Genomic DNA, 110,626 nt, shown 5'->3' on the forward strand with positions numbered 1-110,626 from the left:
GGACAGTTTGTAACTATTGATGAAATCATTGATCAGGTAGATGTTTTGATGTTGCTCCGTGTGCAACATGAACGCCATGATAGTGGAGCAGTTTTTTCAAAAGAAGACTACCATGCCCAACACGGCTTGAACCAAGAACGCTATAATCGCTTAAAAGAAGAAGCCATTATTATGCATCCTGCTCCAGTGAATCGCGATGTGGAAACTGCAGACCACTTGGTTGAAGCGTCAAAATCACGCATTGTCCAACAAATGACCAACGGTGTCTTTGTTCGAATGGCAATCTTAGAATCCGTACTGGCGAGTAGAAACGCCAACTAAAACACAAGACGTTAAAAGACGCCAGTGAGCGTCCACGAGAGGTGAAAATATGACAAAAAGACTTCTAGTATTAGAAGATGGCACAGTTTTTGAAGGCAAGGCCTTCGGAGCAGATATTGATGTAACAGGCGAAATCGTCTTTAATACAGGCATGACCGGCTACCAAGAATCCATTACAGACCAGTCTTATAATGGACAAATCTTGACCTTTACTTATCCTTTGGTAGGAAATTATGGGATTAACCGTGATGATTACGAATCCATTATTCCAACTTGTAAGGGAGTCGTTGTTTTTGAAGAAGCGCGTAGAGCTAGCAACTGGCGCAACCAAATGACGCTAGATGAATTTTTGAAAGCCAAGAAAATTCCAGGTATTTCAGGAATTGATACGCGTGCCCTTACCAAGATTATCCGTAAGCATGGTACGATGCGTGCAACCTTGACCCATGTTGGGGACAGTATGGACCATGTGACGGATCAGCTCCAAGCAACAGTTTTGCCGACAGATAATATCAAGCAGGTTTCTACTAAAACGTCCTATCCAGCTCCAGGAGTTGGTTTGAGCGTGGTGTTAGTGGACTTTGGTCTCAAGCACTCAATCCTACGTGAGCTTTCTAAACGCAACTGTAACGTGACGGTTGTTCCTTATTCAACAACGGCAGAAGAAATTCTCCACCTCAATCCTGACGGAGTGATGTTGTCAAATGGTCCAGGAAACCCAGAAGATGTTCCAGAAGCATTGGACATGATTCGTGGTGTGCAAGGAAAAATTCCAATCTTTGGTATTTGTATGGGGCATCAACTCTTTGCAATGGCAAATGGTGCTAAGACCTACAAGATGAAATTTGGACACCGTGGATTTAACCATGCGGTACGCGAAATTGCTACAGGACGTGTGGACTTCACCAGTCAGAACCACGGTTATGCAGTTAGCCGTGAGGATTTGCCAGAACACTTGATTATCACCCACGAAGAAATCAATGACAAGTCAGTGGAAGGTGTGCGTCACAGATATCAACCAGGTTTCTCTGTTCAATACCATCCAGATGCAGCCCCTGGTCCACACGACGCTAGCTACCTATTTGACGAGTTTATCGAGATGATGGAAGCTTTTAAACAATCAAACTAAGAACGAGTAAAAGCTCGTCGGAGAATTTATGTAACTGAACACGGACGGAAAGCTCGGAATTTAGAGAAACCAATTTGGATTGTCAATCCTTCCTTGGTTTCCTAAAATTCAATCGTTTTCTATTCGTCCTTTGTATCTTATTTAATGTCGCCCTGAGAGGCGACGAATAGAAAGGCAGGTCGTTTCTTTTAGTCGCTATCAGGCGAACTAAAAAATCCCTGCACTAGATTTTTTACCGAAAAGTATCGTTTCGCTAAAAAATCATCGGAGAATTTATTTAATGGCAACCAGAGAGTTGCCGAATAGAAAGGAGAAGATACATTGTTCGCGGAAGTGAACACGCCCTAAGAACTTTGTGAAAAAGATAAACATCGTCTTGACGCTGAAGGCGTCTGCACCGAGTTTTCTATTTTCACTGTGTTCTTTACAGGCTTTGTATCATAAACTATGCCTAAACGTACTGATATTCAAAAAATTATGGTGATTGGTTCTGGTCCGATTATTATTGGTCAGGCTGCTGAGTTTGACTACGCTGGGACCCAAGCTTGCTTGTCCTTGAAAGAGGAAGGCTATGAGGTTGTCTTGGTTAACTCAAACCCTGCAACTATCATGACAGACAAGGAGATTGCTGACAAGGTCTACATCGAACCGATTACACTTGAGTTTGTGACGCGTATTCTCCGTAAAGAACGTCCAGATGCCTTGCTCCCAACTCTTGGAGGTCAGACAGGACTCAACATGGCCATGGAATTGTCTAAAAATGGTATCCTAGATGAGCTTGGAGTTGAGCTTCTGGGAACTAAATTATCTGCTATTGACCAAGCGGAGGATCGTGACCTCTTTAAACAATTGATGGAAGAGCTCAACCAACCAATTCCTGAATCTGAAATTGTCAACACTGTGGAAGAAGCCGTTGCCTTTGCAGCGACAATTGGCTACCCAGTGATCGTCCGTCCAGCCTTTACCCTAGGTGGTACTGGTGGTGGTATGTGTGCCAACGAGGAAGAATTGCGTGAAATCGCTGAAAATGGGTTGAAGCTGTCACCTGTTACTCAATGTTTGATTGAGCGTTCAATCGCAGGTTTTAAGGAAATCGAATACGAAGTCATGCGTGACTCGGCTGACAATGCCCTCGTTGTTTGTAACATGGAAAACTTTGACCCGGTTGGGATTCACACAGGGGACTCCATTGTATTTGCTCCTGCGCAAACCATGTCAGACTATGAAAACCAAATGCTACGTGATGCGAGCTTGAGCATCATTCGTGCCCTTAAGATTGAAGGGGGATGTAACGTTCAGCTAGCTCTTGACCCGCACAGTTTTAAGTACTATGTCATCGAAGTAAACCCTCGTGTGTCACGTTCGTCAGCACTTGCTTCTAAGGCGACAGGTTACCCAATTGCTAAGTTGGCTGCCAAGATTGCAGTAGGTTTGACCTTGGATGAAGTTATCAACCCAGTTACAGGTTCAACCTATGCCATGTTTGAGCCTGCCCTTGACTACGTGGTTGCTAAGATTCCGCGCTTCCCATTTGACAAGTTTGAAAAGGGTGAACGTCGTCTTGGAACTCAGATGAAAGCAACTGGTGAAGTCATGGCTATCGGTCGTAACATCGAGGAGTCACTTCTTAAAGCTTGTCGTTCACTTGAAATTGGGGTTCATCACAATGAAATGCCTGAGCTTGCAGATGTTTCTGATGATGCCTTGATTGAAAAAGTTGTCAAGGCCCAAGATGACCGTCTCTTCTATGTATCAGAAGCTATACGCCGTGGTTACACACCAGAGGAAATCGCTGAGCTTACAAAAATTGATATCTTTTATCTGGATAAACTCTTGCATATCTTTGAAATTGAGCAAGAATTAGGTGCCCACCCACAAGATCTAGAAGTTTTGAAAACAGCCAAACTCAATGGCTTCTCAGATCGTAAGGTTGCTGAGCTCTGGAAAACTAAAGCTAACCAAGTTCGTCAGCTTCGTTTGGAAAACAAGATTGTTCCAGTTTACAAGATGGTTGATACCTGTGCGGCAGAGTTTGAATCAGAAACTCCATACTTCTATTCAACCTATGGTTGGGAAAACGAGTCTGTCAAGTCTGATAAGGAATCTGTACTGGTCCTAGGTTCTGGTCCAATCCGTATCGGTCAAGGGGTAGAGTTTGACTACGCAACAGTTCACTCTGTTAAGGCAATCCAGGCTGCTGGCTACGAAGCCATCATTATGAACTCGAACCCAGAGACAGTTTCTACAGATTTCTCTGTATCAGATAAACTTTACTTTGAACCATTAACATTCGAAGATGTCATGAATATCATTGATTTGGAGCAACCAAAGGGTGTTATTGTTCAGTTCGGTGGTCAGACAGCTATCAACCTTGCGGAGCCATTAGCAAAAGCAGGTGTGACTATCCTTGGTACGCAGGTTGCTGACCTAGACCGTGCCGAAGACCGTGACCTCTTTGAGCAAGCTCTTAAAGACTTGGATATTCCACAGCCACCTGGACAGACTGCTACAAACGAAGAAGAAGCAGTGCTTGCTGCTCGTAAGATTGGTTTCCCAGTTCTCGTTCGCCCTTCATATGTCTTGGGTGGACGTGCCATGGAAATCGTTGAGAATGAAGATGATCTTCGTTCTTACATGCGCACAGCCGTTAAGGCAAGTCCAGACCACCCAGTGCTTGTTGACTCTTACATCGTTGGGCAAGAGTGTGAAGTCGATGCCATCTCAGACGGAGAAAATGTCCTCATCCCTGGTATCATGGAGCATATCGAACGCGCTGGTGTCCATTCAGGTGACTCCATGGCGGTTTATCCTCCTCAAACCTTGTCGCAAAAAGTGCAAGAAACGATTGCAGACTACACCAAACGTCTAGCAATCGGCCTCAACTGTCTTGGGATGATGAACATTCAGTTTGTTATCAAGGATGAGAAAGTATACGTTATCGAAGTAAACCCTCGTGCTAGCCGTACCGTACCGTTCCTTTCTAAAGTAACCAATATCCCTATGGCTCAGGTGGCGACCAAGCTCATTCTTGGTCAAAGTCTTGAAGAACTTGGTTACCAAGATGGACTTTACCCAGAAAGTACTCGAGTTCATATTAAAGCACCAGTCTTCTCATTTACCAAGCTAGCGAAAGTAGACAGCTTGCTGGGTCCTGAGATGAAGTCAACAGGCGAGGTTATGGGTTCTGATACGACTTTGGAAAAAGCTCTCTACAAGGCCTTTGAAGCTTCTTACCTACACTTGCCAACCTTTGGGAATGTTGTCTTTACTATCGCTGATGATGCCAAGGAAGAAGCTTTGGATTTGGCTCGTCGTTTCCAAGATATTGGCTATGGAATCCTCGCGACAGAAGGAATAGCAGCCTTCTTTGCTAGTCATGGATTGCAAGCCCAACCTGTTGGTAAGATTGGTGATGACGATAAAGATATCCCAAGCTTTGTTCGTAAAGGAAGAATCCAAGCTATCATTAACACAGTTGGAACAAAACGAACTGCTGATGAAGATGGTGAGCAGATTCGCCGTTCAGCCATTGAACACGGAGTGCCCCTCTTCACAGCCTTGGATACAGCTAATGCTATGCTTAAAGTACTTGAAAGCCGTAGTTTTGTTACAGAAGCAATCTAGTTGAGAAAAAATTTTTACATTTTTAAAGCCAGCGATCGAAAACGCTGGCTTTTGCAATACAGGTCTTGCTTGCTTTAACGATCATGCTTTCCTTAGGAATCATTTCAAAATGTGATATAATATGAATAAATTGTAAATAGGAAACTATTTTTATTGTATTTTCAAAATCCCATTAATAAACTAGGTAAAGACAAGATTAGAAAGTGAATATGCCTATGTCTTCTTACAAAAAGATCTCTCTTTCTGAGATCAATCAATCTATTGAAACTCCGAATAACAATCATTTTTGGCAAAATCTAAAAGCATTTTTAGGGCCTGGCGCTCTTGTGGCTGTTGGATATATGGATCCTGGAAACTGGATTACTAGTGTGGTTGGTGGTGCTTCCTACAAGTATAGTCTCTTATTCGTTATTTTGATATCATCCATCATCGCCATGCAATTACAACAGATGGCTGGAAAGCTCGGTATTGTGACTAGGATGGATTTAGCGCAGGCAACAGCTCATCATGCTCCTAAGTGGCTCCGTTATAGTCTGTGGGTGATTGTAGAATTAGCTTTAATGGCGACAGACTTGGCTGAGGTTTTGGGTTCAGCGATTGCCTTGAATCTTTTGTTTAAAATACCGATTATGGTGGCTATCCTCCTAACGGTTTTAGATGTATTTCTTTTGCTTTTGTTGATGAAATTTGGCTTCAAGAAGATTGAAGCTATTGTTACAACCCTTATCTTAACTATATTAGGAATCTTTTCTTATCTGGTGGCTTTATCCAATCCAAGTATGCAGGGGATTTTTGGTGGCTATTTACCGACTTCGACTTTATTTGAAAGTTCCTTGCCAGGACATGAGAGTCAATTGACTTTGGCTTTAGGGATTGTGGGAGCGACAGTCATGCCCCATAATCTTTATCTTCATTCATCCCTATCTCAAACAAGAAAAATCAACTATAAGGATAAAAAAGATATTCGAAAAGCTGTCCGTTTTATGACCTGGGACTCAAATCTTCAGTTATCCCTAGCCTTTGTTGTCAATTCCTTACTTCTCATTTTAGGAGCATCGCTCTTTTTTGGTCATGCGTCCGAAATTTCAGCATTCTCCCAAATGTACAACGCTTTGCAGGATTCTACAATAGCAGGAGCAATAGCTAGCTCAACTCTGTCAACTTTATTTGCTCTAGCCCTCTTAGCAAGTGGCCAAAATTCTACTATCACAGGTACCTTGACAGGACAGATTGTCATGGAAGGTTTCTTGCATCTGAAATTGCCTCAGTGGATCATCCGTATCGGTACACGTATTTTTGCTTTGATTCCTGTGATCATAGTCGCTGTCTTATTTGGGTATCAAGAAAAGACCTTAGATCAGTTATTGGTCTATTCACAGGTCTTTCTTTCAATCGCTCTTCCATTCTCGATTTTTCCCTTAATTTATCTGACTTCTCAGAAGTCAGTGATGGGAGAATTTACCAATGCCAAATGGAACACCATCCTAGGCTACGTAGTTTCAATCATCTTAACCATTCTCAATATTAAGCTTCTTTTCGATATTTTTTAAATTCGTTAAAATCAATTTTGTATCGGTTTGAAGATCAACAAAGAGAAAGTAGTATTAGTTGATTCATGGAAAGAAGTAAAAGGCTGGGCAAAAACTCAATTTCAGTAGAAAATGAAGTAAATCTCCCCACAATAAAACGCATAGTATCAAGTTTTTTCAATTCTTGATATTATGTGTTTTTTTATTTTCAATACTTGTCTCGAGCCCATTCGTATTTATATCATAAAGTCGGCTAATAAGAAATGAGGGGCAGTAAGTCAAACAATCACTTTGAAGTTTCAAAGTTTAATTTTAAGTTTTCTTTAAGAAAAGTATATTATTCTGAAGAACTCTAAAATTTCACAGCCATTTATTAGTAATGACTACAGAATTCCTAGTTATTACTAGAAATGGACTAGCTTTTTTGAAGAATAGAACTGCTTATTCCTCCTATTCTAGAAGGGGAGGGTCGGTATTTCTTTCATGATAGGACTAGATTGTGGTATAATAGAGAGAATAAGTTTTTTTAGTAAGACAAAGGAGAAAATAGATGATTTATGCAGGAATTCTTGCTGGTGGAACTGGCACACGCATGGGAATCAGTAACTTGCCAAAACAATTTTTAGAGCTAGGTGATCGACCTATCTTGATTCATACAATTGAGAAATTTGTCTTGGAACCAAGCATTGAAAAAATTGTAGTTGGTGTTCATGGAGACTGGGTTTCCCATGCAGAGGATCTTGTAGAAAAATATCTTCCTCTTCATAAGGAACGTATCATCATTACAAAGGGTGGTGCTGACCGCAATACAAGTATTGAGAAATCATTGAAGTCATTGATGCTTCTTGTCCGCTTACTCCAGAGGATATCGTAGTTACACACGATTCTATTCGCCCATTTATTACACTTCGCATGATTCAGGACAATATCCAACTTGTCCAAAATTATAACGCAGTGGATACAGTAGTAGAAGCGGTTGATACTATCGTTGAAAGTACCAATGGTCAATTTATTACAGATATCCCAAATCGTACTCACCTTTATCAAGGACAAACACCTCAAACATTCCGTGGCAAGGATTTCATGGACCTTTACATTTCTCTCTCTGCTGAAGAGAAGGAAATCTTGACAGATGCATGTAAAATCTTTGTGTTCAAAGGAAAAGATGTGGCCTTGGCGAAGGGTGAATATTCAAATCTAAAAATCACAACCGTAACAGATTTGAAAATTGCAAAAAGTATGATTGAGAAAGACTAGTAAAATGATTAATCAAATTTATCAACTAACAAAGCCCAAGTTTATCAATGTCAAATACCAGGAAGAGGCTATTGATCAAGAGAATCATATCCTCATCCGTCCTAATTATATGGCAGTCTGTCATGCGGATCAGCGTTACTACCAAGGAAAACCTGATCCAAAGATTTTGAATAAAAAACTTCCAATGGCAATGATTCACGAGTCATGTGGAACCGTTATTTCTGACCCGACAGGAACTTATGAGATTGGGCAAAAAGTTGTTATGATTCCGAATCAGCCTCCGATGCAGAGCGATGAAGAATTCTATGAAAACTACATGACAGGGACCCATTTCTTGTCTAGTGGATTTGATGGCTTTATGAGAGAGTTTGTCTCTCTCCCTAAAGACCGTGTTGTGGCTTACGATGCTATCGAAGATACGGTTGCAGCCATTACAGAGTTTGTTAGCGTTGGTATGCATGCTATGAATCGTCTATTGACCCTTGCTCATAGCAAGCGGGACCGAATTGCCGTTATCGGAGATGGAAGTTTAGCTTTTGTGGTTGCAAATATTATCAACTATACTTTGCCAGAAGCAGAGATTGTAGTTATTGGTCGTCATTGGGAAAAATTAGAACTCTTCTCTTTTGCCAAAGAATGCTATATTACTGATAATATTCCTGAAGATTTGGTCTTTGACCATGCTTTTGAGTGTTGTGGTGGTGATGGTACTGGACCAGCCATTAATGACCTGATTCGCTACATTCGTCCTCAGGGAACGATTCTCATGATGGGCGTTAGCGAATATAAAGTCAATCTCAATACACGCGATGCCCTAGAAAAGGGCTTGCTCTTGGTTGGGTCCTCTCGTTCTGGTCGCATCGATTTTGAAAATGCCATCCAAATGATGGAAGTCAAGAAATTTGCCAATCGTCTTAAAAATATCCTTTATCTAGAAGAACCTGTAAGAGAAATTAAAGATATTCACCGTGTCTTTGCAACTGATTTAAACACAGCCTTTAAAACAGTGTTTAAGTGGGAAGTATAGGTGCTGGAGGTTAATTGTGGAGAAAATCATAAAAGAAAACATTTCTTCCTTACTTAGTCAAGAAGAGGAAGTCCTCAGTGTTGAGCAACTGGGGGGAATGACTAATCAAAACTATTTGGTCAAAACAACAAATAAGCAATACATCGTTAAGTTCTTTGGTAAAGGGACAGAAAAACTGATCAATCGTCAAGATGAAAAGTACAATCTTGAACTACTCAAAGATTTAGACCTAGATGTCAAAAATTATCTTTTTGATATTGAAGCTGGTATCAAAGTAAACGAGTATATCGAATCTGCCATTACGCTTGATTCAACGTCAATCAAGACCAAATTTGATAAAATTGCTCCAATATTACAAACGGTTCATGCTTCTGGCAAGGAATTAAGAGGAGAGTTTGCTCCTTTTGAAGAAATCAAAAAATACGAATCCTTGATTGAAGAGAAAATCCCTTATGCCAATTATGAAGCTGTTCGAGAAGAAGTCTTCTCCTTAGAGAAAAGACTGGCTGACTTAGGTGTTGACAGAAAATCTTGTCACATCGATTTGGTGCCTGAAAACTTTATCGAATCACCTCAAGGACGACTTTATCTGATTGACTGGGAATATTCATCAATGAACGATCCAATGTGGGATTTGGCCTCCCTCTTTTTAGAGTCTGAATTCACTCCCCAAGAGGAAGAATCCTTCTTATCTTACTATGAAAGTGACAAAACACCTGTCTCTCGAGAAAAGATTGCAATCTATAAAATTTTACAAGATACGATTTGGAGTCTATGGACTGTCTATAAGGAAGAGCAAGGTGCAGATTTTGGTGACTATGGTGTGAATCGTTACCAAAGAGCTGTTAAAGGTTTGGCTTATTATGGAGGTTCAGATGAAAACTAAAACTGGAGTTTCTTTTGGTCTACTCTCAGGCATTTTCTGGGGTTTAGGTCTAACGATTAGTGCTTATATCTTTTCGATTTTTACAGATTTGTCGCCCTTTGTGGTGGCTGCTGCTCACGATTTCTTGAGTATCTTTATCTTACTAGCTTTTCTTTTGATAAAAGAAGGAAAAGTTCGTCTCTCGATTTTCTTAAATGTTCGCAATGTGAGTGTCATCGTCGGAGCCTTGCTAGCAGGACCAATCGGTATGCAGGCCAATCTTTATGCGGTTAAGTATATCGGAAGTTCCTTAGCTTCATCTGTATCGGCTATTTACCCTGCGATTTCAGTTTTATTGGCTTTCTTCTTTTTGAAGCACAAGATTTCGAAAAATACTGTGTTTGGGATTGTCTTAATTATTGCAGGGATTATTGCTCAGACCTATAAGGTTGAACAGGTCAATTCCTTCTACATTGGGATTCTCTGTGCTTTGATTTGTGCTATTGCATGGGGAAGTGAAAGTGTTCTTAGCTCTTTTGCCATGGAAAGTGAATTAAGTGAAATCGAAGCCCTTTTAATCCGTCAAGTGACTTCATTCTTGTCCTATCTTGTGATTGTGCTCTTCTCTCATCAGTCATTTGCTGAAGTAGCTAATGGACAGTTACTAGTTCTCATGATTGTCTTTGCTGCCTTTGATATGATTTCCTACTTGGCTTATTATATCGCTATCAATCGCTTGCAACCAGCCAAGGCTACAGGCTTGAACGTGAGCTATGTAGTATGGACTGTCTTGTTTGCAGTTGTTTTCTTGGGCGCACCGCTAGATATGCTGACCATTATTACGTCACTTGTTGTCATTGCTGGAGTTTATATTATTATTAAAGAATAAAGGAGATTCGTGTGAAAGCCATCATCTTAGCAGCGGGATTGGGAACTCGCTTGCGTCCTATGACTGAAAATACCCCTAAAGCTTTGGTTCAGGTTAATCAAAAACCCCTGATTGAATACCAAATTGAGTTTCTAAAAGAAAAAGGGATCCATGACATCATCATCATCGTTGGTTACCTTAAAGAACAATTTGATTACTTGAAAGAAAAATATGGAGTTCGACTCGTTTTCAATGATAAATACGCTGACTACAATAACTTTTACTCTCTCTATCTTGTAAAAGAAGAATTGGCTAACAGCTATGTTATTGATGCCGACAATTATCTCTTTAAAAATATGTTCCGCAATGATTTGACACGTTCGACTTATTTTAGTGTCTATCGTGAAGATTGTACCAACGAATGGTTCTTGGTCTATGGAGATGACTACAAGGTTCAAGACATTATTGTTGATAGCAAGGCAGGTCGCATCCTGAGTGGTGTATCCTTCTGGGATGCTCCAACTGCAGAAAAGATTGTCAGCTTTATCGACAAGGCTTATGCAAGTGGGGAATTTGTTGATCTCTATTGGGACAATATGGTTAAGGACAATATCAAAGAGCTAGATGTCTATGTTGAAGAATTAGAAGGCAATAGCATCTATGAAATCGATAGTGTTCAAGACTATCATAAATTAGAAGAAATTCTTAAAAACGAAAATTAAAGATTCCAACATCTGGCTAAAATAGTCGGATGTTTTTTGATTTTTTTACGAATAGATAGATGAGTAGAAAAAGAAATGGAGCTATTTATGAAAATCACAAACTATGAAATCTATAAGTTTAAAAAATCAGGTTTGACCAATCAACAGGTTTTGAAGGTCCTAGAATATGGTGAAAATTTCGATCAAGAACTGTTGTTAGGAGATATTGCAGATATATCAGGTTGCCGAAATCCAGCCGTTTTTATGGAACGTTATTTTCAGATAGATGATGCGCATTTGGAGAAGGAGTTTCAAAAATTTCCATCTTTCTCTATTTTAGATGACTGTTATCCTTGGGATTTGAGTGAAATATATGATGCACCTGTGCTTTTATTTTACAAGGGGAATTTGGATCTCTTGAAATTTCCTAAGGTAGCAGTCGTAGGAAGTCGTGCTTGTAGTAAACAGGGAGCTAAGTCAGTTGAAAAAGTCATTCAAGGCTTGGAAAATGAACTGGTTGTCGTCAGTGGATTAGCCAAGGGGATTGATACAGCAGCTCATATGGCAGCTCTTCAGAATGGCGGAAAAACCATTGCAGTGATTGGAACAGGTCTGGATGTGTTTTATCCTAAAGCCAATAAACGCTTGCAAGACTACATCGGAAATGATCATCTGGTTCTCAGTGAGTACGGACCAGGCGAACAACCCTTGAAATTTCATTTTCCTGCCCGTAATCGCATCATTGCTGGACTTTGCCGTGGCGTGATTGTAGCAGAGGCTAAGATGCGCTCGGGTAGTCTCATTACCTGTGAGAGGGCAATGGAAGAAGGACGCGATGTCTTTGCTATTCCTGGTAGCATTTTAGATGGCCTATCAGACGGTTGTCATTATTTGATTCAAGAAGGGGCAAAATTGGTCACCAGTGGGCAAGATGTTCTTGCGGAATTTGAATTTTAAAATGAAATTTCTCTTTTTAAACTAACTTTTCTTCTATATATAGTAGCTAAGTCTTGACAGTTATGGCAAAATGGTTTACACTTTATAAAGTTTATTACTTTGAAAAGGAGTGATACTGTGGCTACGGCAACAAAAAAGAAAAAATCAACTGTTAAAAAAAATCTAGTAATCGTGGAGTCGCCTGCTAAGGCCAAGACGATTGAAAAATATCTCGGCAGAAACTACAAGGTTTTAGCCAGTGTCGGTCATATCCGTGATTTGAAGAAATCCAGTATGTCCGTCGATATTGAAAATAATTATGAACCGCAATATATCAATATCCGAGGAAAAGGTCCTCTCATTAATGACTTGAAAAAAGAAGCCAAAAAAGCTAATAAAGTCTTTCTGGCGAGTGACCCGGACCGTGAAGGAGAAGCGATTTCTTGGCATTTGGCCCATATTCTCAACTTAGATGAAAATGATGCCAACCGTGTGGTCTTCAATGAAATTACCAAGGATGCGGTCAAAAATGCTTTTAAAGAACCGCGTAAGATTGATATGGACTTGGTCGATGCCCAACAGGCACGCCGTGTCCTGGACCGCTTGGTAGGCTATTCGATTTCCCCTATTTTATGGAAGAAGGTTAAAAAGGGCTTGTCAGCAGGTCGCGTCCAGTCCATTGCGCTTAAGTTAATCATTGACCGTGAGAATGAAATCAATGCCTTTCAGCCTGAAGAATACTGGACAATTGATGGTATCTTTAAAAAGGGAACCAAGCAATTTCAGGCTGCTTTCTATGGAGTAGATGGTAAAAAGCTGAAACTGACTAGCAATGATGAGGTCAAGGAAGTTCTGTCTCGTCTGACTGGTAAAGACTTTTCAGTGGATCAGGTAGATAAGAAAGAGCGCAAACGAAATGCTCCTTTACCCTATACCACTTCATCTATGCAGATGGATGCTGCCAATAAAATCAATTTCCGTACTCGAAAAACCATGATGGTTGCCCAACAGCTCTATGAGGGGATTAATATTGGTTCTGGTGTTCAAGGTTTGATTACCTATATGCGTACAGATTCGACTCGTATCAGTCCAGTGGCACAGAACGAAGCAGCAAGTTTCATTACGGACCGTTTTGGTAGCAAGTATTCTAGGCATGGTAGCAAGGTCAAAAATGCATCAGGAGCTCAGGATGCCCATGAAGCTATTCGCCCGTCTAGCGTTTTTAATACACCTGAAAGCATCGCTAAGTATCTGGACAAGGATCAGCTCAAGCTTTATACTCTTATCTGGAATCGTTTTGTAGCGAGTCAGATGACAGCTGCTGTTTTTGATACCATGGCTGTTAAATTATCTCAAAATGGGGTTCAATTTGCTGCGAATGGTAGTCAGGTTAAGTTTGATGGTTATCTTGCCATTTATAATGATTCTGACAAGAATAAAATGTTACCAGATATGGTTGTTGGAGATGTAGTCAAACAGGTCAATAGTAAACCAGAGCAACATTTCACCCAACCGCCTGCCCGTTATTCTGAAGCAACACTGATTAAGACCTTGGAGGAAAATGGGGTTGGACGTCCGTCCACCTACGCGCCAACCATTGAAACCATTCAGAAACGTTATTATGTCCGTCTTGCAGCCAAACGTTTTGAACCAACAGAGTTGGGAGAAATTGTTAACAAGCTCATTGTTGAATATTTCCCAGATATCGTAAACGTGACCTTCACAGCTGAAATGGAGGGCAAACTGGATGACGTCGAAGTAGGAAAAGAGCAGTGGCAACGTGTCATTGATGCCTTTTACAAACCTTTCTCTAAAGAGGTTGCCAAGGCTGAAGAAGAAATGGAAAAAATCCAAATTAAGGATGAACCAGCTGGGTTTGACTGTGAAGTGTGTGGCAGTCCAATGGTCATTAAACTTGGTCGTTTTGGTAAGTTCTACGCTTGTAGCAACTTCCCAGATTGTCGTCATACCCAAGCAATCGTTAAAGAGATTGGGGTTGAGTGTCCAAGTTGTCATCAGGGACAAATCATTGAGCGAAAAACCAAACGTAATCGTCTCTTCTATGGTTGCAATCGCTACCCAGAATGTGAATTTACCTCTTGGGACAAGCCTGTTGGTCGTGACTGTCCAAAATGTGGCAACTTCCTTATGGAGAAGAAGGTCCGTGGTGGTGGCAAGCAGGTTGTTTGTAGCAAAGGTGACTACGAGGAAGAAAAGATTAAATAAGAAGAGAGTCCTGAAAGTGAATTTCGGGCTCTTTTTGGTTAGAACTTGACAAAATTCATCATTGTATGCGAAACTAGAAGAAGATTATTTTATACTCAATGAAAATCAAAGATCAAACTAGGAAACTAGCCACAGGTTGCTCAAAACACTGTTTTGAGGTTGTGGATATAACTGACGAAGTCAGCTCAAAACACTGTTTTGAGGTTGTGGATAGAACTGACGAAGTCAGTAACCCTACCTACGGCAAGGCGACGTTGACGCGGTTTGAAGAGATTTTCGAAGAGTATTAATTAGGAGAAGTTATGCGTTTTATTTATCTGATAATTGGTTTTTTATCACTTGCCTTGGCTATTGTTGGGGTTGTTTTGCCCTTGTTGCCTACAACTCCTTTTCTGTTGTTGTCTATTGCTTGTTTCTCCAGAAGTTCCAAGCGTTTTGAAGATTGGTTGTATCATACCAAACTCTATCAGACTTACGTAGCGGACTTTCGTGAAACCAAGTCTATTGCGCGTGAACGTAAGAAAAAAATCATCGTTTCTATTTACATCTTGATGGGAATTTCCATTTATTTTGCACCTCTTTTACCAGTCAAAATTGGTCTAGGAGCTTTGACCATCTTTATCACCTATTATCTCTTTAAGGTTATTCCAGACAAAGAATAAGTAAAATTTGTAACTATTTCCCTTGATAAAATTGAAAACATATTTACAACAATATGATATAATAAATTCAAAGTAATACTCAAGGAGAATCAAATGATTTACGAATTTTGTGCTGAAAATGTGTCCTTGCTTGAAAAAGCGATGCAGGCTGGAGCTCGTCGAATCGAACTCTGTGATAATCTAGCAGTTGGTGGAACAACTCCAAGTTACGGAGTGACAAAGGCAGCTGTGGAACTGGCGGCCGACTACGATACGACCATTATGACTATGATTCGTCCACGTGGTGGCGACTTTGTCTATAATGATATGGAAATTGCAATTATGTTAGAGGACATTCGTTTGACTGCTCAAGCTGGAAGTCAAGGGGTTGTATTTGGAGCTTTAACTGCTGATAAGAAGTTGGATAAGCCTAATCTGGAAAAGTTAATTACTGCATCAAAAGGAATGGAAATTGTCTTTCATATGGCCTTTGATGAATTGAGAGAAGAAGATCAGTCGGAAGCTATTGACTGGCTCAGCCAAGCTGGAGTCACTCGTATCTTAACTCGTGCTGGTGTGTCTGGCGATTCACTAGACAAACGTTTTGCTCACTATCACAGAATTTTGGAACACGCTAAAGGTAAGATTGAAATTCTACCTGGTGGGGGGATTGACCTTGACAACCGTCAAACCTTTATCGACCGACTGGGTGTGACCCAATTACATGGAACTAAGGTTGTCTTTTAAAAAATAGAAAGGAACTGCTAGCCTTGGGTAGCAGTTTTCACTTATGTTTGAAATTTTTAAATCCTATCAGTTTAATCAAGAAAAGGCTCATGCTTTTGGTTTTGTAGAAAATGGGGGAGTCTGGACCTATAGTTGTCAGATTTTGCAGGGTGACTTTGTCATGACTGTGTCCGTAGTTGATGGAAACTTGAGTTTTCAAGTCTTTGACCAGGAAACTGGTGACCTCTATCCTCAAGTCCATATGGAAAGCATGAGAGGAATTTTTGTCGGAGGTGTTCGAGAGGCATGTATGAAGATTCTTTACCAAATTCGGAAGATTTGTTTTGATGCGCAAGATTTTGTCTGTCCTCAGACTAAGCGAATCATGACTCAGATTCAGAAAAAATATGGTAATCAGTTGGAATATCTATGGGAGAAATCTCCTGATACAGCAGTATTACGGCATGAAGGAAATCAAAAGTGGTATGCCGTCTTGATGAAAATCTCTTGGGACAAGCTTGAAAAGGACAGAGAAGGATTAGTGGAAGCCGTCAATCTAAAGCATGATCAAGTAGCTGATTTGTTGGTAAAAAAAGGGATTTATCCAGCTTTTCATATGAATAAACGTTACTGGATTAGTGTGGCGCTTGATGATAGTCTAACTGACGAAAAGGTACTTGAATTATTTGAGAAAAGTTATTTTCTGACTTCAAAAAAATGAAATTATATGTTTGATTTTTCAAATACTTTCAATTAGCAAAATATTCTCTACTGAAGAAATTTTCAGAAAATATTGGATTTTTTCTTGACAAGTCTTTTTGCCTATGCTAAAATACTAAACAAGATATCAAACGAAGGAGAAAGTCAAACATGAAAACAGCTAAGTTTAATCAATTTGCTTTGTTGTTGAGGTACTCGGGCTAGTGCAAAAGCATTAGTCCTGTTTGGCTTACCAAGCGGGAGTAAATCAACATCTCGCTTGGAACTCCGAGCGAGATGTTTTTTTAAAACCAAATTTAGAAAAGGGGAAATCTTATGAGAGCAGTTGAATTTCTAGATACTAGCCTTCGGGATGGAGAGCAGACACCTGGTGTTAATTTTTCAATCAAGGAAAAAATTGCCATTGCAAGGCAGCTGGAGAAATGGGGCATTTCAGCAATTGAAGCTGGTTTTCCGGCGGCGAGTCCAGATTCATTTACAGCAGTTCAGGAGATTGCTAAAGTCTTGAAGAAAACAGCGGTGACAGGTTTGGCACGTTCGGTCAAGTCTGATATAGATGCTTGTTACGAGGCGCTTAAGGATGCCAAGTATCCACAGGTTCACGTCTTTATCGCGACCAGTCCGATACACCGAAAGTATAAGCTCAATAAGAGTAAGGAAGAGATTTTAGAAGCTATTAAAGAGCATGTTTCTTATGCCCGTTCGAAGTTTGAAATTGTCGAATTTTCTCCTGAAGATGCGACTAGAACCGAGTTGGATTTCCTCTTGCAAGTTGTTCAAACAGCGGTTGATGCAGGTGCGACTTATATCAACATCCCTGACACGGTTGGATTTACGACGCCAGAGGAGTATGGTGCTATCTTCAAACACTTGATTGAGAATGTCAAGGTAGACCGTCAGATTATCTATTCTCCTCATTGTCATAATGACCTCGGAATGGCTGTAGCTAATAGCCTTGCTGCTGTTAAGAATGGAGCAGGACGAGTCGAAGGAACCATCAATGGTATCGGGGAGAGAGCTGGAAATGCTGCCTTGGAAGAAATAGCAGTTGCTCTCAGTATTCGCCAAGATTACTACCAAGCAGAAACCAGTATTGTCTTAAATGAAACCATCAATACGTCAGAAATGGTTTCTCGCTTCTCAGGTATTCCAGTTCCTAAAAACAAGGCTGTCGTTGGTGGCAATGCCTTCTCTCACGAATCTGGTATTCACCAAGATGGGGTTCTTAAAAATCCTCTTACCTATGAAATCATTACACCTGAATTGGTCGGTGTTAAGAGTAATAGTCTTCCGCTTGGTAAATTGTCCGGTCGCCATGCCTTTGTTGAAAAACTAAGAGAATTAGCCCTAGATTTTACAGAAGAGGATATCAAACCACTCTTTGCTAAGTTCAAGGCACTGGCCGACAAGAAACAAGAAATCACAGATGCAGATATTCGTGCTCTGGTAGCCGGAACCATGGTTGAAAATCCAGAAGGCTTTCATTTTGATGATTTACAACTTCAAACTCATGCAGACAATGATATTGAAGCGCTCGTAAGTCTAGCCAATATGGATGGTGAGAAAGTCGAATTTAATGCGACAGGTCAAGGTTCCGTTGAAGCGATCTTTAATGCTATCGACAAGTTCTTCAACCAATCTGTTCGTCTTGTGTCTTACACTATTGATGCGGTGACAGATGGGATTGATGCCCAAGCTCGTGTCTTGGTCACTGTTGAAAACAGAGATACAGAGACCATCTTTAATGCAGCAGGGCTTGATTTCGATGTACTGAAGGCTTCGGCTATTGCCTACATCAATGCCAATACCTTTGTTCAAAAAGAGAATGCTGGTGAGATGGGACGAAGCATTTCCTATCGCGACATGCCTAGTGTGTAAAGGAGAATGCAATGACAAAGAAAATAGTGGCCCTAGCAGGAGACGGAATCGGCCCAGAAATCATGGAAGCTGGTTTAGAAGTTCTGGAAGCTCTAGCTTCAAAAACAGGCTTTGACTATGAGATTGATAGACGACCTTTTGGAGGTGCAGGTATCGATGCTGCAGGGCATCCTTTACCTAGTGAAACCCTCAAAGCATGTAGAGAAGCAGATGCCATTCTCCTAGCGGCTATCGGTAGTCCTCAGTATGATGGGACGGTGGTTCGGCCCGAACAAGGCTTACTTACTCTCCGTAAGGAACTCAATCTCTATGCCAATATTCGACCAGTCAAAATCTTTGAGAGTCTCAAGCATTTATCACCTCTCAAACCGGAACGAATAGCTGGTGTGGACTTTGTCGTGGTGCGTGAGTTGACAGGCGGGATTTACTTTGGGGATCATATTCTTGAAGAAAGAAAAGCGCGTGATATCAACGACTATAGCTACGAGGAAGTGGAGCGGATTATTCGCAAAGCCTTTGAAATCGCAAGAAATCGGAGAAAAATCGTTACTAGTATCGATAAGCAAAATGTTCTAGCGACTTCAAAACTCTGGCGAAGAGTGGCTGAGGAAGTCGCAAAAGATTATCCCGACGTAACCTTGGAACACCAGCTAGTCGACTCAGCTGCCATGCTTATGATTACCAATCCTGCTAAGTTTGATGTCATCGTGACGGAGAATCTTTTCGGAGATATTTTATCTGATGAATCAAGCGTCCTATCTGGTACACTTGGGGTCATGCCATCAGCCAGTCATTCTGAAAATGGACCGAGTCTCTATGAACCGATTCACGGTTCAGCTCCTGATATAGCAGGTAAAGGCATTGCCAATCCCATTTCCATGATTTTATCAGTCGCAATGATGTTGAGAGATAGTTTTGGATGTTATGAGGATGCGGAGCGTATTGAAAAAGCAGTTGAAGCAACTTTGGCAGCAGGAATTTTAACGAGAGATATAGGAGGACAGGCTTCGACTAGGGAAATGACAGAAGCCATCATTGAAAGATTATGAAGATAAATCAAGGAATTACTTTTGCTATTTTGATTTGGAATCTATTGGTATTTATGATTTATGGTATTGATAAATCTAAAGCCAAAAGAGGTGCTTGGCGAATACCTGAAAAATATTTATTATCATTTGCATTCTTATGTGGTGGTTTTGCTGCCTGGTTAGCAGGAATCATCTTTCACCACAAGACTCGAAAATGGTATTTTAAAACAGTTTGGTTTCTTGGGATGGTGATTACACTAGTAGCCTTATATTTTATTTGGAGGTAATGGATGGCAGGAAAATCGATTTTTGATAAATTATGGGACCGCCATGTCATCACAGGAGAAGAGGGGCAACCCCAACTCATGTATGTGGACCAGCACTATATCCACGAGGTGACCAGTCCTCAGGCTTTTCAAGGATTACGAGACGCAGGTCGCAGATTGAGACGACCCGATTTAACATTTGGGACCTTTGACCACAATGTTCCGACGGTCAATATCTACGATATTCGAGATGTAATCTCCAAAGCACAGATTGATAAGTTAGCTGAAAATGTTGAAGAGTTTGGAATCGAACATGCTGCCCACGGTTCAGAAAAGCAAGGAATCGTTCATATGGTTGGTCCAGAGACAGGACGGACTCAACCAGGAAAATTCATCGTCTGTGGAGACAGCCATACGGCTACTCACGGTGCTTTCGGAGCTATCGCCTTTGGAATTGGGACCAGTGAGGTTGAGCATGTCTTCGCTACCCAGACACTCTGGCAGGTCAAACCCAAGAAAATGCTGGTGGAATTTACAGGTGTTCCTCAAAAAGGAGTTTATTCCAAGGATTTCATTTTAGCCTTGATTGCCAAGTACGGCGTTGCCTGTGGTGTTGGCTACGTGGTGGAATATTGTGGACAAGTTATTGATGCACTGAGCATGGAAGAGCGAATGACCATCTGCAATATGTCCATCGAGTTTGGATCCAAGATGGGCATCATGAATCCAGATCAGACCACCTATGATTATCTTAAGGGACGTGAATGTATTCCCAAGGATTTTGATTCAGCAGTAGATGATTGGAAGACCCTTGTCAGTGATGAGAATGTCGTTTACGATAAGGTTATCCAGATGGATGTGTCAGAATTGGCTCCTATGGTGACTTGGGGTACTAATCCAGCTATGGGTGTTGACTTTGATTCTAGGTTCCCAGAAATTACGGACATGAATGATGAACGAGCCTATCATTACATGGATTTACAACCAGGTCAGAAACCAGCAGATATCCAACTAGGCTATGTCTTTATTGGTTCTTGTACCAACGCTAGACTTAGCGATTTGCAACTGGCGGCTCGATTTGTCGAAGGGAAGAAGATTGCCCCTAACTTAACAGCTATCGTGGTACCTGGTTCTCGACCAGTCAAGCGAGCTGCTGAGAAGTTGGGTTTGGACAAGGTATTCCTAGATGCCGGCTTTGAGTGGAGAGACCCAGGTTGCTCCATGTGTCTAGGGATGAATCCTGACAAGGTACCTGATGGTGTTCACTGTGCATCAACCAGCAATCGAAACTTTGAAGATAGACAAGGATTTGGTGCTAAGACCCATCTCTGTAGTCCGGCCATGGCAGCTGCGGCAGCTATTGCAGGGCGTTTCGTAGATGTTCGGCAAATGCCAGAAGCCCAGTAAGGAGAGGATATGGAGAAATTTACAGTTTATACGGGAACGACCGTTCCTCTCATGAATGATAACATCGACACTGACCAAATCCTCCCCAAGCAGTTTCTCAAATTGATTGATAAAAAAGGCTTTGGTAGGTACCTCATGTATGCTTGGCGTTATCTAGATGATCTCTATACTGAGGATCCAGACTTTATCTTTAATCGACCTGAATACCGCAAAGCTAGTATCCTCATTTCAGGGGATAACTTTGGTGCAGGGTCTTCGAGAGAACATGCAGCTTGGGCTCTAGCAGACTATGGTTTTAAAGTCGTAATTGCAGGTTCTTTCGGAGATATTCATTACAATAATGAACTCAATAATGGTATGTTGCCTATTGTTCAGCCAAGAGAAGTTAGAAAAAAACTCGCCCAATTGAAACCAAGCGACCAGGTTACTGTGGACTTGGAACAACAAAGGATCATTTCACCAGTTGGAGAGTTCTCCTTCGAAATTGATAGCGAATGGAAACACAAGCTTCTAAATGGTTTGGATGATATTGGTATCACCTTGCAGTATGAAGATTTGATTGCTGCCTATGAAAAACAACGACCAGCCTACTGGCAAGAATAGAATAAAAATAGAAAAGGAAATAGAACTATGACAAAACACATTCAATGGAACGGAACACTTTCACAAGAAGGCTATGACATTTTAAAAGGTGAGGGCGGATGTATCGTTTGCCCTACTAAAGTCGGATACATTATCATGACTAGTGACAAGGCAGGTCTGGAACGTAAGTTTGCAGCCAAAGAACGCAATCGTAACAAACCAGGTGTTGTTCTCTGTGGTAGCATGGACGAGCTTCGTGCTTTAGCACAACTCAACCCTGAAATCGAAGCCTTCTACCAAAAACATTGGGATGAAGACATTCTCCTTGGCTGTATCCTTCCTTGGAAACCAGAAGCCTTTGAAAAACTCAAAGCATACGGTGATGGACGTGAAGAACTCATGACTGATGTGCGTGGTACTAGCTGTTTCGTTATCAAGTTTGGGAAAGCTGGTGAACAGTTGGCTGCTAAACTTTGGGAAGAAGGAAAAATGGTCTACGCTTCATCTGCAAACCCTTCTGGAAAAGGAAACCGTGGTAAGGTAGAAGGTATCGGTCAACGTATCGAAGGAGCAGTGGACCTTGTTATCGAGGCAGACGATTACGTGGCATCCATCCAGCCTGACAAAACGATTGAAACTCGCTACGAGCAAGGTGTGATGGTGTCTATGGTCGATAAGGACGGCAACCTCATCCCTGAACAAAGAGGAGCTCGTTCAACTTCACCCGCTCCAGTTGTAATCCGCAAAGGACTTGACATTGATAAGATTATGATGTACCTGTCAGACACCTTTAACTCATGGGACTACCGTCAGGGAGAGTATTATTAAGATAAAAAGAAGTCTAGTGTTGAGAGGTGATAAACCCCTCTACACTGGACTTTTTCTTTAGAAATTCTTTTCTTTTTCTATAGGATATGATATGCTAGATGTAGAATATATATTAATAAAATGTGGTTTCTGCAAAGTAAAATATCCTACTTCGAACGAAACAAATATAATTTACGTCTAATAATAAATTTTTAATAAGCAAGGAAAACACAATGGTTTCAAAAAAAACTTTCATTGACAGGATAAAAAAAGAATTCCCAGATGCAATTGAAAATCAAACAAAAAGTTATATTTCTTTTCAGGTTAAAAATAGGAAAGGGAAGTTACAAAATTTTATAGAGATTAATTTTCAAAATAAAGGAATAAAGATTGCCGTTCTCTCTAAGAGTCTTCATGATTCAGATATTTTGTTGTTTAATAAGAAGCCTGATTCATTCGGTTGGACACTTGATGTTGAGTATTTTATTGAGGATGAAAATTCATTAAATGAGATTTTCCCTTTTATAAATAAATCTTATGAGTTTGTAAAAAGTGGAATTAAATCAGAGTGTTATAAAGTTTTCAGAGAATTTTTGTCTAAATTTGTGAATCAAGCAAATATCTATAATTCAAAAGATATAGAAATTAAACGTTCTCAAAAATTAGATGGAGCTGAACATATTTACCCTGCTCTGACTATTGAGGGTATTCCGTACAAAGTTCAAATGGCTAGTAATGGTTGTTATGGTCCAAAGAGTGGAGAGAGATCTAGAAAATTACCTTACTTTGGTTATCGGCTGAGTGACATTGATAACTCATGGATAAATATAAGGTGTGGTTTTCAGAGATTTAAACTCACAGAATTTAAAATTGTAAAATGGTATAGTAATACTCCAGATGAAGATTTAGAGTATAAATACCTTGTCAAGGACTTAGAGTTGGAATCAACTGCTGAACCCAATGAAATTTTAAAAGACTTTTATGATAATTTCACTACTTTTTATAGAGAATCAGAAAAGGAAGAGATAAACATGTCAGAAAATATCAACGAGTATAAGAATATCTTATTAAAATCCAAAAACCTCATCCTCCGCGGTGCTCCTGGCACGGGAAAAACTTATCTTGCTAAAGAAATTGCTAAAGAATTAACGGATGGCAACGAAGATCAAATCGGCTTTGTACAGTTTCATCCATCTTATGATTATACGGATTTTGTTGAGGGATTGAGACCGGTATCAAATGTGGATGGAGCTATTGATTTTAAATTACAAGATGGTATTTTTAAAGAGTTTTGTTTGAAAGCAAAGAAAAATTGGCTTTATTCACATAAAAAAAAGGATGATTTAGAAAAGGAAAAAAAATCAATAGCAAAGATTTCAAAATATTTTGCTAATATGGAGTTTCCGTCTGACAAGTTATATACAAAACGTCAATCGTCCTTTATCATTACAGAAATTGATGAAAATTACATTTATATATCTATTCCTGAAAATGAGGTATCAAAAAATGCAAAATTGAAAATTAAAGATATCGAAGCAATGTTAACTTCAGAATCTCAATTTGAACATGTTAAAGAGATAACTCAGTTTTTTAATAAAAATAATGCAACCCAAGAATTTTCATACTATTTGACACTTTACAAAATGATAAAAAATGAAAGTATTCAGGATGAAATAATAGAAATAGATAATGAATTGAAAAACTTCGTTCTCATCATCGATGAGATCAATCGTGGGGAGATTTCTAAGATTTTTGGTGAACTATTTTTCTCTATTGATCCTGGTTATCGTGGTGAAAAGGGAAGTGTTTCTACCCAGTATGCTAATTTACATGAGACTGATGAGAAATTTTATATCCCTGAAAATGTCTATATCATTGGAACTATGAATGATATTGACCGTTCAGTGGATACCTTTGATTTTGCTATGCGTCGTCGTTTCCGTTTTGTTGAAATTACTGCTGAAAGTCAACTTGGTATGCTTGATGAGGTGCTTGGTGATAAAGCCGAAGAAGCTAAAATTCGTCTAAGAAACTTGAATGCTGAAATCGAAAAAGTTCAGGAGCTAAATGGTCATTATCATATCGGTCCAAGTTATTTCCTTAAATTGAAGGAAGTGGATTTTGACTATGAATTACTCTGGTCTGATTATCTCAAACCACTTTTGGAAGATTATGTACGTGGTTCTTATGGTGAAGCTGAAACTCTAGAAACATTGAAAAAAGCATTCGATCTGACAAAGAATGAGCAAAAAGATCAGGCAGTAGCTGATGACAATGAAGGCGATGAAAATGATGATGCGGATCACTGATAATCAACACAAGATTGTTAAAGAAGAATTTGTTAAAGAATATCCTAAACTAAGCAATCTTCTTTTAGATAGAGCCTTGGAAAGTCTATCCCAAGATGAACGTGTTTTCATTTTTCCAAATGATTTGAAGAATTCTCCTGACTTAGAGAAGGATCAAAAAATCTTTGAAACAATTAATCAGAAAATCAAGACAGGAAATGTGATTGGTTTTCTGGGCTATGGTCAGGAGAGATTAACAATCTCCTCTCGTTTTTCGATTAAAGGTGATGACTATTTTTTACATTATCTTTTACAAAAGGTTCTTCATATCAATCTCACTAGTTTAGATGTAGCTTTGTCGCGTGAAGATAAACTCTATCAACTTTTGATGTATCTCTTTCCCAAGTATCTTCAAGCTGCTCTCCGAAAAGGTCTTTATAAGGAATACCAGAGATTTTCTCATAACAACAGTCATGTTAAGGGAGTGATTGATGTAAGAAACCATCTCAAGAAAAACCTTCCTTTCACGGGAAATATTGCCTACACAACGAGAGAGTTCACCTATGATAATCCCCTCATGCAGTTGATTCGTCATACTATTGAATACATTAAGAATCATAAAAGCATTGGGCAAGGGGTTCTTGATAATCTCTTAACTAGTCGTGAAAATGTAGCAGAAATCGTGCGGGTAACTCCTTCTTATAAACTAGCTGATCGTGCGAAGATTATTCGGGGAAATCAATCTAAACCTCTACGTCATGCATACTTTAACGAGTACAGAAAGTTACAAGAACTTTGTCTGATGATTCTAAACCAAGAAAAGCACGGTTTAGAGTATCAAAATCAAAAAATTCATGGTATTCTTTTTGATGTTGCCTGGCTTTGGGAAGAGTATGTTCATATTTTGTTGCCAAAAGATTTTATCCATCCACGGAATAAAGATAAGACGGACGGAATTTCAGTATTTTCTAGTCAAGAAAGAAAAGTATATCCAGATTTTTATCAAGAAGAGCTTAAAATAGTATTAGATGCTAAATATAAAAAGCTTGAAAAGGCTGAAAAAGAAATAAATCGTGAGGACTTGTTCCAGCTGATTTCCTATTCTTATATTTTAAAAGCTGAGAAGGCTGGTCTTATTTTCCCGAGTGAGAAAAAGGCGGTTGATAATGAGATAGGAAAGCTAGCAGGGTACGGAGCTCTATTAAAGAAATGGTCTATTCAAATTCCTCAGAAATCTTCATCCTATCGTGAATTTTGTGAAATGATGGAAAACTCTGAAGAAACTTTTAAAAGGAATATTACTAAAGAACTGGGGAGAAAATAATCTCTCCTCTTTCTTTTGTTTTTAACGCAAGTAAAATCCGAACAATATAATTTAAATTATAAAATTATTTGACAAAAACTGTACTTTGTTTTATAATTAATTAAGGAAACGTCGGAAAAGGCGTAGTGATGCGAGAGCATAGGTAGGTCATTACAAAAGAAACGAGACATCGATATGTTAAATGAATTTCCAATTTTTGATTATGAAGATATTCAATTGATTCCAAATAAATGTGTGATTAAAAGCCGTGCAGAAGCGGATACAAGTGTCACTCTAGGAAATCACACCTTTAAACTACCTGTTGTGCCAGCTAATATGCAGACAATTTTGGATGAAAATGTAGCAGAGCAACTGGCTAAAGGTAGTTACTTCTACATTATGCATCGTTTTGATGAGGCAGGACGCATTCCTTTTATTAAACGCATGCACGAGCAAGGGCTCATTGCTTCTATCTCTGTCGGTGTTAAGGATTATGAGTATGATTTTGTCAGCCAGCTCAAGGCTGATGCTCCTGAGTACATCACGATTGACATTGCCCACGGTCATGCGGATAGCGTGATTTCAATGATTCAACACATTAAGAAAGAATTGCCAGATACCTTTGTCATTGCTGGAAATGTGGGAACACCAGAAGCGGTGCGTGAATTGGAAAATGCTGGTGCGGATGCTACTAAGGTTGGAATCGGTCCTGGTAAGGTTTGTATCACCAAGGTCAAGACTGGTTTTGGTACAGGTGGTTGGCAGTTGGCTGCTCTACGCTGGTGTGCTAAGGCTGCGCGTAAACCGATTATCGCTGATGGAGGAATTCGTACTCACGGCGATATTGCCAAGTCTATCCGTTTCGGTGCCAGCATGGTCATGATTGGTTCCCTTTTTGCAGGACACATCGAAAGTCCAGGGAAAACGATTGAAGTCGATGGTGAACAGTTCAAAGAATACTACGGTTCAGCTTCACAATACCAAAAAGGGGCTTACAAAAACGTGGAAGGCAAACGTATCTTGCTTCCTGCCAAAGGTCATCTGCAAGATACTTTAACTGAGATGGAACAAGACCTTCAAAGTGCTATTTCTTATGCAGGTGGACGTCAGCTTGCTGACCTTAAACACGTTGATTATGTGATCGTGAAAAACTCCATCTGGAATGGGGATGCTTCCCACTAAGACGGGTTATCTCACTAGAAAAAACTTGTTATTAGAGCAAATTTTTGTTATAATAAAACAAGTTTCCACCCTTAGTGTAATGGATATCACGTAAGATTCCGGTTCTTGAGATGGGGGTTCGATTCCCTCAGGGTGGATGTAAACAGCCTAAGAAAGCCTTTAGTAGGGCTTTTTTCTTTATTCTGACCCAAATTTTTCCCTAATACTCAATGAAAATCAAAGAACAAAATAGGAAGCTAGCCGTAGGCTGCTCAAAGCACTGCTTTGAGGTTGTAGATAAGACTGACAAAGTCAGTCACATATATAATCCAAGGCATAGCTGACGTGGTTTGAATTTTATTTTCGAAGAGTATAAAACTGAAAAATATATTCTATAGAATGCTCAAATCGTCTCCAGTCCCGTTTTAAAGTGACTCAGGGGGCTTTTTTTGATATAATAAAAAGGACTGTTATCAGTTAGAAAGAGGTTGGTATGAAAGAATTACAAACTGTACTTAAAAACCATTTTGCAATCGAATTTGCAGACAAAAATTTACTGGAAACCGCCTTTACTCATACGAGTTATGCCAATGAGCACCGCCTCTTAAAAATTTCACACAATGAACGCTTGGAATTTTTAGGAGACGCTGTTCTACAGTTATTGATTTCAGAATATCTGTATAAAAAATATCCCAAAAAACCTGAGGGTGACTTGTCTAAACTCCGTGCCATGATTGTCCGTGAGGAGAGTTTGGCTGGTTTTGCGCGTGATTGCCAGTTTGACCAGTTTATCAAGTTAGGTAAGGGGGAAGAAAAATCGGGTGGTCGCAATCGTGACACCATTCTTGGTGATGCCTTTGAAGCCTTTCTTGGTGCTCTCCTTTTGGATAAGGATGTGAGCAAGGTCAAGGAATTTATCTATCAAGTCATGATTCCTAAGGTTGAAGCTGGCGAGTTTGAGATGATTACAGACTACAAAACCCATCTCCAAGAGTTACTTCAAGTCAATGGGGATGTGGCTATTCGTTATCAGGTGATTTCTGAAACGGGACCTGCCCACGATAAGATCTTTGATGTAGAAGTTCTTGTTGAAGGTAAGAGCATTGGTCAAGGTCAAGGTCGTTCTAAGAAATTAGCAGAGCAGGAAGCTGCCAAAAATGCCGTTGAGAAAGGGCTGGATTCATGTACTTAAAGGAAATCGAAATTCAGGGATTCAAGTCTTTTGCTGACAAGACCAAGGTCGTCTTTGATCAAGGTGTGACGGCAGTTGTTGGTCCCAATGGATCTGGAAAGTCGAATATTACAGAAAGTTTGCGATGGGCCTTGGGGGAGTCAAGTGTTAAGAGTCTCCGTGGTGGCAAGATGCCGGATGTCATCTTTGCTGGGACCGAAAGTCGCAAACCGCTTAATTATGCTTCTGTAGTTGTGACTCTGGATAATCATGATGGATTTATCAAGGATGCTGGTCAAGAAATCAGGGTAGAACGCCATATCTATCGTAGTGGAGACAGTGAATACAAGATTGACGGTAAGAAAGTCCGTCTGCGTGATATTCATGATCTTTTCTTGGATACAGGTTTGGGACGAGATTCCTTCTCTATCATTTCCCAAGGGAAGGTTGAGGAGATTTTCAACTCCAAGCCTGAGGAACGCCGAGCTATTTTCGAAGAAGCTGCTGGAGTTTTGAAATACAAGACTCGTCGAAAAGAAACTGAGAGTAAACTGCAGCAAACTCAGGATAATCTGGATCGTCTGGAAGACATTATCTACGAGTTGGATAATCAAATCAAGCCCCTTGAGAAGCAAGCTGAAAATGCCCGTAAGTTTCTAGATTTGGAAGGTAAACGTAAGGCAATTTACTTGGATGTTCTGGTTGCTCAAATCAAGGAAAATAAGGCTGAACTAGAGTTGACTGAAGAAGAGTTGGCTCAGGTTCAGGAACTCTTGACAAGCTATTACCAAAAGCGTGAAAAATTAGAAGAAGAAAATCAATCTCTTAAAAAGCAACGCCAAGATTTACAGGCTGAAATGGCCAAAGACCAAGGCAGTTTGATGGATTTGACCAGTCTGATTAGTGATTTAGAGAGAAAATTAGCCCTATCGAAACTGGAATCTGAGCAAGTAGCCCTGAATCAACAGGAAGCACAAGTCCGTTTGGCTGCTTTGGAGGATAAGAGAAAGGCTCTAAGTCAGGAAAAGGCTGAAAAAGAAAGTTCTTTAGCCCTCTTAGAGGAAAATCTAGTCCAAAATAATCAAAAACTCAACCGTTTAGAAGCTGAATTGCTAGCTTTTTCAGATGATCCTGATCAGATGATTGAGCTCTTACGTGAACGCTTTGTAGCCCTTTTACAAGATGAAGCGGATGTTTCAAACCAACTGACTCGCATCGAGAATGAGTTGGAAAATAGTCGTCAGCTTTCTCAAAAGCAAGCAGATCAACTAGAAAAGCTCAAACAGCAATTAGCTACAGCTAAAGAGAAGGCTAGTCAGCAAAAGGCGGAGCTTGAAACTGCCAAAGAGCAGGTTCAAAAATTATTAGCAGACTACCAGGTCTGTGCCATGCAGCATAAGGAGCAAAAAACTTCCTATCAAGCTCAACAAAGTCAACTCTTTGACCGTCTGGATAGTCTTAAAAATAAGCAGGCTAGAGCCCAAAGTTTGGAAAATATCCTGAGAAATCACAGTAACTTTTATGCAGGTGTAAAGAGTGTTCTCCAAGAAAAAGACCGCCTTGGTGGGATTATTGGTGCTGTTAGTGAGCATCTGACCTTTGATGTGCATTATCAAACTGCCCTAGAGATTGCGCTTGGAGCGAGCAGTCAGCATATTATCGTGGAAGATGAAGAGTCGGCAACTAAGGCGATTGATTTCCTCAAGCGCAACAGAGCTGGTCGTGCAACCTTCCTTCCGTTGACAACGATCAAGGCGCGTACGATTTCTAGTCAGAACCAAGATGCTATCGCTGCAAGTGCTGGATTTCTGGGCATGGCAGATGAGTTGGTGACATTTGATACGAGACTGGAAGCTATTTTCAAGAACTTGCTAGCTACGACAGCTATCTTTGATACCGTTGAGCACGCGCGTGCAGCAGCGCGCAAAGTTCGTTATCAGGTTCGTATGGTGACATTGGACGGTACAGAGTTGCGCACAGGTGGATCCTATGCGGGAGGTGCCAATCGCCAGAATAACAGCATCTTCATCAAGCCAGAGCTGGAGCAATTGCAAAAAGAAATTGCTGAAGAAAAAGCTAGCTTGCATACATATGAAGCGAGTTTGAAGACCTTACAAGATGAGATGGCTTCATTGACAGAAAGATTAGAATCCATCAAATCTCAAGGAGAGCAGGCTCGTATTCAGGAGCAAGGTTTGTACCTCGCCTATCAACAAACCAGTCAGCAAGTGGAAGAGTTAGAAATGCTTTGGAAACTTCAAGAAGAGGAATTAAATCGTCTTACTGAGGGAGATTGGCAAGTAGATAAGGAAAAATACCAAGAGCGTCTTACTACAATCACCAGTGAAAAGCATAATCTGGAAGCTGAGATTGAAGAGATTAAGTCTAATAAAAATGCCATCCAAGAACGTTATCAAAACTTGCAGGAAGAGCTAGCGCAAGCTCGTCTGCTTAAGACAGAACTGCAAGGGCAAAAACGTTATGAAGTGACTGATATTGAACGCTTAGGTAAGGAACTAGATAATCTTGATATTGAACAAGAAGAAATTCAGCGCCTTCTTCAAGAAAAGGTTGATAATTTTGAGAAGGTTGATACAGAATTGCTCAGTCAACAGGTAGAAGAAGCCAAAACTCAGAAATCAAACCTCCAACAAGGTTTGATTCGCAAGCAGTTTGAGATGGATGATATGGAAGGACAACTAGATGATATTGCCAGTCATTTGGATCAGGCTCGCCAGCAGAATGAGGAGTGGATTCGTAAGCAAACACGTGCTGAAGCCAAGAAAGAAAAGATCAGCGAGCGCTTGCGCCATTTACAAAGCCAATTAACAGACCAGTACCAGATCAGCTATACTGAAGCTTTAGAAAAGGCGCATGAGTTGGAAAATCTCAATCTGGCAGAGCAAGAAGTTAAGGATTTAGAGAAGGCTATACGCTCACTGGGTCCTGTCAATTTAGACGCTATTGAACAGTACGAAGAAGTTCACAACCGTCTGGATTTCCTAAATAGCCAACGTGATGATATTTTGTCTGCGAAAAACCTGCTTCTTGAAACCATCACAGAGATGAATGATGAGGTCAAGGAACGCTTTAAATCAACCTTTGAGGCCATTCGTGAGTCCTTTAAAGTGACCTTCAAGCAGATGTTTGGTGGAGGTCAGGCTGACCTCATTTTGACTGAGGGAGACCTGCTGACAGCTGGGGTTGAGATTTCTGTTCAACCTCCAGGCAAGAAAATCCAGTCTCTCAACCTCATGAGTGGTGGTGAAAAAGCTTTATCGGCTTTGGCCTTGCTCTTCTCCATTATCCGTGTCAAGACTATTCCCTTTGTTATCTTGGATGAGGTAGAAGCTGCGCTGGATGAAGCCAATGTCAAACGCTTTGGTGATTACCTCAACCGCTTTGACAAGGACAGCCAGTTTATCGTCGTAACCCACCGTAAGGGAACCATGGCAGCGGCCGATTCCATCTATGGAGTGACCATGCAAGAATCGGGTGTTTCAAAGATTGTTTCAGTTAAGTTAAAAGATTTAGAAAGTATTGAAGGATGACAATTAAACTAGTAGCAACAGATATGGATGGAACCTTCCTAGATGGGAATGGACGCTTTGATATGGACCGCCTCAAGTATCTCTTAGCTTCCTACAAGGAAAAAGGGATATACTTTGCGGTGGCTTCGGGCCGAGGATTTCTATCATTAGAAAAATTATTTGCTGACGTTCGTGATGACATTATTTTCATCGCGGAAAATGGCAGTTTGGTAGAGTATCAAGGTCAGGACTTGTATGAAGCGACCATGTCTCGTGACTTTTATCTGGCAACTTTTGAAAAGCTGAAAACTTCACCTTATGTAGATATCAATAAACTGCTCTTGACGGGTAAGAAGGGTTCTTATGTGTTAGATACGGTTGATGAGATCTATTTGAAAGAGAGCCAGCATTACAATGAAAATATCCAAAAAGTAGCGAGTCTGGAAGATATCACAGATGACATTTTCAAATTTACGACCAACTTCACAGAAGAAACGCTGGAAGCTGGAGAAGCTTGGGTCAATGAACATGTCCCTGGTGTTAAGGCTATGACAACTGGCTTTGAATCCATTGATATCGTGTTGGACTATGTCGATAAGGGAGTGGCCATTGTTGAATTAGCTAAAAAACTTGGCATCACGATGGATCAGGTTATGGCTTTTGGAGACAATCTAAATGACTTGCATATGATGCAGGTTGTGGGACACCCTGTAGCTCCTGAAAATGCACGACCAGAAATTTTAGAAATAGCAGAGACTGTGATTGGTCACCATAAGGACCAGTCGGTTATGGCTTATATGGAGGGCTTATAATGGCAGATATAAAATTGATTGCATTGGACTTAGACGGGACCTTGCTGACTACTGATAAAAGGCTGACGGATCGTACCAAGGCAACCTTAAAAGCTGCGCGTGATCGTGGTATCAAGGTTGTATTGACAACTGGTCGTCCCTTAAAAGCCATGGATTTCTTTCTCCATGAGCTAGGGACTGATGGTCAGGAAGATGAGTATACCATTACTTTTAATGGTGGTTTGGTTCAGAAAAATACAGGCGAAATCCTTGATAAGACAGTCTTTTCATATGATGATGTAGCACGCTTGTATGAGGAAACAGAGAAATTATCACTGCCTCTTGATGCTATCTCAGAAGGAACTGTTTATCAAATTCAATCCGACCAAGAAAGTCTTTATGCCAAATTTAATCCAGCTTTGACTTTTGTTCCAGTGGACTTTGAAGACTTGTCTAGTCAAATGACCTACAACAAATGCGTGACTGCCTTTGATCAAGAACCCTTGGATGCAGCCATTCAGAAGATTTCTCCAGAATTGTTTGACCAATATGAAATCTTTAAATCACGTGAAATGTTGCTAGAGTGGTCACCAAAGAATGTTCATAAAGCAACAGGATTGGCAAAACTAATCAGCCATCTTGGAATTGACCAAAGCCAAGTCATGGCTTGTGGAGATGAGGCCAATGACCTATCTATGATTGAGTGGGCAGGGCTCGGTGTTGCCATGCAAAATGCTGTTCCTGAAGTCAAGGCAGTCGCAAATGTGGTAACGCCAATGACCAATGATGAAGAGGCTGTCGCCTGGGCTATCGAAGAATATGTGCTAAAGGAGAACTAAGATATGGGATTATTTGACCGTCTATTCGGAAAAAAAGAAGAACCTAAAATCGAAGAAGTTATAAAAGAAGCTCTGGAAAATCTTGATTTGTCTGAAGATACGGAGCCTGACCTTACAGAAGTTGAGGAAGTTTCTCAAGAAGAAGCAGAGGTTGAAATTGTTGAAGAAGCTTTGCTCCAAGAAGAGGAAAATCAAGAGACAGTTGAAGAAAGTCAGGATTCAGAGCCAACTGTAGAGGTTTCTCAAGAAGAAGTCGAAGAAGTTCCAAACTCAGAACAAGTCTCAGAGGAAGAGAATCCTGAGCTCCTAGAGACTGCAGAAGAAAATAGTTCTGAAGTGCTTGAAGCAGAAACACCTCAAGTAGAAGAAACTGTTCAGGAAAAATATGACCGCAGTCTCAAGAAAACTCGCACAGGCTTCGGTGCTCGTTTGAATGCCTTCTTTGCCAATTTCCGCTCTGTTGACGAAGAATTTTTCGAAGAACTAGAAGAATTGCTGATCATGAGTGACGTTGGAGTGCAGGTCGCTTCTAACTTAACAGAAGAGTTACGCTACGAAGCCAAGCTTGAAAACGCTAAGAAACCGGATGCACTGCGTCGTGTTATCATTGAGAAATTGGTTGAGCTTTATGAAAAAGGTGGCAACTACGATGAGACCATCCACTTCCAAGATGGCTTGACAGTCATGCTCTTTGTTGGGGTTAATGGTGTTGGGAAAACAACTTCTATCGGGAAATTAGCCCACCGCTACAAACAAGCAGGTAAGAAGGTCATGTTGGTTGCGGCAGATACCTTCCGTGCAGGAGCGGTAGCCCAGCTAGCTGAGTGGGGTCGACGAGTAGATGTTCCAGTAGTGACTGGACCTGAGAAAGCTGACCCAGCCAGTGTGGTCTTTGATGGCATGGAACGTGCTGTAGCTGAGGGTATCGATATTCTCATGATTGATACTGCAGGCCGTCTGCAAAACAAGGATAACCTTATGGCTGAGCTGGAAAAGATTGGTCGTATTATCAAACGTGTTGTACCAGAAGCACCTCATGAAACTTTCTTGGCGCTTGATGCATCAACAGGTCAAAATGCCCTAGTACAGGCCAAAGAATTTTCAAAAATTACCCCATTGACAGGAATTGTTTTGACTAAGATTGATGGAACTGCTCGAGGTGGTGTGGTTCTAGCTATCCGTGAAGAACTCAATATTCCTGTAAAATTGATTGGTTTTGGTGAAAAAATTGATGATATTGGAGAGTTTAACTCAGAAAACTTTATGAAAGGTCTCTTAGAAGGTTTAATCTAATCAGAAACAAAAATCCTGCAAGGCATAACCTTGCAGGATTTTTTTATTCTAAACGACCATCTTGACGATAGGCTATGTCTGGTTGCCAAGTCCATTTGGCACCGAATTTTTCAAGTAAGTCAAAGCTAGCTTGAGGTCCCATACTTCCAGCTTTATAGTCATGAAATGGGACATCATTTTCAGCCCAGATCTCTTCGATACGATCAATCAGCTTCCACGACGCACTAACTTCATCCCAGTGGCTAAAGTTAGTTGAGTTGTTATTTAAGACATCATAAATTAATTTCTCGTATGGTTCTGGCGAAGCACCAGTTGCGGTCGCATCTGTACGGTAATCAAGTGAGTTAGGAGCCAAGTTAAATTCTTCTCCTACTTGCTTCCCGTTTAGGCTAAGAGAGAATCCTTCTGTTGATTGGATATAGATGGTCAAAATGTTTGGAGCAAGTGGTTCACCAAAGATAGAGTCCATTTGTTTAAAGACGATATTGACATGAGTTCCTTTTTTAGTCAGACGTTTACCAGTACGGAAGAAGAAAGGAACACCACGGAATCGATCGCTGTCTACAAAGAAAGCACCAGATGCAAAGGTTTCAGTTGTAGATTCTGGATTCACATTTGGCTCGCTACGATAAGAGATGTATTTCATGCCATCAATCTTACCAGAACGGTATTGACCACGGATAAAGTGTTCTTTAAGCTCTTCATCAGTTGGATGATGGAGGTTCTTAAAGACCTTAATCTTCTCAGCACGAATCTCGTCTTTTGTGAAGCTGGCTGGCTTGTCCATAGCAAGGAGAGAAAGAAGTTGTAGTGTATGGTTTTGTACCATATCGCGGAGGGCACCAGACTCATCATAGTAGCCACCACGTTCTTCTACACCCAAGCTCTCCGCAAAGGTAATTTGAATATTGTCGATAAAGTCCTTGTTCCAAACATTTTCAAAAATCAAGTTTGCAAAGCGGACTGCAAAGATACTTTGAATCATTTCCTTACCAAGATAATGGTCAATACGGAAAATTTGTTTTTCGTCAAATGTTGCTAGAAGATCGTCATTTAACTTGCTTGCGCTTGCGTAATCTGTACCAAATGGTTTCTCAACGATTAAACGTTCAAAACCTTTACCGTCCACAATGTTTTCAGACTTAAGGTGTTTGGCAATAGTTCCAAAGAACTGAGGTGCCATAGACAAGAAGAAGAGCTTGTTGTGTTCAGCTTGGTACTTGTCATTCAGCTCAGCCTGTAATTGATGTAAAGCAATGTAATGCTCTGTATCGTTGACATCATGACTTTGATAATAGAAGTGGCTAGCGAACTCTTGAGCCTGTTCGGTACTATCTGCCAAATCAAGGATAGATTCGACTACAACAGATTCAAAATATTCCTTGCTCCAAGGACGACGGGCAGTTCCAATGACTGCAAAATGCTTGGAAAGATTTCCGGATTTATATAGTCTAAAAAGGGAAGGGTAGAGTTTGCGTTTAGCCAGGTCTCCACTCGCACCGAAAATTGTAACAATAACTTTAGATGACATCTAGCTACCTAATTTCTATTTTATTCCTAGTCTTGCTAGGTATGAGGAAACCTCATTTCATAAACTTAATTCTAACATAATTTTCCGAAAAATCAAAAAATCCAATACGAGATAGAAAAAAACTGCAAGGAAATCCTTACAGTTTGAGTTTATACTCAATGAAAATCAAAGAGCAAACTAGGAAACTAGCCGTAGGTTGCTCAAAGCACTGCTTTGAGGTTATTTGAAGAGTATTAGACGTTTAAGACCTTGTCCAAGAACTCTTTCAGACGTGGGTGTTGTGGGTTGTCAAAGATTTGGTCAGGTGTGCCGTCTTCAAGGAATTCACCGTCCGCAGTAAAGATAACCCGGTTGGCAACCTGACGGGCAAATCCCATCTCATGGGTTACGATAATCATGGTCATACCTTGCTCGGCCAATTCCTTCATAACGTTTAGTACGTCTCCGACCATCTCAGGGTCAAGGGCAGAAGTTGGTTCATCAAAGAGCATGATGTCTGGATTCATTGCTAGTCCACGTGCGATGGCCACACGTTGTTTTTGTCCCCCTGATAGGCTATCTGGGTTAGCATTAGCTTTATCTGCTAGACCAACCTTGTCAAGCAGCTCCATTCCCAATTTCTCAGCTTCTTCCTTAGTCATCAACTTGTGCTCAATGGGAGCAAAGGTGATGTTGTCCAACACGGACATGTGTGGGAAGAGGTTGAAGTGTTGGAACACCATTCCGATATTTTCACGGACGTGGTCAACGTTGGTTGTTTTTTCAGTTAAGTCATAGCCGTTCACGGTGATGTGACCGCTCGTAACTTCTTCTAGAAGATTGAGGCTACGAAGGAAGGTTGACTTACCAGAACCTGAAGGACCGATGATACAAACAACATCTCCTTCATAGAACTTAGTTGTAATTCCCTTTAAAACCTCGTTTTTTCCATAATACTTATGTAAATCATTTACATCAATTTTTAATTTTGCCATTAACGAATCCTCTTTTCTAAGCGTTTCGCTAGTCTAGTCAAAAGTGTGATAATTACAAGATAGAAGATTGCAAGGATTGCATACATCTTGAAACTTTGGTAGTTACGCGCGATGATAATCTTACCAGTTTGGAAGAGTTCAACTAAACCAATAGCAGATACGATGGTTGTATCTTTAAGTGCGATAACGAATTGATTAACAAAGTTTGGCAACATCAATTTAGTTGCTTGTGGCAAGATAATCTTACGCATGGTTTTTCCATAAGAGATACCCAAGCTTCGGCTGGCTTCCATTTGCCCAACTGGAACGGCCTGAATACCACCACGCACGATTTCAGCGATATAAGCCGCTGCATTGAGTGAGAGGGCAATAGTACCAGCTACGAAGTCGTTAATTGGACTTTGTTGGCCTGTGATAGACTCGATGAAGTTTGGAATTCCCCAGAAGATGAAGGCTGCAAGAATCATCAAAGGAATACCACGGATAACGTCAACGAAAATCTCAGAGATCACACGAAGAGATTTGTAGGGGCTAACGCTAAACATACCGAAGATAATCCCGATAACAGTGGCAATAGCAAATGAGATAAGAGCTAGAGCAAGAGTGATACCAAGCCCGCTAAGGAGTTGTTTGTAGTTGTTTTGAAGCAAGCCCCAGATAGTTGTCTCATCTACAGTGCTTGTTGAAGTAGTAGAAGATTCGCTAGCTAGGTATTTATCAAGAATCTTTTGGAATTCCCCGTTTGCTTTAAGGTTTGCAAGTCCGTTATTGAACATTTCAATCAATTCTGGATTTGCTCCTTTTTTAACAGCAAAGGCTGTTTCACCGATTGGAGTTCCAGCGATTGGAGTTTTCAATTTTTGGCCTTGACTGATAGAATATTTGAGAACAGGCTCATCATCCATAACGGCATCAATGGCTCCAGTATTTAAACTGTCATACATTGAAGAACCATCAGCAAAGGTTTTGATTTTGTAGCCGTATTTGCTTTGATTTTCTGTTAGGAAGGTTTGAGAAGCAGTTCCGTTTTTAACACCAACTGTCTTCCCTTTCAAATCTTCATAAGAAGCAATGGTGCTTGATTCTTTGACACCAAGGATAGTATTAGCAGTGTAGTATGATTCTGAGAAATCAAAAGTTGCTTTACGAGCATCTGTGACAGACATACCAGAAATGATACCATCAGCTTGACCGGCTTGGACAGCACTGATAGCGGCATCGAAACCAGGATTGGTAATTTCAATTTCAAAACCTTGGTCTTTAGCGATGGCCTTAATCAAGTCCATATCAATACCAGTAAATTGGTTGCTTGAGTTTTGGAACACAAAAGGTGCAAAAGAAGAATCACTTGCAATGATGTATTTAGCTTTAACAGGAGTTGCTTTTAGACCAGCTGTAGTCGTTGTAGTTGGTACTGCTGCAGATGATGAAGCAGTCCATTTCTTGATGATTTTATCAAGACTACCATCTTTTTTCATTTCAGCTAAGGCTTGGTTAAATTCAGTAACCAGGTGCTCGTATTTACTTCCTTTTTTCACACCGAAAGCAAAACTCCCTACAGCTTCCCCATCCATTTCAATATGGAGGTCTTGACCTTGGTTGATGGCATATTCGATAACAGGTTTGTCATCTATCATGGCATCAATGGCACCAGCACTCAAGCTGTTGTTCATCAAATCACCAGTGTCAAATGTTTTAATGCTAAAGCCGTATTTATCTTTGATTGTTTCAAGAAAACGTTGAGCGGCTGTTCCATTTTTAGCACCAACAGTTTTACCTTTTAATTGATCATACTGACTAATCTTGTGTGACTTTGTAGTTGCAATGACAACTTTTGTATCATAGTAAGTATCAGACATGGTGAAAACTTTTTCACGTTCTGCAGTTTTTGTCATTCCTGCCATGATGGCATCTGCTTGACCAGCTTGAACTGCATTTACTGCTGCGTCAAATCCAGGATAGGACATCTGAATGTTCCATCCTTTAATCTCAGCGACTTTGTTGATAATGTCAACATCAATTCCTTTATATGTTTGATCTAAATCTTTAAACTCAAAAGGTGCATAAGCGGTATCAGAAACAATCTTAATTGTCTCAGCTTTCGCAATACCTAATGAGAAAATTGGGAATAAAATTAGCAAAAATGCTAGAAATTTTTTCTTCATTTTTAGTCTCCTTTTCCGAATATTTTCCCATTATATCAGAAAAAACTAAAAAATGCAAATCTAGGGACTTTTATGTTAGAAAACATAACATGGAAACCATTTATTTCTTTCTTGAACTGCTTCCACAAAGTGCTATAATAATAGTACATAATAGAAGAAAAGAGGACAGGGATTTGAAGAACAAAAGAATATTTAAAGACTTCCAAGCTTCAAAAATGAGTTTAAACATTTACACAAGCCCCTTGATAGCCCTTGTTTTTGTCTTCATAGGAGAGTTTGTGGCTTTTACTCTGTATGGTATTAGTTTGCTAGCTCTTATCGGACTTGCTAGGAATTTTGGAGAGGCTGGTCAAGCTTTTGCTACCTACTTGCAAACCTTGCAGCAGAGCTTGACGGATAAATCAAGTGACTTTCATTTAATTTTAGATTTACTGGCCTTTGGTTTTATACTCACCACTGTGTTCAGATGGACAAAAAAAGTTGAAAAAAGACCTATTCGAACCTTGGGATTCTATAGAGAAAATTTCCTCAGCAGTCTTCTGAAAGGATTTGGGCTAGGTCTGACACTTTTTCTTCTGACTTTGTTAGGTTTAGTAGCCTTAGGGCAATATCGTTTGGAGTCCATTCATTTGAATCCTTATTCGCTTACCTTTGTTGTCTTTACTATCCCATTTTGGATATTACAGGGGACAACAGAAGAAGTGGTGGCCCGTGCTTGGCTCCTTCCTCAATTGGCCTCAAGAACCAATCTAAAACTTGCTGTTCTTATATCTAGCCTATTGTTTACTCTACTTCATATGGGGAATTCGGGCCTCACTCCTCTATCTCTAGTGAATCTCTTTTTATTCGGAGTTGCCATGGCTCTTTACCTTCTCAAAACTGATACAGTTTGGGGTGTTGCAGGTATTCATGGAGCCTGGAATTTTGCTCAAGGAAATCTCTTTGGGATTTTAGTTAGTGGTCAGCAGTCAGGAACGTCTCTGATGACCTTTTTACCACAAGGCAATCAAGATTGGCTATCAGGTGGGTCGTTTGGGATTGAAGGTTCTATCATGACAAGTCTGGTCTTGTTACTTTTGATTGTCTATCTCAATCATCAATTAAAGAAAGAAAATGAAAGGATGTGACTTCGGTCCGTCCTTTTCTTCGTGAAAATGCTACAAGTATGCTAAAATAGGAATAGTACATCGAGGGAGGAATCTTATGATTAATCGCATTACAGATAATCAATTTAAACTAGTATCAAAATACCAACCATCAGGCGACCAACCCCAAGCTATCGAGCAATTGGTTGATAATATCGAGGGTGGAGAAAAAGCTCAGATTCTAATGGGAGCGACAGGTACTGGGAAGACTTATACCATGAGTCAGGTCATTTCCAAAGTCAATAAACCAACTCTGGTCATTGCTCACAATAAGACTCTGGCAGGTCAGCTCTATGGGGAGTTTAAGGAATTTTTCCCTGAAAATGCTGTTGAGTATTTTGTTTCCTACTATGACTATTATCAACCAGAGGCCTATGTGCCTTCTAGCGATACCTATATTGAGAAAGATAGTTCTGTCAATGACGAGATTGACAAACTTCGTCACTCAGCGACTTCAGCCCTTCTGGAACGTAATGATGTTATTGTAGTGGCCTCAGTCTCTTGTATCTATGGTTTGGGTTCACCCAAGGAATATGCTGATAGTGTCGTTAGTCTTCGACCAGGTCTTGAGATTTCTCGAGATAAACTGCTCAATGATTTGGTGGACATTCAGTTCGAACGCAATGACATTGATTTTCAGCGTGGAAGATTCCGTGTTCGGGGAGATGTGGTCGAGATTTTCCCAGCTTCCCGTGATGAACATGCTTTTCGAGTGGAGTTCTTTGGTGATGAGATTGACCGTATTCGTGAAGTTGAGGCTCTGACAGGTCAGGTATTGGGAGAAGTGGATCATTTAGCGATTTTCCCAGCGACTCACTTTGTGACTAATGACGACCACATGGAATTTGCGATTGCCAAGATTCAGGCCGAGTTGGAAGAGCAACTAGCTGTCTTTGAGAAGGAAGGTAAACTGCTTGAAGCCCAGCGCTTGAAACAACGGACAGAGTACGATATCGAAATGCTGCGTGAGATGGGCTATACCAACGGGGTCGAGAACTATTCACGTCACATGGATGGACGGAGTGAGGGGGAGCCTCCTTATACGCTTCTCGATTTCTTCCCAGATGATTTCTTGATCATGATTGACGAGAGTCACATGACTATGGGACAAATCAAGGGTATGTACAATGGAGACCGTTCGCGTAAGGAAATGCTGGTAAATTATGGTTTCCGTTTGCCATCAGCTTTGGACAATCGACCTCTTCGTCGGGAGGAGTTTGAAAGCCATGTGCATCAGATTGTTTACGTTTCAGCGACACCAGGCGATTACGAAAATGAACAGACTGAGACAGTAATTGAGCAAATCATTCGACCAACAGGTCTTTTGGATCCTGAGGTGGAAGTTCGTCCGACTATGGGACAGATTGATGATCTTTTGGGTGAAATCAATGCCCGTGTTGAAAAGAACGAACGGACATTTATTACAACCTTGACCAAGAAAATGGCTGAAGACTTGACTGACTACTTCAAAGAAATGGGTATCAAGGTCAAATACATGCACTCGGATATCAAGACTTTAGAGCGAACAGAGATTATCCGTGACCTGCGTTTAGGAGTCTTTGATGTTTTGGTCGGAATCAACCTCCTCCGTGAAGGGATTGACGTTCCCGAAGTGAGTCTCGTAGCGATTCTCGATGCTGACAAGGAAGGATTCCTTCGTAACGAACGTGGTTTAATCCAGACCATTGGACGTGCTGCTCGTAATAGCGAAGGGCATGTCATCATGTATGCGGACACGATGACTCAATCTATGCAACGTGCCATCGATGAAACGGCCCGCCGTCGGAAAATCCAGATGGCCTATAATGAAGAACACGGTATCGTACCTCAGACAATCAAGAAAGAAATCCGTGACCTGATCGCTGTAACTAAGGCAGTTGCTAAGGAAGAAGACAAAGAAGTTGACATCAATAGCCTCAACAAACAAGAGCGCAAAGAACTGGTCAAGAAACTGGAAAAACAAATGCAAGAAGCTGTCGAAGTGCTTGACTTTGAACTAGCAGCTCAGATTCGGGATATGATGTTGGAAGTCAAGGCGTTGGATTAGGATTTTAGAAGGAGATAAAATGGAAGAGTTAAATTATTTTACAGGTAAATTTAGTAAATCTGAATTAGAAGATCATTTTGATTCTTTGAATGAAGAAAAACTGAAATCCGAACTTGAAAATTTTATAAATCAATATTTAAAATTATCTGAAGAAGAACAATTGAAATATGTTGAACCTGTTCTTGATGTTTGTAGAAGTTTTGAAGAGCAAATTGATAAAACTATCCAAAAAAATATTTTAGAATCCATAAATAAAACACTATCAAATAACTCACAAGTATATAGTTGGAGTGTATGCTTTAGGTATTTAGATTCTCTTTATTATTATTTATTTGAACCAAAAGAATATGAAGAATATTCTATATTGTTTGAAAATGAGAGTTATTTCTTTAAAATTATTGATTTAGTATTAAAAGATAATCTAGAGAATAGTAAAATGATTTATTCGGATTTGCTTTCAGTTTTTGTTCCACTATTTAGACAGAAAAGTTTACCAGAAGAAAAAAGAAACTATTTTAAAAGTAAATTAGAACCGTTCATCAACTTTATATTTGAAAAATTTGAATTTGAAAATATTGATTTTGAAGATATTGATTTTGAATTTTCTATATATTGGTATCTTAGATTAGATGAGCTTGTTTCAATTTTTCAATTTGAGCACTTAAAGATAATAAATAAATATTTTATTGAGAATCCACAAGCTGAAGATATTGGTGACTATCTAGATTTTGTATCAAGAAACTTTGATGACGTGATTGAAGATTCGATAGTAATTGTTCGAAAGATAGCAGAAGAAAATGATTCTGATATCATCCGAAACCGAGCTATTAAGTTAATTGAGAAGTATGATAATGATTACTTGAATAAGCAAAGTGATTCAGAATCTATCTCATCATTAGACGCTGAACAACTTTTAAAACAAGCAGATAAGATTATATACTATATACGTTATAAATTGACTGTTGATGCTGAAGAGTTAAAAGAAATTGGTTCCTTTGGACATTATACTAAGATTGACACATTAACAAATTTTCTTATAAAAGCAGACTGGAAAAATGAAAATAATTCTGAAACTCAACCTCCATTTTTACGACTTACTAATCTCAAGCAGTTAAATGACCCGATGGAAGGAAGAGTAATATATGATTATTTGGGTATGGATAATACTTTTTTTCAACAATACCAAACTTCTAATGTCTTTATATCTTCTCTAACTACAGTATCTGATAGCCTACCTATGTGGAAGGAGTATGCTGATTCCTCTCAAGGTGCATTTCTTGAATATGATAAGACTTATCTTGAAGGCATTGTTGCACATAAATACATTGAGTTTGTTAAAGTTCATTATTTAGATTTAATGTCAGAGAATAAAGATGAAACATATGTTGGTAAATTTCTTGATAAATTAAAACAGATTTTTGAAAAATTACAAGAGCTTAAAGCTGAAGAAGAATTAATAGGTTTTGCTGAGAAATTAAAGAAGATTTCTTACCTTTTTAAAGTTAAAGACTATGAGTATGAAATGGAGTATCGTATTTTAATTAATTTAGACGATACAGAGATACAAAATATTATTAATAGAGATGCTAATGACTCATCAAATGAGAAATACTTTAAGAAAGAAGAAATTGGGTTAGAAGTTTTTGATAAAGTTAACTATAATGATTTTAGAAAGTATATTGTATTAAGCCCGAAAGATTATGGCAGATATGATTTATTTGTATACATCAATCTGGCTCCTTTGAACTACTCAAAAGTCATTCTAGGTCCAAAGGTTACGGATGCAGACTATATTGCTCCTTATCTTAAACTTGCTAATCCTGATATAGAGATAGAAAGTTCAAAAATCCCTTATCGTTAAGTTGAGGATGACATAAAGCAGAAAGTGGTTTGCAAGAGTTTATCAAGAGTGGAATAGATAATGCAAACTTAATTGGGCAATCTTTTATAAAACAAGAATCTTTAAATGGCGCTATCTCATATTTCAATTTATAAGCCCTTTTTTAACTATTCTTACATGGCTGTACCTATTCTTAGAATTGTCCGTTATACCCAATTCCTCTATTGCTATTAGTATAGCTTATCAAGTAGAGGGGCAAGAACTTATCATTGATAGAGGAGGTCTACATACTAGCTATTGTGAGTATCATGACTTAGTAAATTCCTTTATCATGAAGTCCGAAGTAAAATACAACGAAGATACATTTTAATAACTTAGAAAGCGAGCAAATCTATGTCCCGTGCCCAAGCAACCATTTTAACCAACATCTGTCTAATCGAAGATCTAGAAAATAAGCGAGTAGTCATGCAATATCGCTCTCCTGAAACCAATCGCTGGTCAGGTTATGCCTTTCCTGGAGGTCATGTAGAAAATGGTGAGGCTTTTGCGGAGTCTGTCATTCGTGAAATCTACGAAGAAACAGGATTGACTATCCAAAATCCTCAACTTGTCGGCATTAAAAATTGGCCACTAGATACAGGTGGGCGCTATATTGTCATTTGTTATAAGGCGACTGAGTTCTCTGGTACCCTTCGCTCTTCAGATGAAGGAGAAGTTTCTTGGGTGCAAAAAGACCAGATTCCAAACTTGGATCTGGCCTATGATATGCTACCTCTGATGGAGATGATGGAAGCTCCAGACAAGTCTGAATTTTTCTACCGTCACCGTACAGAAGATGATTGGGAGAAGAAAATCTTCTAGTCTTTTACTAAATAACCGAGCTGATCCAAGGCCTCCTCGATATAGTGGAGGTCTTGTTGTGTTTCGGCTTCGACTAGGTGGTAATGAATGCCATCTGTCAATTCAGATAGAGGTCTAAAGCCAGAATGCTCAACTTGTTCTAGAAAATGCTGAACATCTCGGCGACAAGACAGTTTAAGCAAGGTTTCAATTTCTCCATAAACGGGATGGTCAATCAAAGTATTTTGAACACGCCCTCCATTATCTACGATAGCAAGGAGTTCCTGACCGATTTCTTCAACTTCATGTTTCACTTTGAACAGTTTGTGAACATAAGGATTGGTATCAACTTGCTTATAGACGTAGCCACGATTGGTGGATAGGATAGGAGCCCCATCTGCTCGGAGAATAGCGATATCCTGTACAATGACTTGGCGCGTAACATGGAAGTGTTCAGCCAAACTTTGGCCATTGAGAGCTTTTGGTGCCTCTTTTAATAGTTTGAGCAGAGCTTGTTTGCGATCTTTTGTCATAGCTTCTCCTTTTTAACGGCGTTTTCGAAGCACTTTATAGACCGCTAGTGCTAATGTATAGTCTACCATACTATGGATAATTGTACCAAATCCAACTAGCACAAATAGAACATAAAACATATTTTCAACGTTTGTCCCTGAAGTAGCATAAAAGATGATACAAGCTAATACTTCAGCGATAGCATGAACAACACCCAAAACAAAGTTAAAAATCCAAGAAGATTTTGGTTTATCTAGGGTATCGGGGAATTTTTGTAGGTAAAGAGCTCCCAAAGTCCCAAAAAAGATATGGGAAAAAGCCCGAAAAACGATAACCATGGGATAGCCAGCCATCAAAAATCCAAAACTAGAGGCTAGGATGACAAAAACAGCCATTAAGGGCGACAAGAACATGGCAATAAAAATAGCTATGTGGCTCCCCAAAGTGTAAGAAGCCGGTGGAATGACAATCTTAAAAGGCATAACAATTGGAATCAAAATCGCAATAGCCGTTAATAGGGCAGTCATTGTCATAAATTGTGTCTTTTTCCGTGTATTCATAAGAATCTCCTTTTTCTGTATATACACTAGTATAGTACAATAAACAAGATAATAAATCAAGGATTTACTTAGACGTATAAGTCATTTTTTAGTTAAAGGCTAGTAAACATTTCACTAAAAACACAAAATACATCAAATAAAATCTCCACCTTCAAGTATGAAAGCGGAGATTGTTTTTATTTCTTCAAAGTTTGTAATCTTGGAACAATAGCTAGGGTGAGAACTGCGGAAATGACTAATTCGGCAATCGAATTTGTTGAGACAACAGTTGCTAGGAGTTTTTGGATATTGCCGTCGAAAACATTTCCAAAAAGGTAGAAAATTCCGCCAAGTACAAAGACTGTGTTGGTAAGTGAACCAAGGGCACCGGCTAGAATCAGACCAGTTTTATTTTTCATCAGTTTATAGACTAGATACGGAGTTAAACCAATCAAAATTCGTGGGACAATGGCAATGATAACTGAGTAAATGTTACCGTTTGGTACAAATGGGGAGAAAAGGTAGCTTGTCGGTAGAATGGTAATAGTGTTAACCGTCAAGCTAAGAAGTCCCATCAAAAATCCAAGTGTAACTCCAACGCGTGGACCGTAGATAATGCTGGCAATAATGACAGGAATATGAACAATGGTCGGTTTGATTGGAAATGGAAAAAGGTTAAAGATAAGTGAGCTCAAAAAGTGAATCACGAGCATAGTTGCAAAAAAGATAGCAATGGGTGCAATATTAGAGCGTTTTTTCATCGAGAGTTTCCTTTATTCTTTCTAAAATAATTGTGAGGTCGGCTAAGGCTCCTCGTCCGTGGTCTCCACAAGCTAGTAGGGATTCCTTAGGAGCAATCAGCTGATAGCCGTAGGTTTCTAATGTTTTCAGATTAGCCTGAGTTGCTGGATGGTCATACATTTTTGTATTCATAGCTGGTGCGATGAGTTTGGGAATATGACTTGATAGAGCTAGAGCTGTACTAGTTACCATATTGTCCGCAAAGCCGTGAGCTAGTTTTGCAATAGTGTTAGCTGTTGCAGGGGCTACGATAAATAAATCTGTCTTTTTTCCAAGTTCGATATGATTGACTTGGTCAGGATAGGGTTCCTTCATGACATCCAAGTGGACAGGATTCTGTGATAAGACCTGTAGTGTCAAAGGTTGGATAAACTCTGTAGCAGCCTGAGTCATTAAGACCGTGACTTGATGGCCTTGTTTTTTTAGAGAACTGACTAAATCTGCAGACTTGTAAGAGGCGATTGATCCTGTTACAGCCAAGAGAATATGTGCCATAGCTTTCCTTTCTAAGAATGGTAGTCTTGAATTTTTTCAAGGAGGAGTTCTGCAATTTCTTCTTTAGTCTGGACTGTTTGAAGCTGATTTTTCTCAACAAAGATAGCACGATGCTGGTTCGCAGAGATTTGAGTCAGGTCATTCGCAATAATCAAGTCTGCTTGGTTCTTGATAAGACTTTTTTGGGCAATCTCGATGAGATAATCTTCAGAGACATCAACCAGCAGTTTAAAACCAATTAGATGAATAGAAGGATTCCACTCTTTGACTAGAGAGATGATCTTGGGTGTCTTTTTAAGGAACAATACCTGAATCTCGTCAGTTGAAGAAATCTTAGCCTGATGATTCTGCTTGCTTAAAAATTCTTCTAGATTGGAGCTAGCCTGTACCTCTTCAAGTCCTGTCATATAAACAGGAGTGTAGTCAGAAACAGCCATTGAGTGGATCAAGACTTGATAATCCTTGATACGTTCTTGCATTTCCAGTAGAAGGTCCTTGGTATTGGTAATTTCTTGAATACTTAGGTTGGGATGGGCTTCTGGCTTTAGAGCTCGTTTTGTTGTTATCAGACAAACTTCATGCCCTGCAGCAAGCAAAGTTTCTGTGATGATTTTTCCCAAGCGACCTGTAGAATGGTTAGTGATAGAGCGGACGCTATCGATAGCTTCACTGGTACCGCCCGATGTAACTAAAATTTTCATAGCACTATTGTACACAAAAATAAACGGTAAGTAAAATGAAAGCGATAAATTTTTGTAAAAATGAAGATTTACTATAGTTTCAAACTATAAAGCCATATAAAATTTAAGAAAGGGCTCTAAAAAAACTAAAAATAGGGATATTTACGAACGTTTAGAGAGTTTTAGGATGTTAAAAATCTTGTTTTGTGTTATAATGAATTATCATATAAGAGGTTAGAGGAGTTTTGAATGAAAACAGATATTGAAATTGCACAGAGTATTGAGTTGAAGCCAATCGTTGATGTTGTAGAGAAGCTGGGTATTTCTTACGACGATTTGGAGTTGTACGGAAAATACAAGGCTAAGCTCAGCTTTGATAAAATTCGTGCAGTTGAGAGCAATCCAGTTGGGAAATTGATTTTGGTTACTGCCATCAATCCAACACCTGCAGGTGAAGGAAAATCAACTATTACCATTGGTCTTGCGGATGCTTTGAATAAGATTGGCAAGAAAACCATGATTGCCATCCGCGAACCATCTCTTGGTCCAGTAATGGGGATTAAGGGTGGTGCAGCTGGTGGTGGTTATGCTCAAGTTCTGCCAATGGAAGACATCAACCTCCACTTCACTGGAGACATGCATGCCATTACAACTGCCAACAATGCGCTTTCTGCCTTGATTGACAACCACTTGCACCAAGGGAATGAGTTGGGAATTGACCAACGTCGTATTCTCTGGAAACGTGTTGTGGACTTGAACGACCGCGCACTTCGTCATGTGACCGTTGGACTTGGTGGCCCTCTAAACGGTATTCCACGTGAGGATGGCTTTGACATTACAGTTGCTTCAGAAATCATGGCCATTCTTTGCTTGGCAACGGACATCGAGGACTTGAAACGTCGTTTGGCTAATATTGTTATTGGTTATCGCTATGACCGTACACCTGTTTCTGTAGGTGATTTGCAGGTTGAAGGTGCCTTGGCTTTGATTTTGAAGGATGCGATTAAACCGAACCTGGTTCAGACAATTTACGGTACACCTGCCTTTGTACATGGTGGCCCATTTGCCAATATTGCTCACGGATGTAACTCGGTCTTGGCAACGACTACAGCCCTTCACTTGGCTGATTACACAGTCACTGAAGCTGGTTTTGGTGCAGACCTTGGTGCTGAGAAATTCCTTGATATCAAGACTCCAAACTTGCCAACATCTCCAGATGCAGTTGTCATTGTCGCAACCCTTCGTGCCCTTAAGATGAATGGTGGAGTAGCTAAAGACGCTCTGACAGAGGAAAATGTAGAAGCAGTTCGTGCCGGTTTTGCTAACTTGAAACGTCACGTTGAGAATATCCGTAAGTTCGGTATTCCAGCAGTTGTGGCGATTAACGAATTTGTCTCTGATACAGAAGCTGAAATTGCAGCCTTGAAAGAACTTTGTGCTTCTATTGATGTGCCAGTTGAACTAGCTAGCGTATGGGCTGATGGCGCGGAAGGTGGAGTAGCTCTTGCTGAAACAGTTGTTAAGACCATCGCTGAGAACCCAGCTAACTACAAACGTTTGTATGATAATGACCTTTCTGTCCAAGAAAAGATTGAAAAGATCGTTACTGAAATCTACCGTGGTAGCAAAGTAAACTTTGAGAAGAAAGCTCAAACACAAATTGCTCAAATCGTTCAAAACGGTTGGGACAAATTGCCAATCTGTATGGCTAAAACTCAATACAGTTTCTCAGACAATCCGAATGCACTTGGAGCACCTGAAAACTTTGAAATTACCATTCGTGAATTGGTACCAAAATTAGGGGCAGGCTTCATCGTTGCCCTAACTGGCGATGTCATGACCATGCCAGGACTACCAAAACGACCAGCAGCCCTCAACATGGATGTTGAAAGTGACGGAACAGTATTAGGCTTGTTCTAGTATATTGCAATTGACTTTATACTCTTCGAAAATCAAACCACGTCAGCTTCACCTTGGATTATATATGTGATTGACTTCGTCAGTCTTATTTACAACCTCAAAGCAGTGCTTTGAGCAACCTGCGGCTAGCTTCCTAGTTTGCACTTCGATTTTCATTGAGTAATAAATGAGTTTGGAAATTGTAATCCAAGCTCATTTTTTATCTAGATATAAGTCCTTATTTTAAACTAAGGAAAGAGTTGCCTTCTAGACGAAACTAGTCTAGGTAAAGATATTTTCCCTAAATTCTGATATAATAGAAATATTGACTTCAAGAGTAAGGAAGAGAAGATGAACGCATTATTGAATGGAATGAATGACCGTCAGGCTGAGGCAGTGCAAACGACAGAAGGGCCCTTATTAATCATGGCAGGGGCTGGTTCTGGAAAGACTCGAGTTTTGACCCACCGTATCGCTTACCTGATTGATGAAAAGCTGGTCAATCCTTGGAATATCTTGGCCATTACCTTTACCAACAAGGCTGCGCGTGAGATGAAGGAACGTGCTTATAGCCTCAATCCAGCCACTCAGGACTGTCTGATTGCGACCTTCCACTCTATGTGTGTGCGTATTTTGCGTCGCGATGCGGACCATATTGGCTACAACCGTAATTTTACTATTGTCGATCCTGGTGAACAGCGAACGCTCATGAAACGCATTCTCAAGCAGTTAAACTTGGATCCTAAAAAATGGAATGAACGAACTATTTTGGGAACCATTTCCAATGCTAAGAATGATTTGATTGATGATGTAGCTTATGCTGCCCAAGCTGGTGATATGTACACGCAAATAGTGGCTCAGTGCTACACTGCCTACCAAAAAGAGCTTCGTCAGTCGGAGTCGGTTGACTTTGATGATTTAATTATGCTGACCTTGCGTCTCTTTGATCAAAATCCTGATGTCTTGACCTACTACCAGCAAAAGTTTCAATACATCCACGTTGATGAGTACCAAGATACCAACCATGCCCAGTACCAATTGGTCAAACTCTTGGCTTCTCGTTTTAAAAATATCTGTGTGGTTGGGGATGCGGATCAGTCTATCTATGGTTGGCGTGGTGCGGATATGCAGAATATCTTGGACTTCGAAAAAGATTATCCCCAAGCCAAGGTTGTTTTGTTGGAGGAGAATTACCGTTCCACTAAAACAATTCTCCAAGCGGCCAACGAGGTCATTAAAAATAATAAAAATCGCCGTCCTAAGAATCTCTGGACTCAAAATGCTGATGGGGAGCAAATCGTTTACTATCGTGCCAATGATGAGCAGGATGAGGCTGTATTTGTAGCCAAAACTATTGATGAACTTGGTCGTAGTCAAAATTTCCTTCATAAGGATTTTGCAGTTCTTTATCGTACTAATGCGCAGTCCCGTACTATTGAGGAAGCTCTGCTCAAGTCAAACATTCCTTATACCATGGTTGGTGGAACCAAGTTCTACAGCCGTAAGGAAATTCGCGATATTATCGCTTACCTCAACCTCATCGCCAATTTGAGTGACAATATCAGTTTTGAGCGTATTATCAACGAACCGAAACGTGGAATTGGTCCAGGTACAGTTGAGAAAATCCGTGACTTTGCGAATATGCAAGACATGTCCATGCTAGATGCTTCAGCCAATATCATGTTATCTGGTATCAAGGGTAAAGCAGCCCAGTCTATCTGGGATTTTGCCAATATGATTCTAGATTTACGAGAGCAGCTAGATCACTTAACTATTACAGAGTTGGTTGAGGTTGTTCTAGAAAAAACAGGTTACGTTGATATTCTTAATGCCCAAGCGACTCTAGAAAGCAAGGCTCGGGTTGAAAATATTGAAGAGTTCCTTTCTGTGACGAAAAATTTTGATGACGCCTCTGATGCGCCAGAAGAGGAAACTGGTTTAGATAAACTGAGTCGTTTCTTAAATGATTTGGCCTTGATTGCAGACACAGATTCAGGTAGTCAGGAGACATCAGAAGTGACCCTGATGACCCTGCATGCAGCCAAAGGTCTCGAGTTTCCAGTTGTCTTTTTGATTGGGATGGAAGAAAATGTCTTTCCACTTAGTCGTGCGGCTGAAGATCCAGATGAATTAGAAGAAGAACGCCGTCTGGCCTATGTAGGAATTACACGTGCAGAGAAAATTCTCTATCTGACTAATGCTAACTCACGCTTGCTTTTTGGTCGTACCAATTATAACCGTCCGACTCGTTTTATTAATGAAATTAGTTCAGATTTGCTTGAGTATCAAGGTCTGGCTCGTCCTGCAAATACAAGCTTTAAAGCATCTTATAGCAGTGGTGGCCTTGCCTTTGGTCAAGGTATGAGTTTGGCGCAGGCCCTCCAAGACCGTAAACGTGGTGTGGCACCAAAAACTATTCAGTCAAGTGGTCTCCCATTTGGACAATTTACAGCTGGCGCAAAATCAGCGCCTAGTGAAGCAAATTGGTCCATTGGTGACATTGCTCTCCATAAGAAATGGGGAGAGGGAACTGTTCTGGAAGTTTCAGGTAACGGAGCTACTCAGGAATTAAAAATCAATTTCCCAAAAGTAGGTTTGAAAAAACTTTTAGCTAGTGTAGCCCCAATTGAGAAAAAAATCTAATTTTCCATCCTTCTCACGAATAATAAAGTGAGGAGGATTTTTATGTACAGTATTTCATTTCAAGAAGATTCATTATTGCCAAGAGAAAGACTGGCCAAGGAAGGAGTAGAAGCGCTCAGTAATCAAGAGTTGCTAGCGATTTTGCTAAGGACAGGAACACGTCAAGCTAGCGTTTTTGAAATTGCACAGAAAGTCTTGAGCAATCTTTCAAGCCTAACGGATTTGAAAAAAATGACCCTGCAGGAGTTGCAGAGTCTATCTGGTATTGGGCGTGTTAAGGCCATAGAATTACAAGCTATGATTGAGCTGGGTCATCGTATTCATAAACACGAGACCCTTGAGATGGAAAGCATTCTCAGCAGTCAAAAGTTGGCCAAGAAGATGCAGCAGGAATTGGGACATAAAAAACAAGAGCACCTAGTGGCGCTCTATCTCAATACTCAAAATCAAATCATCCATCAACAGACCATTTTTATTGGTTCTGCCACTCGCAGTATTGCTGAACCACGTGAGATTCTTCACTATGCCATCAAGCATATGGCGACTTCACTCATCTTGGTCCACAATCATCCCTCAGGAGCAGTAGCGCCTAGCCGAAATGATGATCATGTGACTAAACTTGTAAAAGAAGCCTGCGAACTGATGGGTATTGTTCTCTTGGACCATTTGATTGTTTCGTATTCTAGTTACTTTAGTTACCGTGAAAAGACAGATTTAATCTAAAGGTCATTAACGACATAGTCAAAGAGGTTTTTATCTTTGGGGCGATTTTCAAATAGTAATTCTGGGTGCCATTGGACACCGAGAAAGGCAATATCATCTGTAGTTATGATAGCTTCAATGATACCATCTTGAGGATCAAGGGCCGCAATCTTTAAATTTGGTGCTAAGTCCTTGATGCTCTGATGGTGGAAAGAGTTAATATGGGAAATTTCTCCATAGATTTCTCGAAGAACTGTATCAGGTTCTGTTACCAAGCGCTGGCTTGTGTACTCAGCCGAACAATCCTGCCAGTGGTCTTCGATATCTTGGTACAAAGTTCCACCCATGGCAACGTTAAAGAGTTGTGTGCCACGGCAGACGGAGAAAATAGGCTTTTTCTGGTTAATAGCTTCTTTGATGAGGGCCAGTTCGAAGATATCTCTTTGAAGGTGGTAGTCATCACTATCAATGGTTTTCGGTTCATCATAGAATTTTGGATCAACATTTTGCCCACCTGTCAAGATGAGCTTGTCAATTATACTGATATAGTGGCTAGCCATTTCTTGATCACCAATCGGTAGGATGATGGGAATCCCTCCAGCGTCTTTCACACCTTCAACAAAGCCTTTTGCTGCGTAGCTCAACATGATATCATCAACTGGATGAGTTTTTTCGTTTCCTGTAATCCCAATAACTGGTTTTTTCATAAAATGATGTTCGCTTTCTAATCCTCTTTTCGCATGAAGTAGAGGAGGGTTTGGAGTTCACTTGTCAAATCGACATATTGAACGACCACGTCTTTTGGTAAATGCAGATGGACTGGTGAAAAACTGAGAATTCCTTTCACGCCAGCATCCACCAAGAGATTAGCAACCTCTTGTGACTTGACGCTGGGAACGGTTAGGATCGCAGTCTTGACATCGCCATTCTTTATTTTTTCCTTGATTTGAGAAATCCCGTAAATGGGAATCCCATCAGGAGTTTGGGTCCCTACTTCAGGGTGGTCATCTAGATCAAATGCCATAATAATCTTCATCTTGTTACGCTCGTGGAAGCGATAGTGGAGAAGGGCATGGCCCATATTTCCAATACCCACTAGCATGACATTGGTGATGGAGTTATCATTGAGCAAATCAGCAAAAAATGTCATCAGTTTTTTGACATCATAGCCAAAACCACGACGACCTAGTTCGCCAAAATAGGAAAAATCACGACGAACTGTCGCTGAATCAATACCGATAGCCTCTGCAATTTGTTTAGAGTTGGCACGTTCAATCTTTTCTGCATGAAATCTTTTAAAAATTCGATAGTAGAGAGAGAGTCTTTTCGCTGTAGCTTTTGGAATAGCAGACTGTTTATCTTTCACAAAATCACAACCTTTCTATTCTTCTATTTTATAGAAACATTGTGAAAAAATCAACAAAAACAAGAAAAAACTAAGAAAAATCTTAGTTTTGATGTAAAAAATCTGCATGTGATAGAAAACGGTAGAGGTCTCCGACCAGACCCTCGTAAACTTTCTGTTCCTTATAGGTCAAAGAAGTCACATAAAGTGTATCTGGCAGAGTCACACATCCTGACAGAGCCAGCATAAGAGCCTCGTAATCCTCATACTTGAGAGTGCGCTCTATATGATAGCTATCCTTATAGGTCAGTTCAAACATTTTGGCCCTATCTTTCAGATTTTATAAAGATACCACGTTCTACTAAACTATCCATGAGGAAGTAGAATTTTTCCTGATGAATGTGGTGGTCTTCTGATTTGAAAATATCAACTAGACGTAGTCCAAACTTGTCAGTGATATTGATTTTAGCTCCTGTAAGTTCCTTGTTAATGATGATTTTGAGTTGGAATCCCTCACCGCTGTTCGGAACTTTTTCCAAAAGGCGAGTCAATTCATAGTTACCAACCTTAGTCTCAAAAAAAGTGTTGTCCTTAAGGGTAAATTTTTTAACAGAAGGGCTAAGAGTGTAGTCGTAAGGACAATTTTTTAACTGAATGGTTTTTTCAAATGCCATATGGCTAACCTCCGATAATTTCTTTTAGGGTTTTTGCGAGGGTTTGTAGGTCTTCAACAGTATTTTGTGGCGACAAACTGATCCGAACGGATTCCTTCAAGCGTTCTGAATTTGCTCCGTACATAGCTTTAAGAACATGGCTCGACTGAATAATGCCCGCAGTACAGGCGGAACCAGTAGAGATAGAAATTCCAGCTAAATCTAAACGAAGGAGTAAGAGGTCGTTTTTCTGACCAGGAAATCCAATATTGAGAACATAAGAGAGATGGTGTTCGCCTCTATTCAAGTAATATTGACTTCCTTCTAGCTCTGCCAGAAAGGCAGTTTCTAGATTTTGTACATGGTGAAAATGTTCTTCTTGCTGTTCTAGGTCCTCTTTTAGGGCTGCAACCATGCCTACGATAGCAGCTAAATTTTCAGTTCCTGCACGTTTTTTCTGTTCTTGGTCTCCACCATGGAGATAAGAATCAAAGTCCATGCTAGATGCGTAGAGAAATCCGATTCCCTTAGGACCATGGAATTTATGGGCTGAAGCAGTGAGAAAATCAATGCCTAATTCTTCTGGATGAATAGGGATTTTACCAATAGCTTGAACTGCATCGACATGATAGGCAGCAGGGTGATGCTTGAGTATTTGGCCAATTTCAGCAATGGGCAGTAGGTTTCCGGTCTCATTATTGGCAAACATGGTAGAAACCAAAATCGTATCGTCACGTAAAGCCTTTTGAATTTGTTGGGCTGTAATTTCTTGATTTTCTGGTTGGATAATGGTTGCTTCAAAACCAAAGTGTTGAACCAAGTAATCAATGGTTTCAAGGACGGCATGGTGCTCAATAGCAGTTGTGATAATATGTTTTCCTTGTTCTTGATGACGAAGGCAGTAACCAATGATAGCAGTATTGTTGCCTTCAGTTCCACCAGAAGTGAAGAAAATATGTTGAGGTTTTGTCCTCAGTAACTGAGCTAATTCCTGACGAGCTTCTCGCAAGAGTTTTCCAGCTTGACGGCCATGACCATGAATGCTAGAAGGATTGCCATAGGTTTCTTGCATAACCTTGGTCATAGCTAAAATAGCAACTGCTGACATAGGAGTCGTTGCAGCATTGTCCAAATAAATCAAAGAATCACCTTATTTCTTTTTGTTGTAGGCAAAGAGTGGGCTGACTGGTTTTCTTTCGTGGATACGGACGATGGCATCACCAATTAACTCACTAGCAGTGATGTAGCATACGTTTTTAGGAGTTTTTTCTTTTGTTGCTACTGAATCAGTCACAAGAATTTCTTTAATATTCGTATTGTCAAGAAGTTCAGCAGCTCCCTCTACGAAGAGACCGTGGCTAGAAACAGCATAAATTTCTGTAGCCCCTTCACGTTCAACGATTTTAGCAGCTTCAGAGAAGGTACGTCCTGTATTTAAAATATCGTCAATCAAGATAGCTTTTTTTCCTTCAACATCCCCAATGATATAACCTTCGTTGCGAGTTGCATCATCTTGCGGATAGTCGATAATGGCGATAGGAGCATCAAGATATTCAGCCAGGCTACGAGCACGTTTCACTCCTGAATTTTTAGGGCTGACGACAACAACATCTGAACCGAGTAGGCCCTTATCGCAATAATGTTTTGCAAATAGGGGAACTGTGAAGAGGTTATCAACAGGGATATCAAAGAATCCTTGGACCTGAACGGCATGCAAATCAAGCGTAAGGATACGGTCAACTCCAGCCTTAACCAGCATATTAGCAACTAGTTTAGCTGTAAGTGGCTCACGTGGTGAAGCAATGCGGTCTTGACGTGCATAGCCAAAATATGGAAGGACTACGTTGATGCTGTGGGCACTTGCGCGCACACAAGCGTCGACCATGATCAGCAATTCCATTAGGTGGTTGTTAACAGGGAAACTTGTTGATTGGATGATGTAAACATCATAACCACGGACACTTTCTTCAATATTCACTTGGATTTCTCCGTCTGAAAATTGACGTGATGATAGTTTTCCAAGTGGGACACCAACAGCCTGTGCAATTTTCTGTGCAATCTCTTGGTTTGAGTTGAGTGCGAAAAGTTTCATGTTTTTTCTATCTGACATTATAGACCGTCCTCTGTAAACTTTTTAAATCCTAGCCTATACGAACTGGGATTTTTGTATTTTTATCTTTTCTATTTTACCAAAAAATAAAGATTATTTCAGCTATTTTTCATTCTTTTGACAAATCGAACCAATTTTGAAGGAGCTTTTTGATAATCAATCTGGTTTTCCTCTAAAAATTGCTGGAAATCTTGTTTCCCTTGTTCGTGATTTTCCACTTCAAGTTCTAATTCGTAATCTGTAATATCAAAGTACTGACTTTCATCTAGTGCCATGAGACCAATAGCTGTTTGCATCTCATAGCGAAGCGTTGTTAGACAACCAAGCACCTGCCAGTTCTTGCTTTGGATACCATGTTGAGCCAATTCATCCAGTACTGGTCCCTGAGGAAGTTCTTGCTTAGCCAGATAGTACTCAGCATCTTTTAGTTGCAATTTTTGATTGTATTCCATATTTCCAACACTTTGTGGGACTTTGAGTGTTAATTCTGCCCAGTCTTCAAAAGTGCGAATGCGCATAGCAACTTTCTTTTCTCGTAGTTCAAAATTAGGCGTGTCAATGTAGTAATTTTTTTGAAGAACAGGAGTGACACCTGTGAATTGCTCTTTTAGATGATCATATTCATCTTTTTTCAGTAGTGTTTTCAATTCAATTTCTAAATGTTTCATTTTTCTTACCTTTTCTTTATCGTTGAAAGCGGATTTATGGTATAATAAGTATTGTATTTATTGTATATGAATCTGGAGAAAAAATCAAAGATATTTTTGAAGGATAATAGATAATATCAGAACAAGGGAGAATATATGACCTTAGAATGGGAAGAATTTCTAGATCCTTACATTCAAGCTGTTGGTGAATTAAAAATTAAACTTCGTGGTATTCGTAAGCAATATCGTAAACAAAATAAACATTCTCCGATTGAGTTTGTGACTGGTCGAGTTAAGCCAATTGAGAGCATCAAGGAAAAAATGGCCCGTCGTGGCATTACTTATGCGACCTTGGAACACGATTTACAAGATATTGCTGGCTTGCGTGTGATGGTTCAGTTTGTGGATGACGTTCATGAAGTAGTGGAAATTTTGCGTAAACGTCAGGATATGCGGATCATACAGGAGCGAGATTACATTACTCATCGAAAATCCTCAGGCTATCGTTCCTACCATGTGGTAGTAGAATATACGGTTGATACCATCAATGGGGCCAAAACTATCTTAGCGGAAATTCAAATTCGTACCTTGGCCATGAATTTCTGGGCAACGATAGAACATTCTCTAAACTACAAGTACCAGGGGGATTTCCCAGAGGAGATTAAAAAGCGACTGGAAATTACTGCCAAAATTTCCCATCAGTTGGATGAAGAAATGGGGAAAATTCGAGATGATATTCAGGAAGCCCAGGCTCTTTTTGATCCTTTGAGTAGAAAATTATATGACGGTGTAGGAAACAGTGACGATACAGATGAAGAATACAGGTAAACGAATTGATCTGATAGCTAATAGAAAACCGCAGAGTCAAAGGGTTTTGTATGAATTGCGAGATCGTTTGAAGAGAAATCATTTTATACTCAATGATACTAACCCGGACATTGTTATTTCCATTGGTGGGGATGGCATGCTCTTGTCGGCCTTTCATAAGTACGAAAACCAACTTGATAAGGTCCGTTTTATCGGCGTTCATACTGGACATTTGGGCTTTTATACAGATTATCGTGATTTTGAGTTGGACAAGCTAGTGACTAATTTGCAACTAGATACTGGTGCAAGAATCTCTTATCCTGTTCTAAATGCGAAGGTCTTTCTTGAAAATGGTGAAGTGAAGATTTTCAGAGCATTAAATGAAGCTAGCATCCGCAGGTCCGATCGAACCATGGTGGCGGATATTGTAATCAATGGTGTTCCCTTTGAACGTTTTCGTGGAGACGGACTAACAGTTTCGACACCGACTGGTAGTACAGCCTATAACAAATCACTAGGCGGAGCTGTTTTACACCCTACCATCGAAGCTCTTCAGTTGACGGAAATTGCCAGCCTTAACAATCGTGTCTATCGAACGCTGGGTTCGTCCATTATTGTTCCAAAGAAGGACAAGATTGAACTGATCCCAACGAGAAACGATTACCATACCATTTCAGTTGACAATAGCGTTTATTCTTTCCGCAATATTGAGCGAATCGAGTATCAACTCGACCATCATAAGATTCACTTTGTCGCATCACCGAGCCATACCAGTTTCTGGAATCGTGTTAAGGATGCTTTTATCGGCGAGGTGGAGGAATGAGGTTTGAATTTATCGCTGATGAACATGTCAAGGTTAAGACCTTCTTAAAAAAGCACGAGGTTTCTAAGGGGCTGCTGGCCAAGATTAAGTTTCGAGGTGGAGCTATTCTGGTCAATGACCAACCGCAAAATGCAACGTATCTTTTGGATATTGGAGACTGCGTTACTATTGATATTCCCGCTGAGGAAGGTTTTGAAACTCTCGAAACTATCGAGAGGCCATTAGACATTCTCTATGAGGATGATCATTTTCTAGTCTTAAACAAACCCTATGGAGTGGCTTCTATTCCTAGTGTCAATCACTCCAATACCATTGCCAATTTTATCAAGGGTTACTATGTCAAGCAAAATTACGAAAATCAGCAGGTACATATTGTAACCAGACTTGATAGAGATACTTCTGGCTTGATGCTCTTTGCCAAGCACGGCTATGCCCATGCACGATTAGACAAGCAGTTGCAGAAGAAGTCCATTGAGAAACGCTACTTTGCTTTGGTTAAAGGTCATGGACACTTGGAGCCGGAGGGAGAAATTATTGCTCCGATTGCGCGTGATGAAGACTCCATTATCACTAGAAGAGTAGCTAAAGGTGGAAAGTATGCTCATACTTCTTACAAGATTGTAGCATCTTATGGGAATATTCATTTGGTAGACATTCGCCTGCACACTGGGCGAACCCACCAAATCCGAGTCCACTTTTCTCATATTGGTTTTCCTTTGTTGGGAGATGACTTGTACGGTGGTAGTCTGGACGACGGCATCCAGCGCCAGGCCCTACATTGTCATTCTTTAACTTTTTATCATCCATTTTTAGAGCAAGACTTGCAGTTAGAAAGCCCCTTGCCGGATGATTTTAGCAACCTTATTACCCAGTTATCAACTAATACTCTATAAAAATTGTTTCAGAGTATAATTATTATCTAAAAGGAGAAAACTCATGGAAGTTTTTGAAAGTCTCAAAGCCAACTTGGTTGGTAAACATGCTCGTATCGTTCTCCCTGAAGGGGAAGAACCTCGTATTCTCCAAGCAACTAAACGTTTGATAAAAGAAACAGAAGTGATTCCTGTTTTGCTTGGAAATCCTGAAAAAATTAAAATTTATCTTGAAATCGAAGGTATCGAAGATGGTTATGAAGTCATCGACCCACAACACTACGATAAATTTGAAGAAATGGTTGCTGCTTTAGTGGAGCGTCGCAAGGGCAAAATGTCTGAAGAAGAAGCACGCAAGGTTTTGATTGAAGATGTCAACTATTTTGGTGTTATGTTGGTTTACCTGGGCTTGGTTGATGGAATGGTATCAGGTGCGATTCACTCAACAGCTTCAACAGTACGTCCAGCTCTTCAAATCATCAAAACTCGTCCAAATGTGACGCGTACTTCAGGTGCCTTCCTCATGGTTCGTGGTACGGAGCGTTACCTATTTGGAGACTGTGCTATCAACATTAATCCAAATGCAGAAGCCTTGGCTGAAATTGCCATCAACTCAGCAATCACAGCTAAGATGTTTGGCATCGAACCTAAAATTGCTATGCTAAGCTATTCTACTAAAGGTTCAGGATTTGGAGAAAGCGTTGACAAGGTTGTTGAAGCAACTAAAATTGCTCACGACTTGCGCCCTGACCTTGAGATTGATGGTGAGTTGCAATTTGATGCGGCTTTTGTTCCAGAAACTGCAGCTTTGAAAGCTCCTGGAAGTACAGTTGCTGGTCAAGCAAATGTCTTTATCTTCCCAGGTATCGAGGCAGGAAATATCGGCTACAAGATGGCGGAACGTCTCGGTGGATTTGCAGCGGTTGGTCCAGTATTGCAAGGTTTGAACAAACCAGTTAACGACCTTTCTCGTGGATGTAATGCGGATGATGTTTACAAGTTGACCCTCATCACAGCAGCCCAAGCTGTTCATCAATAAGATTTAGTCCTCTTTCCTTTGGGAAGAGGCTTTTTAATACTAGGAAAAGGACAGTTAGAATCTTCTGTGTTATACTAGAGATATGTTAGATTTGAAAGAATACGGTATCGTCATGTGGCCGGAGGAGAAGATTGTTTCTTTCCGTGAGAAACTTCTCACTTGGTATGATGAAAACAAAAGAGATTTACCTTGGCGTAGAAGTAAAAAACCTTATCACATCTGGGTTTCTGAAATTATGCTCCAGCAGACCAGGGTGGATACGGTTATTCCTTATTACGAACGATTCTTGGACTGGTTTCCAACAGTGGACAGTTTGGCTACTGCACCTGAAGAACGTTTGTTGAAGGCTTGGGAAGGTTTGGGTTATTATTCTCGAGTACGCAATATGCAGGCTGCAGCCCAGCAGATTATGAAAGACTTTAGTGGTCAATTTCCAAATACCTATGAAGGAATTTCCAGCTTGAAAGGGATTGGTCCTTACACAGCAGGAGCCATTTCCAGTATTGCTTTTAACTTGCCTGAGCCAGCTGTAGATGGTAATGTTATGCGGGTTTTGGCGCGTCTGTTTGAAGTCAACCACGATATTGGAATTCCTAGCAATCGAAAGATTTTCCAAGCCATGATGGAAACCTTGATTGATCCAGAAAGGCCAGGTGACTTTAATCAAGCCTTGATGGACCTAGGATCAGATATTGAGGCGCCAGTAAATCCCAGACCAGAAGAAAGCCCAGTTAAGGACTTTAGTGCGGCATATCAGCATGGCACAATGGACCGTTATCCAATCAAGGTTCCCAAGAAAAAGCCTGTCCCAATTTATCTTAAAACCTTGGTAGTCAAAAATACTCAGGGACAATTTTTACTTGAAAAAAATGAAAGTGAAAAGCTATTGGCAGGTTTTTGGCATTTCCCTTTGATAGAAGTTGATAACTTTTTGCAAGAAGAGCAGTTTGATCTCTTTCATCAGGTTGCAGAAGAAAGTGTGAACTTTGGCCCCAGTCCAGAAGAGAGTTTTCAGCAGGATTATGATTTAGAAGTTGATTGGCTTAATCTGCATTTTGACACTGTCAAGAATGTCTTTAGCCATCGCATGTGGCATATTCAAATTGTAGCAGGTCAGGTGAGTGACTTCCATGATTTTTCAGATAGGGAAGTTCGCTGGCTTTCACCAGAAGAGTTTAAAAATTACCCACTTGCTAAACCCCAACAAAAAATCTGGCAGACTTATGCACAAGCCAACTTAGACTCAATGAAAATCAAAGAGCAAACTAGGAAACTAACCGCAGGCTGTACTTGAGTACGGCAAGGCGACGTTGACGCGGTTTGAATTTGATTTTCGAAGAGTATTAGATAGTAGAGAAGACTAGCTATTGTGTTTTCTTGTTATTTTTTTGGTATAATAGTAGAGAAAAAGGTGAACAAATGAAAAAAATATTAATTGTAGATGATGAAAAACCAATCTCGGATATTATCAAGTTTAATATGACCAAGGAAGGTTACGAAGTTGTAACTGCTTTTAATGGTCGTGAAGCGTTAGAGAAATATGAAGCAGAGCAACCAGATATTATTATTCTGGATTTGATGCTTCCAGAAATTGATGGTTTAGAAGTTGCGAAGACTATTCGCAAGTCAAGTAGTGTGCCTATTATCATGCTGTCGGCTAAAGATAGCGAATTTGACAAGGTTATCGGTTTGGAGCTTGGAGCAGATGACTATGTGACAAAACCTTTCTCAAATCGTGAATTGCAGGCGCGTGTTAAAGCTCTCCTTCGTCGTACGGATTTGGTTTCTGTAGATAACCAAGAATCTGATGAAAAGAAAATCCAACCCTTGAAAATTGGGGACTTGGAGATTGTGCCAGATGCCTATGTAGCTAAAAAATACGGTAAAGAACTAGACTTAACCCACCGTGAATTTGAGCTCTTATACCACTTGGCTTCTCATATTGGTCAAGTAATTACGCGTGAACACTTGCTTGAAACGGTCTGGGGTTATGATTATTTTGGAGATGTTCGGACTGTTGACGTAACTATTAGACGTTTGCGTGAGAAGATTGAAGACACACCAAGTAGGCCTGAATACATCCTAACTCGTCGTGGAGTAGGATATTATATGAGAAATAATGATTGAAGTAATTAGACAAACAATTTTGACGAGTGACTTTATCTTTATCCTCATCCTAATTGGCTTTATTATGCTAGTGACTTTTCTTTTACTTGAGAACCGTCGCGATAATATTCGCCTTAGGCAATTAAATCAGAAGGTTAAAGACCTGATTGCAGGAGATTATTCACAGGTATTGGATATGCAGGGAAGTTCTGAGATTACTAATATTACCAATAATCTCAATGATTTATCAGAAGTAATTCGCTTGACTCAAGAAAATCTGGAACAAGAGAGTAAACGATTGCATAGTATCCTCTCATACATGACAGACGGAGTCCTTGCGACCAATCGTCGTGGTAAGATTACCATGATTAATGACATGGCTAAGAAACAGCTAGGCGTTCAGAAAGAAGAGGTTCTCAATAAAAGTATTCTAGAATTACTTAAGATTGAGGATGAGTATGAACTTCGTGATTTGATTGCCCAAGTTCCTGAGCTTATGATTGATTCTCAGGATGCTAACGGGGAATATCTGAGCCTTCGTGTACGTTTTGCCTTGGTTCGTCGTGAGTCTGGATTTATCTCAGGTTTGGTGGCTGTTTTGCATGATACGACGGAGCAGGAGAAAGAAGAGCGCGAACGGAGACTCTTTGTTTCCAACGTTAGTCATGAACTACGGACTCCTCTAACCAGCGTAAAATCCTATCTTGAAGCCTTGGATGAGGGTGCCTTGTCAGAACCTGTCGCACCAGACTTTATCAAGGTATCTCTAAACGAAACTAACCGTATGATGAGAATGGTGACAGACCTTCTTCATCTTTCACGTATTGATAATGCAACCAGTCATCTAGATGTGGAATTAATCAATTTCACTGCCTTTATAACATTTATCCTCAACCGTTTTGATAAGATGAGGGGATCAGATGAAGAGAAGAAATACGAATTGGTTAGAGATTATCCGATTACCTCCGTCTGGATTGAAATTGATACAGACAAGATGACACAGGTGATTGATAATATTCTTAATAATGCCATTAAGTATTCACCGGATGGTGGGAAAATCAAAGTGAGGATGAAGACGACTGATGATCAGATGATTTTGTCTATCTCCGACCAAGGTCTAGGGATTCCAAAGCAAGATTTGCCGAAGATTTTTGACCGTTTCTACCGAGTGGATCGTGCTAGAAGTCGTGCGCAAGGTGGAACTGGGCTGGGTCTAGCTATAGCCAAAGAAATTATCAAACAACATAATGGTTTTATTTGGGCCAAGAGTGAATATGGTAAGGGATCAACCTTTACCATTGTGCTCCCTTATGATAAGGATGCCGTGAAAGAAGAAGTATGGGAGGACGAAATAGAAGAGTAGAATGTGTGAAACAGGTTTTAAATACAGTATTTTAGCGTCGGGTTCCAGTGGAAATTCCTTTTATTTGGAAACCCCAAAAAAGAAACTTTTAGTGGATGCGGGCTTGTCGGGTAAGAAAATTACCAGCCTACTTGCTGAAATAAATCGCAAGCCAGAAGAGTTGGATGCCATCTTGATTACGCATGAGCATTCTGACCATATTCATGGAGTAGGTGTTTTAGCTCGCAAATATGGTATGGATTTGTATGCCAATGAAAAGACCTGGCAGGCTATGGAAAATAGCAAGTATCTTGGCAAGGTGGATTCTTCGCAAAAGCATATCTTTGAAATGGGTGAAACCAAAACCTTTGGAGATATCGACATCGAGAGTTTTGGTGTTAGTCATGATGCGATCGCACCGCAGTTTTTTCGCTTTATGAAGGATGATAAGAGTTTTGTTATGCTGACTGATACAGGTTATGTTAGTGACCGTATGGCAGGAATTGTCGAGAATGCAGATGGCTATCTTATCGAGTCCAATCATGATGTAGAGATTTTACGAGCAGGTTCTTACGCTTGGCGACTCAAACAACGAATCCTATCGGATCTTGGTCACCTTTCAAACGAAGACGGTGCTGAAGCCATGATTCGTACCTTAGGAAACCGCACTAAAAAAATTTACCTTGGGCATTTATCTAAGGAGAACAATATCAAGGAGTTGGCTCATATGACTATGGTCAATCAGTTAGCTCAGGCTGATCTGGGAGTCGGAGTAGACTTTAAGATTTACGATACCTCACCTGATACCGCAACACCATTGACAGATATATAAAAAAGAAGGCGAGGGCCTTCTTTTTATATCTTTTACAATCCAGCGAAATCCTTGATTTCTTGTGCTGACATTGAAGAGTCGCAACGGACATTGATTTGTCCATCTGCAATGTGAACGAAGCCTGGTACAGTTGGGATTCCATAGCGTGAGCGGAATGCTTGCAACTCATTGAGTTGGCTTGGCTCTTCGCTATTAATGAAGTAGATGTGAGCTTTAGTTTCAGCTACGACACCTGCCAAGGTACCAGCAAATTTACGGCAGTAAGGGCAAGTTTTACGACCGATAAAGAAGGTTGCAGTTTCTTTCTTATCAAGAGCTTCTTGCGCACGTGCAACTGTAGTGACTTCAAGGTCTTTGATGTTATCTAAAAATTGTTTCATGAGATTACCTCGCTTTCATTGATAAGTCTAGTATGCCATAAAGTTTCTAAAATTGCTTAGATTTGATACGAAAAAAAGATGAGATTGGTTGGTCTCATCTTTTATAGGACTTTATTTTACAAAAGCATTGATTTCTGCTTCGATATTAGCAATCTTAGCTTGTGATTCTTCGTTGGTTTCACCTACAACTGCAATGTAGAACTTAATTTTTGGTTCTGTACCTGAAGGGCGAACGGCAATCCATGAACCGTCAGCAAGTGTGTATTTCAACACATCACTTGGAGGAGTTGTCAAGTTTGTAACAGTACCGTCAGCAGCAGTAGCTGTTTGAGCTTTGAAGTCTTCTACGACAGTGATAGCTGTTGTGTTCCATTCTTTTGGAGCATTGTTACGGAATTTAGCCATAATCGATTTGATTTGTTCAGCACCATCCACACCTGAAAGGGTAACAGAGATAGTCTTTTCAGCGTAGTAGCCGTACTCTTTGTAGATTTCTTCGATACCGTCTGCAAGTGTCAAACCACGTGAACGGTAGTAGGCAGCAAGTTCAGCCACGACAAGAACGGCTTGGATAGCGTCTTTATCACGTACGAATGGTTTAATCAAGTAACCGAAGCTTTCTTCAAATCCCATCATGTAAGTGTGATTGTGTTTTTCTTCGAATTCTTGGATTTTTTCAGCGATAAATTTGAAACCAGTCAAGACGTTGAACATAGTTGCGCCGTAGCTTTCAGCAATCTTCGTTACCAAGTCAGTTGATACGATAGATTTGCAGAGCGCTGCGTTTTCTGGAAGAGTTCCAGCGTTTTTGTGGGCTTCCAAGATGTATTTAGCCATGATAGCACCGATTTGGTTACCTGAAAGGTTGAGGTAGCTACCATCTTTTTGAAGAACTTCAACACCAACACGGTCAGCGTCTGGGTCAGTTGCCACAAGAACATCTGCACCAACTTGACGACCAAGTTCTTCAGCAAGAGCAAAGGCTGCTTGGCTTTCTGGGTTTGGAGATTTTACAGTTGAGAAGTCAGGGTCTGGAGTTGCTTGCGCTTCAACGACTTGAACAGAGTCAAATCCTGCTTGGGCAAGGGCACGACGAGCCAACATTTCCCCAGTACCGTGAAGTGGAGTGTAGACAATCTTCATGTCTTTACCAAATTCTTCAATCAAAGTAGGGTTGATGTTCACATCTTTTACTTCTTTAAGGTATTCAGCATCAATGGCTTCACCAATAACTTCAATCAAACCAGAAGCTTTTTCAGCTTCCACATCAGCAACTTCCACCGCAAATGGGTTTTCGATTGCACGGATATAAGTAGTTAAAGCGTCCGCGTCGTGTGGAGGCATTTGCCCACCGTCTTCACCGTAAACCTTGTAACCGTTAAATGGTGCAGGGTTGTGGCTAGCAGTAATCATGATACCTGCGAAACAGTTGAGGTGACGAACTGCAAATGATAGTTCTGGAGTTGGACGAAGGCTTTCAAATACATAAGATTTGATGCCGTGTTTAGCAAGAACTGCCGCAGATTCAAAGGCAAACTCAGGTGAGAAGTGACGGCTATCGTAGGCGATTGCGACACCACGTTCTTTTTCGTTTCCACCTTTTGACTCAATCAAACGAGCCAATCCTTCAGTAGCTTGGCGAACAACGTAGATGTTAATACGGTTTGTACCAGCACCAATCAAGCCACGCATACCTGCAGTACCAAATTCAAGATTTGTATAGAAGGCATCTTCCTTTGTTTTTTCGTCCATATTTTCCAAATCTTGACGAAGGTAGTCAGGAAGCTCCGCAAAATCAACCCATTTCTGGTAATTTTCTTGGTAAGACATTGAAATTCTCCTTTTTGTAAATTGTTTTAACCGTTCACATTATAGCACTTTTTAACGTTTTAGTAAAACTGTAGCATAATTTTCAGAAAAGTAGTGTCATATGCTGGTTTATCAAGTCTTGAATGCCTTTGGGAAACATGCTATACTACTTGTATGATTATTTTACAAGCTAATAAAATTGAACGTTCTTTTGCTGGAGAGGTTCTTTTTGATAATATAAACCTACAAGTGGATGAAAGAGACCGAATTGCCCTCGTTGGGAAAAATGGTGCAGGAAAGTCTACATTACTCAAGATATTGGTTGGAGAAGAGGAGCCAACCACTGGTGAAATCAATAAGAAAAAAGATATTTCCCTATCTTATCTCGCACAGGATAGTCGCTTTGAGTCTGAAAATACTATTTACGATGAAATGCTCCATGTCTTTGATGACTTGCGTCGTACTGAAAGACAACTTCGACAGATGGAGTTGGAAATGGGGGAAAAAACTGGGGCAGAATTAGACAAACTTATGTCTGACTATGATCGCCTATCAGAAAATTTCCGTCAGGCTGGAGGATTTACCTATGAAGCCGATATTCGCTCTATCTTAAATGGATTCAAGTTTGACGAGTCTATGTGGCAGATGCGAATCGCTGAGCTTTCTGGTGGGCAAAATACCCGTCTGGCGCTCGCCAAAATGCTCCTTGAAAAGCCCAATCTCTTGGTCTTGGACGAGCCAACCAACCACTTGGATATTGAAACCATTGCCTGGTTAGAAAACTATCTAGTAAATTATAGTGGTGCTTTAATTATCGTCAGCCATGACCGTTATTTCCTCGATAAGGTTGTGACCATAACACTTGACTTAACCAAACATTCTTTAGATAGATATGTGGGAAACTACTCAAGTTTTGTGGAGCAGAAGGAGCAAAAGCTCGCAACTGAAGCCAAAAACTATGAAAAGCAGCAGAAGGAAATTGCTGCTCTGGAAGACTTTGTCAACCGCAATCTAGTCCGAGCTTCAACGACCAAACGTGCCCAATCTCGCCGAAAACAACTGGAAAAAATGGAACGTTTGGACAAGCCTGAAGCTGGTAAAAAATCAGCTAATATGACCTTCCATTCTGATAGAGTATCTGGTAATGTTGTTTTGACAGTGGAGAATGCTGCTATAGGCTACGATGGGGAAATCTTATCAGAACCTATCAACCTTGACCTTCGTAAGATGAATGCTGTCGCTATTGTTGGACCAAACGGGATTGGAAAATCAACCTTTATCAAGTCTATTGTGGAGCAGATTCCCTTTATCAAGGGTGAGAAGCGCTTTGGCGCTAATGTTGAGGTTGGTTACTATGACCAGACTCAGAGCAAACTGACACCAAGTAATACAGTCTTAGACGAACTCTGGAATGATTTCAAGCTGACTCCTGAACTGGAAATCCGTAATCGCCTAGGCGCCTTCCTTTTCTCTGGTGATGATGTTAAGAAGTCAGTCGGCATGCTGTCAGGAGGAGAGAAAGCTCGATTGCTCCTAGCTAAACTTTCAATGGAAAACAATAACTTCTTGATCCTCGACGAGCCGACCAACCACTTGGACATTGATAGCAAGGAAGTTCTGGAAAATGCTTTGATTGACTTTGATGGAACTCTTCTCTTTGTCAGTCACGACCGTTACTTCATCAACCGTGTAGCCACTCATGTATTGGAATTATCTGAGAATGGATCAACCCTTTATCTAGGTGATTATGACTATTATGTTGATAAAAAAGCAGAGCTAGTAGCTAGTCAAGCGGAAGAAGCAGCAGCTGTTAGCCAAGAAAAAGAAACTTCTCCAGTTAATGACTATCAAGCTCAGAAAGAAAGTCAAAAAGAAGTTCGCAAACTCATGCGACAAATTGAAAGTCTAGAAGCTGAAATTGAAGAGTTAGAAAGTCAAAGTCAAGCCATTTCTGAACAAATGTTGGAAACAAACGATGCCGACAAACTGATGGAATTGCAGGCTGAGTTGGACAAAATCAGCCACCGTCAGGAAGAAGCTATGCTTGAGTGGGAAGAATTATCAGAGCAGGTGTAAAGATGGAACATCTTGGAAAAGTATTTCGTGAATTTCGAACAAGTGGAAATTATTCTTTAAAGGAAGCAGCAGGCGAGTCCTGCTCTACCTCTCAGTTATCTCGCTTTGAACTTGGGGAGTCTGACCTAGCAGTCTCACGTTTCTTTGAGATTTTGGATAACATTTATGTAACAATCGAAAATTTCATGGACAAGGCAAGAAATTTTCACAATCATGAACATGTTGCCATGATGGGACAAATTGTACCCCTTTACTACTCAAATGATATTGCAGGTTTTCAAAAGCTTCAAAGTGAACAACTTGAAAAGGCTAAGAGTTCGACAAATTCTCTCTATTTTGAGCTGAACTGGATTTTGCTACAAGGTTTGATTTGTCAAAGAGATTCGAGTTATGATATGAAGCAGGATGATTTGGATAAGGTAGCAGATTATCTCTTCAAAACAGAAGAATGGACCATGTATGAGTTGATTCTTTTCGGGAACCTCTATAGTTTCTACGATGTGGACTATGTCACTCGGATTGGTAGAGAAGTGATGGAGAGGGAGGAATTTTACCTAGAGATTGGTCGCCATAAGAGATTAGTGTTGATTTTGGCCCTCAATTGTTACCAGCATTGTTTAGAGCATCTTTCTTTTGACAATGCAAGCTATTTTGAAGCTTATACAGAGAAGATTATTGGTAAAGGTATTAAGCTTTATGAGCGTAATGTTTTCCATTATTTAAAAGGCTTTGCCTTGTATCAAAAGGGACAGTGTAAAGTAGGTTGTAAGCAAATGCAAGAAGCCATGCATATTTTTGACGTGCTAGGTCTTCCAGAGCAAGTAGCCTATTATCAGGAACACTACGAAAAATTTGTCAAAGATTAATTTTCCCAAATAAGGGAAAAATGAAAAAGCTCCTTTCGGTTTTGATACAATAGTTTCAAAATTTGAGAGGAGTTTTTATATGAATCGCTATGCCGTACAGTTGATTAGCCGTGGAGCTGTTAACAAGATAGGGAATATGCTCTATGATTATGGAAATAGTGTCTGGCTAGCTTCCATGGGAACTATTGGACAGACTGTTTTAGGAATGTATCAGATTTCTGAACTCGTCACATCTATTCTCGTAAATCCCTTTGGCGGAGTTATTTCAGACCGTTTTTCTCGTCGTAAGATTTTAATGACGACAGACCTTGTTTGTGGGATTCTTTGTCTGGCCATTTCTTTTATAAGGAACGACAGCTGGATGATTGGCGCTTTGATCTTTGCTAATATTGTGCAAGCGATTGCCTTTGCCTTTTCTCGTACAGCCAATAAAGCTATCATAACTGAAGTGGTGGAGAAAGATGAGATTGTGATCTATAATTCTCGCTTAGAGCTGGTTTTGCAGGTTGCAGGTGTTAGCTCTCCTGTGCTTTCTTTTCTGGTTTTGCAATTTGTAAGTCTTCATATGACACTCTTACTAGATGCTCTGTCTTTTTTCATTGCTTTTGCACTAGTTGCTTTACTTCCAAAAGAAGAACCAAAGGTTCAAGAGCAGAAGAGTTTCACCGGGAAAGATATTTTTGCGGATATCAAAGATGGCTTGCACTATATCAGGCATCAAAAGGAGATTTTCTTTCTCTTGTTAGTGGCTTCCAGTGTGAATTTCTTTTTTGCGGCTTTTGAATTTCTGCTCCCTTTTTCAAATAAACTCTATGGGGTAGACGGAGCTTATGCGACTATCTTAACCATGGGTGCAATTGGCTCAATCATAGGAGCATTGATTGCAAATAAATTTAAATCGAGTATGAATACACTCTTGTTCTTATTGATCCTCACAGGAGTAGGAGTTTTCATGATGGGCTTACCACTGCCTAATTTTCTTACTTTTTCAGGAAACCTAGTTTGTGAATTATTTATGACAATTTTTAATATTCACTTCTTTACACAGGTACAAACCAAGGTTGATGGAGACTATCTGGGAAGGGTGTTGAGCACTATTTTTACACTGGCGATTCTTTTTATGCCGATTGCGAAAGGTTTGATGACCTTTCTACCAAGTGTTCATCTTTATTCTTTCTTGATTATAGGACTTGGAGTTGTTGTTTTATCTTTCTTAGCTCTAGGCTATGTTCGAACTCATTTTGAAAAAGAGACATAAGTCTGCTTGGACTTCAAAAATAATTCCAAGCAAAGTGTTTTTTCAGCCCTTCTCGTTTGTGAGGAGGGCTTAGTTTATGGTAAAATGGTTTTATGAATAAAAGAATGAATGAGTTGGTCGCCTTACTCAATCGCTATGCGACTGAGTACTATACCAGCGATAAACCCTCGGTTTCAGACAGTGAGTACGATCGCCTTTACCGAGAGTTGGTTGAGCTAGAAACTGCCTACCCAGATCAAGTACTAGCAGACAGTCCGACCCATCGTGTCGGTGGCAAGGTTTTAGATGGTTTTGAAAAATACAGTCATCAGTATCCTCTTTATAGTTTGCAGGATGCTTTTTCACGTGAGGAGCTTGAAGCTTTTGACGCGCGTGTTCGTAAGGAAGTAGCTCATCCAACCTATATTTGTGAGCTGAAAATCGATGGCTTGTCTATCTCGCTGACGTATGAAAAGGGGACTTTAGTTGCTGGGGCAACACGTGGAGATGGTTCTATTGGTGAAAATATCACAGAAAACCTCAAGCGTGTTAAGGACATTCCTTTGACCTTGCCAGAAGAACTAGATATCACGGTTCGTGGGGAATGTTATATGCCACGCGCTTCTTTTGACCAGATTAACCAAGCTCGCCAAGAAAATGGAGAGCCTGAATTTGCCAATCCTCGTAATGCGGCGGCAGGCACCCTGCGACAGTTGGATACAGCAGTAGTTGCCAAGCGCAATCTTGCAACGTTTCTCTATCAAGAAGCTAGCCCTTCAACTCGTGATAGTCAAGAAAAGGTTTTGAAGCACCTAGAACAACTAGGTTTTGTGGTCAATCCTAAGCGAATTCTGGCTGAAAATATAGATGAAATCTGGAATTTTATCCAAGAAGTAGGACAGGAACGGGAAAATCTGTCTTACGATATTGATGGAGTTGTAATCAAGGTCAATGACCTAGAAAGCCAAGAAGCACTTGGTTTTACCGTTAAGGCACCAAAGTGGGCAGTGGCTTACAAGTTCCCAGCTGAAGAAAAAGAAGCCCAACTCTTATCAGTTGATTGGACTGTTGGCCGTACTGGAGTTGTAACGCCAACAGCAAATCTAACCCCTGTTCAGCTAGCTGGGACAACCGTTAGCCGTGCGACCCTGCACAATGTGGATTATATTGCTGAAAAAGATATCCGCAAAGACGACACGGTTATCGTCTATAAGGCTGGGGACATCATCCCTGCCGTTTTACGTGTAGTAGAGTCCAAACGGGTTTCTGATGAAAAACTAGATATCCCGACAAACTGTCCAAGTTGTGGTTCCGACTTGTTGCACTTTGAAGATGAAGTGGCTCTGCGTTGTATCAATCCGCGTTGTCCTGCCCAAATCATGGAAGGTTTGATTCACTTTGCTTCTCGAGATGCCATGAATATCACAGGTCTTGGGCCATCTATTGTTGAGAAACTCTTTGCTGCAGATCTAGTCAAGGATGTGGCAGATATTTACCGTTTGAAAGAAGAAGATTTCCTTCTTTTAGAAGGTGTTAAGGAAAAGTCTGCTTCTAAACTCTATCAAGCCATCCAAGCATCTAAGGAAAATTCTGCCGAGAAGCTCTTGTTTGGTTTGGGCATTCGCCATGTCGGAAGCAAAGCCAGTCAGCTCTTACTCCAACATTTCCACTCGATTGAAAATCTGGCTCAGGCAGATCCAGAGGAAGTGGCTAGTATTGAAAGTCTGGGTGGTGTGATTGCTAAGAGTCTTCAGACTTATTTTGCTACAGAAGGCTCTGAAATTCTCCTCAGAGAATTGAAAGAAGCTGGAGTCAATCTGGACTATAAAGGTCAGACTGTAGTAGCAGATGCAGCCTTGTCTGGTTTGACCGTTGTATTGACCGGAAAATTGGAACGGCTCAAACGCTCAGAAGCTAAAAGTAAACTCGAAAGTCTGGGTGCCAAAGTGACAGGCAGTGTTTCTAAAAAGACCGACCTCGTCGTTGCAGGTGCAGATGCTGGAAGTAAACTTCAAAAAGCACAAGAACTTGGTATCGAGGTTCGAGATGAAGCTTGGTTAGCAGGTTTGTAATCATCGTTTAAAAATAGAGTTTAGATAATATGACTATGTTTGTTAATTGAGACGAGATTGACAAAAATTATTAGTGAAATAGAAACAAATTAAGAAGTAAGAAGGAAAAAAATGTATAACTATCCCATGCGCGTTCATTACCATCGTAAGAATGGAGAATACGATACTTGCTCTTTTGTAAAAAGTCAGGACCAGCGAATTGATTTTCTGACTTATAAAGAAGATTATTTTGGCGCCTTATTTAGCTTTGAACACCCAAGTTCTCATGCCTTGGAAAGTTTGAATTTTGTGGTTCACACAGGCCAAACCAGTAAAGAATACGCTATTCGTTTTAATCACTATCCTCTTTTAACAGAGGTCTGGATTTTGGAAGGAGACGACAGAATTTATTACTCTGAAAATCCTGCTATTGCAAGCCCTTTCTACAAGAATCAAAATCCTTTTGCCTTTGATAAAGCCATTAACAGTGCTAGTTTTGACCATCATTGGGGTTACCAAGGAGAACTAGGTTGCCGTGTAGAGGAGAATGAGGCCCATTTTGCCCTTTGGGCTCCAACAGCGACAGAAGTACAGGTTGTCGTTTATGAATCTGCTACTAACGATGCTCCTATTTGGAAGAGTTTTGAGATGGAGAGAGGCAATAGCTACTCTTATAATCATAAGGACAATACAATTGGTGTCTGGAGTTTGGATGTTGAGGAAGATTTGTCTGGGAAAGCTTATCAGTATCAAGTCCAATTCCCTCATCACCAAACACTGACACGCGACCCATACACAATTGCGACCAGCCCTGATGGCAAACGTTCTGCTATTCTGAGCTTTGAAGAAAAGCAAGTTGAAAACTTTGAGGTTAAGCACGGTTCCGATGCTACTTGGCGTTTGACGAATTCATGTAAGGCAGTTATTTGTGAAATGCATGTTCGTGATTTGACAAAATCACCAACCTCAGGTGTAGATGAATATCTTCGAGGAACTTTCTTAGGTGCTGCACAGACTGGAACAGTTAACCAGTACGGTCAGTCAACTGCTTTAGATTACATCAAGAAGATGGGCTACAATTATGTTCAGTTGCAACCAATTGCAGACCGTCACAAAGAATACGATGAGGACGGCAATGTAACCTACAATTGGGGTTATGATCCACAAAACTATAATGCTCCAGAAACGAACCTTTCAACAAATCCAGATGATCCAGCTCAGGTCATTCGAGATTTGAAAACCATGGTTCAAGCTTATCACGATGCAGGGATTGGTGTCATTATGGATGTGGTTTATAATCATACCTTTTCAGTTGTTGATGCACCTTTCCAAACAACAGTCCCTGATTACTATTATCGTATGAATCTAGACGGTACCTTCCAGAATGGAACGGGTGTTGGAAATGAAACAGCCAGCGAACACGAAATGTTCCGCAAGTATATGATTGATTCCCTACTATACTGGGTGCAGGAATACAATATTGACGGTTTCCGTTTTGATTTGATGGGGATTCATGATGTCAAGACCATGCAGATGATTCGTCAGAGTTTGGATGAAATTGACCCCAACATTATCCTTTATGGAGAAGGATGGGATATGGGAACAGGTCTTGCGCCGTATGATAAGGCTAACAAGGACAATGCCTACCAGATGCCAAATATTGGTTTCTTTAATGATAATCAGCGTGATGCTGTCAAAGGTGGAGAAGTTTACGGTACTATCAAGTCAGGTTTTGTTAGTGGTGCTGCGACAGAGCCAATTCTAGCCAAAGCAATCCTAGGAAGTAGTGAATTAGGTACCTATACACATCCAAATCAAGTGCTTAACTATGTAGAGGCCCATGACAATTACAATCTTCACGATTTGTTGGCAACCTTACATCCAGACCAAAGTTCAGAACAAATCATGCGCAAGGTTGAGACAGCCACAGCTATGAACCTACTCATGCAAGGGATGGCCTTTATGGAAATCGGTCAAGAATTTGGTCGTACCAAACTGGTTGCGACTGGTGAAAATGGTGAATTGACCCATGATGATAGAGAGCGTGCTATGAATAGCTATAATGCTCCAGACAGTGTGAATCAAGTCAACTGGGACTTACTTAATGAGCGACAAGACAGCATTGACTTTATCCGTCAGATGATTCGATTGAAGACCAAAACCAGTGCTTTTTCTTACACTACTTATGATGATATTTACCATCATATCTTTGTTCATTCAGCTCACGAGCATAGTGGTTGGATTGTCTATGAAATTCATGGAGAAGAACATCTATTGGTTGTCTTTAATGCAAAAGGGCAAGACTTCCAGTTTGAAAATGCTGGAAATCTAGAACTGTTGGTGACCAATAGCCATTTAGCTGATACAGACTTGGTTGGTGGTGTTAGTGCCAGCGTCTTCAAAGTTTTGTAGAAAAGATTTACAATTGAAATTCATTTGCAGTACTGTATCTCATAAAAACAATAAAATCAGGAAATTCATTTCCTGGTTTATTTTTTGCTCTAAATTATATTTTTATTAGCAAAATAACGAACTTTATGGTAATATTGTAAAAAAATATTTTGTTTTCGTAATCTGTTTGAAAATTTCTTGATTTACAAGTGAACACATCAGTGAATTTGTTGAAGACTTTCAAAAGAATTTTTTGCAAATTCAGTAATTTACTTGAATCTTCCCTAAAAAGGTAGTATAATAAATCTATAGAAAACGCTTACAGAAAATAGGAGGGTGTATGGATAAGAAAAGAGCTTTGGAAACCTTTATGACAGGTGAAAATTTTCACCTCCAGCACTATCTGGGGGCTCATAGGGATGAAAAAAATGGTGAGTATGGCTACACTTTTCGTGTGTGGGCACCCAATGCTCAGGCTGTTCACTTGGTAGGAGATTTCACCAATTGGGTTGAAAATCAAATTCCAATGGAACGGAATGAATTTGGAGTTTGGGAAGTTTTTACCAGTTTTGCTCAAGAAGGCCAAATTTACAAGTACAATATTACACGTGCAAATGGTCATCAGCTGATGAAGATTGATCCTTTGGCTGTTCGATATGAGGCACGACCTGGCACTGGAGCTATCTTAACAGAAATCTCAGAAAAAAATGGAAGGATGGCCTCTGGCTAGCCCGTAGAAAACGCTTGAACTTTAAAGAGCGTCCTGTCAATATTTATGAAGTCCATGCTGGGTCATGGAAGAGAAATCCTGATGGCAGCCCTTTTAGTTTTTCTCAATTGAAATATGAACTCATTCCTTACTTGGTAGAGATGAACTATACTCACATTGAGTTTATGCCCTTGATGTCTCACCCTCTCAGTTTGAGTTGGGGCTATCAGCTTATGGGTTACTTTGCTCTTGAGCATGCCTATGGTCGCCCTGAAGAGTTTCAAGATTTTGTTGAGGAATGTCACTTAAACAATATTGGAGTTATTGTAGACTGGGTACCTGGTCACTTTACTATCAATGATGATGCCTTGGCCTATTATGATGGAACTCCGACTTTTGAGTACCAAGACCATAATAAGGCTCATAACTACGGTTGGGGAGCACTCAATTTTGACCTTGGAAAGAATGAAGTCCAGTCCTTCTTGATTTCTAGTATTAAGTTTTGGATTGACTTTTATCATCTAGATGGTATTCGCGTGGATGCAGTGAGCAACATGCTCTATCTTGACTACGATGATGCGCCATGGACACCTAATAGAGATGGCGGAAATCTCAACTACGAGGGATATCATTTCCTTCAACGCTTGAATGATGTCATTAAACAAGCTCATCCAGACGTTATGATGATAGCTGAGGAAAGTTCATCCGCTACTCAAATTACTGACACTAAGGATTCAGATGGTCTAGGATTTGACTACAAATGGAATATGGGCTGGATGAATGATATCCTCCGATTCTACGAAGAAGATCCGATTTATCGTAAACACGACTTTAACCTTGTAACTTTCAGCTTTATGTATGTCTTCAAGGAGAATTATCTCCTACCATTCTCGCACGATGAAGTGGTTCATGGCAAGAAAAGTATGATGCACAAGATGTGGGGTGATCGTTATAATCAATTCGCTGGTTTGAGAAACCTCTACACCTATCAAATTTGTCACCCAGGAAAAAATTGCTCTTTATGGGTAGTGAATATGGTCAATTTTTAGAATGGAAATCGGAAGAACAGTTGGAATGGTCTAACCTAGAAGATCCAATGAATGCTAAGATGAAGTATTTCACTTCTCAGCTAAACCAGTTTTACAAAGATCACCGCTGTCTGTGGGAAATTGATAACAGCTATGATGGTATTGAAATCATTGATGCGGATAATCGAGACCAGAGTGTTCTGTCCTTCATCCGTAAGGGTAAAAAGGGCGATATGTTAGTCTGTGTTTTTAATATGGCACCTGTTGAACGAAAAGATTTTACAATCGGACTTCCTGTTGCAGGGATTTACGAAGAAGTCTGGAATACTGAGTTAGAAGAGTGGGGTGGTGTCTGGAAAGAACACAATCAAACTGTTCAAACGCAAGAAGGAATATGGAAAGATTATGGGCAGACCTTAACCTTTACCCTACCAGCTATGGGAGCAAGTATATGGAAAATCAAACGCCGCTTGAAATCTGCAAAAACTGTCACAAGTAAAAACCAAAAAGGAGTAGAAAATGAAGAATGAAATGTTAGCTTTGATTCTTGCCGGCGGGCAAGGAACTCGTCTCGGTAAACTCACTCAAAGCATCGCAAAACCAGCTGTGCAATTTGGTGGGCGCTACCGTATCATTGACTTTGCTCTTTCAAACTGTGCCAACTCAGGGATTCACAATGTTGGAGTCATTACACAGTACCAACCACTTGCTCTCAACAACCATATTGGGAATGGTTCAAGCTGGGGACTAGACGGTATCAATTCTGGTGTCTCTATTCTTCAACCTTATTCTGCAAGTGAAGGGAATCGTTGGTTCGAAGGGACTAGTCACGCTATTTACCAAAATATCGACTATATCGATAGTGTCAACCCTGAGTATGTCTTGATTCTGTCTGGGGACCATATCTACAAAATGGACTATGATGATATGCTCCAGTCTCACAAGGATAATAATGCCAGCTTGACAGTAGCAGTTCTTGATGTTCCTCTGAAAGAAGCTAGTCGTTTTGGGATCATGAATACAGATGTAAACAATCGTATTGTAGAGTTTGAAGAAAAACCAGCTCAACCTAAATCTACCAAAGCTTCTATGGGAATCTATATCTTTGATTGGCAACGTCTCCGCAATATGTTAGTTGCTGCTGAAAAGAGCAATGTCGATATGTCAGACTTCGGTAAAAATGTCATTCCAAATTACCTTGAGTCAGGTGAGAGTGTTTATGCCTACGAATTTAAAGGTTATTGGAAGGACGTCGGTACTATTGAATCGCTTTGGGAAGCTAACATGGAATATATTTCACCAGAAAATGCCTTGGATAGCCGTAACCGTCAATGGAAGATTTACTCAAGAAACTTAATTTCACCACCAAACTTCCTTGGGGCAAATGCTGATGTGGAAGACTCATTAGTTGTAGACGGATGTTTTGTTGATGGAACTGTCAAACATTCGATCCTTTCAACAGGTGCGCAAGTTCGTGAAGGGGCAGAAGTTGTTGATTCAGTTATCATGAGTGGTGCTATTATTGGACACGGAGCTAAAATTAAACGTGCCATTATCGGAGAAGGTGCTATTATTGCAGATGGTGTCGAAATTGATGGAACAGAAGAAGTACAAGTTGTAGGATATGATGAAGTAGTGGGGGTAGCAACAGATGAAGATTGATAAATATTCTGCCATTTTAGGAAACACAGTTGGTTTTCATGATATGTCAACACTGACAGACCACCGTCCAGTAGCTAGTTTGCCATTTGGTGGCAAATATCGCTTGATTGACTTCCCACTTTCAAGTCTGGCTAATGCAGGTGTCCGTAGTATCTTTGGTATTTTCCAACAAGACAATATCAGTTCAGTCTTTGACCATATCCGTTCTGGACGTGAGTGGGGATTGTCAACTCTTCTTAGCCACTACTATCTAGGTATTTACAATACCCGTGTGGAAAGTAGTACAGTTGGAAAAGAATACTACCAACAGCTTCTTACATATTTGAAACGTTCTGGCTCAAACCAAACAATTTCACTTAACTGTGATGTTTTGATTAATATTGATTTGAACCAAGTATTCCACCTACATAACGCAACTAAAGGTCACATCACTGTCGTTTATAAAAAACTACCTAAAAAATATATTTCAGAAGTCAATGCAATCTTAGAAGTGGATGAAACAGACCATGTCCGTTCTCATCAACTCTTTGATAGCAAATCTACAGATGAAGTTTACAATATGTCCACAGATATCTTTGTTGTTGATACGCCATGGTTGATTGAACGCTTAGAAGAAGAAGCTAAGAAAGAACATCCAGAGAAATTGCGCTATGTTTTACGAGATTTGGCTGCAAAAGAAGGGGCTTTTGCCTACGAGTACACAGGATACCTAGCCAACATTCATTCTGTAGAGTCGTATTATCAAGCAAATATCGATATGCTTGAATCACAAAAATTCTACTCTCTCTTCTCACCAAATCAAAAGATTTATACAAAGGTCAAAAACGAAGAGCCAACTTACTATGCCAATACATCTAAGGTAAGTACATCTCAGTTTGCTTCTGGTAGTATCATTGAAGGTCAAGTGGCTAATTCTGTTCTATCTCGTAATATTCATGTCCATAAGGATAGCTTGGTTAAAGATAGCATCTTGTTCCCTCGTGTTGCTATTGGAGAAGGTGCTCAGGTAGAATATGCGATCTTGGACAAGGGTGTTGAAGTTGCGGATGGAGTTGTGATCCGTGGAACTGCAGAACATCCAGTCGTCGTTAAGAAAGGTGCTAAAGTAACAGAGGATATTCATTCATGAAAATTTTATTTGTAGCAGCTGAGGGTGCACCCTTTTCAAAAACAGGTGGTTTAGGAGACGTCATTGGCGCTCTTCCTAAATCACTAGTAAAAGCGGGGCACGAAGTTGCAGTAATTTTACCCTACTATGACATGGTAGAGGCTAAATTTGGAAATCAGATTGAAGATGTTCTTCATTTTGAGGTGAGTGTTGGTTGGCGCAGACAGTATTGTGGAATTAAGAAAACAGTATTAAACGGTGTAACCTTCTACTTTATTGACAATCAATATTATTTCTTCCGTGGGCATGTTTACGGTGATTTTGATGACGGAGAACGCTTTGCCTTCTTCCAACTTGCTGCCATTGAGGCTATGGAAAGAATTGACTTTATCCCTGACCTTCTTCATGTTCATGACTATCATACTGCAATGATTCCTTTCTTGTTAAAGGAGAAATATCGTTGGATTCAAGCCTATGAGGAAATTAAAACTGTTTTAACCATTCATAATTTGGAATTTCAAGGACAATTCTCAGAAGGAATGTTGGGTGATTTGTTTGGAGTTGGTTTTGAACGTTACGCTGATGGAACCCTTCGCTGGAACAACTGTCTGAATTGGATGAAGGCTGGAATTCTTTACGCAGACCGTGTTTCAACTGTTTCGCCTAGCTATGCTCATGAAATTATGACTAGTCAGTTCGGATGTAACTTAGATCAGATTCTTCGAATGGAGTCTGGTAAAGTTTCTGGTATCGTGAATGGGATTGATGCTGACCTTTATAATCCTCAGACGGATGCTCTTCTAGACTATCATTTTAATCAGGAAGATTTGTCTGGCAAAGCCCAAAACAAGTCAAAATTACAAGAGAGAGTTGGCTTGCCCGTTAGAGCTGATGTTCCTCTGGTGGGAATTGTTTCTCGTTTGACACGTCAAAAAGGTTTTGATGTGGTGGTCGAAAGTCTGCACCATATCTTGCAAGAAGATGTTCAGATTGTTCTTTTGGGAACTGGTGATCCAGCCTTTGAAGGAGCTTTCTCATGGTTTGCTCAAATCTATCCAGACAAGCTATCAGCAAATATCACTTTTGATGTCAAACTAGCTCAAGAAATCTATGCTGCTTGTGACCTCTTCCTCATGCCAAGTCGTTTTGAACCGTGTGGCTTGTCTCAAATGATGGCTATGCGTTACGGAACCTTGCCATTGGTCCATGAAGTTGGTGGCTTGCGAGATACCGTTCGCGCTTTCAATCCAATCGAAGGAAGCGGTACTGGTTTTAGCTTTGACAACCTATCTCCTTACTGGTTAAATTGGACTTTCCAAACAGCTTTGGACTTGTATAGAAACCATCCTGATGTTTGGAAAAACTTACAAAAACAAGCTATGGAGTGTGATTTCTCATGGGATACAGCCTGCAAGTCATACCTTGACTTGTACCATAGTTTGGTTAATTAATAGATAAAATCGTATGATGACTTCATACGATTTTTGGGCTGTTTAGAGAGGAGAACTCATGTCTCAAGTAAAAGGCTTGTGTGTTATGGATGTCGATGGGACCTTAATCCTAGAAGAAGTGATTGATTTGTTGGGAAGAGAAGTAGGTCATGAGGAGGAAATTTCGCAGATTACAAGTCGGGCAATGCGAGGAGAGTTAGACTTTGAAAGTAGTTTAAGAAAAAGAGTGTCCTTGTTGGAAGGTCTTCCTGTTTCGGTCTTTGATAAAGTTTTTAAGTCTATTCATCTAACGCCAAATGCACAGAAATTTATCTCTATTCTCCAAAAGAATGGCATCCTAGTTGGTCTGGTGTCCGGTGGTTTTACGCCAATAGTTAAAAGATTAGCAAAATCTCTTGGCATTGCCTATTTTTCTGCCAACCAACTTGAAGTCAAAGATGGCTTTCTAACAGGGAAATTAGTTGGAGCAATTATAAGCCCTGAAATCAAACAAGCAACTCTAGAAAAATGGAGAAATGAACTCAAACTCCCTAAAGAAAGAATACTTGCAATCGGTGATGGGGCCAATGATCTATTAATGTTGAAATCAGCAGGACTAGGAATTGCTTTTTGTGCTAAAGAAGTGCTGAAAAAAGAAATACCACATCATGTTGACAAGAGGGATTTTTTTGAAGTTCTTTCTTTGATTGCCTGTTTAGAATGAGGGAAAATATGAAGATTGTAATTGCGCCAGATTCGTTTAAAGAAAGCTTGACCGCAGAAGAGGTATCTGAAGCTATTAAGAGAGGCTTCCAACAATCGAAAGCAGATGTAGACTGTCTCCTCTGTCCTGTTGGTGATGGTGGAGAAGGCACTGTAGATGCTATCCGACATTCTCTTGACCTTGAAGAAAAATGGATTCAAGTGACAGGGCCTTTTGGCCAAAAAGAAGCCATGCGCTATTTTCAAAAAGGAGAACTGGCACTATTTGAAGTTGCTGATTTGGTTGGCCTTGGAAAAATTCCGCTAGAAAAACGAAAACCACTGAAAATCCAAACTTGTGGTATTGGAGAATTGATTCGTCATCTCATTAGCCAAGAGATTAGAGAAATCCATATTGGCGTTGGTGGTACGGCTAGTAATGATGGAGGTATTGGGATTGCTGCTGGTTTAGGTTATCAATTTTATGATAGGGATGGAAATGTCTTGCCCGCTTGCGGTCAGTCCTTGCTAAATTTAGCTTCTGTATCAATAGAAAACCGCTATAAAATTCCTGAAGGTGTTCACATTAATATTTTAGCAGATGTCGATAGTCCTTTATGCGGTCCTCAAGGTTCGACTTATATTTTTGGCAAACAAAAAGGCCTAGATCCGTCTATGTTTGCAGATGTCGATCAAGCAATCCAAGACTTTTATGAAAAAGTCTCACCTGCAACATTGAAAATTAAAGGAGCAGGAGCTGGTGGAGGCCTTGCTGGTGGTTTGTGTACCTTTGCTTCGGCCGATATTGTGTCTGGAATAGATACCTGCTTGGACCTAATCAACTTTGATAAGAAAGTTTTACATGCTGACTTAGTTATTGTTGGAGAAGGAAGGCTAGATCGTCAAAGTTTAGCAGGTAAAGCGCCTATTGGTGTTGCAAAAAGAACCCCTGTCGGAGTTCCTGTCATTGCTATCTGTGGTAGTCTTGCTGAAGATTTACCTCCCTTACCATTTGAAAATATCCAAGCTGTTTTTTCTATTTTAGAAAAAAGTGAGTCTTTAGAAGATAGTTTAAAAAATGCCAGTCTTTATTTGGAGCACACGGCCTCCAATATTGGACGTTTATTAAATATGCGCAAGTTTTAGCCAAACCATTTCTTCCACAAGGATGTTTTGGCTGGTTCTTCCTTTTTCCCTTCCCAAAGTTTTGCAAAAGCAAGTCGAAGGTCCTTTTCTTCTACTTGTACTGGTGCATTGGTGTGGATAATCAGGCCAAAAGGAGAAGAAGTATGCTCTTCAGATACAATGGTAGCTTGACTATCAGTTTCTTTAGCTTCTTTTAAGTAGAAAACTTGCTTATCGAATTCGATAGTTGGTGAAATCTTTACAAATAGTGGCTCTGTTTTTTCCTGAAGGTTTTCTAAAATAGATAAAAATCCTTTTTCTAGTTGAGGGCTATTTGCTGTGTCGATATCTGCATATCCAAGAACTCTTTCCTCAAAGGTACCAAGATAGCGTCTTTGCTCATCCGGATTTAATTTTGGCCCACCATGAGCTTTTTCAAGTAATTGTTTTGATAAATCTGTCATAAAAACAGTATATCATAAAAGTTAGAATAAAACAGGCAAAAGAAAGCGATTACTTTATAAAGTTAAGGAAAATTTGCACAAAGATAACGTTTTTTCTTGAAAAAGAAGGGTTTTTGATGTATCATAGAGGTGTAAAATAATTTAACTCAAAGGAGAGTAAAAAATGTCAATTATTACTGATGTTTACGCTCGCGAAGTCCTAGACTCACGCGGTAACCCAACACTTGAAGTAGAAGTTTACACTGAATCAGGTGCTTTCGGACGTGGTATGGTTCCATCAGGAGCTTCTACTGGTGAACACGAAGCAGTTGAACTTCGCGACGGTGATAAATCTCGTTACGGTGGTCTTGGTACACAAAAAGCTGTTGACAACGTAAACAACATCATTGCTGAAGCAATCATCGGCTACGATGTACGTGATCAACAAGCTATCGACCGTGCTATGATCGCACTTGACGGTACTCCTAACAAAGGTAAATTGGGTGCGAACGCAATCCTTGGTGTGTCTATCGCTGTAGCTCGTGCTGCTGCTGACTACCTTGAAATCCCACTTTACAGCTACCTTGGTGGATTCAACACTAAAGTTCTTCCAACTCCAATGATGAACATCATCAACGGTGGTTCTCACTCTGACGCTCCAATCGCTTTCCAAGAATTCATGATCGTACCTGCTGGTGCACCAACATTCAAAGAAGCTCTTCGTTGGGGTGCTGAAATCTTCCACGCACTTAAGAAAATCCTTAAAGGCCGTGGTCTTGAAACAGCTGTAGGTGACGAAGGTGGATTTGCTCCTCGTTTCGAAGGAACTGAAGACGGTGTTGAAACTATCCTTGCTGCGATCGAAGCTGCTGGTTACGTTCCAGGTAAAGACGTATTTATCGGATTTGACTGTGCTTCATCAGAATTCTACGATAAAGAACGTAAAGTTTACGACTACACTAAATTTGAAGGTCAAGGCGCTGCTATTCGTACATCTGCAGAACAAATCGACTACCTTGAAGAATTGGTTAACAAATACCCAATCATCACTATTGAAGACGGTATGGACGAAAACGACTGGGATGGATGGAAAGCTCTTACTGAACGTCTTGGTAAGAAAGTACAACTTGTTGGTGATGACTTCTTCGTAACAAACACTGACTACCTTGCACGTGGTATCGAAGAAGGTGCTGCTAACTCAATCCTTATCAAAGTTAACCAAATCGGTACTCTTACTGAAACTTTTGAAGCTATCGAAATGGCTAAAGAAGCTGGTTACACTGCCGTTGTATCACATCGTTCAGGTGAAACTGAAGATTCAACAATCGCTGACATCGCAGTTGCAACTAACGCAGGACAAATCAAGACTGGTTCACTTTCACGTACAGACCGTATCGCTAAATACAACCAATTGCTTCGCATCGAAGACCAACTTGGTGAAGTAGCTGAATACCGTGGATTGAAATCATTCTACAACCTTAAAAAATAAAATAGTTCAGTGAACTATTTTATCCCGAACCTTGAAATTAAAAAGTTCGGCCGTTGATTTAACAACGTTTCTAGCCCCTCGGATTTTCTCCGAAGGGCTATTTTTGTATTTAGGGGGCAAAAAAGGGGCAAAACTTTTTAAAAATATCAGTTAATACAAATACGACTCAGCTAATATAATTGAAAATGATGGAAAGAAAGGTGAATTTATGATATACTTTAATGTAGGACCTTTTTAGAAATTTTGAAAGAGTATTAAAAATTTAAAATGAGAAAAATTGTTATCAATGGTGGCTTGCCTCTGCAAGGTGAGATTACCATTAGTGGCGCAAAAAATAGTGTAGTAGCTTTAATTCCGGCAATTATCTTAGCAGATGATGTTGTAACTTTAGATTGTGTACCAGATATTTCCGATGTTGCTAGTCTTGTCGAAATCATGGAGTTAATGGGGGCTACCGTTAAACGTTATGACGATGTGTTAGAGGTTGATCCAAGAGGTGTTCAAAATATTCCAATGCCTTATGGAAAAATCAACAGTCTTCGTGCATCTTATTATTTTTATGGAAGTCTTTTAGGTCGCTTTGGTGAAGCCACTGTTGGCTTACCTGGAGGATGTGATCTTGGACCTCGTCCGATTGACCTACACCTTAAGGCTTTTGAAGCTATGGGTTCCACTGTTAGCTACGAGGGAGATAACATGAAGTTATCTGCTAAAGATTCAGGACTCCATGGCGCAAGTATTTACATGGACACAGTTAGTGTAGGTGCGACGATTAACACGATGATTGCTGCGGTTAAAGCAGATGGCCGTACTATTATTGAAAATGCAGCTCGTGAGCCTGAGATTATTGATGTTGCAACTCTCTTGAATAATATGGGAGCTCATATCCGTGGTGCAGGAACCAATATCATCATTATTGATGGTGTTGAAAGATTACATGGAACCCGTCATCAGGTGATTCCAGACCGTATTGAAGCGGGAACATATATTTCCTTAGCTGCTGCAGTCGGTAAAGGAATTCGTATCAATAATGTACTATACGAACACTTAGAAGGTTTCATTGCCAAGTTGGAAGAAATGGGAGTTCGAATGACTGTATCTGAAGACAGCATTTTTGTCGAGGAACAGTCTAATTTGAAAGCAATCAATATTAAGACAGCTCCTTATCCTGGTTTTGCTACTGACTTGCAACAACCAATTACTCCTCTCTTGTTAACAGCAGAAGGGCGTGGTACCATTATTGATACCATTTATGAAAAGCGTGTAAATCATGTTTTTGAACTAGCAAAGATGGACGCGGATATTACGACTACAAACGACCATATTTTATATGCCGGTGGACGTAGTTTACGTGGAGCAAATGTAAAAGCTACTGACCTTAGGGCTGGGGCTGCACTTGTCATTGCTGGTTTGATGGCTGAAGGTAAAACTGAAATTACAAATATTGAGTTCATTTTACGTGGTTATTCAGATATTATTGAAAAATTACGTAATCTAGGAGCGGATATTACACTTGTTGAAGAATAAACCGTAGAGGTGTTTATGAATGTTTGGACCAAATTAGCAATGTTTTCTTTTTTTGAAACGGATCGCTTGTATTTGCGTCCTTTCTTTTTTAGTGATAGTCAGGATTTCCATGAGATAGCTTCAAATCCAGAAAATTTGCAATTCATTTTTCCAAGTCAAGCTAGTCCGGAAGAGAGTCAATATGCATTGGCCAATTATTTTATGAAGGCTCCTTTAGGTGTATGGGCTATTTGTGACAAGAAAACTGAAAAAATGATTGGTTCAATTAAATTTGAGAAGCTAGATGAAATTAAAAAAGAGGCAGAACTTGGTTATTTTTTGAGAAAAGATGCTTGGTCACAAGGATTTATGACAGAAGTTGTTAAAAAACTTTGCCAACTTTCTTTTGAGGAATTTGCTTTAAAACAATTATCCATCATTACCCACCTTGAAAATGAAGCTAGCCAAAAAGTTGCTCTTAAGTCTGGCTTTCGTTTGATTCGTCAGTTTAAAGGAAGTGATCGCTATACAAGGAAAATGCGAGATTATCTTGAGTTTCGCTTTGTAAAGGGAGAGATTAATGAGTAAACACCAAGAAATTCTAAGCTATTTGGAAGAATTACCTGTCGGAAAGAGGGTTAGTGTTCGTAGTATTTCGAATCATCTAGGCGTCAGTGATGGAACGGCTTATCGGGCTATTAAAGAAGCTGAAAACCGTGGTATTGTAGAGACTCGCCCAAGAAGTGGTACTATTCGTGTTAAATCTCAGAAAGTTGCTATAGAGAGATTAACTTTTGCTGAAATTGCTGAAGTGACTTCTTCTGAGGTTTTGGCTGGTCAAGAAGGTTTAGAGAGAGAATTTAGTAAGTTCTCAATCGGTGCCATGACTGAGCAAAATATTTTGTCTTACCTTCATGATGGGGGACTTCTGATTGTCGGAGACCGTACCCGTATCCAATTACTAGCGCTTGAAAATGAAAATGCCGTCCTGGTTACAGGTGGATTTCAGGTCCATGATGATGTGATTAAACTGGCCAATCACAAAGGAATTCCAGTTTTAAGAAGCAAACATGACACTTTCACTGTTGCAACCATGATCAATAAAGCCTTGTCAAATGTTCAAATCAAAACAGATATTTTGACAGTTGAGAAGCTTTACCGTCCGAGTCATGAATATGGTTTTCTAAGAGAGACTGACACAGTCAAAGATTATTTGGACTTGGTACGCAAGAATCGTAGTAGCCGTTTCCCTGTTATTAATCAACATCAAGTTGTTGTAGGTGTTGTAACCATGAGAGACGCTGGTGATAAGTCACCAAGCACAACAATTGATAAGGTCATGTCTCGCAGTCTATTTTTAGTTGGATTATCGACAAATATTGCTAATGTGAGTCAACGAATGATTGCTGAAGACTTTGAAATGGTACCGGTTGTTAGAAGTAATCAAACCTTGCTTGGGGTTGTAACCAGACGAGATGTCATGGAGAAAATGAGTCGTTCTCAAGTTTCGGCTCTACCAACTTTTTCTGAGCAGATTGGTCAAAAACTTTCATATCACCATGATGAAGTCGTCATTACAGTGGAACCCTTTATGCTTGAGAAGAACGGTGTTTTGGCTAAATGGTGTATTGGCAGAAATCTTGACCCATATGACTCAAGATTTAGTTCTTAATAGTGGTCGCAATCTCATTATCGAGCAGATGCTAATCTACTTTTTGCAGGCTGTTCAGATTGATGATATATTGCGCATTCAGGCACGTATTATCCACCATACTAGACGATCAGCTATTATTGATTACGATATTTATCATGGTCATCAGATTGTTTCAAAAGCAAATGTGACTGTTAAAATTAATTAGAAATTAGGAGAAAAAATGATAACATTAAAATCAGCTCGTGAAATTGAAGCTATGGATAAGGCAGGTGATTTTCTAGCAAGTATTCATATCGGCTTGCGTGATTTGATTAAGCCTGGCGTAGATATGTGGGAAGTTGAAGAATATGTTCGCCGTCGTTGTAAGGAAGAAAATTTCCTTCCGCTTCAGATTGGAGTTGACGGTGCTATGATGGACTATCCTTATGCTACCTGCTGCTCTCTTAATGATGAAGTGGCTCACGCGTTCCCTCGTCACTATATCTTGAAAGATGGTGATTTACTCAAAGTTGATATGGTTTTGGGAGGTCCTATTGCTAAATCTGACCTGAATGTCTCAAAATTAAACTTCAACAATGTGGAGCAAATGAAAAAATACACTCAGAGCTACTCTGGTGGTCTAGCAGACTCATGTTGGGCTTATGCTGTTGGTACACCGTCTGAAGAAGTGAAAAACTTGATGGATGTCACCAAAGAAGCTATGTACAAGGGAATTGAGCAAGCTGTTGTTGGGAATCGTATCGGTGATATCGGTGCGGCTATTCAAGAATACGCTGAAAGTCGTGGTTACGGTGTAGTTCGTGATTTGGTTGGTCATGGTGTTGGTCCAACTATGCATGAAGAACCAATGGTTCCTAACTATGGTATTGCTGGTCGTGGACTTCGTCTCCGTGAAGGAATGGTCTTGACCATTGAACCAATGATCAACACAGGTGACTGGGAAATCGATACAGACATGAAAACTGGCTGGGCTCATAAGACTATTGACGGTGGCTTATCTTGTCAATATGAACACCAATTCGTGATTACGAAAGAAGGGCCTGTTATTTTGACTAGCCAAGGTGAAGAAGGAACTTATTAATAAAAAGTGAAAAGGCTACTGGAAGTTTATTTTGATAAAAAATTCAGTAGATCTTTTTATAATAAAACGTATTGTATCAAGTATTAGGTAGCTGATATGATGCGTTTTTTTGATTTTAAGATTCTTAATTCAATCTCTTGGTCTTTGTTATGATTTCATACTCAATAAAAATCAATGAGCAAACTAGGAAGCTAGCCGCAGGTTGCTCAAAGCACTGCTTTGAGGTTGTGGATAAGACTGACGAAGTCAGTTACCTATATCTACGGTAAGGCGACGCTGACGTGGTTTGAAGAGATTTTCGAAGAGTATCAAAAATAAAATTCTTCTAAAATGGTACACTTCAGGTTAAAAAAATGGCATTTCAGATTTTCTGGTTCAGAAATAACTATCACTATGATATAATTATTTTATGATTATTACTATTCCTATAAAAAACCATAAAGATATTGGCACACCATCTGATTCAGTCGTTGTTCTTGGCTATTTTGATGGTATACATAAGGGGCATCAAGAATTGTTTCGTGTTGCCAATAAGGCTGCGAGAAAGGATTTATTGCCTATCGTAGTTATGACGTTTAATGAATCTCCAAAAATCGCTTTAGAGCCTTATCATCCGGATTTGTTTCTACATATTTTAAACCCTGCTGAACGTGAAAGAAAATTAAAAAGAGAAGGTGTAGAAGAATTATATCTCCTTGATTTTAGCAGTCGATTCGCTAGTCTCGCTGCAGAAGAATTTTTTGCGACTTATATCAAGGCTATGAATGCTAAAATTATTGTTGCAGGTTTTGATTATACATTTGGTTCTGACAAAAAAACAGCAGAAGATTTAAAGGATTACTTTGATGGAGAAGTCATTATTGTCCCACCTGTAGAAGATGAGAAAGGAAAGATTAGTTCAACACGTATCCGTCAAGCTATTTTAGATGGAAATGTGAAAGAAGCAGGAGAACTTTTGGGGGCTCCTCTTCCATCTAGAGGTATGGTGGTCCATGGCAATGCTCGTGGTCGTACGATTGGTTATCCAACAGCGAATTTAGTGCTTTTAGATCGCACTTACATGCCAGCAGATGGAGTTTATATTGTTGATGTTGAAATTCAAAGACAGAAGTATCGTGCCATGGCTAGTGTTGGAAAAAATGTGACCTTTGATGGAGAAGAAGCACGTTTTGAAGTCAATATTTTTGATTTTAATCAAGATATTTATGGGGAAACCGTCATGGTTTATTGGCTTGATCGTATTCGAGATATGACCAAATTTGACTCAGTCGATCAATTAGTGGATCAGTTAAAGACTGATGAAGAAATAGCTCGGAATTGGTCTTAAGAGCTGCTTGAGTAAACAAAAAAGAGGTTGTCTGTACCCCAAAAGATAGATGATTTATTCTAACTTTTGAGGTCACTACAAGACCTCTTTTTATTCTTTTTCAAAGGTAAATCCTTCTCCAAGGATTTCGTGAGCTTCTGTAATAGTGATAAAGGCTTGAGGATCGATTCGATGAATCATTTCCTTCATTTTCACAATTTCATTTCTTCCGACAATACAGTAAATGATTTTTAAATCTTCTCGACTATAATAACCTTGACCTGAGATGAAAGTAACACCTCTTCCTAGGTCATCATTAATTGCCTTAGCAAGTTGATCAGGACATTTTGTGATAATCATAAAGCCTTTGCCAGCATAGCCTCCTTCACCAATCAGGTCAATAACACGTGAAACGATAAAATCAAACAAGAGTGTGTAGGTAACCAATCTCAGATCCTTGAAGATGAGGAGGATGAGCATGAGAATACAAAAATCTAAGATAAAGAGCAACTTCCCCATGGATATATGAGTGTATTTATTGAGAATACGAGCTAGAATATCAGTACCACCAGTTGTTCCACCAGCATTGAAGATAATTCCGAGCCCAATTCCCAATAGAATCCCAGCTATAAGAGCAGTGATTAGTAAATCACCTTCCAGATTAATATGAAGAGGAATTCGCTCAAAAAAAGCCAACCAGGCGGATAAAGCTAAGGTTCCTAGTAAACTAGAATAGAGGGATTTAGCTCCAAAGATTTTCCAAGCTAGGATGAAAAGGGGAATATTAATCAGTAGGTTCATGAGAGAAACAGGGATTTTAAAAAGATAAAAAGTGATAAGCGTAACACCTGTCGCCCCTCCTTCAAATAGATGATTAGGAACTACAAAATAAGTAAGACCAAAAGCATAAATAGCAGCACCTAGTAAGATGGTTAAAATGGGATAAATTTTTTTTATCATAGGGACCTCTTTTCTTATAAGTAGATTATATCAAATTTTTAAGAAAAATTTGATTGACTCCATTAGGATTTTTAATTTTTTTTTGATATAATTAAAAGTAAGAAATCCAATCTGAATCCTAAAATAGAAAGATTGATACCATGACAAAAATTAAGATTGTAACTGATTCATCTGTTACTATTGAACCAGAACTAGTAAAACAATTAGATATCACTGTTGTTCCATTATCTGTAATGATTGATAACGTTGTATATTCTGATGCGGATTTAAAAGAAGAAGGTAAATTTCTTCAGTTAATGCAAGAAAGTAAGAATCTTCCGAAAACAAGTCAGCCGCCTGTAGGTGTCTTTGCTGAAACTTTTGAAGACCTAAGCAAAGATGGTAGCCAGATTCTTGCTATTCATATGTCCCATGCCCTTTCAGGTACTGTAGAAGCAGCACGTCAAGGTGCTAGTTTATCTACTGCAGATGTGACGGTTCTTGATAGTTCCTTCACTGACCAAGCCCTAAAATTCCAAGTTGTTGAGGCTGCGAAGTTGGCACAAGAAGGCAAAGAGTTGGAGGAAATTTTATCTCATGTAGAAGATGTTAAAAACCACACAGAACTCTATATTGGCGTTTCGACTTTGGAAAATCTTGTTAAAGGTGGACGAATTGGCCGTGTAACTGGATTGTTGAGCTCACTTCTCAATATCCGTGTTGTTATGCAAATGAAAGACCATGAATTGCAGCCAATCGTTAAAGGTCGTGGAGCTAAAACCTTTAAAAAATGGTTAGATGACTTAATAACATCGCTTTCTGAACGTTCTGTAGCAGAGATTGGAATTTCATATTCTGGTAGTGCTGATTGGGCAAAAGAGATGAAAGAGAGCTTACAAGCATATGTTGAAAAGCCAATTTCAGTTTTGGAAACGGGCTCTATTATTCAAACTCATACGGGTGAAAATGCATGGGCTATTTTAGTTCGTTACAACTCTTAAAAAATAAATAAAATGGGAAGAAATAGCGTTTTTAACTTGACCTAAAAGGGATTTTAGGATATGATTATATTTGTTAATTAGAAATTAATTGGAGGAATCATTAACATGGCAAACAAACAAGATTTGATCGCTAAAGTAGCAGAAGCTACAGAATTGACTAAGAAAGACTCAGCGGCAGCAGTTGAAGCTGTATTCGCAGCAGTAACTGAGTACCTTGCAGCTGGTGAAAAAGTTCAATTGATCGGTTTTGGTAACTTTGAAGTTCGTGAGCGTGCTGAACGTAAAGGTCGTAACCCACAAACTGGTAAAGAGATCAAAATTGCAGCTTCTAAAGTTCCAGCATTCAAGGCTGGTAAAGCACTTAAAGACGCTGTTAAATAATTTGAATTTAAAAAGCCTATTGTATCAAGCTTTCTAGCTTGGTCAGTAGGCTTTTGTTTTTGTTTTGGGGCATTTTTGGAGCCAGAACCTGAATGAATTAGCACCGGAAAACCTTTCAAATACAGACTAATTTAAATGGCGTAGCAGAAATCATACAAATGAAATTGATTATAGTAAAATAGGATTAGAATTATTAAGAAAGTTGGTTCTTTATTGGAAACAATAGTATTTTCAATCTCCGTTTTTTTAGCAGGGATCTTGTCCTTCTTTTCGCCTTGTATATTTCCTCTGTTACCTGTTTATACTGGAATTTTATTGGATGATCAGGAAAGTGCAAAATCTTTTTCTTTGTTCGGGAGAAAGGTTCTATGGTCGGGTTTGATTCGAACACTGTGCTTTATTGCAGGTATCTCTCTCATTTTCTTTATCTTAGGATTTGGTGCTGGTTACTTTGGTAATATCCTCTATGCCGATTGGTTTCGCTATACCATGGGAACGATTATCATTATTTTAGGTTTACACCAGATGGAAATTTTTCATTTTAAGAAATTAGAGGTTCAAAAAAGCTTTACTTTTAAGAAATCAGAAGCTAATCGTTATTGGTCAGCATTTTTGCTTGGTATTACCTTTAGCTTTGGTTGGACGCCTTGTATCGGTCCAGTTTTAAGTTCTGTTTTAGCGCTTGCAGCTTCTGGAGGCAATGGCGCTTGGCAGGGAGCTATCTATACCTTGATTTACACTCTAGGGATGGCCATTCCTTTCTTGGTTTTGGCTCTAGCTTCAGGTGTAGTAATGCCTTATTTTGGTAAAATGAAGCGTCATATGATGCTACTAAAGAAAATTGGTGGTTTCCTCATTATTTTAATGGGAATTTTGTTACTATTAGGACAAGTAAATGTTCTGGCAGGAATTTTTGAATAAAGGAGAACAAATGAAAAAAGTAATGTTTGCTGGCTTAAGCCTTTTGTCAGTATTTGTATTGATGGCCTGTGGTGAGGAAGAGACTAAAAAGACTCAAGCACCAGAACAATCCCCAAAACAACAGCAACAAACGACTGTACAACAAATTGCTGTTGGAAAAGAGGCTCCAGACTTTACCTTGCAATCAATGGATGGCAAAGAAGTCAAGTTATCTGATTATAAGGGTAAAAAAGTCTACTTGAAGTTTTGGGCTTCATGGTGTGGTCCATGTAAGAAAAGTATGCCAGAGTTGATGGAATTAGCTGCAAAAGAAGATCGTGACTTCGAAATTCTTAGTGTCATTGCACCAGGAATTCAAGGTGAAAAAACTGTTGAGCAATTCCCACAATGGTTCCAAGATCAAGGTTATAAGGATATCCCAGTTCTTTATGACACAAAAGCAACTACATTCCAAGCTTATCAAATTCGAAGCATTCCTACAGAATACCTGATTGATAGTCAAGGAAAGATTGGAAAGATACAATTTGGTGTTATCAGCAACGCGGATGCAGAAGCAGCCTTTAAAGAAATGAACTAGAATTGACAAAGAAAATCTGATTACAATAAGTAGTCAGTTTTTTTTAAAAAAATATTTTATAAATATTCACAAATATCCTATATTTATGGTAAAATAGAAACATCATTTTATTTTGGAGTCAAAGATGAATATATTTAGAACAAAGAATGTCAGTCTAGATAAAACAGAGATGCATAGGCATTTGAAGTTATGGGATTTGATTTTGCTGGGTATCGGAGCCATGGTAGGGACAGGTGTCTTTACAATAACAGGTACTGCAGCTGCAACTCTAGCGGGTCCAGCCCTAGTGATTTCAATTGTCATTTCTGCCTTGTGTGTGGGATTATCAGCTCTCTTTTTTGCAGAATTTGCTTCACGAGTACCTGCGACAGGTGGTGCCTACAGTTATCTTTATGCTATTTTAGGAGAATTCCCAGCCTGGTTGGCTGGTTGGTTAACCATGATGGAATTCATGACAGCCATATCTGGTGTAGCTTCGGGTTGGGCAGCTTATTTTAAAGGCTTGCTCTCTCAATATGGGATAGCCCTCCCTCAGGCTTTAAATGGTACTTTTAATCCTCAAGCAGGGACATTTGTTGATTTATTGCCTATTCTTGTCTTGGTTCTAGTTACCTCACTTGTTTTACTTAATGCTAAGGCAGCCTTACGCTTTAATTCGATCCTAGTTATTTTGAAATTTTCGGCTTTAGCTCTCTTTGTTTTGGTAGGAATTTGGCATATCAAATTTGATAATTGGAGCAATTTTGCTCCCTACGGTTTTGGACAAATCTATGGCGCTAGTACTGGTATTATGGCTGGTGCGTCCTTGATGTTCTTTGGATTTTTGGGATTTGAATCTATCTCTATGGCTGTAGATGAAGTCAAGACTCCTCAAAAAAATATTCCGAGAGGGATTGTCTTGTCGCTTTCTATCGTAACCATTCTTTATGCGTTGGTGACGCTTGTCTTGACTGGTGTGGTTCACTATAGTCAACTAAATGTCGATGATGCCGTTGCCTTTGCTCTTCGCAGCGTTGGAATCAGTTGGGCAGCTAATTATGTGTCATTAGTGGCTATCTTGACCTTGATTACAGTTTGTATTTCGATGACCTATGCCTTATCGCGTATGATTTACAGTTTAGCACGTGACGGGTTAATGCCGTCCGTCTTTAAAGAGCTAACGAAGACAAGTAAGGTACCCAAAAATGCTACTATTTTGACAGGTCTAGCTTCAGCAGTAGCAGCAGGAATATTCCCTCTTGCTAGTATTGCAGCCTTCTTAAATATTTGTACCTTGGCCTACTTGATTATGCTAGCATATGGCCTGATTCGATTACGAAAAGAAAAAGGGATGCCAAAAGCTGGTGAATTTAAAACACCATTGGTTCCCCTGTTACCCATTTTATCAATCATTATTTGTTTATCCTTTATGTTGCAGTATAATATGGAAACCTGGATTGCTTTCCTTATTACTTTGTTAATAGGAAGTCTTATTTACTTTACTTATGGTTATAAGCATTCTACCATAGAAGAATAATACTCTTCGAAAATCTCTTCAAACCACGTCAGCTTCGCCTTGCCGTATATATGTGACTGACTTCGTCAGTCTTATCTACAACCTCAAAACAGTGTTTTGAGCAACCTACGGCTAGCTTCCTAATTTGCTCTTTGATTTTCATTGAGTATATAAAGTGAAAGTCTGTTGAGTTATTGAAACTCAGCAGACTTTTATATGTGAAAGAAATTTCAATGTTTTTCTAAAAATATCTTGACAGATTAAATTTTTAGGAGTAGAATGTTTACTAGTTAATTAAATGGTTAAGGAGTTGTTTATGAAGAAACAAAATTTATTTTTAGTATTGTTAAGTGTCTTTCTTTTGTGTTTAGGTGCTTGTGGTCAAAAGGAAAGTCATACAGGGAAAGGGATGAAAATTGTGACCAGTTTTTACCCTATTTACGCTATGGTCAAGGAAGTATCTGGTGACTTGAATGATGTTCGGATGATTCAGTCAAGTAGTGGGATTCACTCCTTTGAACCTTCAGCAAATGATATTGCAGCAATATACGATGCAGATGTCTTTGTTTACCATTCTCATACGCTCGAATCTTGGGCAGGAAGTCTGGATCCAAATCTAAAAAAATCTAAAGTTAAGGTTTTAGAGGCTTCTGAAGGAATGACATTGGAACGTGTTCCAGGTCTAGAAGACGTGGAACCAGGTGATGGTGTTGATGAAAAAACGCTCTATGACCCTCACACTTGGCTAGATCCTGAAAAAGCTGGCGAAGAGGCGCAAATTATCGCTGACAAACTTTCAGAGGTGGATAGTGAGCATAAAGAGACTTATCAGAAAAATGCGCAAGCCTTTATCAAAAAAGCTCAAGAATTGACGAATAAATTCCAGCCTAAATTTGAAAAAGCGAGTCAGAAAACTTTTGTAACACAGCATACTGCTTTTTCTTACTTAGCTAAGCGATTTGGCCTAAACCAACTTGGAATTGCAGGTATTTCTCCAGAACAAGAACCAAGTCCAAGACAACTAACAGAAATTCAGGAATTTGTTAAGACCTATAAGGTTAAAACAATTTTTACAGAAAGTAATGCTTCTTCAAAAGTAGCTGAAACTCTTGTCAAATCAACAGGTGTGGGGCTTAAAACTTTGAATCCTTTAGAGGCAGACCCACAAAATGACAAGACTTATTTAGAAAACCTTGAAGAAAATATGAGTGTTCTAGCAGAAGAATTAAAGTGAGGAAAGAATGAAAATCAATAAAAAATATGTAGCGGGTTCCGTGGCAGTTCTTGCCCTAAGCGTTTGTTCCTATGAACTTGGTCGTTACCAAGCTGGTCAAGTTAAGAAAGATTCGAATCGAGTTGCTTATATAGACGGTGATCAGGCTGGTCAAAAGGCAGAGAACTTGACACCAGATGAAGTTAGTAAGAGAGAGGGAATCAACGCCGAACAAATTGTTATCAAGATTACGGATCAAGGTTATGTGACCTCTCATGGAGACCATTATCATTACTATAATGGCAAGGTTCCTTATGATGCTATCATCAGTGAAGAACTGCTGATGAAAGATCCGAATTATCAGTTAAAGGATTCAGACATTGTCAATGAAATCAAGGGTGGCTATGTGATTAAGGTAGACGGGAAATACTATGTTTACCTTAAAGATGCTGCCCACGCGGACAATATTCGGACAAAAGAAGAGATTAAACGTCAGAAGCAGGAACACAGTAGTAATCATGGTGGCGGTTCAAATGACCAGGCAGTAATTGCAGCCAGGGCTCAAGGACGTTATACAACGGATGATGGTTATATCTTCAATGCATCTGATATCATTGAGGACACAGGTGATGCCTATATCGTTCCTCATGGTAATCACTTCCACTATATTCCTAAGAGTGATTTGTCTGCTAGTGAATTAGCTGCAGCTCAAGCTTTCTTATCTGGAAAAGGTGGTCAATTAAGTACAGTTGAATATCGTTCAAGCAGGGGAGAAACAAGATCTAGTGTGAGAACGAGTCAATCTGAAACTCCTTCAAATCCTACAACAGCTCCGGCGAATCAAAACGAGGATTTAGATAGTCTCCTTCAAGAATTGTACGCTTTGCCGCTGAGTCAACGTCATGTGGAGTCTGATGGCTTGGTATTTGACCCAGCACAGATTACAAAACGTACAGCTAATGGTGTGGCAGTTCCTCACGGAGATCATTTCCATTTCATTCCTTATTCGCAAATGTCTGCTTTGGAAGAAAAATTGGCTCGAAATCTGCCAATTGGAGGTCAGCCAGTCCAAAGTCATACTGACAATACGAAAGCAAGCAGTCCTGAGAAACCAAGTTCAACGATTAAACCAAACTTTAATCTCAATACGCCTGCACCGAATAGAGGGAGTGGAGGAGCCTATACAACGGACGATGGGTATGTCTTTAGTCCGACAGATGTGATTGAAGATACAGGTGATGCTTTTGTTGTACCGCACGGCAATCATTTCCACTATATACCTAAGAGTGATTTGTCAGCAGGAGAATTGGCTGCGGCCCAAGCTTATTGGAATAGTAAACAGGGCTCACATTCTGCTCCAAGTTCAAGTAAACCAAATAGCAATAACACAAAACCGTCTCAACCAAGTTTGACAGAAACTCCTAATCTGACTGTCACTCCAAATTATCATCAAGACCAAGGAGAAGATATTCCAACACTTTTACGTGAATTGTATGCCAAACCTTTATCAGAACGCCATGTGGAATCGGATGGTCTAGTCTTTGATCCAGCACAAATCATCAAACGTACTGCAAATGGTGTCGCAGTGCCTCACGGAGACCATTATCACTTTATCCCTTATTCACAGATGTCACCTTTGGAAGAAAAATTGGCGCGTATGATAGCTGTCAAGGGACAAAATGGCAGTGTTTTACCAAACGTCACACCACTAAAGCCAGGCCCTACTACCAAACCTCAAGTACCAGCAGAAAATAAACCGACTGAATTTGATGTCAAGCAGGTTGTTAGAAAAGTTGGCGACGGATATATTATAGAGGATAAGGGCGTTAGTCGTTATGTTCTTGCTAAAGATTTGGCTAAGGATAAGATTGATGCTATTGAAAATCTCTTGTCTAAGAAAATCCAAGAAACACACGATCTAGTTGCGAAGAAAGACAATGTCGCTCCTCGTGATCAAGAATTTTATGATAAAGCATATAATTTATTGGCCGAGGCTCATAAAGCCTTGTCTGAAAATAAGGGGCGTACTTCTGATTTCCAAGCCTTGGACAAATTAGCAGAACGCTTGAATGATGAATCGACTAATAAAGGAAAATTGGTAGATGATTTATTGGCATTCCTAGCACCAATTACCCATCCAGAGCGACTTGGTAAACCAAATTCTCAGATTGAGTATACGGAAGATGAAATTAAATTAGCGAAATTAGCAGGCAAGTACACAACAGAAGATGGCTATATCTTTGACACTCGTGATATTACTAGTGATGAGGGAGATGCTTATGTAACTCCACATATGACCCATAGTCATTGGATTAAGAAAGAGAGCTTGTCTGAAGCTGAAAGAGTGGCAGCCCAGGCTTATGCTAAAGAGAAAGGTTTGACACCTCCTTCAACTGAGAATCAGGGTTCAGAAAATACTGAGGTTAAAGGAGTAGAATCAATCTATAATAAAGTGAAAGCAGCTAAGAAGATCCCACTTGATCATATTCCTTACAATCTACAACATACTGTTGAAGTTAAAAATGGTAGCTTAATTATACCTCATTACGACCATTATCATAACATTAAATTTGGTTGGTTTGACGAAGGACTCTATGAAGCACCTAAGGGTTATAGCCTTGAGGATCTCTTTGCGACTGTAAAATATTATGTTGAACATCCTGAAGAACGTCCTCACTCAGATAATGGTTGGGGAAATGCCAGCGACCATGTTCGTACAAATAAGGCAGACCAAAACAGTAAAGCTGATGAAGATAAGGGAAATCATCATGAATCAGACGAGTCAACCCGTCCTGAATCCAATGAAAAAGAGAATCACGCAGGTTTAAATCCTTCAGCAGATAATCTTTATAAACCAAGCACTGATACGGAAGAGACAGAGGAAGAAGCTGAAGATACTACAGATGAGGCTGAAGTACCTCAAGTAGAGACTGAAAAAGTAGAAGCTAAGATCAAAGAAGCAGAAACTTTACTTGCTAAAGTAGCGGATGCTAGTCTGAAAGCCAATGCGACAGAAACCCTAGCTGGTTTACGAAATAATTTGAGTCTCCAAACCATGGATAATAATGATATCATGGCAGAAGCAGAGAAATTACTTGCTTTGTTAAAAGGTAGTGAGTCAGTTATGACAACACCAGAAGCATAAGTTTATCCTATTAAATCAAAATGATGTAAGAGTCAGTAGCAATACTGGCTTTTATTTTTTAAAATGATATAAAAATCTTGACAGATAAACTTAAAAAAGGTAAACTATTTACTAGTTAATTAATCGGTTAAATAACCAGTTTAGAAAAACTGTTTAACCGAGAAAAAGAAGTTAAGAAAAGCTTCATCATTTATTGAAATGAGGGATTTATGAAATTCAGTAAAAAATATATAGCAGCTGGATCAGCTGTTATCGTGTCTTTGAGTCTATGTGCTTATGCATTAAATCAGCATCGCTCGCAGGAAAATAAGGACAATAATCGTGTCTCTTATGTGGATGGTAGCCAGTCCAGTCAGAAAACTGAAAACCTGACACCAGATCAGGTCAGTCAAAAAGAAGGAATTCAGGCTGAGCAAATTGTTATTAAGATTACAGATCAAGGATATGTAACGTCACACGGTGATCACTATCATTACTATAATGGGAAAGTTCCTTATGACGCCCTCTTTAGTGAAGAACTTTTGATGAAAGATCCAAACTACCAACTTAAAGACGCTGATATTGTCAATGAAGTCAAAGGTGGTTATATCATCAAGGTGGATGGAAAATATTATGTCTACCTGAAAGATGCAGCTCATGCTGATAATGTTCGAACCAAGGATGAAATCAACCGTCAAAAACAAGAACACGTCAAAGATAATGAGAAGGTCAGCTCAGATGTTGCTGTAGCAAGGTCTCAGGGACGCTATACGACAGATGATGGTTATGTCTTTAATCCGGCTGATATTATTGAAGATACTGGTGATGCTTATATCGTTCCTCACGGAGGACACTATCACTACATTCCAAAAAGTGATTTGTCTGCTAGTGAATTAGCAGCCGCTAAAGCTCATCTGGCTGGCAAAAATACGCAACCAAGTCAGCTAAGTTATTCTTCAACAGCTAGTGATCATACTAATCAAGCTATAGAGAAAGAATCAACTAGCAAGCCAGAAAGCAAAGTTGAAAATCTCCAAAGTCTATTGAAAGAACTCTATGATTCACCTAGTGACCAACGTTACAGTGAATCAGATGGTCTAGTCTTTGACCCTGCTAAGATTGTCAGTCGTACACCGAATGGAGTTGCGATTCCGCATGGCGACCATTATCATTTTATTCCTTACAGCAAGCTCTCTGCTTTAGAAGAAAAGATTGCTAGAATGGTGCCAATCGGTGGAACTGCTTCTACAGCTTCTAAAAATGAAAAATCTAATGAAGTAGCGCCTAGTCTTGGAAATCTTTCAAGTAATCCTTCTTCTTCAAAACTACCTTCCACATCTGATGGTTATATCTTTAATCCTAAAGATATTGTCGAAGAAACTGCTACAGCTTATATTGTAAGACATGGTGATCATTTCCATTACATTCCTAAGTCGAATCAAATCGGTCAACCGACTCTTCCAAATAATGGTCTAACAACACCTTCGCCATCTCTTCCAATCAATCCAGGAACTTCACATGAGGAACATGAAGAAGGTGGTCATGGCTTTGATGCCAATCGTATTATTGCTGAAGATGAAGCAGGATTTATCATGAGTCACGGTGACCATAATCATTACTTCTTCAAGAAGGACTTGACAGCAGAGCAAATTAAGGCAGCACAAGACCACTTGAAAGGGGCAAGTTCAGCAACACCAAATCCAACTCATGATGACGATCACGATGAAGATCATCATGGACACCATCATGGTGAAGAACACGATCATGGCTTTGATGCTAATCGTGTCATCAGTGAGGATGAGCAAGGATTTGTCATGAGTCATGGTGACCACAATCATTACTTCTTCAAGAAGGATTTGACAGCAGAGCAAATTAAGGCTGCACAGGATCATCTGAAAACACATCATGATGCAGAGCCTGTAAAACCTCTTGCTAAAACGGTAGAGTCTTTCTCAAGAGATGCTAGTGATGAAGAAAAGATTGCTTATATTTCTAAGACTTACGGTGTTCCACTTGAAGCTATCAGAATTTCAAACGGATTCTTTGTCTTTGGAAATCCAGACCAAGCCTACGATCCAACTCATATCCATCCATATGCTGTTCGTAAAGAACATGTTCGGATTCCTCTTCAAACTGGAAATCCAGAACTTGATTTCTTAAATGAACTCTATACTACTGCCTTACGTGATGGTGTATCTCCATATAGCTTGCAGGTAGAAAATGGTAGTTTTGTGATTCCTCATGGCGACCATAATCACTACATCAAGGTTCAAACGAAGGGCTATGAAGTAGCTTTGAAAAACAAAATTCCAGCTCTCCAATCCAACTATCAACCTGGAGCTTTTGATGAGAAGGCAGTTTTGGCAAAAGTAGATCAACTTCTAGCTGATAGCAGAAGTATTTACAAAGACAAGCCTATCGAACAAAGACAGATTGAGTTAGCCTTAGGTCAGTTTACTGAAAACATGAAGAAACTGGCAACTAACTCAACAGCAGGTTATCTTGCGACACTGGATCTCTTTGATAAGCAATATATCCATATTGATGAAAGTGTCAAACCAGTTGAAACAAGCGCTCTCGATAAGAAATATCAGGCCTTGATTGATAAAATCAACACACTGGATACAGACTCTTATGGACTTCCTAAGAAAGACCTTCTCGTTCGACTACAAGAAGCTAAATTGGCAAAAGATGAAACTGCTTTAGCAGCGGTTGAATCACAACTTCAAGCTCTTCAAGACTTTAATGATCGAACAGGTGTTACAACAGTGGAATACATCAAGTATTTCTACGAACACGTAAATGACGGTCGTTTAAGTGATGAACTCCGAAACAAAGTCGCTCAGTTGACTTGGACCTTGTATCAATCTCAATCCTTCCTTAAGGCAGCAGAATTGAACAAATTATTCCCAAGTATCTATCAGGCAAAACAAGAAGTAGAAGAAGCTTTGAAAGCTCAACCAACTACTGCTAAATCGACTAAGACAGTTCTAGATACTGAAAAAGTTGATAACCAAAGTGCTAAGACAGCTATTTATGGCTTCTTGAAAGAATTATACGGAGACTTTATGCCAGAAGAACATGTTAATCATGTTAGCAAGGAGCAAGTAGAAAGTCTTTTGAGCAAGGCAAATCAACTCTTGGAACAAATCCAAGAAGAAGGAATCAGACAATCCTTGGCAGAAGAAGTAGAAAATCTCAAAGCTGCCACAAACAAGGCTGATGCAAACTTGGACGAAGTAAACAGTCAGGTAAAAGATGTCTTGACTCGTATCGCTAGCGTCCTTCAACAAGAAAAGGAAAATGTTGAGCAAGATCCTCAGACACTTGTACTCTATCAAAAACTCTACGATATCCTCATGTCGCTTCATGCATATTTAGAAAATAATAAGGGTTCTGATGAGGACTTTGATAAGGTGGATGCATTATTAGACCAACTTTCTGCTAAGAGTAAGGATAAAGCTGCTTTACTTGAGTTGACAAAAGCTATTCTAGTCTTGAATCAAGAAATCAAGTCAAAAGCTAGCGCAAGTGAAGGAGCAACTCCAGCAACAAATGCTGAAGCAAATGATGATAAGACCAGTACCGAAACGGAAACATATGTAGCTGCGGAATCAAACAGTGAAACTGCAAGCGATGAAAACAAACCAAGCAACACAACAGATTCTAAACCTGCTGAAGCATCTTCAGAAAAGGAAACAACAGAATCTACAACAAGTACTGGAAATCAAGAAACACCAGTGGTATAAAAAGAAAGGCGAAGTAGCTGAGCTACCTCGTCTTTTTAGTCTTTATAAGCTACGATACCAATGATGGTATCAACTGCATGTTCCATGGTCTGAAGGCTGACGTATTCAAAACGCCCGTGCATATTTTCACCACCCGCAAAGATATTTGGAGTTGGGATTCCCATAAAGGAAATCTTAGAGCCATCTGTCCCACCTCGGATTGGTTCAATAATAGGCTTGATCCCTAAATCTTCCATCACGGCTTTAGCAATGGTAATTGGAGTCATGTCTTTTTCAATGACTTCTTTCATATTGTAGTATTGGTCTGTCAAGTTTAGGCTGACACGGTCGCTACCAAGTTCTTGATTCATCTTATCAGCGATAGACTGCATGGCTGCTTTACGCGCTTCAAAGGCATCTTTTTCAAAATCACGAATGATGTAGCTTGCACGCGCCTCCTCAACGCTCCCAGAAATATCCATAAGATGATAGAAACCTTGGTAGCCATCCGTTAACTCAGGTCGGTCATTCTCTGGAAGTTGATTATGAAAATCAATCGCTAGCTGAAGAGCATTAACCATCTGACCTTTGGCAGTACCAGGGTGGACATTGCGTCCTTGGAAATGGAGTTCAGCAGCAGCTGCTGAGAAGGTCTCGTACTGAAGTTCACCTAGTGGGCCACCATCAACAGTGTAAGCAAAATCAACATCAAAATCTTCTGCATCGAATTGATTAGCACCGACACCGATTTCTTCATCTGGACCAAAACCAACACGAATCTCACAGTGTTTGATTTCAGGATGGGCAGTCAGATATTCAATGGCAGTCATAATCTCAGCAATTCCTGACTTGTCATCAGCACCTAGCAAGGTTGTTCCATCGGTTGTGATGAGCGTTTGCCCTGGATATTTCTCAAGACTCTTAAAGTCAGCTGGATCGAGTTTGAAACCAGAATTTCCAAGATCAATCACACCACCATCGTAGTGTTCAATTACCTGTGGATTGACTCCTTCGGCATTAAAGTCAGCAGTATCCATGTGAGAGATAAAGCCAATCTTACGAGTCAAGCTAGGGTCGTTAGCTGGAAGAGTACCGATAGCAAAACCATTTGGTAGATAATAAACATTTTGTAATCCTACACGTTTCATTTCAGGAATTAGGACATTGGTTGCGAAGTCAACCTGACTCTGCGTACTTGGAGTAGTAGTAGAGTGTTCATCAGAGCGCGTGTTAACCTTAACATAGGTTAAGAAGCGGTCCAAGAGATTGGGGTAAGTCATAAAAAACTCCTTTTGAATTCATTTTTTCCATTGTATCATAGAAAGGAGAGAAAAACAAAAGACAGAAGTTCGAGAAATTCATTATGTTAGCGTTTACTTATCAGTGGATTCATGATAAAACAAACTTGATAAAAACATCACAAGAAAGCAGTTATGAAAAAAGTAATTTTAATAATGACCTTCTGTCCGCCAGAAGAGATTAGCTTTGAGGGTGTGGTTGGTCAGATGGAGGCAGATGGTATTGAGCAGTGTATTTGTTTGATTTTGGATTCCCTTTACTCGTTCTACTCTGTCATGGATACGAGAAATTTTTAGAAAGCAAACAATTTCAATTTTTAGTTGTCAAGAAGAAACTAGACTTGAATCCAGAGCAATATACCAACACTTGGCAAAGTGAAAGTAATATTGGTATTCTTCGGATTAAGCCAGATGTTTTGGAGTATTTTGGAGACCATCCAGACCACTATATTTTTGTACCAATTCGTTTTATCAGTGAACACATTGAAGTCTTGTTTGATAACGATATGAAATGTTATGAGTCTTGTCAAGAATGTGGGGTGAACTACCATCGTCCACCAATGCCAAATATGGATTCTCGTTTGATTGATGCTTTGATTAGTACAGTTAGAGCTAATGAGCATCAAGAATTTAAGAAATTTCTCCCAGACGAAGAGACTTTTGATGAGTTTGTTCCTTCAGATGAAACTAAAAATTTCTTGAACAAATCTCAAGATTTACAAATACCTAGATTTGTAAAAAATTGATTGAGAAAAAGGTCGTGAAAATGTTAAAACTCTTCGAAAATCTCTTCAAAGCACGTTAATGTCGCCTTACCGCAGGTATGGTTACTGACTTCGTCAGTTCTATCCACAACCTCAAAGCAGTGCTTTGAGCAGCCTGCGGCTAGTTTCCTAGTTTGCTCTTTGATTTTCATTGAGTATAAGATGCCTTATCTTATTGAGAGAAGGCTTGAAAAGCAGATAAATTACCAAAAGAGTAAAGAAAAAAGGATTTAGCTTTGTGCTAGATCCTTTTAATTGATTATTTTTTCTCAAGAAGGGTTTTGATTTCTTGAAGTACTTCCAACTCAGTTGGACCAACAGGAGCTTCTTCAGCTTCTTCTTTCTTAGTAAGGCTTTGAGCTTTTTCAATACCTTTGATAACGAAGAAGAGAACAGTACCGATAACTAAGAAGTTGATAACGGCGCTCAAGAAGCTACCATAACCAACACCATTCCATGAAAGTTCAGCGATACGCTCAACTTTAGCAGCCTTCAAAGCTGGGTTCAAAATAAGTGGAGTGATGATATCGTTAACAAGTGATGTAACAATTGCACCAAATGCAGAGGCAATGATCACACCGACAGCAAGGTCAACAACATTACCACGAAGCAAAAAGGCTTTAAGATCTTTTAACATTTTCATAATTTCCTTTCCAAAATTTTTACTCTTTATTATATATTAATTAAGAAATGCTTGCAAGCTATATGATTAATTTTTTCTTATTTTTTAAAAATAAATACCTTACTAAAAATATAATTAAGAATAATTATCAAAAATTGTGCAATGATAGTTTCAATTGCATTTATCTTGTCAATATTATTATTTACAAATTGCCCTATGATATGAGGGAATTGAGTCACAAACAGAAAAGTAAAAAGCAAATCTAACAGAAAAGTAGAAAGACGAGCTAGAGTAAATTTCATTAAACGGATAAGTCGATTCTTACTTGTTTGCTTAAACACGATTGTATCATTTGTGATAAAGGCAAAGAGAATACCGATACTATTTGCTAGGGCAGTAGCAAGGAGTTCCTGATGACTTAGTTGATAAATGACTAGTCTGGATAGAATAGAGACCAGAGTCGTCGCTAGTCCAAAAAAGAGATAAGCCAAAAGTTCGTTCTTAAAGAAGTTTTGAATACATTTTTTCATACTTTCAGTATAGCATAAAACAGGCTATTGTGCTATACTAGTAGGGTTGATTGAATCAACCCTTGGTGCTTAGCTTCTTTCACCAAGCATATTACACGCGGGCAACCGCCAAAGGAGAAAAGATGAAACAATTAACCGTTCGTGATGTAGCAGATATTGCAATTGTTGCTGCTATCTATGTCGTTTTAACTGTCACACCACCCCTAAATGCCATCAGTTACGGTGCTTATCAGTTCCGCATTTCAGAAATGATGAACTTTATGGCCTTTTACAATCCTAAGTACATTATCGGAGTTACTATCGGTTGTATGATTGCTAATTTCTTTAGCTTCGGACAGCTAGATGTCTTTGTTGGTGGTGGATCAACCTTAGTATTTCTCAGTCTAGGTGTTTGGCTTTTTGCAAAATACAGCAAAGACTATCTCTTTAATGGATTGATTCGAAAAGATCATTTCTTCTTTTCAATCCTCTTTTCACTTTCCATGTTTACCATTGCTGCCGAGTTGAATATCGTAGCGCAATTACCATTTTTCCTTACTTGGTTTACAACAGGAATCGGCGAATTTGCCTCATTGATAATTGGTGCAATTATCATTGGTAAAATTGGTCGTCGAATTGATTTAAGCAAATAGAAGAAGATAGGCTAGGTAGCTCTTACCTGGCTTTTTCTTATGGAAAATTTCTAAGGAACCTTGACAAGTTTTTCTAACTATAGTATACTTTTTAAGTAAGCTGATTTAGCTCAGTTGGCAGAGCGCATCCATGGTAAGGATGAGGTCGCCGGTTCAATCCCGGCAATTAGCATTAAATAGACAGAAAAGCCCTTGATTTACAAGGGTTTTTGTTATCTCTGCCCCAAATTTTCAAAGTTATTTTTTATTCATCTGTGTAAATAAAACTAATACTCAATGAAAATCAAAGAACAAACTAGGAAACTAGCTGCAGGCTGCTCAAAGCACTGCTTTGAGGTTGTGGATAGAACTGACGAAGTCAGTCACTATACGTACGGTAAGGCGACGCTGACGAAGTTTGAAGAGATTTTCGGGTAAATTTCCAAACTAAGTTCCACTGCTAATCCAAGTGGAAGTTAGTCTGATAAAAATTGGAAAAACCAGTGAAATGCGTGGGTAAATTCCCAAACTAAGTTCCACTGCTAATCCAAGTGGAAGTTAGTCTGATAAAAATTGTAAAAACCAGTGGAAATCCGTGTCAGGGTAAGTTCCACTGGTTTTTCTAATACTTGATTTCATCGCTTTTGTAGCCGAAAAGAATAGAAAAAAAGAGCGCACAAAATCCCCTCATCTGAAACGTTTAAATGGGATTGAAGATTAGTTTTTAGATTTTATGTTGGAGTAATGTAGACGACTGACAGACGTCTTCTGCAGGTATATTAGAAATGCCTAGAAGCTTAGGAATCTCTTCTCCATAGGTAAATGCAAAGAGCTCATAGGCTGACTTTCCATTCAAAGCAGCACGTTTGACGCTGTTGACATGTGAACAGACGAGATTAATATCCTCTTGAGTTAAGTTGTCAAAGGAAGTTCCTTTAGGTAGAATGTCGCGAATCAGCGTGTGATTTTTCTCAATTCTCCCTTTCTGGTCAGAGCGATTAGGGTCACAAAAGAAAAGCTTACTCTCTCCTCGCACATCCATTTCGATATCATCAACCCTGGCAA

The 110,626-nt window shown here is 39.7% G+C and carries 89 protein-coding genes, 2 tRNA genes, 5 pseudogenes and 1 riboswitch (1 of these 97 running past the window's edge); of the genes and pseudogenes, 73 read left to right on the plus strand and 23 right to left on the minus strand.

From position 1 onward, the window contains the following. From D2908_RS04775 to ftsY, 30 genes and pseudogenes are all read left to right on the plus strand, one after another. Positions 1-321, plus strand: partial view of an aspartate carbamoyltransferase catalytic subunit gene (locus tag D2908_RS04775; protein WP_117305277.1) — the 3' end only. Its footprint begins 603 nt before the window's first position; 321 of the gene's 924 nt are visible here — the last part of the coding sequence; its start codon lies off the left edge, out of view; it ends in the stop codon at positions 319-321. A 49-nt stretch (positions 322-370) separates the two neighbouring features. Beyond that, positions 371-1,450, plus strand: coding sequence for a carbamoyl phosphate synthase small subunit (locus D2908_RS04780; protein ID WP_117305279.1), 1,080 nt, complete (start codon positions 371-373; stop codon positions 1,448-1,450). Between the two features lie 447 nt (positions 1,451-1,897). Next, complete coding sequence (carB, locus tag D2908_RS04785) at positions 1,898-5,074, plus strand: carbamoyl-phosphate synthase large subunit (protein ID WP_117305281.1); 3,177 nt, start codon at positions 1,898-1,900, stop codon at positions 5,072-5,074. A 215-nt stretch (positions 5,075-5,289) separates the two neighbouring features. Further along, positions 5,290-6,624, plus strand: coding sequence for an Nramp family divalent metal transporter (locus D2908_RS04790; RefSeq protein ID WP_117305422.1), 1,335 nt, complete (start codon positions 5,290-5,292; stop codon positions 6,622-6,624). Positions 6,625-7,153: 529 nt separating this feature from the next. After that, a pseudogene (locus tag D2908_RS04795) lies at positions 7,154-7,860 on the plus strand (2-C-methyl-D-erythritol 4-phosphate cytidylyltransferase). Between the two features lie 4 nt (positions 7,861-7,864). Continuing rightward, positions 7,865-8,887: a ribitol-5-phosphate dehydrogenase gene (locus D2908_RS04800; protein ID WP_117305282.1), complete on the plus strand. Its 1,023-nt coding sequence runs from the start codon at positions 7,865-7,867 to the stop codon at positions 8,885-8,887. A 16-nt stretch (positions 8,888-8,903) separates the two neighbouring features. Then, positions 8,904-9,773 carry a phosphotransferase family protein gene (locus D2908_RS04805; protein ID WP_117305284.1) on the plus strand — a complete coding sequence of 290 codons (870 nt, stop codon included), beginning with the start codon at positions 8,904-8,906 and terminating at the stop codon, positions 9,771-9,773. Beyond that, complete coding sequence (locus D2908_RS04810; protein WP_117305285.1) at positions 9,763-10,641, plus strand: DMT family transporter; 879 nt, start codon at positions 9,763-9,765, stop codon at positions 10,639-10,641. The genes D2908_RS04805 and D2908_RS04810 overlap by 11 nt, the downstream gene beginning before the upstream one ends. 11 nt (positions 10,642-10,652) lie before the next feature. Continuing rightward, complete coding sequence (locus D2908_RS04815) at positions 10,653-11,342, plus strand: CTP--phosphocholine cytidylyltransferase (RefSeq protein ID WP_020902399.1); 690 nt, start codon at positions 10,653-10,655, stop codon at positions 11,340-11,342. Positions 11,343-11,429: 87 nt separating this feature from the next. Continuing rightward, positions 11,430-12,278 carry a DNA-processing protein DprA gene (gene dprA, locus D2908_RS04820; RefSeq protein WP_117305287.1) on the plus strand — a complete coding sequence of 283 codons (849 nt, stop codon included), beginning with the start codon at positions 11,430-11,432 and terminating at the stop codon, positions 12,276-12,278. A 117-nt stretch (positions 12,279-12,395) separates the two neighbouring features. Continuing rightward, on the plus strand, positions 12,396-14,483 hold the full coding sequence (topA, locus tag D2908_RS04825) for a type I DNA topoisomerase (protein ID WP_117305289.1): 2,088 nt from the start codon (positions 12,396-12,398) through the stop codon (positions 14,481-14,483). 98 nt (positions 14,484-14,581) lie between these two features. Continuing rightward, positions 14,582-14,773: a hypothetical protein gene (locus D2908_RS09940; protein ID WP_165847443.1), complete on the plus strand. Its 192-nt coding sequence runs from the start codon at positions 14,582-14,584 to the stop codon at positions 14,771-14,773. Positions 14,774-14,785: 12 nt separating this feature from the next. Next, positions 14,786-15,145: a YbaN family protein gene (locus D2908_RS04835; RefSeq protein ID WP_117305290.1), complete on the plus strand. Its 360-nt coding sequence runs from the start codon at positions 14,786-14,788 to the stop codon at positions 15,143-15,145. 93 nt (positions 15,146-15,238) lie between these two features. After that, entirely contained in the window at positions 15,239-15,871 is a 633-nt protein-coding gene (locus D2908_RS04840; RefSeq protein WP_117305292.1) for a copper homeostasis protein CutC, read from the plus strand. Positions 15,872-15,914: 43 nt separating this feature from the next. After that, on the plus strand, positions 15,915-16,571 hold the full coding sequence (locus D2908_RS04845) for an MmcQ/YjbR family DNA-binding protein (RefSeq protein WP_117305294.1): 657 nt from the start codon (positions 15,915-15,917) through the stop codon (positions 16,569-16,571). A gap of 314 nt (positions 16,572-16,885) precedes the next feature. Next, on the plus strand, positions 16,886-18,448 hold the full coding sequence (locus tag D2908_RS04850) for a 2-isopropylmalate synthase (RefSeq protein WP_117305296.1): 1,563 nt from the start codon (positions 16,886-16,888) through the stop codon (positions 18,446-18,448). A gap of 11 nt (positions 18,449-18,459) precedes the next feature. Further along, positions 18,460-19,497, plus strand: a complete 1,038-nt coding sequence (gene leuB / locus D2908_RS04855) for a 3-isopropylmalate dehydrogenase (protein WP_117305298.1) — start codon at positions 18,460-18,462, stop codon at positions 19,495-19,497. Further along, on the plus strand, positions 19,494-19,763 hold the full coding sequence (locus tag D2908_RS04860; protein ID WP_117305300.1) for a DUF1294 domain-containing protein: 270 nt from the start codon (positions 19,494-19,496) through the stop codon (positions 19,761-19,763). The genes leuB and D2908_RS04860 overlap by 4 nt, the downstream gene beginning before the upstream one ends. A 3-nt stretch (positions 19,764-19,766) precedes the next feature. Further along, positions 19,767-21,149 (plus strand): 3-isopropylmalate dehydratase large subunit, encoded by a 1,383-nt coding sequence (leuC, locus tag D2908_RS04865; RefSeq protein WP_117305302.1) that lies wholly within the window; start codon positions 19,767-19,769, stop codon positions 21,147-21,149. Positions 21,150-21,158: 9 nt separating this feature from the next. After that, entirely contained in the window at positions 21,159-21,752 is a 594-nt protein-coding gene (leuD, locus tag D2908_RS04870; RefSeq protein ID WP_117305304.1) for a 3-isopropylmalate dehydratase small subunit, read from the plus strand. Positions 21,753-21,779: 27 nt separating this feature from the next. Further along, positions 21,780-22,559 carry a Sua5/YciO/YrdC/YwlC family protein gene (locus D2908_RS04875; protein ID WP_117305306.1) on the plus strand — a complete coding sequence of 260 codons (780 nt, stop codon included), beginning with the start codon at positions 21,780-21,782 and terminating at the stop codon, positions 22,557-22,559. Positions 22,560-22,771: 212 nt separating this feature from the next. After that, positions 22,772-24,847 carry an AAA family ATPase gene (locus D2908_RS04880; RefSeq protein WP_117305308.1) on the plus strand — a complete coding sequence of 692 codons (2,076 nt, stop codon included), beginning with the start codon at positions 22,772-22,774 and terminating at the stop codon, positions 24,845-24,847. Further along, positions 24,834-26,150: a 3-isopropylmalate dehydrogenase gene (locus D2908_RS04885; RefSeq protein ID WP_165847447.1), complete on the plus strand. Its 1,317-nt coding sequence runs from the start codon at positions 24,834-24,836 to the stop codon at positions 26,148-26,150. Before D2908_RS04880 ends, D2908_RS04885 begins: the two co-directional genes overlap by 14 nt. Before the next feature lie 174 nt (positions 26,151-26,324). Next, on the plus strand, positions 26,325-27,311 hold the full coding sequence (locus tag D2908_RS04890; protein WP_117305312.1) for a GMP reductase: 987 nt from the start codon (positions 26,325-26,327) through the stop codon (positions 27,309-27,311). A gap of 65 nt (positions 27,312-27,376) precedes the next feature. Then, a tRNA-Arg gene (locus tag D2908_RS04895) sits at positions 27,377-27,448 on the plus strand. A gap of 335 nt (positions 27,449-27,783) precedes the next feature. Beyond that, positions 27,784-28,482: a ribonuclease III gene (gene rnc / locus D2908_RS04900; RefSeq protein WP_117305314.1), complete on the plus strand. Its 699-nt coding sequence runs from the start codon at positions 27,784-27,786 to the stop codon at positions 28,480-28,482. Continuing rightward, entirely contained in the window at positions 28,473-32,012 is a 3,540-nt protein-coding gene (gene smc / locus D2908_RS04905) for a chromosome segregation protein SMC (protein WP_117305316.1), read from the plus strand. Before rnc ends, smc begins: the two co-directional genes overlap by 10 nt. Continuing rightward, positions 32,009-32,803 carry an HAD family hydrolase gene (locus D2908_RS04910; RefSeq protein ID WP_117305318.1) on the plus strand — a complete coding sequence of 265 codons (795 nt, stop codon included), beginning with the start codon at positions 32,009-32,011 and terminating at the stop codon, positions 32,801-32,803. Before smc ends, D2908_RS04910 begins: the two co-directional genes overlap by 4 nt. Next, positions 32,803-33,621, plus strand: coding sequence for a Cof-type HAD-IIB family hydrolase (locus tag D2908_RS04915; RefSeq protein WP_117305320.1), 819 nt, complete (start codon positions 32,803-32,805; stop codon positions 33,619-33,621). Before D2908_RS04910 ends, D2908_RS04915 begins: the two co-directional genes overlap by 1 nt. Before the next feature lie 3 nt (positions 33,622-33,624). Then, positions 33,625-34,914, plus strand: coding sequence for a signal recognition particle-docking protein FtsY (gene ftsY, locus D2908_RS04920; RefSeq protein ID WP_117305322.1), 1,290 nt, complete (start codon positions 33,625-33,627; stop codon positions 34,912-34,914). A gap of 43 nt (positions 34,915-34,957) precedes the next feature. Here the strand turns inward: ftsY and zwf are convergent, their stop codons facing one another. The 3 genes from zwf to D2908_RS04935 form a co-directional block, all read right to left on the minus strand. Continuing rightward, entirely contained in the window at positions 34,958-36,445 is a 1,488-nt protein-coding gene (zwf, locus tag D2908_RS04925) for a glucose-6-phosphate dehydrogenase (RefSeq protein ID WP_117305324.1), read from the minus strand. Between the two features lie 233 nt (positions 36,446-36,678). Beyond that, complete coding sequence (locus D2908_RS04930) at positions 36,679-37,419, minus strand: amino acid ABC transporter ATP-binding protein (RefSeq protein ID WP_049487244.1); 741 nt, start codon at positions 37,417-37,419, stop codon at positions 36,679-36,681. Continuing rightward, positions 37,419-39,584 (minus strand): ABC transporter substrate-binding protein/permease, encoded by a 2,166-nt coding sequence (locus D2908_RS04935; RefSeq protein ID WP_117305326.1) that lies wholly within the window; start codon positions 39,582-39,584, stop codon positions 37,419-37,421. Before D2908_RS04935 ends, D2908_RS04930 begins: the two co-directional genes overlap by 1 nt. Positions 39,585-39,757: 173 nt before the next feature. On the opposite strand from D2908_RS04935, the gene D2908_RS04940 reads away from it, so the two are divergent. From D2908_RS04940 to D2908_RS04955, 4 genes are all read left to right on the plus strand, one after another. Next, positions 39,758-40,711 carry a CPBP family intramembrane glutamic endopeptidase gene (locus tag D2908_RS04940; protein WP_117305328.1) on the plus strand — a complete coding sequence of 318 codons (954 nt, stop codon included), beginning with the start codon at positions 39,758-39,760 and terminating at the stop codon, positions 40,709-40,711. Between the two features lie 76 nt (positions 40,712-40,787). Further along, positions 40,788-42,776: an excinuclease ABC subunit UvrB gene (gene uvrB / locus D2908_RS04945; protein WP_117305330.1), complete on the plus strand. Its 1,989-nt coding sequence runs from the start codon at positions 40,788-40,790 to the stop codon at positions 42,774-42,776. Positions 42,777-42,795: 19 nt separating this feature from the next. After that, positions 42,796-44,637 carry a DUF2971 domain-containing protein gene (locus D2908_RS04950; RefSeq protein ID WP_117305332.1) on the plus strand — a complete coding sequence of 614 codons (1,842 nt, stop codon included), beginning with the start codon at positions 42,796-42,798 and terminating at the stop codon, positions 44,635-44,637. 372 nt (positions 44,638-45,009) lie between these two features. After that, the gene (locus D2908_RS04955; RefSeq protein ID WP_117305334.1) at positions 45,010-45,477 is read left to right on the plus strand and encodes an 8-oxo-dGTP diphosphatase; all 468 of its coding nucleotides are present in this window, start codon (positions 45,010-45,012) and stop codon (positions 45,475-45,477) included. Here the strand turns inward: D2908_RS04955 and D2908_RS04960 are convergent. The 5 genes from D2908_RS04960 to coaB all read right to left on the minus strand — a co-directional run bounded on the left by D2908_RS04960 (position 45,474) and on the right by coaB (position 48,505). Beyond that, positions 45,474-45,989 carry a transcription repressor NadR gene (locus tag D2908_RS04960; RefSeq protein WP_117305336.1) on the minus strand — a complete coding sequence of 172 codons (516 nt, stop codon included), beginning with the start codon at positions 45,987-45,989 and terminating at the stop codon, positions 45,474-45,476. The genes D2908_RS04955 and D2908_RS04960 overlap by 4 nt on opposite strands. A gap of 12 nt (positions 45,990-46,001) precedes the next feature. Further along, complete coding sequence (locus D2908_RS04965) at positions 46,002-46,529, minus strand: ECF transporter S component (protein WP_117305337.1); 528 nt, start codon at positions 46,527-46,529, stop codon at positions 46,002-46,004. Positions 46,530-46,705: 176 nt separating this feature from the next. Then, complete coding sequence (locus tag D2908_RS04970; protein WP_049497299.1) at positions 46,706-47,269, minus strand: ECF transporter S component; 564 nt, start codon at positions 47,267-47,269, stop codon at positions 46,706-46,708. Beyond that, positions 47,253-47,804, minus strand: a complete 552-nt coding sequence (gene coaC / locus D2908_RS04975) for a phosphopantothenoylcysteine decarboxylase (protein ID WP_117305339.1) — start codon at positions 47,802-47,804, stop codon at positions 47,253-47,255. Before coaC ends, D2908_RS04970 begins: the two co-directional genes overlap by 17 nt. An 11-nt stretch (positions 47,805-47,815) precedes the next feature. After that, positions 47,816-48,505, minus strand: a complete 690-nt coding sequence (coaB, locus tag D2908_RS04980; RefSeq protein ID WP_117305340.1) for a phosphopantothenate--cysteine ligase — start codon at positions 48,503-48,505, stop codon at positions 47,816-47,818. A gap of 228 nt (positions 48,506-48,733) precedes the next feature. Between coaB and D2908_RS04985 the strand changes: the two genes are divergently transcribed. The 3 genes from D2908_RS04985 (at position 48,734) to radC (ending at position 53,749) form a co-directional block, all read left to right on the plus strand. Next, positions 48,734-50,404 (plus strand): formate--tetrahydrofolate ligase, encoded by a 1,671-nt coding sequence (locus tag D2908_RS04985; protein WP_117305342.1) that lies wholly within the window; start codon positions 48,734-48,736, stop codon positions 50,402-50,404. A gap of 330 nt (positions 50,405-50,734) precedes the next feature. After that, the gene (pcrA, locus tag D2908_RS04990; RefSeq protein WP_117305344.1) at positions 50,735-53,026 is read left to right on the plus strand and encodes a DNA helicase PcrA; all 2,292 of its coding nucleotides are present in this window, start codon (positions 50,735-50,737) and stop codon (positions 53,024-53,026) included. A 42-nt stretch (positions 53,027-53,068) separates the two neighbouring features. Further along, positions 53,069-53,749 (plus strand): DNA repair protein RadC, encoded by a 681-nt coding sequence (gene radC, locus D2908_RS04995; protein WP_117305345.1) that lies wholly within the window; start codon positions 53,069-53,071, stop codon positions 53,747-53,749. On the opposite strand, the gene D2908_RS05000 is transcribed toward radC, so the two are convergent. The 7 genes from D2908_RS05000 to D2908_RS05030 all read right to left on the minus strand — a co-directional run bounded on the left by D2908_RS05000 (position 53,746) and on the right by D2908_RS05030 (position 58,504). Continuing rightward, positions 53,746-54,435, minus strand: a complete 690-nt coding sequence (locus tag D2908_RS05000; RefSeq protein WP_117305347.1) for a gamma-glutamyl-gamma-aminobutyrate hydrolase family protein — start codon at positions 54,433-54,435, stop codon at positions 53,746-53,748. The genes radC and D2908_RS05000 overlap by 4 nt on opposite strands. 17 nt (positions 54,436-54,452) lie before the next feature. Beyond that, positions 54,453-55,094, minus strand: a complete 642-nt coding sequence (locus D2908_RS05005; protein ID WP_117305348.1) for a redox-sensing transcriptional repressor Rex — start codon at positions 55,092-55,094, stop codon at positions 54,453-54,455. 82 nt (positions 55,095-55,176) lie between these two features. Then, the gene (locus D2908_RS05010; protein WP_117305350.1) at positions 55,177-55,392 is read right to left on the minus strand and encodes a DUF4649 family protein; all 216 of its coding nucleotides are present in this window, start codon (positions 55,390-55,392) and stop codon (positions 55,177-55,179) included. Positions 55,393-55,399: 7 nt separating this feature from the next. Continuing rightward, positions 55,400-55,747 carry a DUF1831 domain-containing protein gene (locus D2908_RS05015; protein WP_049497315.1) on the minus strand — a complete coding sequence of 116 codons (348 nt, stop codon included), beginning with the start codon at positions 55,745-55,747 and terminating at the stop codon, positions 55,400-55,402. Between the two features lie 4 nt (positions 55,748-55,751). Then, entirely contained in the window at positions 55,752-56,867 is a 1,116-nt protein-coding gene (locus D2908_RS05020; RefSeq protein WP_117305352.1) for a cysteine desulfurase family protein, read from the minus strand. 9 nt (positions 56,868-56,876) lie between these two features. Next, the gene (locus tag D2908_RS05025; RefSeq protein ID WP_001283818.1) at positions 56,877-57,836 is read right to left on the minus strand and encodes a ribose-phosphate diphosphokinase; all 960 of its coding nucleotides are present in this window, start codon (positions 57,834-57,836) and stop codon (positions 56,877-56,879) included. A 98-nt stretch (positions 57,837-57,934) separates the two neighbouring features. Continuing rightward, positions 57,935-58,504, minus strand: a complete 570-nt coding sequence (locus D2908_RS05030) for a CYTH domain-containing protein (RefSeq protein ID WP_117305353.1) — start codon at positions 58,502-58,504, stop codon at positions 57,935-57,937. Positions 58,505-58,639: 135 nt separating this feature from the next. Here D2908_RS05030 and D2908_RS05035 point away from each other — a divergent pair, with 135 nt between their 5' ends. From D2908_RS05035 to D2908_RS05070, 8 genes are all read left to right on the plus strand, one after another. Beyond that, positions 58,640-59,311: a GTP pyrophosphokinase family protein gene (locus D2908_RS05035; protein WP_117305355.1), complete on the plus strand. Its 672-nt coding sequence runs from the start codon at positions 58,640-58,642 to the stop codon at positions 59,309-59,311. After that, positions 59,295-60,113 carry an NAD kinase gene (locus D2908_RS05040; RefSeq protein ID WP_117305357.1) on the plus strand — a complete coding sequence of 273 codons (819 nt, stop codon included), beginning with the start codon at positions 59,295-59,297 and terminating at the stop codon, positions 60,111-60,113. The genes D2908_RS05035 and D2908_RS05040 overlap by 17 nt, the downstream gene beginning before the upstream one ends. Then, positions 60,110-61,006: an RluA family pseudouridine synthase gene (locus D2908_RS05045; protein WP_117305359.1), complete on the plus strand. Its 897-nt coding sequence runs from the start codon at positions 60,110-60,112 to the stop codon at positions 61,004-61,006. The genes D2908_RS05040 and D2908_RS05045 overlap by 4 nt, the downstream gene beginning before the upstream one ends. A gap of 43 nt (positions 61,007-61,049) precedes the next feature. After that, positions 61,050-62,024: a phosphate acetyltransferase gene (gene pta, locus D2908_RS05050; protein WP_117305360.1), complete on the plus strand. Its 975-nt coding sequence runs from the start codon at positions 61,050-61,052 to the stop codon at positions 62,022-62,024. Positions 62,025-62,106: 82 nt separating this feature from the next. Beyond that, the gene (mutY, locus tag D2908_RS05055; RefSeq protein ID WP_117305362.1) at positions 62,107-63,318 is read left to right on the plus strand and encodes an A/G-specific adenine glycosylase; all 1,212 of its coding nucleotides are present in this window, start codon (positions 62,107-62,109) and stop codon (positions 63,316-63,318) included. A 125-nt stretch (positions 63,319-63,443) separates the two neighbouring features. Further along, the gene (gene yycF / locus D2908_RS05060; RefSeq protein ID WP_049497334.1) at positions 63,444-64,151 is read left to right on the plus strand and encodes a response regulator YycF; all 708 of its coding nucleotides are present in this window, start codon (positions 63,444-63,446) and stop codon (positions 64,149-64,151) included. After that, positions 64,144-65,493, plus strand: a complete 1,350-nt coding sequence (vicK, locus tag D2908_RS05065; protein WP_117305364.1) for a cell wall metabolism sensor histidine kinase VicK — start codon at positions 64,144-64,146, stop codon at positions 65,491-65,493. The genes yycF and vicK overlap by 8 nt, the downstream gene beginning before the upstream one ends. 1 nt (position 65,494) lies before the next feature. Continuing rightward, positions 65,495-66,304: an MBL fold metallo-hydrolase gene (locus D2908_RS05070; protein ID WP_117305365.1), complete on the plus strand. Its 810-nt coding sequence runs from the start codon at positions 65,495-65,497 to the stop codon at positions 66,302-66,304. A gap of 32 nt (positions 66,305-66,336) precedes the next feature. On the opposite strand, the gene D2908_RS05075 is transcribed toward D2908_RS05070, so the two are convergent. Further along, entirely contained in the window at positions 66,337-66,684 is a 348-nt protein-coding gene (locus D2908_RS05075; protein WP_117305367.1) for a thioredoxin, read from the minus strand. Positions 66,685-66,795: 111 nt separating this feature from the next. Continuing rightward, positions 66,796-68,514 (minus strand): phospho-sugar mutase, encoded by a 1,719-nt coding sequence (locus D2908_RS05080; protein WP_117305369.1) that lies wholly within the window; start codon positions 68,512-68,514, stop codon positions 66,796-66,798. A gap of 153 nt (positions 68,515-68,667) precedes the next feature. On the opposite strand from D2908_RS05080, the gene D2908_RS05085 reads away from it, so the two are divergent. The 11 genes and pseudogenes from D2908_RS05085 (at position 68,668) to D2908_RS05135 (ending at position 84,899) form a co-directional block, all read left to right on the plus strand. Continuing rightward, positions 68,668-70,569 (plus strand): ABC-F family ATP-binding cassette domain-containing protein, encoded by a 1,902-nt coding sequence (locus D2908_RS05085; RefSeq protein ID WP_117305370.1) that lies wholly within the window; start codon positions 68,668-68,670, stop codon positions 70,567-70,569. Between the two features lie 2 nt (positions 70,570-70,571). Further along, positions 70,572-71,435 carry an XRE/MutR family transcriptional regulator gene (locus tag D2908_RS05090; RefSeq protein ID WP_117305372.1) on the plus strand — a complete coding sequence of 288 codons (864 nt, stop codon included), beginning with the start codon at positions 70,572-70,574 and terminating at the stop codon, positions 71,433-71,435. Positions 71,436-71,514: 79 nt separating this feature from the next. After that, entirely contained in the window at positions 71,515-72,693 is a 1,179-nt protein-coding gene (locus tag D2908_RS05095) for an MFS transporter (protein ID WP_117305373.1), read from the plus strand. 92 nt (positions 72,694-72,785) lie between these two features. Then, positions 72,786-74,744 carry an NAD-dependent DNA ligase LigA gene (gene ligA / locus D2908_RS05100; protein ID WP_117305375.1) on the plus strand — a complete coding sequence of 653 codons (1,959 nt, stop codon included), beginning with the start codon at positions 72,786-72,788 and terminating at the stop codon, positions 74,742-74,744. A 111-nt stretch (positions 74,745-74,855) separates the two neighbouring features. Beyond that, the gene (pulA, locus tag D2908_RS05105) at positions 74,856-77,135 is read left to right on the plus strand and encodes a type I pullulanase (protein ID WP_117305377.1); all 2,280 of its coding nucleotides are present in this window, start codon (positions 74,856-74,858) and stop codon (positions 77,133-77,135) included. Between the two features lie 319 nt (positions 77,136-77,454). Further along, positions 77,455-79,381, plus strand: a pseudogene (gene glgB, locus D2908_RS05110) (1,4-alpha-glucan branching protein GlgB). After that, positions 79,371-80,513 carry a glucose-1-phosphate adenylyltransferase gene (locus D2908_RS05115; protein WP_117305379.1) on the plus strand — a complete coding sequence of 381 codons (1,143 nt, stop codon included), beginning with the start codon at positions 79,371-79,373 and terminating at the stop codon, positions 80,511-80,513. The pseudogene glgB and the gene D2908_RS05115 overlap by 11 nt, the downstream one beginning before the upstream one ends. Beyond that, positions 80,503-81,642 carry a glucose-1-phosphate adenylyltransferase subunit GlgD gene (gene glgD, locus D2908_RS05120; protein WP_117305380.1) on the plus strand — a complete coding sequence of 380 codons (1,140 nt, stop codon included), beginning with the start codon at positions 80,503-80,505 and terminating at the stop codon, positions 81,640-81,642. The genes D2908_RS05115 and glgD overlap by 11 nt, the downstream gene beginning before the upstream one ends. Continuing rightward, a complete protein-coding gene (glgA, locus tag D2908_RS05125) occupies positions 81,639-83,072 on the plus strand; it encodes a glycogen synthase GlgA (RefSeq protein ID WP_117305382.1) in 1,434 nt (477 codons plus the stop codon). Before glgD ends, glgA begins: the two co-directional genes overlap by 4 nt. Before the next feature lie 58 nt (positions 83,073-83,130). Further along, entirely contained in the window at positions 83,131-83,775 is a 645-nt protein-coding gene (gene serB / locus D2908_RS05130; RefSeq protein WP_117305384.1) for a phosphoserine phosphatase SerB, read from the plus strand. A gap of 8 nt (positions 83,776-83,783) precedes the next feature. Then, entirely contained in the window at positions 83,784-84,899 is a 1,116-nt protein-coding gene (locus tag D2908_RS05135) for a glycerate kinase (protein WP_117305385.1), read from the plus strand. Here D2908_RS05135 and D2908_RS05140 read toward each other — a convergent pair. Next, positions 84,896-85,342, minus strand: a complete 447-nt coding sequence (locus D2908_RS05140; protein ID WP_117305387.1) for a DUF1694 domain-containing protein — start codon at positions 85,340-85,342, stop codon at positions 84,896-84,898. The genes D2908_RS05135 and D2908_RS05140 overlap by 4 nt on opposite strands. Before the next feature lie 163 nt (positions 85,343-85,505). On the opposite strand from D2908_RS05140, the gene eno reads away from it, so the two are divergent. The 6 genes and pseudogenes from eno (at position 85,506) to D2908_RS05175 (ending at position 92,378) form a co-directional block, all read left to right on the plus strand. Next, positions 85,506-86,810, plus strand: coding sequence for a surface-displayed alpha-enolase (gene eno / locus D2908_RS05145; RefSeq protein WP_117305388.1), 1,305 nt, complete (start codon positions 85,506-85,508; stop codon positions 86,808-86,810). Between the two features lie 267 nt (positions 86,811-87,077). Then, positions 87,078-88,337, plus strand: a complete 1,260-nt coding sequence (locus D2908_RS05150) for a UDP-N-acetylglucosamine 1-carboxyvinyltransferase (protein WP_117305390.1) — start codon at positions 87,078-87,080, stop codon at positions 88,335-88,337. A gap of 15 nt (positions 88,338-88,352) precedes the next feature. Beyond that, entirely contained in the window at positions 88,353-88,904 is a 552-nt protein-coding gene (locus tag D2908_RS05155; protein WP_117305392.1) for a GNAT family N-acetyltransferase, read from the plus strand. Continuing rightward, positions 88,897-90,175 (plus strand): annotated as a pseudogene (gene spxR / locus D2908_RS05160) (CBS-HotDog domain-containing transcription factor SpxR). The gene D2908_RS05155 and the pseudogene spxR overlap by 8 nt, the downstream one beginning before the upstream one ends. A 15-nt stretch (positions 90,176-90,190) precedes the next feature. Further along, positions 90,191-91,051, plus strand: coding sequence for a methionyl aminopeptidase (locus tag D2908_RS05170; RefSeq protein ID WP_117305395.1), 861 nt, complete (start codon positions 90,191-90,193; stop codon positions 91,049-91,051). Positions 91,052-91,460: 409 nt separating this feature from the next. Further along, positions 91,461-92,378 carry a bifunctional riboflavin kinase/FAD synthetase gene (locus tag D2908_RS05175; protein ID WP_117305397.1) on the plus strand — a complete coding sequence of 306 codons (918 nt, stop codon included), beginning with the start codon at positions 91,461-91,463 and terminating at the stop codon, positions 92,376-92,378. 90 nt (positions 92,379-92,468) lie between these two features. Here the strand turns inward: D2908_RS05175 and D2908_RS05180 are convergent, their stop codons facing one another. Further along, positions 92,469-93,317: a YitT family protein gene (locus D2908_RS05180; protein ID WP_117305398.1), complete on the minus strand. Its 849-nt coding sequence runs from the start codon at positions 93,315-93,317 to the stop codon at positions 92,469-92,471. Between the two features lie 140 nt (positions 93,318-93,457). Between D2908_RS05180 and D2908_RS05185 the strand changes: the two genes are divergently transcribed. The 8 genes from D2908_RS05185 (at position 93,458) to D2908_RS10240 (ending at position 105,757) form a co-directional block, all read left to right on the plus strand. Further along, positions 93,458-94,297 carry a DegV family protein gene (locus tag D2908_RS05185; protein WP_117305400.1) on the plus strand — a complete coding sequence of 280 codons (840 nt, stop codon included), beginning with the start codon at positions 93,458-93,460 and terminating at the stop codon, positions 94,295-94,297. Positions 94,298-94,402: 105 nt separating this feature from the next. Next, positions 94,403-94,678: an HU family DNA-binding protein gene (locus D2908_RS05190; protein WP_049497398.1), complete on the plus strand. Its 276-nt coding sequence runs from the start codon at positions 94,403-94,405 to the stop codon at positions 94,676-94,678. A gap of 213 nt (positions 94,679-94,891) precedes the next feature. Then, positions 94,892-95,599, plus strand: coding sequence for a thiol-disulfide oxidoreductase-associated membrane protein CcdA2 (gene ccdA2 / locus D2908_RS05195; protein WP_117305401.1), 708 nt, complete (start codon positions 94,892-94,894; stop codon positions 95,597-95,599). Between the two features lie 10 nt (positions 95,600-95,609). Then, a complete protein-coding gene (gene sdbB / locus D2908_RS05200) occupies positions 95,610-96,176 on the plus strand; it encodes a thiol-disulfide oxidoreductase-associated lipoprotein SdbB (RefSeq protein WP_117305424.1) in 567 nt (188 codons plus the stop codon). Between the two features lie 124 nt (positions 96,177-96,300). Then, positions 96,301-97,692 (plus strand): amino acid permease, encoded by a 1,392-nt coding sequence (locus D2908_RS05205; RefSeq protein WP_117305403.1) that lies wholly within the window; start codon positions 96,301-96,303, stop codon positions 97,690-97,692. Between the two features lie 295 nt (positions 97,693-97,987). Further along, a complete protein-coding gene (gene adcAII, locus D2908_RS05210; RefSeq protein WP_117305404.1) occupies positions 97,988-98,905 on the plus strand; it encodes a zinc-binding lipoprotein AdcAII in 918 nt (305 codons plus the stop codon). A 7-nt stretch (positions 98,906-98,912) separates the two neighbouring features. Next, positions 98,913-102,029 carry a pneumococcal-type histidine triad protein gene (locus D2908_RS05215; RefSeq protein WP_117305406.1) on the plus strand — a complete coding sequence of 1,039 codons (3,117 nt, stop codon included), beginning with the start codon at positions 98,913-98,915 and terminating at the stop codon, positions 102,027-102,029. Between the two features lie 209 nt (positions 102,030-102,238). Continuing rightward, complete coding sequence (locus D2908_RS10240; protein WP_117305408.1) at positions 102,239-105,757, plus strand: pneumococcal-type histidine triad protein; 3,519 nt, start codon at positions 102,239-102,241, stop codon at positions 105,755-105,757. 35 nt (positions 105,758-105,792) lie between these two features. Here the strand turns inward: D2908_RS10240 and pepT are convergent, their stop codons facing one another. Next, positions 105,793-107,016, minus strand: a complete 1,224-nt coding sequence (pepT, locus tag D2908_RS05225; protein ID WP_117305409.1) for a peptidase T — start codon at positions 107,014-107,016, stop codon at positions 105,793-105,795. Positions 107,017-107,169: 153 nt separating this feature from the next. On the opposite strand from pepT, the pseudogene D2908_RS05230 reads away from it, so the two are divergent. After that, positions 107,170-107,780: pseudogene (locus tag D2908_RS05230) on the plus strand (ferrochelatase). A gap of 277 nt (positions 107,781-108,057) precedes the next feature. Here D2908_RS05230 and mscL read toward each other — a convergent pair. Together mscL and D2908_RS05240 are read right to left on the minus strand one after the other, a co-directional pair. Next, a complete protein-coding gene (gene mscL / locus D2908_RS05235) occupies positions 108,058-108,435 on the minus strand; it encodes a large conductance mechanosensitive channel protein MscL (protein WP_117305411.1) in 378 nt (125 codons plus the stop codon). A gap of 83 nt (positions 108,436-108,518) precedes the next feature. Further along, entirely contained in the window at positions 108,519-108,950 is a 432-nt protein-coding gene (locus D2908_RS05240) for a GtrA family protein (protein ID WP_117305413.1), read from the minus strand. A gap of 28 nt (positions 108,951-108,978) precedes the next feature. Continuing rightward, positions 108,979-109,075: riboswitch (PreQ1 riboswitch) on the plus strand. On the opposite strand from D2908_RS05240, the gene D2908_RS05245 reads away from it, so the two are divergent. Together D2908_RS05245 and D2908_RS05250 are read left to right on the plus strand one after the other, a co-directional pair. Beyond that, a complete protein-coding gene (locus tag D2908_RS05245) occupies positions 109,073-109,582 on the plus strand; it encodes a QueT transporter family protein (protein WP_117305415.1) in 510 nt (169 codons plus the stop codon). It overlaps the preceding riboswitch by 3 nt. A gap of 99 nt (positions 109,583-109,681) precedes the next feature. Then, a tRNA-Thr gene (locus tag D2908_RS05250) sits at positions 109,682-109,754 on the plus strand. A 531-nt stretch (positions 109,755-110,285) separates the two neighbouring features. Here the strand turns inward: D2908_RS05250 and D2908_RS05255 are convergent. After that, positions 110,286-110,626 (minus strand): annotated as a pseudogene (locus D2908_RS05255) (IS30 family transposase); the annotation flags it as partial.

The sequence above is a fragment of the Streptococcus sp. LQJ-218 genome (assembly GCF_003428885.1).
GTDB lineage: Bacteria > Bacillota > Bacilli > Lactobacillales > Streptococcaceae > Streptococcus.

Coding starts and splice junctions, on each gene's coding strand:
- D2908_RS04780 (WP_117305279.1), top strand. CDS start 371: ATGACAAAAAGACTTCTAGTATTAGAAGATGGCACAGTTTTTGAAGGC.
- carB (WP_117305281.1), top strand. CDS start 1,898: ATGCCTAAACGTACTGATATTCAAAAAATTATGGTGATTGGTTCTGGT.
- D2908_RS04790 (WP_117305422.1), top strand. CDS start 5,290: ATGTCTTCTTACAAAAAGATCTCTCTTTCTGAGATCAATCAATCTATT.
- D2908_RS04800 (WP_117305282.1), top strand. CDS start 7,865: ATGATTAATCAAATTTATCAACTAACAAAGCCCAAGTTTATCAATGTC.
- D2908_RS04810 (WP_117305285.1), top strand. CDS start 9,763: ATGAAAACTAAAACTGGAGTTTCTTTTGGTCTACTCTCAGGCATTTTC.
- dprA (WP_117305287.1), top strand. CDS start 11,430: ATGAAAATCACAAACTATGAAATCTATAAGTTTAAAAAATCAGGTTTG.
- D2908_RS09940 (WP_165847443.1), top strand. CDS start 14,582: ATGAAAATCAAAGATCAAACTAGGAAACTAGCCACAGGTTGCTCAAAA.
- D2908_RS04835 (WP_117305290.1), top strand. CDS start 14,786: ATGCGTTTTATTTATCTGATAATTGGTTTTTTATCACTTGCCTTGGCT.
- D2908_RS04840 (WP_117305292.1), top strand. CDS start 15,239: ATGATTTACGAATTTTGTGCTGAAAATGTGTCCTTGCTTGAAAAAGCG.
- D2908_RS04845 (WP_117305294.1), top strand. CDS start 15,915: ATGTTTGAAATTTTTAAATCCTATCAGTTTAATCAAGAAAAGGCTCAT.
- D2908_RS04850 (WP_117305296.1), top strand. CDS start 16,886: ATGAGAGCAGTTGAATTTCTAGATACTAGCCTTCGGGATGGAGAGCAG.
- leuB (WP_117305298.1), top strand. CDS start 18,460: ATGACAAAGAAAATAGTGGCCCTAGCAGGAGACGGAATCGGCCCAGAA.
- D2908_RS04860 (WP_117305300.1), top strand. CDS start 19,494: ATGAAGATAAATCAAGGAATTACTTTTGCTATTTTGATTTGGAATCTA.
- leuC (WP_117305302.1), top strand. CDS start 19,767: ATGGCAGGAAAATCGATTTTTGATAAATTATGGGACCGCCATGTCATC.
- leuD (WP_117305304.1), top strand. CDS start 21,159: ATGGAGAAATTTACAGTTTATACGGGAACGACCGTTCCTCTCATGAAT.
- D2908_RS04875 (WP_117305306.1), top strand. CDS start 21,780: ATGACAAAACACATTCAATGGAACGGAACACTTTCACAAGAAGGCTAT.
- D2908_RS04880 (WP_117305308.1), top strand. CDS start 22,772: ATGGTTTCAAAAAAAACTTTCATTGACAGGATAAAAAAAGAATTCCCA.
- D2908_RS04885 (WP_165847447.1), top strand. CDS start 24,834: ATGCGGATCACTGATAATCAACACAAGATTGTTAAAGAAGAATTTGTT.
- D2908_RS04890 (WP_117305312.1), top strand. CDS start 26,325: ATGTTAAATGAATTTCCAATTTTTGATTATGAAGATATTCAATTGATT.
- rnc (WP_117305314.1), top strand. CDS start 27,784: ATGAAAGAATTACAAACTGTACTTAAAAACCATTTTGCAATCGAATTT.
- smc (WP_117305316.1), top strand. CDS start 28,473: ATGTACTTAAAGGAAATCGAAATTCAGGGATTCAAGTCTTTTGCTGAC.
- D2908_RS04910 (WP_117305318.1), top strand. CDS start 32,009: ATGACAATTAAACTAGTAGCAACAGATATGGATGGAACCTTCCTAGAT.
- D2908_RS04915 (WP_117305320.1), top strand. CDS start 32,803: ATGGCAGATATAAAATTGATTGCATTGGACTTAGACGGGACCTTGCTG.
- ftsY (WP_117305322.1), top strand. CDS start 33,625: ATGGGATTATTTGACCGTCTATTCGGAAAAAAAGAAGAACCTAAAATC.
- zwf (WP_117305324.1), bottom strand. CDS start 36,445: ATGTCATCTAAAGTTATTGTTACAATTTTCGGTGCGAGTGGAGACCTG.
- D2908_RS04930 (WP_049487244.1), bottom strand. CDS start 37,419: ATGGCAAAATTAAAAATTGATGTAAATGATTTACATAAGTATTATGGA.
- D2908_RS04935 (WP_117305326.1), bottom strand. CDS start 39,584: ATGAAGAAAAAATTTCTAGCATTTTTGCTAATTTTATTCCCAATTTTC.
- uvrB (WP_117305330.1), top strand. CDS start 40,788: ATGATTAATCGCATTACAGATAATCAATTTAAACTAGTATCAAAATAC.
- D2908_RS04950 (WP_117305332.1), top strand. CDS start 42,796: ATGGAAGAGTTAAATTATTTTACAGGTAAATTTAGTAAATCTGAATTA.
- D2908_RS04955 (WP_117305334.1), top strand. CDS start 45,010: ATGTCCCGTGCCCAAGCAACCATTTTAACCAACATCTGTCTAATCGAA.
- D2908_RS04960 (WP_117305336.1), bottom strand. CDS start 45,989: ATGACAAAAGATCGCAAACAAGCTCTGCTCAAACTATTAAAAGAGGCA.
- D2908_RS04965 (WP_117305337.1), bottom strand. CDS start 46,529: ATGAATACACGGAAAAAGACACAATTTATGACAATGACTGCCCTATTA.
- D2908_RS04970 (WP_049497299.1), bottom strand. CDS start 47,269: ATGAAAAAACGCTCTAATATTGCACCCATTGCTATCTTTTTTGCAACT.
- coaC (WP_117305339.1), bottom strand. CDS start 47,804: ATGGCACATATTCTCTTGGCTGTAACAGGATCAATCGCCTCTTACAAG.
- coaB (WP_117305340.1), bottom strand. CDS start 48,505: ATGAAAATTTTAGTTACATCGGGCGGTACCAGTGAAGCTATCGATAGC.
- D2908_RS04985 (WP_117305342.1), top strand. CDS start 48,734: ATGAAAACAGATATTGAAATTGCACAGAGTATTGAGTTGAAGCCAATC.
- pcrA (WP_117305344.1), top strand. CDS start 50,735: ATGAACGCATTATTGAATGGAATGAATGACCGTCAGGCTGAGGCAGTG.
- radC (WP_117305345.1), top strand. CDS start 53,069: ATGTACAGTATTTCATTTCAAGAAGATTCATTATTGCCAAGAGAAAGA.
- D2908_RS05000 (WP_117305347.1), bottom strand. CDS start 54,435: ATGAAAAAACCAGTTATTGGGATTACAGGAAACGAAAAAACTCATCCA.
- D2908_RS05010 (WP_117305350.1), bottom strand. CDS start 55,392: ATGTTTGAACTGACCTATAAGGATAGCTATCATATAGAGCGCACTCTC.
- D2908_RS05015 (WP_049497315.1), bottom strand. CDS start 55,747: ATGGCATTTGAAAAAACCATTCAGTTAAAAAATTGTCCTTACGACTAC.
- D2908_RS05025 (WP_001283818.1), bottom strand. CDS start 57,836: ATGTCAGATAGAAAAAACATGAAACTTTTCGCACTCAACTCAAACCAA.
- D2908_RS05030 (WP_117305353.1), bottom strand. CDS start 58,504: ATGAAACATTTAGAAATTGAATTGAAAACACTACTGAAAAAAGATGAA.
- D2908_RS05035 (WP_117305355.1), top strand. CDS start 58,640: ATGACCTTAGAATGGGAAGAATTTCTAGATCCTTACATTCAAGCTGTT.
- D2908_RS05040 (WP_117305357.1), top strand. CDS start 59,295: ATGAAGAATACAGGTAAACGAATTGATCTGATAGCTAATAGAAAACCG.
- D2908_RS05045 (WP_117305359.1), top strand. CDS start 60,110: ATGAGGTTTGAATTTATCGCTGATGAACATGTCAAGGTTAAGACCTTC.
- pta (WP_117305360.1), top strand. CDS start 61,050: ATGGAAGTTTTTGAAAGTCTCAAAGCCAACTTGGTTGGTAAACATGCT.
- mutY (WP_117305362.1), top strand. CDS start 62,107: ATGTTAGATTTGAAAGAATACGGTATCGTCATGTGGCCGGAGGAGAAG.
- yycF (WP_049497334.1), top strand. CDS start 63,444: ATGAAAAAAATATTAATTGTAGATGATGAAAAACCAATCTCGGATATT.
- vicK (WP_117305364.1), top strand. CDS start 64,144: ATGATTGAAGTAATTAGACAAACAATTTTGACGAGTGACTTTATCTTT.
- D2908_RS05070 (WP_117305365.1), top strand. CDS start 65,495: ATGTGTGAAACAGGTTTTAAATACAGTATTTTAGCGTCGGGTTCCAGT.
- D2908_RS05075 (WP_117305367.1), bottom strand. CDS start 66,684: ATGAAACAATTTTTAGATAACATCAAAGACCTTGAAGTCACTACAGTT.
- D2908_RS05080 (WP_117305369.1), bottom strand. CDS start 68,514: ATGTCTTACCAAGAAAATTACCAGAAATGGGTTGATTTTGCGGAGCTT.
- D2908_RS05085 (WP_117305370.1), top strand. CDS start 68,668: ATGATTATTTTACAAGCTAATAAAATTGAACGTTCTTTTGCTGGAGAG.
- D2908_RS05090 (WP_117305372.1), top strand. CDS start 70,572: ATGGAACATCTTGGAAAAGTATTTCGTGAATTTCGAACAAGTGGAAAT.
- D2908_RS05095 (WP_117305373.1), top strand. CDS start 71,515: ATGAATCGCTATGCCGTACAGTTGATTAGCCGTGGAGCTGTTAACAAG.
- ligA (WP_117305375.1), top strand. CDS start 72,786: ATGAATAAAAGAATGAATGAGTTGGTCGCCTTACTCAATCGCTATGCG.
- pulA (WP_117305377.1), top strand. CDS start 74,856: ATGTATAACTATCCCATGCGCGTTCATTACCATCGTAAGAATGGAGAA.
- D2908_RS05115 (WP_117305379.1), top strand. CDS start 79,371: ATGAAGAATGAAATGTTAGCTTTGATTCTTGCCGGCGGGCAAGGAACT.
- glgD (WP_117305380.1), top strand. CDS start 80,503: ATGAAGATTGATAAATATTCTGCCATTTTAGGAAACACAGTTGGTTTT.
- glgA (WP_117305382.1), top strand. CDS start 81,639: ATGAAAATTTTATTTGTAGCAGCTGAGGGTGCACCCTTTTCAAAAACA.
- serB (WP_117305384.1), top strand. CDS start 83,131: ATGTCTCAAGTAAAAGGCTTGTGTGTTATGGATGTCGATGGGACCTTA.
- D2908_RS05135 (WP_117305385.1), top strand. CDS start 83,784: ATGAAGATTGTAATTGCGCCAGATTCGTTTAAAGAAAGCTTGACCGCA.
- D2908_RS05140 (WP_117305387.1), bottom strand. CDS start 85,342: ATGACAGATTTATCAAAACAATTACTTGAAAAAGCTCATGGTGGGCCA.
- eno (WP_117305388.1), top strand. CDS start 85,506: ATGTCAATTATTACTGATGTTTACGCTCGCGAAGTCCTAGACTCACGC.
- D2908_RS05150 (WP_117305390.1), top strand. CDS start 87,078: ATGAGAAAAATTGTTATCAATGGTGGCTTGCCTCTGCAAGGTGAGATT.
- D2908_RS05155 (WP_117305392.1), top strand. CDS start 88,353: ATGAATGTTTGGACCAAATTAGCAATGTTTTCTTTTTTTGAAACGGAT.
- D2908_RS05170 (WP_117305395.1), top strand. CDS start 90,191: ATGATAACATTAAAATCAGCTCGTGAAATTGAAGCTATGGATAAGGCA.
- D2908_RS05175 (WP_117305397.1), top strand. CDS start 91,461: ATGATTATTACTATTCCTATAAAAAACCATAAAGATATTGGCACACCA.
- D2908_RS05180 (WP_117305398.1), bottom strand. CDS start 93,317: ATGATAAAAAAAATTTATCCCATTTTAACCATCTTACTAGGTGCTGCT.
- D2908_RS05185 (WP_117305400.1), top strand. CDS start 93,458: ATGACAAAAATTAAGATTGTAACTGATTCATCTGTTACTATTGAACCA.
- D2908_RS05190 (WP_049497398.1), top strand. CDS start 94,403: ATGGCAAACAAACAAGATTTGATCGCTAAAGTAGCAGAAGCTACAGAA.
- sdbB (WP_117305424.1), top strand. CDS start 95,610: ATGAAAAAAGTAATGTTTGCTGGCTTAAGCCTTTTGTCAGTATTTGTA.
- D2908_RS05205 (WP_117305403.1), top strand. CDS start 96,301: ATGAATATATTTAGAACAAAGAATGTCAGTCTAGATAAAACAGAGATG.
- adcAII (WP_117305404.1), top strand. CDS start 97,988: ATGAAGAAACAAAATTTATTTTTAGTATTGTTAAGTGTCTTTCTTTTG.
- D2908_RS05215 (WP_117305406.1), top strand. CDS start 98,913: ATGAAAATCAATAAAAAATATGTAGCGGGTTCCGTGGCAGTTCTTGCC.
- D2908_RS10240 (WP_117305408.1), top strand. CDS start 102,239: ATGAAATTCAGTAAAAAATATATAGCAGCTGGATCAGCTGTTATCGTG.
- pepT (WP_117305409.1), bottom strand. CDS start 107,016: ATGACTTACCCCAATCTCTTGGACCGCTTCTTAACCTATGTTAAGGTT.
- mscL (WP_117305411.1), bottom strand. CDS start 108,435: ATGTTAAAAGATCTTAAAGCCTTTTTGCTTCGTGGTAATGTTGTTGAC.
- D2908_RS05240 (WP_117305413.1), bottom strand. CDS start 108,950: ATGAAAAAATGTATTCAAAACTTCTTTAAGAACGAACTTTTGGCTTAT.
- D2908_RS05245 (WP_117305415.1), top strand. CDS start 109,073: ATGAAACAATTAACCGTTCGTGATGTAGCAGATATTGCAATTGTTGCT.